The following is a 114231-nucleotide window of genomic DNA, read 5'->3' on the forward strand; positions in this document are numbered from 1 at the left end:
AAACACCTGCCACATGCCACGAAAGTGCAACATTAGAAACATAAAACACCACATGTCACTGAATTATATATATTTTTAAGGACTGTGGATCCAGTCCATCATCGGGGCGACGGACAGGCGCAGCGAGGCGGCGTAACGGGTAGTGGAAATGGGCGACAGGGGCATGGGCGGATACGCGATTTCGTGGCCCGCCGGTCGTGGAGGCGACCGGCAGCGAAGAACAAGGGGGAACAAAGAGTAAACGACACGCCTGAACCCCGTTGGCACAGGACGCGCCAGCGCCGCTTCGAACCGGTATCGCGCAATCGCAACAACGACAATCCACGACACGCCGCGGACCGCGATGGAAACGGCGAAAATCCGCGTGCATCGGGCCGATGGTGACAACACCGCCGCGCAGGTATCGTTGCGGTCCGGTCATTCCGTATTTCCCTCCCGCGCTGCGAGACTGCCCAGTCAACCTGCCCCACTTTTCCTATGAGTACACCCGTGGACATCGCCACTTCCGCGTCACCTCCCGACTTGGTGAGCGGTCTTTCCGAGGCGCAGCGCGATAGCGTTCTTTCACAGATGCGACGGGTGGAGCTGCACAAGGGCGAACACCTGGTGCGCCAGGGCGACAGCGCCGACCACGTCTATTACGTGCTGCGTGGGCGCTTCGAGGTCTTGCTCGATGGCCGGCATCTGGTGGCCGAGATCGGTGCCGGCGAGCCGGTCGGGGAGATCGCGTTCTTCGGCGGCCTGAGCCGCACTGCCGATGTGGTGGCCAGCCGTGATTCGGAAGTACTGGAACTGAGCCGCGAGAATTTTGACCGCCTGGCGGCGGCCCAACCGGACTTCATCCAGTCGATCCTGCGCACGCTGGGGCGACGGCTGGCAGCCACCACCGCCGCCGCATCGGCGCTGGCACCACGCATCGCCGATGCTGTCGGCCTGTGTGCGGCCGGCCAGTCGGCAGTACCCGAATCACTGGTGGCCGATCTGGTGCAGGCGCTGCGCGACAGCGGCAGCCGCGTCTGCGTGCTGCGCGCCCGTGACCTGCCTGGCGATGTGGCCGCGGACGATGAGCGCCTGATGTCGCAGTGGCTGGGGGGGCAGGAACAGCGCGGCAGCACACTGCTGCTGGTCAGTGGTGACGGCAACCCGGCATGGGATCGCGCCGCGCTGCGTCACTGCGACCACCTGCTGCTGTGTGGCCGGCTGGATGAAGCCAACGCCGGCCCGGTGGCGCTGGGCGAGCTGGAGCGTTACGCCGCCCCTCTGTTCCGCCCACGCCAGACCAGCCTGCTGTTGTGGCGGGAGCAGTCCGGCACGGCCATCGCCCATACCCGGCACTGGCTGCAGGGGCGTGCGCTGCACCTGCATCACCATGTCGCGTTGGACCGGCCAGGTGACTTCGGCCGTGTTGCCCGCCTGCTGACCGGACGGGCGCTGGGCGCCGTGCTCGGCGGCGGCGGCGCGCTGGGGGCCGGGCACATCGGTACCCTACGCGCCCTGGGCGAAGCCGGCGTTGAGCTGGACATCATCGGCGGCACCTCGATCGGCTCGGTGGTTGCCCACGCCTACGCGGCCGGCGACGACGCCCATGCGATGCTGGCCGACTACGAGCATTTCTTCATCAAGCGCAAGGCGCTGGGGCGCTTCACCCTGCCCTGGTACAGCCTGCTCGATCACCGCCATCTGGATGCCTGCATGCAGGACCAGCTGGGTGATTCACGCCTGGAAGACCTGCCACTGAACTTCTTCGCGGTCGGCGCCAACCTCTCCACCAACGAACTGGAGGTGGTGCGGCACGGGCTGTCCCGGCACGCGCTGCGCATTTCCACCGCGATCCCGGTGGCGTTGCCGCCATGGATCAACGCGCAGGGCCAGGTGCTGGTCGATGGCGGGGTCATGAACAACGTGCCGATCTCTGTGATGCGCGCGATCAAGAGCGGTCCGAACATGGTCTCGATGCTCTCTCCGGGCAACGAATGGCAGGTCAAGAGCGCCTATGAGCGCGTGCCCTCGCGGCTGGCGCTGGCCTGGCAGCTGCTGCGCGGGCAGCGCAGGGACGATGACTTCCCGCGTCTGGGCGAAGTGGCGGCACGTTCGATGCAGATCACCTCCGGGCGCATGCTGCGCGGCACAGGGCTGGGCAGCGATCTGCTGCTCAAACCGCCGGCCGTGCCGGGCATGGGCTTGCTGAACTTCAAACTCGGCCGCGCGCAGGAGCAGGCCGGTTACGAGTACACGCGCCGCTTCCTGGACAAGGCCGGTGGCCTGGAAGGCATCCAGGCCTGGCAGCGCGGTGAAGTCATGCCCGAATTCGAGGACTGACCACCCTCAGGGCAGCGGCCCGAACACCAGCAATCCGCCCAGCCACAACGCCTTGCACAGCACGTGCAGCAGCTGGTCCAGGTTGTAGCTGATACGGCGGCCACACTTGAGGTCGTCGATCAGCCAATGGCTGGCCGTCTCCAGCACGCCCAGCAGCAGACTGCCAGTGATCAGCGCGACCGCGCCGCCGTGGATCACCGCATGTGCGCCCAGCGCCTGGTACCACGGCACACCCTGCATCGGCGAAAAGCGGCTCTTGGCTCGGGCCAGGAATTCGCCCTGCAACGGGTAATCGGCCACCGCATGGCCGAGGATCAACAGCAGGAACGTCTGGAGGATGTCGTAGGGGGCCATCTGCGCACACGGCTCGGGCTAGGTCTGGAGTCTGGCACTACTTGGCGGTGGCAGTGAAGATGCCATCCCACTGCGCCGGCGGTTGAGCCCGCAACTGCTCGAGCCGGTCCGCATACCGGTCATGCAATGCAGCCAGCGAGGCGGCGACGGGGAATTCGCGCAGCACCTGCAACGCCATAGCGGCCGCATCGAACTCGGCCGCACGGTACCGCGCCAGCATGTGCGCATGCGCCTGCGCGTACTGCTGGAATGCCGGGTCGGCAACCAGGTCGGCATTTCCCAGCAGCGCATGCAACACCACCGGCTCACTGCGCCCCACCACCCGGACCCGGTCGACTTCGATGAAGGCCAGATCGGTGGCCTGCATTTTCACCGCCCCGGTGACCAGCACCGTGACGCCGTAGAACTTGGTCAACCCCTCCACGCGCGAGGCCAGATTGACTGTGTCGCCGATGGCCGAATAGGAAAAGCGTTGTTGCGAACCGAGATTGCCGACGCAGGCCTCGCCGGTATTCAGTCCGATCCCGATGCGGATCGCCACGCCACTTTCACGGTTGAGCGCATCCACCGCGGCCACCATGCCCAGTGCCGCCAGGCACGCCTTGCGCGGATGCGCGGCGATATCCACCGGTGCGTTCCAGAACGCCATGATCGCATCGCCGATGTACTTGTCGATGGTGGCCTCATGGGCCAGCAGCACATCGGTCATCGGCGTGAGATAGCGGTTGAGCAGCGAGGTGAGTGCGTCAGGCGACAGGTTTTCCGACAGCGCGGTGAAGCCACGGATATCGGAGAACAGCACGGTGATCGGGCGGCTCTCGCCACCAAGTTTCAACGCCTGGGCGTCGTGCGAGAGCCGCTCCACCAGCGCCGGCGACAGGTATCGCCCGAACGCCGAGCGCACGAAGCGCTTTTCCCGGTTGCCGATGAACAGCAACGTCGGCAGCAGGGTCAGGAACACCGCCAACAGACACAGCACGGCCGGCAGCGGATCCAGCAGCCAGGCGTGCCGGCGGTACGCCCACCATGCGCCGCCGAGCACCGCGACCAGCAATCCCAGCAACACCGCCGAAGACAGCAGCGGACGACTGCCGTTGAGTACCAGCAACAACAGCAGCGTGCCCAGCACCGCCACCAGCACCTCGGCACCGCGCGCCCAGTCCGGGCGCTGCAGGAACTGCTGGTTCAAGGCCTGGTCGATCAGCTCGGCATGCACGTTGACACCCGGCGCGGCCGACGCCAGAGGCGTGGCGACGATATCGCGCAGACCGATCGCCGAGGTCCCCACCAGCACGATGCGCCCCTCCACCTTGGCCGCCAACCTCGCCGCGTCGGACTGCAGCAGCTGCCATGCCGGAATCACGCTCATGTGCGGCATGCCCGAGTAATGCAGGCGCAGATGCCCATGCCCGGAGGCCGGCAACTCCAGCGCGCCCACCTTCACCGACATCAGCGCCAGCGGCCCGCCGCCGCGTTCGCCACTGGCATCGGTGGAGCGCAATACCAGGCCCGACGCACCCTGCGCCACGCGCAGCGCCTCCACACCGAGACCGGGATACAGCTGGCCCGCGGCCGCGGTCACCAGCGGCATCGAACGGATGATGTTGTCGTGGGCCGGCGGAAACGAAAAACTGCCAAGGCCGCTGGCGGCCGCGGTCAGCACCGGCAGATTGGACAGGCCGCCCCGGACGGCCGGCAGGTACTGGCGCGGATCGGTCCCGGCAAAGGACAGCCCGGCCAGCGGCGGTGGCAGCTCACGGCCGACTTCATCGGCCGGCGCCACCCCCATCACCACGGGGTGACGGACGATGGCCGCGGCGAACAGCGCATCGTTGTCCAGCGCCAGCTGCGGCGGCAGGCGGATATCCAGCCCCTGCGCGCGCAACCGCTGCAGCTGTGGCCCCAGCGAGGTGCGATCGGGTTCGGTGAACACCATGTCAAAAGCGATGGCGGCCGCGCCCAGCTGGCCGGCGGTGTCGACCAGCTGCCCGATCTGGTCGCGCGGCCACGGCCATTGGCCGACCCGCTGCAGCGAGGCCTCATCGATATCCACCACCACCACGCCCGGGTCGGCCGAAGCCGTGCGCGGCGCGCTGCGCTGGAAGGCATCGAACAGCAGGTCCGACAGTCGCGCCAGGCCATCGCGCAGCACCACGTCCGCCACCAGTGTCAGCAGCAGTACCAGCACACCGGCGAAGAACAGCCGGGCCTTGCCCGGGCGCAGTGGCCGCGCGTTTGCCGCTCTGATCATCGACCGCCGCTCACTTGGCAGCGCCGGCATCACGGGTACCGCCGAAAATACCGCTGGCCGACCATTCGCCCTCCTCGACCTGGAAGGTGCCGAACATCGCCGCAGCCTTGTCCTCGCCATCGCTGGCGAAACCGGCGCTGTAGCCGCCACTGAGCGAACTGTTCTGGTCGTCCATCAGGCTTCCCGCAAAGGCGCCATCGGGTGTGCCCGGCAATGCCATGGTGTTGATATCCAGATTGCGGTCGCCAAAGGTGCGTCCATCGAAGTTGCTGATCTGGAGGCTGCCGGTGCCGGTGGCGAAATCCACGGTCGCGCTGAAGTCGCCCCGGACGGTACGGGTATCGGAGACGCCATCGCTCACCGCTCCGAGCGCATGGCCGCTGTAGCTGGCGACGATATCGGTGGGCAGCTGCGCAGCGGGAGTGACGTTGCCCACGATCCAGTAGCCGTGCTCGGCGCTGTACTCGGTGCCGTTGGTGGGCACGAGCGCCTCCCAGTGGCCCCAGCTTAGGTAGTCGCAGTCACACAGCAACGCCGGTTCGACCGCCACCTGCAGGGTGCCGTAGCTGTTGCTGGCGCCGTACTCGGTGTTGGACACGTACTGGCCATCGACGACCTCGTAGGCCGCACCCTCCCACTGCATCGGTGCGATGCGCGCGGAGAACGTTCCGGCGGTCACATCGAAAACCAGCTGTGCGCTGCCGCCGAGGGCCGCACGGCCACCACTGAAGCTCGACGCGAAGCCACTGTACGTGCCTGTCAGCGTTTGCAACGGAGGCTCGGGCTCCGGCTCGGGCTCCGGCTCCGGCTCCGGCTCGGGCTCGGGCTCGGGCTCGGGCTCGGGCTCCGGCTCCGGCTCCGGCTCCGGCTCCGGCTCCGGCTCCGGCTCCGGCTCCGGCTCCGGCTCCGGCTCCGGCTCCGGCTCAGGCTCAGGCTCCGGCTCCGGCTCCGGCTCCGGCTCCGGCTCCGGCTCAGGCTCAGGCTCCGGCTCCGGCTCAGGCTCAGGCTCGGGCTCGGGCTCGGGCTCCGGCTCCGGCTCCGGCTCGGGCTCCGGCACGGGCTCCGGCACGGCTGCGATGTCGCCATAGGTGGCGGCCAACGTCAGCTCGTCGCTGTCCGGGGTGCTGCCGCCACCGACCTGCTCTGGCGTACGGCTGCGGTCGGCCGGATCCATCGCCATCGGCGCGCCGCTGAATCCGGCCAGGCCACTGGGATTGCCGTCCAGCCCTTCGGCATCGCCCATCGGCGGATTGGGCGAGTCGGGAACGGCTCCCGGCGACAGCGGGGGCAGATCACCCCGGTAAGTGGCCCGGCCATCCGTGCCGACCACCATCGACGTCCCGGCCTGGCTCAGATTGCCGGAGTACCCGTCATTGCCGGTCCAATCGATGCGATCCCCATAGACCAGATCGACGCGCAGCCGATCGCCGATGAGCATATCCACCACCGCCCCGCGGATGCCGGCCGTGCCCACCGGGGTGGTGATGGAGACACCGCCCTTGGCTTTGGAGGCCGCTCCTCCGACAAACCGCAGGATGCCGCGGCTGGCACTGGCCGCCAGTCGGGCGCTGCCCTTGGCCGGGTCGTAGACGAAGCGGTCGATGACCAGCGACGAGCGCGGGCCCACGGTGAAGCTGCTGCCATCGGCCAGCAGGATCTGCACCGCACCCTTGTCGTCGGTCTCGAAGCGCTGGTCGCGCAGCACGTGGTCGCCCAGCCGCACCTGGCGCATGGCGGCGGTTCCGCTCTGGCTGCGCGCCGCCGGCGACACCGCGGCGGTCACGCCGACCTGCGGCTGCTGGGCGAACGCCGGGGGCAACAGTACGGCCGCCTTGAGCAGGACGATCACCGGAAGATATTTGGCCGCCATGTCGTGTCCTCAGAAGCTCTGTGTCAGCGAAAACCCGACGAAGCGGTTGCTGTAATCGCGGATCTGGTAGTTCGAATGCACCGTGCGCCAGCCGGCGAAGAACTGCAGCTCGGAGCTGTCGCGTAGCGGAATGGTCTGCACCAGCTGCAGCATCAGTTCGTTGCCCTTCTGCACATGGCGCCGGTCCACCACCGGCATCGGCGCGTCATTGCGGCGGCGGCCCACCTGCCCCAGCAGCGCCAGCGTCCAGGACTGCTGGCCAGCAGCAGCTGGCGCGGCAAAACGGTGGCTCAGGCCGGCAGTGAGCCGCGGTTCCCAGTAGGCGTTGTAACCGGCGCGTGCCTCACGGCGCTCGACACCGGGGCCGATCACCCATTGCCAGTCGGCAGCGTGCTGGCGGGTGTAACTCACGCTGGCGCGATAGCGCTGGCCGGAGAACTCCGCCGCGCTGGCCTGGGCCGGTGGCGGGGTGTAGTGCTCATCGCGGTAGTCGAGGTTCACCGCCAGCGCCGCCTCGCGTCCAACCGGCTGCCGGTAGGCCAGCGCCAGTCCATCCGACTGCATGTAACGCGCGCCCTGCAGCCACATCTGTCCGGTGACCGCGCTTAGCGACAGGCGCGCATCGCGCAGTCCCAGCCGGCTGAGCGAGAAATCCGGCCCCACCCGCAGCTCCAGCACCTGGCTGTCGAGCCGGTCCAGTTCGCGATAGCGATTGCCCGAGCCGCCCAGCGACACATCCAGGCGGTCGCCGTGGCGCGACAGCAGATGCCGGTAGCGCAGATTCGCCCCCAGCTGGCCGCTCAGGTCGCTGGCCGCACGCGACTCGGGCGACAGCAGGAAATCCAGGCCGTTGAGGGAAATCGAGTTCACATCCGGCGCAGCGTTGGCATTGCTTTCCCAGCGGCTGCCGAGCATCACGCGCCCGGAGAACCCGCTGCGTTGCCGCTTGCCGGCATCGATCACCGCCAGATAGCCCTCGACCTTGATCCGCACCGGCTCGGGCGTATCGGTCCGCGCCAGCACCGCGTCAAACAGCGTGCGGGCCTGGGGATAGGCGCCCAGCCGGAAGTACAGCGCGGCCAGTTCCAGCTGCAGCCGCGGCGTGGCCGGATGCTGCACCAGCAGACGTTCATAGGTGCCGATGGCCGCTTCGTAGTCGCCCACGCGTGTGGACAGCACCGCGTAAGCAAAACCGGTATCGACATCGGCCGGGTTGGCGAGGATCTTCTGGAACAGCGCGCGACGCTGCTCCTCCAGCTGCGGCACCTCGGCGGCCGGCACCGAGGGCGGCAGGTTGTAGGAACGGTGCTGCGCCCAGCTGGTGCCGATTGAAACACAGCACAGCGCTGCCGCCAGCAACACCGTCCGCGCTCGCCCCCTGCGTGCTGCAGATACCGGTGCTGCCTGGCGGCGGCACTGTCCCCCCATGCGTGTCCTGCTCACATCCACCTCCCCACCGCGCGCTCCAACCACTGTCGGCCGACAGCGCAGGGCGCAGCGTGCGCGGAGTGTAGGGAACCGGCGTAAGAGCCCGGCCGACGCCCCGCTCATCCGGCCGCCTGATGGACGCCATGTAGGCCCGGCGGCGGGTCAGGACGCGACATCTTGCACGGCGCCCCCTCGGCCCGCGGCTGTCGGCAAACGGGCGGAGCCATGGGCAATTCATCGCGCGGTGCGTCGCAGATGATGGCCGACGTGCAGTGAAACGCAGCTGGCCGAAACGCGAAGTGCGGGCGGGTTACCCGGCCCGCTGTGCCGGGGCCCGGAAATCCGGCGGGTGATGCATCCACCGCGATGCACCCGGGTCGACCTGCCAATCCCGGGCGGGCGCCGCTCCAGCCTTTGCCGTGCAAATGCACGGGGCGGTGCCGCCGAGCCATCAATGCGCCGGCAAGGCCGTCCCCTGCAGGATTGCGGCAACGACGATGCCGGCAAGGCGGGCGGCAGTTTGATGCCGCCCGCGCTGGCGTCAGAACGCCTTCTCGAGGTTCATCGACACCCCATGGTCCTTGCCATCGCTGCCATACATCCCGCGGTACTCCAGGCGGGTGCTCCAGCCATCATCGGTGCGGAACACGCTCCCCAGGTTGATCACCAGGCGATTGCGGTCGAACCCGTTGAAATCCGCCTGGTAAACCGGTCCGAAGCCGTCTGCGTACTGCAGCAGGGCCAAGCTGTCGGCGCTGAAGTCGTGCTGATACTCCACCCGCAGCTGCGGCTGCAGCAGGCCCCACGTGGTCGGCCTGCGGAACTCCATCCTCAGGCCGAGCGTGCCGCTGTTGCTGTCGAAGTCCATGCGGTCGTAGCGCAGCGCGTAGACCGCATCGCCCTGCTCGGCATAGGCATCCAGTGCGGTACGCGCCAGGTCCAGTCGTCCATACGGGGAGAACAGCAGGGCATCGCCACCGAATTCGCCACTGAAGGTCAGCGACCCGAACCACTGGCTGCCATCGCGCTGGCCATGCAGGTTGGTACCGCTGACGGCTGCACGCGCCATCCGGTAGTCCAACTGCTGGAAGCCGACCATGCCATCCAGGTAGTACACCTGCCCCGGGTGGTAGCTGGCGTAAAGGAACGCCACCTTGGTCTTGGCATCCAGCCGCGCCCCGTCATTGCCGACGTCGGTACGGTCGCGGCCGTAGCCGGCGCCGGCACCCGCCGCGAGCGACGGCCAGAACCGGTAGTCCACGCCTGCGCTGAGGCCATCGGTTTCGAAATCCAACGCATCGCGTCCGGCACGCGCATCCACATTGCCCGAACGCACGCTGCCACCGACCCAGGTTCCCAGCGCCAGCCCACCCTTGCCTCCGCGTTCGCGGGCGTTCGCGGTTCCCTGCATCGTAGTACCCGATGGATCGTATGTGCCGGAAGGTCCGCCAACCGGCATCGCCGCACAGCTGCGCTCGTCCGGATTCTGCAGGTCGGGGACGCAGGCCCTGTTGAAGGACATGCTCAACTGGTTGGCAAAGCCACGCCCATCCGTTTGCCGGTGCAGGCTTTCCATGCGACGCAGGACGTTCATCGTCTGCGCCTCCGCGAACCGGCGGCTGGTGGCCTGCTGGGCTTCGATCAGTCCACGGACCTGGGGATCCTGGCTGGGATCGGGGCGCGCATTGATGTTGACCGTGTAGGCACGGGTACCACTGAAGCCCAGCGCGTCGGTCACCTGCACGGTGAACGCGTAGGCGCCGGCCACGTTCGGCGTGCCGCTGAGGACACCGTTGGCAGCCAGGCTCACGCCCGTGGGCAGCGCACCCGTGCCGATCGCATAGGTGTAGGGCGCGGTGCCGCCGGCACCGGCCATGGCCTGCTGGTACGGCACGAACAACAGGCCATTGGGCAGCGTCGCCGGATCGACGACGATCGTCGGTGCCGACAGCGCGAGCGTGTAGGCATGGGTGACGGTACCGGCGCTGCCGGTGGTGCTGTCGGTGGCGGTGATGCTGAAGCCGAAACTGCCGGCGACCGTCGGCGTACCGCTCAGCGTGCCGGTGCTGGCGTTGAGCGCCAGGCCCGCCGGCAACGCACCGGCGCTCACCGCATAGGTGTACGGGGCGATACCGTTGCTCGCGGCGAAGGTCTGGCTGTAGCCGCTGCCCGCGGTGCCACCCGGCAGTGCGCCGGCCGCCGGGGTCAGGGCCAGGTTGGGCGCGGCGACGGTCAACACATAGGCATTGCCGACCGTGGCCGCGGTGCCACCGGTGCTGTCGGTGACGGTCACGCCCAGGTTGAACGTACCCGCCTGTGTCGGCGTGCCGGCGAAGGTGCCGGTCGCGGCATTGAAGGTGATGCCGGCCGGCAGCGTGCCGGTCAACGTCGGGGTGTACGGCGCGATACCGCCGCTGATGGTCAACGCCTGCGAGTAGACCGTGCCAGCGACGGCGCCCGGCAGCGTCGCCGGGGTCAGGGTCAGGGTCGGCACCGCTACCACAACCGCGTACGCCTGGGAGCCACTCTGGCCGAACGCGTCGGTTGCGGTGACGGTGAAATTGAACGTACCCGCCACCGTGGGCGTGCCCGACAGTGCGCCGGCCGCGGACAGTGCCGTACCCGTGGGCAGGCTGCCGGCGGTGACGGTGAAGGCGTAGGGGGCGACACCACCGGTCGCGCTCAGCGCCTGGCTGTATGCCAGGCCGGCAGTGGTATCGGGCAGCGTCGCCGGGGCGAGCGTGACGGTCGGCGCCGACACATTGAAGATGTAGCTCTGCTGCACGGTGAACGGCGCACCGGTCCCCGTCGTGCCGGCATCGGTCGCGGTGATCTGCACGGTGTAACTACCCGGCTGCGCCGGCGTGCCCGACACCGTGCCGGCGTTGAGCGTCAGCCCCGGCGGCAGGGTGCCGGTCACCGTGTAGGTGTATGGACCGGCACCACCGCTTGCGCTGAAGGCCTGGCTGTAGGCGGTGCCGTAGGTCAGGTTGAAGGTGGTCGAGGCTGGTGCCAGCGCCAGGGTCGGTGCGGCGACCGCCAGCGTGAACGCCTGGCCCGCCGTGTTCGGACCGTTGCCGGTACTGCTGTCGGTGGCCAAGACATTCAGGTTGAAGCTGCCCACCTGGGTCGGCATGCCCGACACCGTCACCGTATTGGCGGTGGTACCGGTCACCGACAGGCCGGCTGGCAGGTTGCTGACCTGGAAGGCGGACCACGGCGGCGCACCGCCGCTGAAGGTGAAAGTCTGGGTGTACGACACACCCACCGTGGCAACAAAACCACCGCCCGGGGTGATCGTGATCACCGGATCCTGCACGGTCACGCTCACCGTGGCCTGTGCCGAGGTGCCGCCGCTGTTGGCCGCGGTGTAGGTGAAACTGTCGGGACCGGCGTAGCCGGCGGTTGGCTGGTAGGTGATCGTGGTACCGCTGACCAGTGCCGTGCCGTGGGCCGGCGGGGTCGCGATCGCGAGCGAGGTCGGCGCGCCGCCCGACAGGCTCAGCGGCACGCTGGTGGCCGCCGCGTCGTAGGCGACGGTCAGCGACACCGGGTTGGCGACCGGCGGGGCGTCGATCACGGTGAGCGCATACGCCTGCGTCGCCGTGTACGGGCCGGTGCCGGTGCTGCTGTCGGTGGCGGTGACGCTGATGTTGAACGTGCCATGCGCCGTCGGCGTGCCGGTGATGGCGCCGGTCGAGGCATTGAGCGTCAACCCGCCCGGCAGCGCGCCGGCGGTGACCGCGTAGCTGTAAGGCGCGGTGCCCCCCGAGGCGGCGGTGATGGTGGCCGAGTACGGCGTACCCAGCGTGCCGTCCGCCAGCGTGGTCGCCGGCAGCGAGATCGTCGGCGACGCGATGGTCACGGTGTAGGCCTGCGAGCCGGAGAACGGGCCCGGGAACGGGCTGCTGTCAGTCGCGGTGATGGTGGCATTGAACGTGCCACCGGCGGTCGGCGTGCCGCTGAGCACACCCGCCGGGGACAGGGTCAGGCCGGCCGGCAGCGCGCCGGCGGTGACGGCGTAGCTGTACGGCGCGGCGCCGCCGCTGGCGCCCAGCGCCTGGCTGTAGGCTGCCGCCACCGTGCCGTTGGGCACTGTCGCCGGACTCACCGTCACCGGCACTTCGTCGTTGCTGATGGTGCCGACGCCCTGGTTGCCGCTGATCGTCGCGTTGGTCGCGCCGCTCAGGTTGACGAAGAAGGTCTCGTTCGCCTCGGGCACGGTCTCACCGATCACCGGCACGGTGATGGTGCGGGTGGTCTGGCCCGGGGTGAAGGTCAGGCTACCGCTGGTGCTGGTGTAGTCGGCCGGCTGCGTGGCCGTGCCGTCTGCGGTGGCGTAATTGACGGTGACGGTCCGGCTGCTGGCGGCGCTGAGGGTCACGGTGAACACCGCGCTGGTCGTACCGCTGTTGCCCTCGGCGACGGTGACGTCATCGATCGACATGCTCGGCATCGGGTCGTCGTTCTGGATCGTGCCGACGCCCTGGCCATCGAACACAACCGCGTTGGTCACGCTGGTGATGTTGACGAAGAAGGTTTCGGTGTTTTCGTCCAGCAGGTCGCCGTTGACCAGCACGGTGAAGGTGTAGGTGCTGCTGCCGGCCGGGATGGTCTGGCCGGTGAGCGACTGGGCGATGTAGTCGGTACCCGCGGTGGCGCTGCCGTTGACGGTAGCGATGTTGAAGCTGACACCGCCCGGGCCGGCGGGCTGGTCCAGGCTGACCGTGAAGGTGAAGTTGGTGGTGCCGGCGTTGCCTTCGTTGAGCAGGATGTCGTTGATCGTCAGGGTCGGCAGATCGTCGTTGCGGATGGTGCCGGTGGCGCTGTTGGGCACGCCGACCGTGTAACCGGTGCCGGCGGCCAGGGTCAGGATGACGGTCTCGTCGGTCTCGATGGTCACGTCCGCGGTCGGGTTGACCGTGACCGTGCCGGTGGTGCTGCCCGCCGGGATGACCAGCGGCGAGGCGATGGTCGCGTAGTCGGTGCCGTTGGTGGCGGTGCCACCGACGGTGTAGTTGATCGACAGCGCCGAGAACGCCGCCTGGTCCAGGGTGAAGGTGTAGACCAGGTTGGGTGCGCCATCCTCGGCGACCGACGCAGGGGACACCGTGACGGTCACGCTCGGCACGTCGTCGTTGAGGAGGGTGCCAGTGGCGCTGGCCGGGACGCCGACGGTATAGCCGGCGCCTGCGGCAACGGTCAGGGTGACCGTTTCATCCGGTTCGACGGTGTCGTCGACGGTCGGGTCGATGGTGATGGTGGCGGTGGTCGCGCCGGCCGGGATGGTCACGGTGGCGACGCTGCCGGTGTAGTCGGTGCCTGCGGTGGCGGCACCGGTGGTGGTGATGTTGACCACCGTCGGCGAGGTCAGGTTGAGGCTGCGGGTAACCGTGTAGGTGAGGTTGGTCGCGCCATCCTCGCTGACCGACGCCGGCGATACAGCGATGCTCACGCTGGGCGACGGGCTGACAGTGAGGGTGTAGGTCTCAAGCTCGAAATAGCTGCCCGGGCCGGTGCTCGAATCGGTGACGCGGAGCGTGACCGGGTAGTTGCCGGGGGCCGCGGTGGCGGTGCCGCTGACCACGCCGGCGCTGGAAAGGGTGATGCCGGCCGGGAGACTGCCGGTTTCGAGCTGGTAGGTATAGGGGGCGACGCCACCATTGGTGGTCAGGGTCTGGGTGAACGCCACACCCTGGATGGCGGTGCCGCTGCCGGTGCCAAGGCTCAGGCTCGGATTCTGGACGGTGCCGGTGTAGCCCTTGTCGACGTACTGGGCGGTGGGCGTGGTCGAATCCGTCGAGCGCACGCTGAAACTGTAGGCGCCGCGCTGGGTCGGCATCCCGCTCAGGACACCGGCGCTGCTCAGGCTCACGCCAACCGGCAGGGTGCCGCTCTGCAGGCTGTAGGTGTAGGGTGCGAGACCGCCGGAGGAGGTCAGCGTCTGCGAGAACGGGGTGCCGGCGGTCACCGTCGGCAGCGCGCTGGGGGAGACGACGATCGACGAGGTGGCCGGGGTGATGGTGATGCTCACCTGGACGTCTCCGATACCATCGAGCGAGCCATCGGCGAACTCGAAAACATCGGTCGAACCGGCACCCGAGCCATTGTTGCTGTAGTCCAGGAACCACTGGCCACCGGTCTGCCGGAGCACAGCGGTGCCGTAGTCCTCGAAATCGGGGGTGCCGAAACTGCCGCCATCGATGGCGCCGATACCGCCGAAGCCGCTGGAGACTTCGCAGTCGGAAACGTTGATCGTGACCGATCCGCCGCTGACAACCGTCGCCGTCTGGGCCGGGCATTCACCGGAGGTGTGCTGGGCGCTGGCCAGCGCGGGCCACAGCAATGCCAGGCTGCACAACAGCAAGGGGAAGCCGAACGGGAACGGGCGATCGCCGCGGCGACGCATCAGAAGCTTCGAAAGCATGTGTATTTAAGTTTCCCCGGAAGTCCATTACCCAACGACGAACGGTCGTGCCGACCATTCGATGCGCACGTCGTGCTTTCCACCCGAACACGGCCCTGTCCCCGACCGCCCGGCTGGCCCGGCATGCAAGCCGGGTAGCCCAATATGAGAACAGCATCGCACAACCAGAGCAAGACCCCATGATAGTGGGCAGCCCATACGCCCCATCGGGACTTGTGGGGCGACCGGCGGCGCTTAAGAGTGCAGCGGCGCGGCACATGACGTGCGGCGCCCACCACCTGAGGGGAAGGATCACGATGAGCGAATTCTTCATCGGCGCCGGCGGCAACCAGCCGCATTCGAACATTCAGCCCTACACGACCATCAACTTCTGCATCGCGCTGAGCGGCATCTTCCCGTCTCGCGAATGACGTCGAGTTCCAAGGACAACGCAATCGCGTACCGTCTGGTCGCGCACACGTCCAACCCACTTCCGGAGCAAGACCCCAATGAGTACTCCGTACATCGGCGAGATCCGCATGCTCGGCTTCGGCACTCGCGCTGCCCCCAACAGCTGGCAGGCCTGCGACGGCAGCCTGCTGCCAATCTCCCTGTACGATGCGCTGTACACACTGATCGGCACCACCTAGGGCGGGTGACGGCCAGAGCACGTTTGCCGTTCCCGACATGCGCGGGCACAGGGGATGCGCCTGACCGCCAGGCCCGCAGCATCGCGGGCGACATTCTCGACACGTGGCAGTGGCGTGCCTAGGGCACCGCGCAGACGCAGCCAGCCACTGTGCGCGTGACGGTGCAGGTAGGGTTGTTCCAGCGGCTTGAGCAATGCCAGGATCGCCCACAGCAGCGCGGTCGCCAGCGTCGCGGCGACATACAGTCCGGCACCGGCGGCCAGGCCCACCGACGCCACCGCCCACAGACAGGCCGCCTTGGCCAGGCCGCGGATCACCTACTATCGCTGCAGGAACAGGATGGTGCCGGCACCGAGAAAGCCCACACCGCTGATCACCTGCGCGGCGATACGGGAGGGATCGAGCACCACATTCGGCCGCTCCAGCACATCGGCGAAACCGAAGGCCGACACGGTGATGGCCAGCGCCGAACCGACACAGACCAGCATGTGCGTGCGCAGCCCCGCCGCCCATTCCAGACGCCTGCGGTTGATGCCGATCAACCCGCCCAGCAGCGCCGCCAGCAACAGCCGCAGGCCGATTTCCCACCACTGGATCATGCTGCACTCCCGTTGTGGAGCGCGCGGCACAGCCGCCCGCTGGCCGGACCGGCAATGCGCACCACCGCTAGACTGTGCGCCAGCCCATATCAGGAAACAGTCGATGTACGCAAAAGACGTTGCGCTGCTGGTGGTGGATCTGCAGCCGGACTTCATGCCCGGTGGCGCGCTGCCCTGCCAGCAGGGCGATGCGATCGTCCCGGCGATCGCCCAGCTTCTGGCCTCGCGGTGCTATGCCACCGTCGTCGCCACCCAGGACTGGCATCCGGCCGATCACCTGTCCTTCGCCAGCCAGCACGGCGGACGCAAACCGTTCGAGCAGATCCTGCTGCATGGCCAGCCGCAGACGCTGTGGCCGGACCACTGCGTGCAAGGCTCCGCCGGCGCGGCGCTGGACGCGCGGGTGGACTGGCGTCATGCCGACCTGATCCTGCGCAAGGGCACGCAGCGCGAGGTGGATTCCTATAGCGCGTTCCGCGAGAACATCGGCCCGCACGGCGACCGGCCGGCGACCGGTCTGGCCGGCTGGTTGCACGAGCGCGGCATCGCCGAGGTGCATGTGTGCGGACTGGCCCGCGACTACTGCGTGCTGTGGAGCGCGCAGGACGCGGCGATCAGCGGCTTCCGTGTGCGCTTGCGATGGGAGTTGAGCCGGCCGGTGTCGAGCGAAAACGATGCCGCCACCCGTATCGCGCTGGAAGCGGCCGGGATCGACCTGCTCTGAAGCGGCGGCCGGCAGCGGTCCGCTCCGGCACCGCTCCCCCCCGATCACGACATCGGGCCGCACATCTCAGCGGAACACGACGGTGCGATGGCCGTTGAGCAGGATGCGGTGTTCGACATGGCGCCGCACCGCGCGGGCCAGCACCTGCGATTCGGTATCGCTGCCCAGCTGCACCAGATCGCGCGGCGTCATCGCATGATCCACCCGCGCCACGTCCTGCTCGATGATCGGACCTTCATCCAGATCGGAAGTCACATAGTGCGCGGTGGCACCGATGATCTTGACCCCGCGCGCATGCGCCTGGTGATACGGCTGCGCGCCCTTGAAGCTGGGCAGGAAGCTGTGGTGGATGTTGATCGCGCGCCCGGCCAGCGCCTGGCACAGCCGCGGTGACAGGATCTGCATGTAACGCGCCAGCACCACCAGGTCGATCCGCTCGCGTTCGACCAGGTCCAGCAACTGCTGCTCCTGCTCATCGCGGTTGTGCGCGTCCACCGGCAGATGATGGAATGGCACCCCGTAGGAACCGGACAACGCGGCAAAATCGGTGTGGTTGGAGGCCACCGCGGCGATGTCCACCTTCAGCTGGCGGCTGTGGGTACGGAACAGCAGATCGTTCAGGCAATGGCCCTGTTTGCTGACCAGCACCAGCAGGCGCGCCCGGCGGCGTGCATCGTGGAGCTCCCACTGCATTGCGAACTCTTCGCCCAGCGCCTGCAGACGCTCACGCACGGCCGGCGCATCCGCCACCGACCTCATGTCGAAATGCACGCGCAGGAAGAAGCGGCCGCTTTCCTCGTCACCGAATTGCTGGGCATCTAGGATGTTGCAGCCGGCCTCGAACAGCAGGCCGGAGACGCGGTAGACGATGCCGGTACGGTCCGGGCAGGACAGGGTGAGAATGTAATCGGGGCGCATAGCCGCTGGAGTCTAAGTCAGCGGCGTGCGGCCGCACGCAATGCTGACAACTGCAACCAAGCGCCCCCGCGCTCAGCCGGGACCGCGCACGCTCCAGCGCACCAGCCGGGCAACCAGCGGACGCACCAGTAGCACGCAGCCGAACGCCACCGGCATCGCCAGCGCGTAGGCGTGCAGGATGCGCGCCGGCAGCCCGCGATCCAGCCCGGTGTTGCTGGCGGTGATCACCGTGCACATCAGCAAGGCCATGATCGCGGCCATGTAGAAGGCGAACACCCAGGGCATCGCCCGTGGCGGCAGCCGCCAGTCACGCCGGGCCGGTGGCCTCACCCGAACACCCCGCGGGCACCGGCCGGCTCACAGCGCAGGTACTGTGGCGCCGGGACGACCTTGTCGCCCAGGGCGGCGGCGGCGTGCCACGGCCAACGCGGGTCGTAGAGGATGCCGCGGGCCAGTGCGATCGCGTCGGCCTGGCGGTCCTTGAGGATGGCCTCGGCCTGCTTTGGCTCGGTGATCAGCCCCACCGCGATCACCGGCATGGTCACCACGGCCTTGATCGCCGCGGCGAACGGCACCTGGTAGCCCGGGGCCACCGGAATCTGCTGCCGCCGGTCCAGACCGCCGCTGGAGACATGCAGGAACTGGCAGCCCCGGGCATCAAGCACCTGCGCCAATGCAATGCTCTGCGGCAGATCCCAGCCGCCGGCGACCCAGTCGGTGGCCGAGATCCGCACCCCCACACTGATCTTATCCGAGACCGCTTCACGCACCGCATCGAACACCCGCACCAGCAGGCGCAGGCGGTTCTCCAGCGAGCCGCCGTATTCGTCCTCGCGCTGGTTGCTCAGCGGCGACAGGAACTGGTGCAGCAGGTAGCCGTGCGCGGCGTGGATCTCGATCAGGTCCAGGCCGATCCGCTCGGCGCGGCGCGCCGCGGCGACAAACGCGGCGACCACCGCCTCGATGCCGGCCTCATCGAGCGCCTGCGGGAGCGGATCGCTGTCCAGATAGCCACAGGCCGACGGGGCCTGCGTCTGCCAGCCATGGGGATCGTCCGGCGACAGCGCCGCACCACCGTCCCACGGTCGCGCCGTGGAAGCCTTACGCCCGGCATGGGCCAGCTGTATCCCGATCGGCATCGGCGACCACTGCCGCACCGAGGCCAGCACTGCCGCCAGCGCCGCTTCGGTGGCGTCATCCCACAGGCCCAGGTCGGCCCAGCTGATGCGTCCTTCCGGCAGCACCGCGGTGGCTTCCAGGATCAGCAGGCCGGCGCCGGACTGCGCCAGCTGGCCCAGATGCATGCGGTGCCAGTCGTTGGCCAGCCCGTCGGTACTGGCGTACTGGCACATCGGGGCGATGACGATGCGGTTGGACAACGACAACGGGCCGAAGGTGATCGGCGAGAACAGCTGGCTCAAAACAGACTCACGGGCAGGAGAAAATGAGCGCTATTGCACTCCTGTGCGCGGCCGCGCACAACCACCGGGATGGATCACTGTTTCGCAAATTCCGTGTTCAGCCCGCTGGCGGGCGCCAGCCTCAGCGCCCGCCCGGCAACAGAAACGCCAGCGCCTGCGCGCAGGGCGCATGGATCTTGAGTTCGAGCAGGTCATCGGCACGGGTGCGCCCCAGGTTGATCGCGGCCACCGGCAGTCCGGCGCGGGCCGCGGCCTGCACGAAACGGAAGCCCGAATAGACCATCAGCGAGGACCCGACCACCAGCACCGCATCGGCCTGGCGCAGGTGCGCGTGCACCGCCTCCACCCGCGTGCGCGGCACGTTCTCGCCGAAGAACACCACATCCGGCTTGAGAATGCCGCCGCAGCGCTCGCAGGCCGGCACCTGGAAACCGGAGAAATCCGTGTCCAGATCGGCATCGCCATCCGGCGCGGTACCGGCCTGGCGCACCTCCCAGCCGGGATTGGCCTGGCGCAGGCGCTGCTGCAGGTGTTCGCGTGTGGAGCGCGCCTGGCAGCCCATGCAGCACACCGCGTCCAGGCGCCCGTGCAGATCGATCACCGTCCGGCTGCCGGCACGCTGGTGCAGGCCGTCCACATTCTGGGTCAGCAGCAGCTCGACCCGGCCCTCGGCCTCCAGCGCCGCCAGTGCGTGATGGGTGGCGTTGGGCCGGGCCAGACCGATACGCGGCCAGCCCAGCAGGCTGCGCGCCCAGTAGCGCTGGCGCGTGGCCGGCTCGGCCATGAACGCGCGGTAGTCCACCGGCGGCGTGCGCTTCCACTGCCCGTCGGCATCGCGGTAGTCCGGAATGCCCGAATCGGTGCTGCAACCGGCACCGGTCAGCACCAGCAGGCGCCGGTGCCGGGCGATGAACGCCGCCAGCCCGGGGGCCGGTGAGGTGGCCGGGATTCCGGCCGGAGCTGCCGATGCGCCGTCCACGTGTCCGGTCCGGTCAGCGCGGCAGCGCCGGCACCGCGGTCGGGTGGCCGTCATCGCCCAGCGCGATCATCACGAAGGTGCCCTTGGTGCACAGCTTGCGTTCGCCGCTGTGCAGGTCCTCGGTGACCAGCTCCACCTCCACGGTCATCGAGCTGCGCCCGACCCGCACCACCCGGCCGATGGTTTCCACCATCTGCCCGACCCGGATCGGCAGCTTGAAATCGACCTGGTCCGAACGCGCGGTCACCACCGTGTGGCGCGAATAGCGCGCGGCGGCCAGGAACGCGGCCTTGTCCATCCACGCCAGCGCCTGGCCACCGAACAGCGTGCCCATGTGGTTGGTGTGGTTGGGAAACACGATTTCCGCCATGCGGATCTCGGTGGGCGGGTTGGTGTCGGCAATCGGTGTCATGGCGATCCTGCAACGTACTGGCCCGCGGCGGCAGTGCCGCGGGCATCGGGGGAGAACCCGATTTTAAAACAGGCGATGTGACGGCTCAGAACGCCATGTCGAAGCTGACCTCGCCCTGCACCCCGACCTGGTAGGCCGAGGCGCGGCGCTCGAAGAAGTTGGTCAGCTCCTGCACGTCCTGCAGTTCCATGAACGGCAGCGGGTTGCGCACGTTGTACTTCTTCTCCATGCCCAGCTTGAGGAAGTGGTTGTCGGCGCAATGCTGCAGGTACTGGCGCATGTCACGGGTGGAGATGCCGGCCACACCGCCGGAGAGCACGTCTTCGGCGAACTGCACCTCGCACTCGATCGCCTCGGCCAGCATCGTGTAGACCTGCTGCTTCATTTCCTCGTCGAACAGGTCCGGCTCCTCCTCGCGCACGGTGCGCACGCATTCGAAGGCGAACTCCATGTGCGCGCTTTCATCGCGGAACACCCAGTTGGTGCCCGAGGCCAGCCCCGGCAGCAGCCCGCGCGAGCGGAAGTAGTACACGTAGGCGAACGCGGCAAAGAAGAACAGGCCTTCGATGCAGGCGGCAAAGCAGATCTGGTTGAGCAGGAACTGGCGACGCTGGGCGCGGGTTTCGATGCGCTTGAGATCCTGGATCGAGTCGATCCACTTGAAGCAGAAATCGGCCTTGGTCTTGATCGCCGGGATGTTCTCCACCGCCGCGAACGCCTTGGCGCGCTCGTCCGGATCGGGCAGGTAGTTGTCCAGCAGGGTCAGGTAGAACTGCACGTGCAGCGCCTCCTCGTACAGCTGGCGCGACAGGTACATGCGCGCCTCTGGCGCGTTGAGGTGCTGGTACAGGTTCAGCACCAGGTTGTTGGAGACGATCGAATCGCCGGTGGCGAAGAATGCGACCAGGCGGTGGATCAGGTGGCGGTCGGCCGGCGACATCTTGCCGTGCAGGTCGCTGATGTCGATCTGGAAGTTGATCTCCTCCACCGTCCACGAGTTCTTGATCGCGTTGCGGTACATCTCGTAGAAGTGCGGGTAGCGCATCGGGCGCAGGGTCAGCTCGAAACCGGGGTCTAGCAGCATCTGGCGGGTGGTGTCGGACATGGAAACCTTCTCTCTATTTTTTGCCGCTTTGCGGTGGAAGCAGGGGAAACGTGCACGCCGGCGCGGCCGTCAGCCGCGTGGCCGCCGCCCGGTCGCGGGCGGCGGTGCGAGCCGCCTTACTGGCAGGCCTCGCAGCTTTCCGGGTTCTCCAGCGAACAGGCCACCGCTTCGGCCGGCGCATAGCTGCTGACCGTGGTCTTGGCGATCCGGGTGGCCGGTCGCGAGCGCAGGTAGTAGGTGGTCTTGATGCCCTGCTTCCACGCGTACATGTACATGGACGACATCGCACCGATGTTCGGGCTTTCCATGAACAGGTTGAGCGAGGCGGACTGGTCGATGAAGGCGCCACGGTCGGCGGCCATGTCGATCAGCGCGCGCATCGGCAGTTCCCACGCGGTGCGGTACACCTGTCGCAGCGGCTCGGGGATCTGCGCCAGGTTCTGGATCGAGCCATCGGCCAGCTTGATCGCATCGCGCATTTCCGCCGTCCACAGGCCCAGCTGCTTGAGCTCGTCCACCAGATAGCGGTTGACCTGCAGGAAGTCGCCGGACAGCGTTTCGCGCTTGAACAGGTTGGACACCTGCGGCTCCACGCATTCGTAGCAGCCGGCGATCGAGGCGATGGTCGCGGTCGGGGCGATGGCGATCAGCAGCGAATTGCGCAGGCCGTGCTGCTGGATGCGCGCCCGCAATGCGTCCCAGCGCGCGACATCCACCGGGGCGATGTTCCAGGCGTCGAACTGCAGCGCGCCACTGGCCGCGCGGGTGTCGCTGAACGAGGGATGGCGGCCGCGCTCGATGGCCAGCTCGCAGGAGGTTTCCAGCGCGTGGAAGTAGATCGTCTCGGCGATCTGCCGGGACAGCGCCCGGGCCTGCTCCGAATCGAACGGCAGCCGCTTGCGGAAGAACACATCCTGCAGACCCATGCAGCCCAGGCCCACCGGGCGCCAGCGCAGGTTGCCGCGGCGGGCGGTTTCGATCGGATAGAAATTCAGGTCGATCACGCGGTCGAGCTGGCGCACGGCCAGGCGGACGGTTTCGGCCAGCTTTTCGAAATCGAAGTCACCGTGCGCGTCGAAGTGGTTGCCTAGGTTGATCGAACCCAGGTTGCACACCGCGGTCTCCTCGTCGGAGGTGATCTCCAGGATCTCGGTGCACAGGTTGGACAGGTGGATCACATTGCCCGGGCGCAGGGTCTGGTTGCTGGCCTTGTTGCACTTGTCCTTGAACGTCATCCAGCCGTTGCCGGTCTCGGCCAGGGTGCGCATCATCCGGCCGTACAGCTTGCGCGCGGAAATGCGCTTGGCCGCCTTGCCCTGCGTTTCGGCCTGCAGATAGGCGCGCTCGAACGCCTCGCCGTACAGGTCGGTCAGCTCCGGTACCACGCTCGGATCGAACAGCGACCATTCCTGGTCGGCTTCCACGCGGGCCATGAACAGGTCCGGCACCCAGTTGGCCAGGTTGAGGTTGTGGGTGCGGCGCGACTCGTCACCGGCGTTGTCGCGCAGCTCGAGGAAATCCTCGATGTCGGCGTGCCAGGTTTCCAGATAGACGCAGGCCGCGCCCTTGCGCTTGCCGCCCTGGTTGACCGCCGCCACAGAGGAATCGAGCGTCTTCAGCCACGGCACGATGCCGTTGGAATGGCCGTTGGTGGAGCGGATCAGCGAGCCGCGCGAGCGCACCCGCGAGTAGCTCACGCCGATGCCGCCACTGAACTTGGACAGCTGCGCGATATCGCCGTATCTGGCGTAGATCGACTCGAGCGAATCGCGCGGCGAATCCAGCAGGAAGCACGAGGACAGCTGCTCGTGCACGGTGCCGGAATTGAACAGGGTCGGGCTGGACGGCAGGTAATCCAGGCTGCCCATGCGCTGGTACAGCGCCAGCGCCTCGGGTACGTCTTCGCTCAACGCGCTGGCGATGCGCAGGAAGAACTGCTGCGGGGTCTCGATCACCTTGCGCGTGTGCGGATGGCGCAGCAGGTAGCGGTCATACAGCGTGCGCAGGCCGAAGTAGTCGAAGTTCAGGTCGTACTCGGGGTTGACCGCATCGTTGAGCTTGCGCGCGTTGATCTGCACGAAGCCCAGCAGCCGTTCGTTGATCAGGCCGACCTCGTGGCCGCGGGCGATGGACTGCGAGAACGCGTGGATCTCCTGCCCGGAGACTTCCTTGGCGATGAAGCTGGCCAGCAGGCGCGCGGCCAGGCGGCCGTACTCGGGCTCCTCGCCGATCAGCAGTGCGGCGGTGCGGATCGACAGCTCGTCCAGCTCCTGGGTGGTGGCGCCGTTGTACAGGCCGGAGATGGTGCGGGTGGCCACACGCATCGGATCGACCGCGTGCAGGCCCTCGCAGCAGCGCTGGATCGCGCGCACGATCTTGTTCAGGTCCACCGGCTCGACCACACCGTTGCGCTTGGTCACGCTCATCGCGGTGGCGGTCGGCGGCGGGGTCAGCAGGAATTCGTCCGCCGTGGCGGGGGCGACGGCGGCGGGCGTTTCGGAAATGGTCACGGCGTTTCTCCATGCGTGATGCACGCAGCTCCCGTCCCTCGACAGGTGCGGGGCCGGCGGTTCCAGAGCATGGGGACGCGGTGTCGCACGGACCGCGACGCGCGGACCGGCCAGGTCCACGTCACGGCTCGTGATGCACCGACCATCTCCCCCCGGAGATTCGCGCGGCCGGCACCGCGCGGTGTGCTTCGCGCGGCTGTCGGCAGGTCTTCGGACTCATGGGCGCGGAGGCGCAGGCCTCCTCCTTCTCCGCCGCTTCCCAAGGCCGGACGGCCTCAGTGCTGTGTGGCGGGGTCGTTCCCAATTACCGCTGCGGGGCAGTGCTGGAATGGCCCGGACAGGCGTCACCAGCTTCCCTCTTAGTCCACCGGGTTGCTGCCCGGCGGAACCGACGCGCACAAGATACTGGGCAAAAGTGACAGCCGCAACACTAGATATTGTGAACAACCCTGTGCACAACCCGGCCGCAAGCTTGTCCCGCCACGGTTGCGGGGCATCGCCGGACGGCAGCATATTTTTCTCAAAGCTGGTTCAATCCCCGGCCCTTCCTGCGGGCCGTGGCCTTGAAACAGACGTTCAGATGGATCGCTGTGGCGGTGCTGGTGTTGCTGCTGGGCGCCTCGTTCCACTACAGCGGCGGCTGGCTGCAGCTGTGCGCGGGGCTGGCACTGTTCCTGTTCGGCATGCAGTGTCTGGAACAGGGGCTCAAGGCGCTGGCCGGCGGCGGCATGGAGCGCCTGCTCGCGCGCAGCACCGCCACCCCGTTCAAGGGCCTGCTGTTCGGCGGCGGCGCCACCTTGCTGCTGCAATCGAGCACGCTGGTGTCGCTGCTGACCATCGCCTTCCTCGGCACCGGGCTGATCCAGCTCGGCGGCGCGATCGCGGTGCTGCTGGGCGCCAATCTCGGTGCCACCAGCGGCATCTGGCTGCTGGCGCTGGCCGGACAGAACCTGAGCCTGTCGCCGTTGGCACTGCCGCTGCTGGTGTTCGGCGTGCTGGCCCGCTACACCGGTCCGCGCGGCATGGCGGCCGGGCAGCTGCTGGTCGGCATCGCCTTCATCTTCCTGGCCATCGACCAGATCAAGAACGGTTTCTCGGCGATGACCACCATCGAGCTGGGCCGTTATGCCGCCGATGGCTGGGCCGGCACGTTGCTGTTCGTGGCGGTGGGACTGGGGCTGACGGTGATCGTGCAGTCCTCGCATGCCACGCTGATGCTGACCCTGGCGGCGCTGTCGCAAGGCCAGCTGGAACCGGCGCAGAGCCTGGCCATCGCCATCGGCTCCAATGTCGGCAGCAGTGTGTCCACCGCGGTGATGGGGTTCCTGGGCGGCAACCGCGCCGGGCAGCGGCTGGCGCTGGCGCATGTGCTGTTCAACGTCAGCACCGCGCTGGTGGCGCTGCTGGCCCTGCCGCTGCTGCAGTCGGCGGTGCTGTGGTTCACCGCCCGGGCCGGCATGGGCGACAACGCGCTGATCCAGCTGGCCCTGTTCCACACCCTGTTCAACGCGCTCGGCGTGGCCCTGTTCTGGCCATGGCAGGCGGGCTTTGCGCGGCTGCTGGAACGCTGGCTGCCCGACCGCCCGCAACCGGCCGGGCTGGTCGCGGAGATCGCACGGGGGCCGGCGGCCACGCGCCGCTCGCCGTACCTGAGCGACAGTGCGCTGCGCAGCGCCGACACCGCCACCCAGGCCTTCAGCCAGGAGCTGCGCCATCTGGGCCGGCTCAGCCTGGAGGTGATCGGCCAGGCCCTGTACTGCCCGCCGGACGAACTGGCGGCACCGCGCCACGACGACGTCGTGCTGCGCGGCCGCCTGCAGCAATCGACCCTGGACAGCGAGACGCTGTACCGCGAACACATCAAGCCGGTGTACGGCGAGCTGCTGCGTTTTGCCGGCCGGTTCGAACAGCCGCTGGACGAGGTCCGCCAGCAGTGGTGGCGTGACGGCCAGGAGGCCGCCTCGCAGCTGGTCAAGGCGGTCAAGGACGCCCACCAGCTGCAGGCCAATCTCAAGCGCTATGCCGGCGCCACGGTGCAGCCGGGGAGTACCGCCAGCGCGGCGGCCAGCGCCTATCTGGAGCTGCGCCGGCAGCTGATCGATGCGCTGGCGTGGCTGGGGCAATCGGCTTCAGTGCCGGCCACAGCCGGGCACTGGCAGGCCCAGCGGCAGACCTTGCAGGCGCATCTCACCGCGTTCAAGGACGACTTCACCGCGCGGCTGTTCCGGGAGGTGCGTGAGGGCCGGCTCGACGGCGCCCAGCTCGGCTCGCTGGTCAACGATCTGGGCTATGCCCAGCGCATCGTCGGCAACCTGCACCAGGTGCTGGAGCTGTGCGACGGCCAGCGCCAGGGGCTGGCCTGGCGCGGGCGGGAGGAGGACGCCGCGACAGCCCCGGCGCCCTGAGCGGACGGGCGGATCAGCGCGGGGCCGGCAGCTGCGCCAGTTCCTCGCGCACCAGCCGCACCACCAGCTGGTCCAGCGTGTCTACCGAATAGTTGGCCACCTCGTGCACGGTCTGGCTGCCCGGACCACTGCCCGGGTCGGCGGCGTCCTGGTAGGTGAGGAAGATGAAGCGGCCGCCGGTGTACTGGGCGATCTGCCGCTGCACGATCTCGCCGAGGGTGTCCTGGCCGGACGCGGCCACGCTCAACACCTTGATGCCCTTGCCCAGCGCAGCCAGCATGGTGGCGTCATAGCGGGGCGGCGGGTAGCCCATCTGCGGCGGCGCGTCGGCCAGCGCCACCAGCAGCCGGGTGGTGCCCGGGCCCCGCCAGCCCAGTGCCTGCACCGCATGGTCGAAGGCCTCGTTCATCGCCTCCGGGTAATCGCCGCCACCGTTGGCGCGCACGCCATCGAGCACCTGCTGGAACGCGGCGACATTGCCGGTCAGGTCCCAGCTGCGCACGAAATATTCATCGCCGCGATCGCGGTAGGTGACCAGCCCCAGGCAGATGTCCGGGCTGGACGGCAGCATGCCGATCTGGCGCACGATGCCCTGCAGCGAATCGCGCAGCTTGTCGATCTCATCGCCCATCGAACCGGTGGCATCGACCATGAACACCAGATCCAGCCGGGCCCGTGCCGGCGCCGGCGCCGGTGCAGCGGCCAGCACCAGCTCCAGCACCTGCTTCTGGCCACGCCGCAACGGCGCGGTGACCTGCTTGCCACCACGCCGCACCGTCACCGTGTACTGACTGGAGTCGCGGTCATCGAAGGCGTTGGGATGCAGCCAGACCTGGCCACCGGCATCGGTGCGCGCCCACATCCGCGCGCCACCGGCCGAGCTGACCGCCACTTCGGCATCAGGCACCGGCCGGCCCTGGCCATCGACCACGCGCAGACGCTGGCGCACGCGGATATCGCGGCCCAGCGGCGCGGCATGTTCATGGCGCTGCAGGAACTGCTGGAAGCTGCCGAAGTCGGCGTTGTCATCGACCACCCCGGCGGTGACCGGCATGGCCGGCTGCCGGCGTGGCGCGCGGACAGGCTGGGCGGCACTGCGGTACCGCTCCAGGGCCGGCTCCGCTGCCGCGCCCATCGCCATCACCGGCAAGGGTGCCGCTGGCGGCGCCGGTGGTGACGGTGGCGGCGCCATGACAGCCTCCATTGCCGCGCCGGCATCGGCATCGGCATCGGCATCGGCCACCGCGCGGGTGCGCCGGCTGCCCGTCATGGTCAACTGCGGCGGCCGCCGCGGGCCGGGATCGGCCACCTCGCGCAGCAGCGGCGTGTCGCTGCAGACCGTGGCCGCCGGAGCGCGAAAGTTCGGGCGCGTCTGCCGCTCACGTTTGGGCGCGGGCGCCTGCAGTGCGGTTTCCGCAGTTGCCGCCGGTTCCGGCCATACCGGCTCGCCGGCAGTGGCCGGCAGACCCGCCAGCAACGTCAACGCAAACGCCAGCGACTTCACCGGCAGCTGCCGTGCACTGCCTGTTGCCTGCTTCATGGGACCTCCGTACGCCTGTGGGCGGATTGGCCGCGCGGGGCGGCAGACGGAGACAGCAAACGCACGGGCAGGTGCAACGGGGTCAATCCCCGGACGCGCGGCCGCGCGTTCGGGGAGAGGAGTCAGTTGCGGTGTTCGGTGCCCAGGTACTCGGCGCTCTGCATTTCGATCAGACGGCTGGCGGTGCGCTCGAACGCCCCGGCCAGACGGGTGCCCGAATACAGCAGCGGCGGCGGGTCCTGCGCGGTGCAGACCAGGTTGACCTGGCGGTCGTACAGCTCGTCGACCAGGTTGACGAAGCGTCGCGCGGCATCCTCGTTCATGCGATCGAAGTGCGGAATGCCGCCCAGCAGCACGGTGTTGAACTCGCGCGCGATCTCGATGTAGTCCGAGGGCCCGCGCGGGCCCTCGCACAGCGCGGCGAAATCGAACCAGACGATGCTCTTGCCGCGACCACGCACCGGAATCTTGCGGCCTTCGATCTGGATGTTGCCGGCGCGTGCGTCCTCGGCACCGGACAGCTCCTTCCAGCGTCCGTCCAGCCACGCATCGCTGTCGGCCGCCAGCGGCGCGCGGTACACCGGCGAACGGGTCAGCGCGCGCATCCGGTAGTCCTCGGTCCCTTCGGCGTACAGCTCCACGCAGTGCTTTTCCAGCAGCGCGATGGCTGGCAGGAAGCTCTCGCGCTGCAGCCCGTTGAGGTACAGGTTGGCCACCGCCGTGTTGGAGGTGGTCACCAGCGTCACGCCCTCGGCGAACAGCCGCTCCAGCAGCCGCGCCAGCAGCATCGCATCGCCGATGTCGGTGACGAAGAACTCGTCCAGCACCAGCACACGCAGCTGGCTGCGCCACTGCTGGGCGATCCTGGCCAGCGGATCGCTCTGGCCCTGGTGCTCGCGCAGCTGCTCGTGGATGCCGCGCATGAAACGGTGGAAGTGGGTGCGGTACTTTTCCCGGATCGGCAGGCCGTCGTAGAACAGGTCCACCAGGAAGGTCTTGCCGCGGCCGACGCCGCCCCAGAAATACAGGCCCTTGACCGGCTCGGGCTTCTTCCAGAAGGCGGACAGGCGGTCCAGCCAGCCGTCCTGCGCCGAATCGACAATGGCCTCGTGGATGCGGTCCAGTTCGGCCAGGGCCGCATGCTGGGCCACGTCATCGCGCCAGTCGCTGCGGGCCACGCCGGCGGCGTAGCGCTGCGAGGGAGTCATGGCGTCCATGCTCAGTTGCTGTCGTCGGGCAGCCAGCGCCGCACTTCATGCTGGATCGCGCCGCGCAGATCGATCAGCTTGCGATGGAAAAAATGCGAGGTGTCGGGCATGCGCACCAGTTGTGGCGGGTTGTCCAGCGACTCCAGCCACTGGTAGACGGCCTGGGCGTCGACCACCTCGTCGGCATCACCCTGCACCACCAGCCACTGGGCCGGCGGCTGCACCTGGCTGAAATCCCAGGTGCGACGCCCGACCGGCGGGGCGATCGAGATCAGGGCCTGCGGCTGCAGCGCACCAGTGGCCAGCAGCGAGACATAGGCACCGAAGCTGAAACCGGCCAGCCACAAGGCACTGTCCGGACGCTGGTTGCGCACCCAGTGGGCGACTGCACGCAGATCATCGGTTTCGCCGACACCGTTGTCGTAGGTCCCGGCCGAGGCGCCGACGCTGCGGAAATTGAAGCGCACCGTGGTGATACCCAGCTCGCGCAACGCGCGCGCGGCCATGGTCACCACCTTGTTGTGCATGCTGCCGCCTTCGATGGACAGCGGGTGGCAGATGACGGCGATGACCGGACGCGGCGTGACGTCGCCATCGGGCAGGTCGACGGCGACTTCCAGCGGCCCGGCCGGGCCTTCCAGGGTCAACGTCGCCGATTCGTGGGGAAATGGGGGCGTTTGCATGCGTCCATAATACCGGCCCCGCCCGGCGGCTTCACCGCCACGCCCTTCACGGTCGCCCCGTCCGATGCTTTTCCTGATGTTGAGTGTGATCTGCAGCGTGCTGGTTTCGGTGGTACTGAAACTGGCGCCGCGCCGCGGCATCGATATCGCCCAGGCGGTGACCTGGAACTATCTGGCGGCCAGCGGGCTGTCGCTGCTGGTGCTGCAGCCCTCGCTGCAATCGCTGCACAGCGCGCACACACCGTGGCCGGCGCTGCTGGGGCTGGCGGTGGCGCTGCCGGCCATTTTCCTGGTGCTGGCACGGGCGGTGCGCGAGGCCGGTATCGTCCGCAGCGATGTCGCCCAGCGGCTGTCGCTGCTGCTCTCGCTGGGCGCGGCATTCGTGCTGTTCGGCGAGCAGGCCAACAGCTGGAAGCTGGCCGGGCTGGCGCTGGGTCTGCTGGCGATCATCGGGGTCAGCGCGCGCAATGGTGGGACAACCAGCGCCACGCCTGCCAGCTGGCGCTGGCTGCTGGCGGTATGGGCCGGTTTTGCGCTGATCGACATCCTGCTCAAGCAGGTGGCCGCGGCCGGCACGCCGTCCACCGCCGCGCTGCTGGTCAGCTTCGCCATCGCCTTCGTGCTGATGCTGGGCTGGCAACTGCACCGCCACCTCAGCAGCGCGGCGCCGCTCACCGCCCGCAACTTCGGCTATGGGCTGCTGCTGGGCCTGCTCAACTTCGGCAACATCCTGTTCTATGTGCGGGCGCACCAGGCGTTGCCGCACAGCCCGGCGACGATCTTCGCCGGCATGAACATCGGCGTGGTATGTCTGGGCACGCTGGTCGGTGTACTTGCCTTCGGTGAGCGCACCAGCGGCTGGAACCGCGCCGGTCTGGCGCTGGCGGTGGTGGCGATCGGGCTGATCGCCCGCGGCACGCTGCAATGAAAACAGGCAGGTGCGGCAACGGCCGCGACCTGCCTGCCCGGGTTGTCTGCCCCGTCCGGGCAGGCGTGCGATCAGCTGCTGCGACTTACGGCTCGAAGCCCAGCAGCAGCGGGTCGTGGTCGGAACTGCGCCATGGGCCGGGCACATTGCGCCCTTGGTAGCCGGCCTCATCGGCCTCGTCGGCATTGATGTGCCATTCGGCAGCGCCCTTCAACCGCGCCGCCATGCCCGGGCTGAGCAGCGCGTGGTCCAGCCGCCCGCTCAGGCCGTTGTAGACGTAGCTGTAGGGCCGCTCCACGCCAGCCAGCGTGAAAGCATCCTGCCAGCCATCGGCTTTCAACTGGCGGATCGGGTCTTCCATCGCATAGGCGTTGAAGTCGCCCAGCAGCACCGCGTCACGGCTGCCGCTGCGCGTCGGATCGCCCTGCAGCCACTGGTGCAGCAACTTGGCCGACGCCACCCGGGTGGCGTTCCAGCAGCCCTGGCCATCGTTCTGGTCGGCATCGGCACCGCTGGCGTTGGAGCAGCCCTTGGACTTGAAGTGGTTGGCCACGACCACGAACGGTTTGCCGCTGCGACCGACGCGGAAAGCCTGGGCCAGCGGCACCCGGCTGCGTTCGCCGAACGGCTCGCGCTCCAGCACCGCCGGTTTGCCGAGCGGGCGCACCTTCGTGCTGCGGTAGATGATGCCGACGCGGATCGGATTGTCGCCCGGGCCGCGCCCGGCATCGACAAACGTCCAGTCACCGTCCCGGCCCTGGCCCTGGTTGAGCGCACGCACCAGCTGGTCGATCGCCGAGCCCGGGCCGTAACCGTCATTTTCCAGCTCCATCAGCGCGGCGACGTCGGCACCCAGACCACGGATGGTGGCCACCAGCTTGGCCTGCTGCGCGGCCTGCTGTTCGGCGGTCTTGGCGCCGCGCAGGGTCGGATAGCCACCGCCCTTGCCGTCCCCGTTGAAATAGTTCTCCAGATTGAACGCGGCGATGCGCACACCGCCCGGCACGGTCGGTGCCTGGGGTGGACGCCGCACCTCATCTAGCGTCAGCGGTGCGGTCAGCTGCAGGCGGTAGTCGCCATCAAAGCGCTGGTCGACAATACCCTGCACTTCCCGCAGCTGCATACCGGTGCGCAGCAGCGGGGCCTGCGGCAGATAGGCCACCGTGCCCGGATCCCGCTGGCTGCTGGCATCGTCCAGCCGCAGCCGGCGGCGCGCGTTGTCGGCGATCACCACGGCCTGCTCCGGGCTGCCGGCGGCGGCCACTTCGCTGGGCTGCAACAGGCGGCCACCGAAGGCGGCGGTGAGTTCGCCGAAACGCTGCAGGCCGTCCTGCCCGGCCAGCGTCAACGGCGCGGTGATGCGGACCTGCATCCCCTCCAGCGCTTCCCAGCTGACCGGCGCATCGTCGATCAGGGTGACCGCCGGCGCCGCACGCGCGGCCAGCGCCACTACCGTGTCGGCCTGCAGGGTGGTCAGCGACGGGCCGTCCTTGCCGGCAGCCTGCTCCTGCACAGTGCCACGAAGGCGAAGCCACTGCCCGGCCTGGACCTGCTGGCCGTCCGGCAGGCGCACGAACAGCGCGTCGGAGGTCGCCGCATCGCCATCCCCGGCATCCTGCACAAACACTCCGCCCAGGCCGTCACGCATGTCGGCGGTAACCATCGCCTCGACCGTCACCGGCTTGCCTTCATAAGGGCTGCGCCCGCCGCTGCCCTGCACCGTACCGACAGGCAACACACTGGCCGGGGACGCAGCAAAAACCGGACCGGCACCTGCCGCAGCCAGGGCCAGGGCGAGTAGCGAAGGAAAACAGCGCATGGACGACTCCAAAGGAAAGCGCAACAGGGATACGGAAAACAGAAGCGCCGCCCTGGAAAGGCGGCGCTGGATATTCTGCAGCAATGCGGCCGGTTGCCCGCTGCCGAATATGGCGGCTTGCTACTTCAGGTTGGCGAGCATCCAGTCCACCGTCGCATGGATCTGCTCTTCGCTCAGGCCCGCATTGCCGCCCTTGGGCGGCATGATGCCGCCGTTCGGGCCGGTGTAGCCCTCGATGGCGTGCTTGTACAGCGTTTCCTTGCCCTGGGCGATACGCGCGTCCCAGTGCGCGTGGTCCAGCGTTGGCGCCATGCCCACGCCGTTGGTGTGGCAGGCGGTACACAGGTTGTCGTAGATGACCTTGCCATCCAGGGTACCGCCATATGCGCCACTGGCCATTGCCGCTGCTGTGGCCGCCGCCGCGGCGGCGGCCTGCGCCGCGGCGCCGGTGCTGCCGGCATACACCGCGCCGATCGGCGCGATGCGCTGTTCGGTGCGTTTGGTCGCCTGCGGGGAAACTTCACCGGGAATCGTGCGGTGCAGGAAAAAAGCGAAAACAATCAAACCGATCGTGACGATGGCCAGAAAACCGATCACGATGGAAAAGCGCTTCAGAAACTCTAGGTCGTAATTCCGCACGTCTCATCACCCCGGGCGAGTAGTCGGTGGACCAGCAGTTGCCGGGCGAGTATAGACCAGCGCCCGCTGCCGCCCGCAACGGGTGAACGTGCGTGCGGGCGTGTGGCGATGCAGCATCCGGCGCGCGTGGAATTACGCCTGCAGGCGGGCGCCGGCGGCACGCAGACACAGCGCGCTGATGGCCGTCACCAGATGTTCGCCATCGCGCAGGCCCTCGCGGCTGGGTGCGGTCGGCCCGACCAGCGCCTCGGTGAACGCCCCGACGATGCAAGCCGCGCTCACATCCAGATCCTGCGCAGGCAGCTCGCCGCTACGCACGCCGTCTTCCAGGATGCGCTTGAATACATCGCCGAACAGCCGCCGGCAGCGGATACGCTCGGCTTCCACCTCCGGGTCCACCGGCTCGGCAATGAAGGCATAGGCCAGCCCGGGACCGGCCATGGCGCGGCGCACGAACGAGGCCACCGCCCGTTGCAGCAGCTGCGCTGCCGGCAGGGGCTCATCAGCAATGGCCTCGAGGATCTCCAACTCGTGCTCCACGGCCGCGGTCAGCACCTCGACGAACAGTTCGGCCTTGGACGGAAAGTGGCGGTAGATCAGGCCGGTGGATACGCCGGCCTCGGCCGCCACGGCGGTGATCGGCGCGTTGCGGTAGCCGCCGGCCGCGACCAGTCGCCGGGCGGCCGCCAGGATCGCCTCGCGGTTGCCGGCGAGGCGCTTTTCCATCCGTTCCGAGCGTTTGTAGGCCATGGAATGATTCTATGTTCAATTTTTGAATTTGTATTCACTTCTTTGCACGGACCCGTTAGGCTGCGCGCAAACGCCCGTGCTGACGGCCTCTCCCGTCATCCCCACCCCGGAGCGCCCCTCGCCAAGCAGTTCTGGAGCCGCCCCCATGCATATCCCCTCCCTGTCCTTCGATCTCGGCGAAGAGATCGACATGCTGCGCGAAAGCGTGGCGCAGTTTGCCGCGGCACATATCGCGCCGCTGGCCGCCGACGCCGACGCGACCAACCATTTTCCCAACCAGCTCTGGCGCCAGCTCGGCGAGCAGGGCCTGCTGGGCATGACCGTGGAAGAGCAGTACGGCGGCAGCGGCATGGGCTATCTGGCGCACGTGGTGGCGATGGAAGAAATCTCACGCGCTTCGGGTGGCGTCGGCCTGTCCTACGGCGCGCATTCCAACCTGTGCCTCAACCAGCTGCGCAAGAACGCCAGCGAGGCGCAGAAGCACAGGTACCTGCCCAAGCTGTGCAGCGGCGAACACGTCGGCGCCTTGGCGATGAGCGAACCGGGCGCCGGCTCGGACGTGGTGTCGATGAAGCTGCGCGCCGAGCTGCGCGGCGACCACTACGTGCTCAACGGCAACAAGATGTGGATCACCAACGGCCCCGATGCCGATGTACTGGTGGTCTATGCCAAGACCGACCCGGACGCCGGTTCGCGCGGCATCACCGCCTTCATCATCGAGAAGGGCATGAAGGGCTTCTCCACCGCGCAGAAGCTGGACAAGCTCGGCATGCGTTCGTCCAACACCTGCGAACTGGTATTCCAGGATTGCGAAGTGCCGGTCGAGAACGTGCTCGGCGAGGTCGGCGGCGGCGTGAAAGTGCTGATGTCCGGACTGGACTACGAACGCGTGGTGCTCTCCGGAGGCCCGCTGGGCCTGATGGCCGCGGCACTGGATGTGGTGCTGCCGTACGTGCACGAGCGCAAGCAGTTCGGCGAGGCGATCGGCACGTTCCAGCTGATCCAGGCCAAGCTGGCCGACATGTACGTCGGCTTCAACGCCTGCCGCGCCTATGTGTACGCGGTGGCCAAGGCCTGCGACCAGGGCAGGACCACACGCCAGGACGCGGCCGGCGCGATCCTGTATTCGGCCGAGAAGGCCACCTGGGCCGCGGGTGAGGCGATCCAGATCCTCGGCGGCAACGGCTACATCAACGAGTACTCGGCCGGACGTTTGTGGCGCGACGCCAAACTGTACGAGATCGGCGCCGGCACTTCGGAGATCCGCCGCATGCTGATCGGCCGCGAACTGTTCCAGCGCACGGCGTGATGGCGCTTGATCGCCTTCCCCGGAAACCGGTGAAGCGATTCGAACACCATACCCTCGCGCCCATGCGGCAACCGACATGCTCCATGCACCCTCAGGATTCCGGCCATGACCGTACTCACCTCCCAGCTGCAACCCGGCAGTGACAGCTTCGAAGCCAATCGCGCCGCGATGCAGGCCCAGGTCGATGATCTGCGCGCCACCCTGACGGCCACCGCCCGCGGCGGCAGCGATGCGGCGCGGGCCAAACACACCGCGCGCGGCAAGCTGCTGGTGCGTGAGCGGATCGATGCCCTGCTCGATCCCGGCAGCGCGTTTCTCGAGATCGCGCCGCTGGCCGCCCATGGCATGTACGACGATCCGGTGCCCGGCGCCGGCATGGTCGCCGGCATCGGCCGCGTCTCCGGCGTGGAATGCCTGATCGTGGCCAACGACGCCACGGTCAAGGGCGGCACCTACTACCCGGTGACGGTGAAGAAGCATCTGCGCGCGCAGGAAATCGCCCAGCAGAACCGCCTGCCCTGCATCTACCTGGTCGACTCCGGCGGCGCCTTCCTGCCGCTGCAGGATGAGGTGTTCCCGGATCGCGATCACTTCGGCCGCATCTTCTACAACCAGGCCAATCTGTCGGCGCAGGGCATCCCGCAGATCGCCTGCGTGATGGGCAGCTGCACCGCCGGCGGCGCGTATGTACCGGCGATGAGCGATGAGACCGTCATCGTCAAGGAACAGGGCACCATCTTCCTCGGTGGCCCACCGCTGGTGAAGGCGGCCACCGGCGAAGTGGTCAGCGCCGAAGAACTGGGGGGCGCCGACGTGCACACCCGCATTTCCGGCGTGGCCGACCACATGGCCGACAACGACCTGCAGGCGCTGGCGCGGGTGCGGGCGATCATCGCCAACCTCAACTGGCGCAATCCCGAACCGGGCGTCGCGCTGCAGCCCAGCGAAGAGCCACTGTTCGATGCGCACGAGCTGTACGGTGTGATTCCCGCCGACACCCGCAAGCCTTATGACGTGCGCGAGGTGATCGCACGCATCGTCGACGGCTCGCGCCTGGACGAGTTCAAGCCGCGCTACGGCAACACCCTGGTCACCGGTTTTGCCCATGTGCATGGCCATCCGGTTGGCATCATCGCCAACAACGGCATCCTGTTCTCGGAGTCGGCGCTGAAGGGGGCGCACTTCATCGAGCTGTGCTGCCAGCGCAACATTCCGCTGCTGTTCCTGCAGAACATCACCGGCTTCATGGTCGGCCGCAAATACGAGCACGGCGGCATCGCCAAGGACGGGGCCAAGCTGGTGATGGCGGTGGCCAACGCACGCGTGCCCAAGTACACGGTGGTGATCGGCGGCTCGTTCGGTGCCGGCAACTACGGCATGTGCGGCCGCGCCTATTCCCCCCACTTCCTGTGGATGTGGCCGAACGCGCGCATCGGCGTGATGGGCGGCGAACAGGCGGCCAGCGTGCTGGCCACGGTCAAGCGCGACGGCATCGAGGCCAAGGGCGGTGCGTGGTCGGCCGAAGAAGAAGACACGTTCAAGCAGCCGATCCGCGACCAGTTCGAGCAGCAGGGCCATCCGTATTACGCCAGTGCGCGGTTGTGGGACGACGGGGTGATCGATCCGGCGGATACGCGGCGGGTGCTTGGGTTGGCTTTGGCTGCCAGTCTCAATGCGCCCGTGCAGGACACGCGGTTTGGCGTGTTCCGGATGTGATTGGCATGATTGCCGCTCTGACAGCAACAGCAAGGGCTTTCACTCCCCTCCGGGGAGCGAGTTACTTTTCTTTGCTTGTGCAAAGAAAAGATATCCAAAAGAAGCGCCTGTTCAACAGCCGAATGGCTGGTCAAGCACACCCTGCCTTCGCGCCCACACCGCTGCGCGGCGCGGGTCCACTCCGCCGGCAGGATTTTTCGACGAGACGTCCCTGTCTCGTCGAAAAACGACGCACTTCCTTGTGCGCCGCCCCTTCTGGGTCTTGTCTGCCGGCTCCGTCGCTACGTAAGGGGCCCCTAAGATCAAAGTCAAAGGCCAGAGCAAAGCTCGGCCTCGCAACTTCCGCTCTTCGCAGCAATTCCATCGCCTCGGCACTCAACGGATAAAGTCATGTTCAACAAGATCCTGATCGCCAATCGCGGTGAAATCGCCTGCCGCGTCATCGCTACCTGCCGGCGTCTTGGCATCGCTACCGTCGCGGTGTATTCGGATGCCGATCGCAATGCGCGGCACGTGCGGCTGGCTGACGAGGCTATCCATATTGGTGCCGCGCCGGCTGCCGAGAGCTATCTGCGCGCCGAGGTCATTCTCGAAGCAGCGCGTCGTAGTGGTGCGCAAGCTATCCACCCTGGTTATGGCTTCCTGTCCGAGAATGCTGGCTTCGCGCGTGCCTGTGATGCTGCTGGCATCGTGTTCATTGGACCGCCGGCCAGCGCCATCGATGCGATGGGCGACAAGAGTTCGGCCAAGGCCTTGATGCAAACTGCCAACGTGCCACTGACGCCGGGCTATCACGGTGAGCGGCAGGAACCGGAGTTCCTGCGCGCGCAGGCCGATGCGATTGGTTATCCGGTGCTGATCAAGGCCAGCGCTGGCGGTGGCGGCAAGGGCATGCGCAAGGTTGAGGCCAGTGCCGACTTCGAAGCGGCGCTGGCCAGCTGCCAGCGCGAGGCACAGGCGGCGTTCGGCAATGCCCACGTGCTGGTGGAGAAGTACGTCGAGCGGCCGCGCCATATCGAGATCCAGGTGTTTGGCGACAGCCACGGTAACGTGGTCTATCTGTTCGAGCGCGACTGCTCGGTGCAGCGCCGTCACCAGAAGGTGCTGGAAGAAGCGCCCGCGCCCGGCATGACGCCCGAACGTCGCGCCGCCATGGGCAAGGCCGCCACTGATGCCACACGTGCGGTGGGCTATGTCGGTGCTGGCACGGTGGAATTCATTGCCGGCCCGGATGGCGATTTCTATTTCATGGAAATGAACACCCGCCTGCAGGTCGAGCATCCGGTCACCGAGCTGATCACCGGCACCGATCTGGTTGAATGGCAGCTGCGCGTAGCCGCAGGCCAACCGCTGCCGAAGACCCAGCAACAGCTGCAGATCTGCGGTCACGCGATCGAGGCGCGCCTGTACGCCGAGGATGCCGACCGCGGCTTCCTGCCCTCCACCGGCACCTTGCGTCATCTGCGCCTGCCACAGCCCAGCGCCAATGTCCGCATTGATGCCGGTGTGGAACAAGGTGATGCCATCACCCCGTACTACGATCCGATGATCGCCAAGCTGATCGTCTGGGATGCGGACCGCGACCGCGCGCTGCAGCGCATGCAGCATGCACTGGCGCAATGCCAGGTGGTGGGCGTCACCACCAATGCGGCCTTCCTGCGCCGGCTGGTGATTACCGGTTCGTTCCAGCACGCCAACCTGGATACCGCACTGATAGAACGCGAGCACGCTGCGCTGGATATCCAGCACAGCGCTGCAACCGTGGCAGATTGGGCGCTGGCGGCGGTACTGGCTTGCAACGACGCGGCCGCTGCGACGAACGACACCTCCCCGTGGGCCATCAACGATGGCTGGCGCATCACCGGTGCAGCCGCGCGTTCGCTCCTCGTGGAACATCTGCAGCAGCAACAGACGCTGCAGGTGCGCAGGCAGCCCGATGGCTGGCAGGTACAGGTCGGCGACGCGCTGGTTCACGTCATCGGCAGGGCGCACGGCAACGGTTACGCCCTGCAGGTCGGCGACCGCCTCTATCGCGGGAACGTGCTACGTGATGGCAATGTGCTGCACGTATTGGGCGAGGAACGGCAACAGCGCTTCATCGTGCACGATCCGGTCACCGAGGCCGACAGTGCCGGCGACCCGGGTGGCAGCCTGCTCGCGCCGATGCCCGGGCGCGTGGTGACACTGCTGGTCGAGCCCGGCAGCACCGTCAGCCGTGGCACGCCGCTGCTGGTGATGGAGGCCATGAAGATGGAGCACACCCTGCAGGCGCCGTCCAACGGCACCGTGCATGGCTTCCGCGCCAAGGCAGGGGATCAGGTTGGAGATGGCACGGTGCTGGTGGATTTCGAAGCCGGGTGAGCGCCGCGCAACCGCCGCCTCATGCGGTGGTCGCGGGCCACACCGCGTTGCCCGGATCAAATTCGGTAATGCGCAATGCCGGTCTGCGCCGACCGAAGCCGCAGACCGCGATCACACCGGAGGTGAGGGCATCCAGGCCGAACATCTGTTCAATCTGGTGTTCGTTGACCGCTGCCGTGACGAAGGCCCCCAGGTCCATTTCCGTCGCCGACAGATACAAGGTCTGCGACAGATGCCCCGCGTCCAGCACCAGTGCCCTGTAAGCCTTGGTGTGATTGCGGTACTTCCAGAAACTGCGGCGATAGGTGGCGACCAGCGCAACCATCACCGGCGCATTGGAAAACCAATACTGGCCGGCCACCATCGCTGTCGCCAGCTGATCCAGTGGCAGCTCGGGCGACGGGAGGCGCGAAAGCGAATGGCTGTCGGCCAGGTAGCGGTACAGGCCCGGCGGCACGCCTTCGACCTGCTGCACCAGCAGATAGGCATCAGTGGCATGCAGACCACCACCGGACGGGCTGCTGCGCTTCAGGAAGCGCAATCCCGGCGCAGGTTCCACGACATGCGTCGCGGCGAAGACGCGCTCCATCAGGGTCTGGAACGCCGACAAGGGCAGCGGCTCGTCGGAGAAGTTCCGACAGGTCACCCGGCGACGCAGTACGGCATCGAATTCCGTAGCCACGCCAGGACCGAGCCGAAGATCAATTGGCGGCTGCGGTTCGGGGCGCGGCGTGCCGAAATGGCCGACCAGGCCGGCGATGGTATTGGTCCCGTTGCGCTCCATGTCAGCTGCGCTGTCGATCTGCGACCAGCGACCACGCGCAACATACGCTGCTGCCAATGGCCACCAGTTCGCCTCACGCAACCGCTCGTCCGCTTCGCGGTGCTGCCGCCAGGCTGGCTCTGCGGCATCGCTCACCAGCAACCCGGTATCCAGCAGCGCCTGGAGCTGCTCCGGTGCAAGGCCCAACGTGTCTGCCCGACTCCATCGACTGGGGCTGCACTGGCCCAGTGTCTGCACCATCCAGTCCGCAACGTCCACCGCGCCTTCGCTCAAGTGCGGGGCCAGCGCACGCCATGAACGACGGCGTTCCAACCCGTCGCCGCCACCGAGAAGTACCGCCAGACTGAAGCTGGCGCTTTCCAGCGGCTCGAAGAACAGAACGCTACAACGCCTTACTTCCATAACGCCCCACTTGATGCCTTACGATTCATGCCGCTACTCACTTCGACCTGCAACACCCACCTCACTGGAAGACTCCATGACCAACGCTGATCACGCCCCCCTTCCCCATGACGTCGCCGACCAGTTGCTGCAGCAGCTTTCCACCAACGATGCCTTCCGCGAGGCATTCGCCAACGATGCCCGGGCGGCGCTGACGTCGCTCGGCTATACCCCTCCTGCCGGCGCCACGCCCTACTGCCTGACCGTGGAGAAACTCGCCAGCAAGGAGGAATTCGCACAGGCACGGGGACAGCTGATGGAACACCTGACCTCGGCGGTGGGCCTGACGGTGATCTTCTGCTACGAGGCTGGCCGGATCAACGAAGCGGTCGGCAGCTGAGGCGCTGGAGCCTGGGCGCGGGGGAGCGATGCAGACTCCCCCCGCAACTTCTCGGCAGCCTCCAGAACGTCGCTGACGTTCAGCGGCTGCAGTAGCTGGCTTCCATTGAACTCCACGTAGGCCCGGCCCAGGTTCTCCGACAGCCACGCACGGTGGATGCGTGCCGACCGGGCATCCCCCATCGCGTCGAACGCAGCGGCCAGCTCCACCCGGACCTGCACCGCCTCGGTGCCATCCAGTAGCGGAGCAAGCAGTCTCACGGATTCCTCCGGACGCCCCTCCAGCCGTGCCTGTGTGGCATTTACCAGCCGCCGCATCCACGCCAGGTTGAACGGCCCATCCAGCTCGGACAGGCGTGGCAACGCATCCAACCCGCGGCGACTGGATGCGGTAAAGCCCGAGCGTTGTGCCAGATGGATAGCGACAAGTGCCCGGAACAGTGCGTTCTGCCGTCCTCTGACATTGCCCGTTCCCCGCGCATAGTTCACCGATTCATCTCGCAGCGACGCCAGGGTTGCCGCCGAGCTGCCGGCATCGCTGGCCAGCATTCTCGTCATCTGTTCCAGCAACTTGAACTGGACCACGTGGTCGGGTCCGTACTGCGTGGATAGCTGTGACGCCTGCTCGGCTTCGGCCACGGCCTGTGCCCGCTGCGAGCGGCTCAAGGCCACACTGATCCGGTCCATGGAGGCATAGAGGCTGGAGGGATTGCCCGGCGCCGGCCTGATCTGCTCGAGCAGCTTCTGCGCTTCATCCAGCCGCCCCAGGACCGCAAGTGCGTTGCCGCTGTAGCGCAACGGCTTGCCGCCGCCTTCGCTTTCGGCCTCACGGAACGTCTGCAGCGCCTGTTCGGCCTTGCCCAGCGCCAGCTGGATGCGGCCGACATGATCCAGCGGCACCGCACGCATCGGGTCCTGCGGGACCGCCGCCGCCTGCGCGAAGGGCAACGCCTCTTCGAACCGGTTCTCCACGATCAGGTACCAGGACGTATTGGACGGACCTGCGAAGTAGTCCGGATACATCGTCGCCAGCAGCTTCCACTGTGGCAAGGGCGATGCTGCCGAGCGCAATTCGTGCTGCCAGGCCTCCAGATACATCTGATCGCGCGGCGGCAGCCGGTCACGATGGGACAGCGCGGCATCAAGTTGAGCCAAAGCAGGTGCTTCATCCAATCCGGACCAGTAGATGCGCGCCAGACCCATGTTCGCCAGCGCGAAATCGGGATCGATTTCCAGAGCCTTCTTGTACAGATTCTCGGCCAGCACGTAGTCGCGTACGGCCATCGCCTTCAGGGCCAGCGCATAGGCGCGCAAGGCTTCCAGGTTGGAAGTGGTCACTTCCGGGAGCGGCTCGGAGTCACGCGCCAGCGCCAGGCTGGGCTCACCCAGGCGGGTACGCAGGCGCCCGCTCACGGTGTCCACCGAGGCCAACAATGAATTCACGCCACGGCCTTCGGCGTACAGCGAATCCAGTGTGCGGCCATCTGCGGGATTGATGATCTCTACCGTGAAGCGGAACCGGTTGCCGATTTCATCCACCCGGGCCATGAGCACCGCCCGTGCACCATCGCGGATGGCCACTTCCGAGGCGACCCGCGCGGTCATCGCCTGGTCCGCATCCAGCTGCATCAACCCCAGCGTTTTTTGTACCTGCAGCTCGCTCAGCACGTTGACGAAACGGGACTGTTCCAGACTGATGCGGAACGCCTGCTCGATCGAGTCATCCAGCAGGGATTCCCCGGTCAGATTGCGTACCCCCCCTACAAGCACCCAGTTGCGCTCGGCGAAGGCAATGGCAGGTTCCGGCCGCACAATTACCCACGCAGCAATCAGCAGTCCCAACAGCAGTACCGCTTCCGTCACCAGCGCCAGCGGACGGCGCCAGAGGGGCAACTCCCGCCACGCCTTTTCCGAACCCGGCGGCATGCGCAACGGCGCGCGGCCCTCCCTGCCGACCTCGAATACCTCCTGGGCGCTTGGCATCCCCTTGAAATGCCAATGTCCGTGCGACTTCCACTTCAGCCTGGCACCCCGGTCATCCAGTTCGCGCTGGGCACTGCGCATCATCGATTCGGCTGCCGCCGACAGCAGGATCTGTCCCGGCCGCGCCAAAGCCATCAGCCTTGCCGCCATCGGTTTGGCCAGCCCCTCCACTTCCAGTGATTTGGCACCGGCGGCCACAGCCTCCTCGCTGTTGTGCCAGGACAGCACATAGCCCACGTGCATACCCAGCCGAGCGCGCAGCGGCAACTTCTTTTCCTTGCCAAGACGATCCAGGACGTCCAGGTAATCCAGGGCGAACCCCAGGCCGTCCACCGGTGCATTGAACAGCAGGAACATGCCATCGGAGCGGTCAATCAAACGGCCGTTCCAGCGCCGCAGCAACTGCATGACCTGGGCATCGAGCGTGCGGAACAGATCGGCGGCGGCGTTGTCGCCGATCCGCTCGACCAGCGCCACCGAGTCGCACAGGTCGGTCAGGACCAGCGTCTTGAACTGGCGGCTGGACTGCAGGCTTTCAGGAACCTCTTCCACGTCACCGCTCCACGTGACCGGTCAGCGCAGTGTCCACTGGGCACGCCCCCCACCGAGGCGCTTGGCCTCATAAAGGGCGTCATCGGCGCGCGAATAGGCATCGTTCCAATGCTGGTGCGTTTCCATCGGCACGATGCCGATGCTCACCGAGCAGATACCCGGCATCGCCCCGGGGAACGCCTCCAGCCCGCGCACGGCTTCAAGAATGAAAGCCGCTACACGCGTCAACCGCTCCATGTCCGCGTGCTTCAACAGAACGCAGAATTCGTCGCCGCCAAGGCGGCAGGCGATATCGTCTTTCCCCGCCACCGAACTGAGCACCCGGCCCAGGCGCTTCAGCACATGGTCGCCGGCGAGGTGGCCGTGGGAGTCATTGAGCGCCTTGAAGTCATCGCAATCGATCAGCAACAGGCCCTGCGGACGCTGCCCGGAACGGTGCGCCTCCTGCAGATAGACCGTGAGCGCGCGCCTGTTGCCCATCCCCGTCAGGTCGTCGGTATAGACCAGCTCGCGGGTACGGTGCAGCTCGTCGTTGGCGCTGTACAGATTGCTCAACGTCTCTTCCAGCTCCTGATTGCGGCGGCTCAGCTGGTCGATCAGGCGCTGCTCACTGGAGACCACCCGCCACAACGTGCGCCGCAGGAAGAACACCACCGTTGCCGGGTCCTGATCGATCAGCCGATGGAAATTGGCACAGGTGACTTCCAGCAGGACGGTATCGCCACAGGCGCGCGCGGCGGAAGAACGCGGATGGCGGTCGACCAGCAATCCGAGTTCGCCGAAAAAATCATTCGGTCCCAGCTGCTTGGGCGGCAAGCCCGGGCCGAAGTCCAGGCAGATGGCCCCACTGACGATGATGAACATCGAGGTGCCGATATCACCGCGCTGGAACAGCACCTCGCCGTCAGCCAGCATGCGGCGGTCACCGAACGGTGCGAACAGGGCGAACTCCACCGCAGAAACCTGCGCGCGCAGCGCAGCATCCCCAGCATCGGCGACGCTGGCGGGAAGATGTTCCTGCACTACCGGTCCCCCTGACCCCATGCCGCTCATCCGTTGCCTCATGGATTCCCGCCATTTGCCGGCGAGTAATGCGCAAGAGCCTATCATCAAAATAAGGTGATGTGGATCCCAACTCCGGGAATACAGCTTCGCTTTGACCTCCAAAAGAAGGGGCCCGTAAGAGCCCCTTCCCGTCGTCACCTAAGCCGTACTCACGCGGCCTTTTCCGTCTGGAACTGCTCCTCTTCGGTGGACCCGGTCAGCGCGGTCACGCTCGACGCGCCGCCCTGGATCACCGTGGTCACATCGTCGAAGTAGCCGGCGCCCACTTCCTGCTGATGCGAGACGAAAGTGTAGCCCTGCTCGCGGGCAGCGAACTCCGGTTCCTGCACCTGCTCCACGTAGTGGCGCATGCCCTCGCCACGGGCATAGTCGTGGGCGAACTTGAAGGTGTTGAACCAGTTGATGTGGATGCCGGCCAGGGTGATGAACTGGTACTTGTAGCCCAGCGCGGCCAGCTCGTCCTGGAACCTGGCAATGGTCTTGTCGTCCAGGTTCTTCTTCCAGTTGAACGAGGGCGAGCAGTTGTAGGACAGCAGCTTGCCGGGGCTGGCGGCATGCACGGCCTGGGCGAACTCGCGGGCAAAGCCCAGGTCCGGGGTGCCGGTTTCGCACCACACCAGGTCGGCGTGCGGGGCATAGGCCACGCCGCGGCTGATCGCCTGCTCCAGGCCGTTCTTGACGCGGTAGAAGCCCTCGGCGGTGCGCTGGCCGGTGACGAACGGGGCGTCGTTGGGGTCGAGGTCGCTGGTCAGCAGGTTGGCGGCTTCGGCATCGGTACGCGCCAGCACGATGGTCGGCACGCCCAGCACGTCGGCGGCCAGGCGCGCGGCGGACAGCTTCTGGATCGCCTCCTGGGTCGGCACCAGCACCTTGCCGCCCATGTGGCCGCACTTCTTCACCGCCGCCAGCTGGTCCTCGAAGTGCACCGCGGCGGCGCCGGCAACGATCATGTTCTTCATCAGCTCATAGGCGTTGAGCACGCCGCCGAAGCCGGCCTCGCCATCGGCGACGATCGGCAGGAAGAAGTCGATCGCGTCCTCGGCCTTGATCTTGCCGTCGATGATGTTCTTCCACTGGATCTCGTCGGCGCGCTGGAAGGTGTTGTTGATGCGGCGGACCATGGTCGGCACCGAGTCGTAGGCGTACAGCGACTGGTCCGGGTACATGGTTTCGGAGGTGTTGCCGTCGGCGGCCACCTGCCAGCCGGACAGGTACACCGCTTCCAGCCCGGCCTTGGCCTGCTGCATCGCCTGGCCGGCGCTGATCGCACCGAAGGCGTTGACGTAGCCCTTCTTCGAAGCGCCATTGACCAGTTCCCACAGGCGCTCGGCGCCGCGCTTGGCCAGGGTGTATTCCGGCTGCACGCTGCCACGCAGGCGCACCACGTCGGCGGCGCTATAGGTGCGCTTCAGCCCCTTCCAACGCGGGTTGGTATCCCAGTCCTGCTGCAGGGCGGCGATCTGTTGCTGGTAGCTGCTCATCGTGCTGTCCTCGAAAAGTCGTGCTTGCGTAAGGGGAGGGGTCAATCGATCTGCCGGTAGGCCGGCAGGGTCAGGAAGTCGGCCAGCTCGTCGGCGCGGCTGAGCTGGTCGAGCAGGCCGATGGCCTGGGTGATGCGGCCGCCGCCGGGCAGCGCGGAGGTGTCGCCAAGGCGCGCCGGCAAAGCGCGCAGGGTGCTGGTCAGCAGCGCGAAATCGATCGCCGTGCCGTCGTCCAGATGCTGGTTGCCGGCATGCAGCCACTGCCAGATCTGGCTGCGGCTGATCTCGGCGGTGGCGGCGTCTTCCATCAGGTTGTGGATGGGCACGCAGCCATTGCCATCCAGCCAGGCGGCCAGGTAGCGCACGCACACCTCGACGTTGTTCTCGAAGCCGGCACGGGTGATGGTGCCGCTGCACGGTGCGATCAGATCATCGCGGCTGACCTGCACGTCACGACGCAGCACGTGATGCTGGTTGGGACCGGGCATATGCTCGTCGAAGATCGCGCGCGCCACCGGGATCAGCGCCGGGTGCGCCACCCAGGTGCCGTCATGGCCGGCGGTGACCTCGCGCAGCTTGTCCGCACGCACGCGCGCCATCGCCTGCTCGTTGGCGGCAGCATCGTGGTTGATCGGAATCTGCGCGGCCATGCCGCCCATCGCATGCGCGCCACGGCGGTGGCAGGTCTTGATCAGCAGTTCCGAGTAGGCCTTCAGGAACGGCTGGGGCATCGTCACCTGGCCGCGCTCGGGCAACACCTTGTCGGCGTGGCGGCGGAAGGTCTTCAGGTAGGAAAAGATGTAGTCCCAGCGGCCGCAGTTCAGCCCGACGATGCGCTCGCGCAGCGCATGCAGGATCTCGTCCATCTCGAACACCGCCGGCAGCGTCTCGATCAGCACCGTGACTTTGATCTGCCCCTGCGGCAGGCCGAGCATGCCTTCGATGTGCGACAGCGCGGTCTCCCACAGCGCCGCCTCTTCCATCGACTGCAGCTTGGGCAGGTAGAAGTAGGGGCCGCGGTCCTTGTCCATCAGCGTCTGCGCGTTGTGGAAGGCGAACAGCGCCGCGTCGAACAGGCCGCCGGCAATCGGCTGGCCGTCAACCAGCACGTGCTTCTCGTCCAGATGCCAGCCGCGCGGGCGCACGATCAGCACCGCCTGCTCGTCGAACGGGCGCAGCGTGTAGTGCTTGCCGGGGCCCTTGGCGGTGGCCGGCGCGGTGAAATCCAGATCACCGCGCACCGCCGCCTTCATCGTCTGCTGGCCGGCCAGCACGTTGCGCCAGGTCGGCGAGGTGGAGTCCTCGAAGTCGGCCATGAACACCTTGGCACCGGAGTTCAGCGCGTTGATGACCATCTTCGGGTCGGTCGGGCCGGTGATCTCGACGCGGCGATCCATCAGCGCGGCCGGGATCGGCGCCACCGTCCAGTCGCCCTCGCGGATGGCACGGGTGTCGGCACGGAAATCCGGCAGACCGCCCTGGTCGAAGAAAGCCTGGCGCTCGCGGCGGGCCGCCAACCGCGCCTGCCGCCCCGGCTCGACCGCACGGTGCAGCGATACGAGCAGGCCCAGCACGCCGGCCGGCAGCAGCGCGGACTGGCCGGCCAGCTGGGTGGTCAGGGTGATGCCCGGGGTCGGGCGGGGGGCGGACTGCGGCGTGGCGACAGCGTGGGCGACGGCGGACATTGGAAGTTCCTGCGGGTGTCGGGAGCTCCAACGTGCCGCTGCGTGGAGGTATTTAACAAAACAGTTTTTGCAATGCTTTTTATAAGTTGTGCTAATACTGGCTTTGCCATGCCAACCAAACCGCCCGCAACCCCTCGTTTTTCCTACAAGTCTGATCGGCTCAAGCCGCTGCGGGCGTTCCTGCAGACGGTGCGTCTGGGCTCGGTTTCGCGGGCGTCGGAAGCGCTTTTTGTCAGCCAGCCGGCGGTGAGCCTGCAGCTGCAGGCGCTGGAACGGGAGTTGGGAGTAGTGCTTTTCGAGCGCAGCGGGCGCCGCCTGGTGCCCACCCGCGAGGGTCAGCTGCTGTACGACATGGCGCAGCCGTTGGTGGAAAGCCTGGACGGGCTGCTGCCGCGGTTCCGCGAAAAGGTCAGCGGACTGGACGCGGGCGAGCTGAACATCGCCGCAAATTCGTCGACCATCCTGTATCTGCTGCCAAAGATCGTCGAAAACTTCCGCAGGCTACACCCGGATGTGCGCCTGACCCTGCACAACGCGATCAGCGCCGACGGCACCGATCTGCTGCGCAGTGACGCCGCCGATCTGGCCATCGGCTCCATGCTGGATGTACCGGCCGACCTCAGCTACGCCCCGGTCTACCGCTTCGACCAGGTGCTGATCACCCCGCCCGACCACCCGCTGGCAAAGAAAAAGAACCTGACGCTGGAAGACCTCTCCCCGTGGCCGCTGATCCTGCCGCCGCGCCGGCAGATCACCTGGCGGCTGGTCGACCTGGTGTTCCAGCAGCACCGCGTGCCCTACACGGTGGCGCTGGAAGTGGGCGGCTGGGAGGTGATCAAGCAGTACGTGGCGATGGGTATGGGCATCAGCATCGTCACCGCGCTGTGCCTGAACGAGGCCGACCGCGACAAGCTGGTCACGCGCGCGATGGGGGAATTCTTCCCTTCCCGCAGCTACGGCGTGGTGGTGCGCCGGGGCAAGGTGTTGTCGCCACAGGCGCGCGCCTTCGTCGAGTTGATCCAGCCGGATCTGTTCGCGCCACGGCAGTACGACGATACCGGGCACTCCGAGCGCTAGGCGGCAGGCGCTGCCCAGAAGGCGGTATCAGGCCTCCTGTCGGACAAACCCAGAACGGGCCACGGGCCGCGCCGCAGGAAGCGGCTCAGACGGTTTGGCGGGGATCAAAGCCGCTGCCACTCCAGACCTTCACCGCGGCGCCAGTACACCGCCAGCGCCTTGCCGTAGACCTTGTCGGCATCGACCAGACCGAAGAAACGGCCATCGAAACTGTTGCCGCGATGATCGCCCATCACCAGCAGTTTGCCGGCGGGGAGGGTGAAGCCCGGGATATCCGGACCTCCGCCTGCATCCAGATCCAGCTGCACCGGCTTGCCGTCGAAAAGCTCGCGGGCGACACCCTGCTGCAGACGCCGTCCATTGATGCTCAGGTATCCCCCACGCAGCGCCACACGATCCCCACCCACCGCCACCACCCGCTTGATCAGGCGGGTGCCATCGGCCGGTGAATCGAACACCGCCACATCTCCGCGCTGCGGCGTGCCGGTGGCCAGCAGCTGCATCTGCGTGAACGGCAGCCGCACACCATAGGCGCGCATATCCACCGCCACCCGGTCGCCGGGCTGCAGCGTGGGCTGCATGGAACCACTGGGCACCTGGTAATGGTTGGCCAAGGTGTCGCGGGCCACGCCGAGCAACAGCAGCATCACCGCCAGCGGCAGCGCTTCACGCCGCAACCAGGCGATGGCTGGATGGCGCGGGGGAACAGACGACGTGTCGTTCATGGCACTTGCCCTGCACGGAGAGGAGAGCCTGTTGACCTGCCAGCCAACGGGGGAGTTCCCGTGCGACGCACGCCCGCCAGGTACACGGCACCCAGCCGCCGCCCGCCAGCGCCGCACAGCAGAACGGCAGGGTTTCCCCTGCCGTCCGTCGCTACCGGTTTACCGCACCAGCGCTTACTTCAAACCACGGTTTTTCAGCAGCGGTTCCACACTCGGATCCTTGCCACGGAAGTCGCGGTAGGCGGTGGCCAGATCGCGGGTGTTGCCGATGGACAGGATCTTGTCGCGGAACACCTGGCCGTTCTCACGGGTCAGGCCACCGTTCTCCTTGAACCATTCAAAGGCGTCGTGGTCGATCATCTCCGCCCAGAAGTAGGCGTAGTAACCGGCCGAATAGCCACCGCCCCAGATGTGGTCGAAGTAGCTGCTGCGGTAGCGCGGCGGCACCTGCGCCAGGTCCACCTTGTAGCGTTTGAGCGCAGCGGCCTCGAACGTGTCCACATCCTGCAGCGGCGCATCCGCGCCCTGCGTGTGCCACGCCATGTCCAACAGTGCCGCCGACAGGTACTCGGTGGTGGCATAGCCCTGGTTGAAGGTCTTGGCCTTGGCGATCTTCTCCACCAGCTCCTGCGGCATCGCCGCCTTGGTCTGGTAGTGCCTGGCGTAGTTGGCGAACACCTTCGGGTCCGAGGCCCAGTGCTCGTTGAACTGCGACGGGAACTCGACGAAGTCGCGCGGCACACCGGTGCCGGCCACGCTCGGATAGGTGGTCTTGGAGAACATGCCGTGCAGCGCATGACCGAACTCGTGGAACATCGTGGTCACGTCATCCCAGCTCAGCAGCGCCGGCTGGCCGGCGGCAGGCTTGGTGAAGTTGCTGACGTTGTAGACCACCGGCTTGGTGCCGGTCAGGCCGTCCTGTTCGACGAACACGTCCATCCAGGCGCCCCCGGACTTGCTGTCGCGCTTGAAGAAATCGGCGTAGAACAGCGCCAGCGGCTGACCGTCGGCATCGGTCACCTCGAACACACGCACGTCCGGGTGGTAGACCGGCAGGTCGGTGCGCTCCTTGAAGGTCACCCCGTACAGCTGGGTGGCGGCGAAGAACACGCCGTTCTGCAGTACGTTGTCCAGCTCGAAGTAGGGCTTGATCTGCGCCTCGTCAAGGTCGTACTTGGCCTTGCGCACCTGCTCGGCGTAGAAGTCCCAATCCGAGGCGGCGGCCTTGAAGCCGCCCTTCTGCGCGTCGATCACCTTCTGGATCTCGGCCAGCTCGCCACGGGCCTTGGCGGTGGCCGCCGGCACGGTGTCGGTCAGCAGCTTGAGCGCGTTGGCCGGGGTCTGCGCCATCTGGTCGGTCAGGTTGTAGGCGGCGTAGTTCGGGAAGCCAAGCAGCTTGGCCTTGGCCGCGCGCAGCTGGGCCAGGCGCTGGATGATCGCGCGGGTGTCGTTGGCATCGCCGTGCTCGGTGCGGGTTTCCGAGGCTTCCAGCACCTTGGCGCGCACCGCACGGTCCTGCAGCGAGGCCAGCACCGGCTGCTGGGTGGTGTTCTGCAGGCCCAGCACCCACTTGCCTTCCAGCTTGCGGCCCTTGGCGGCATCGGCAGCGGCAGCGATGTCGGCCTCGGACAGGCCGGCCAGCTGCGCCTTGTCCTCGAGGGTGACCGCACCGGCGGCGGTGGCCGCGACCAGCTTGTTGTGGAAATCGTTGGAAAGGGTGGCCTCTTCGGCGTTGTACTGCTTCAGCGTTTCCTTGTCGGGATCGCTGAGCTGGGCGCCGGCTTTGACGAAGCCCTTGTAGGTTTCCTCGACCACGCGCAGCTGCTCCGGCTCCAGCCCGGCACCCTGGCGCGTGTCATAGACCGCCTTCACCCGCTCGAACAGCTTGGCATCCAGATAGATCGCATCGCTGTGCGCAGCCAGCTGCGGCACCACCTCTTCCTGGATCTTCTGCCGCTCGGGATTGGTATCGGCCTGCACCACGCTGAAGAACACACGGCTGACGCGGTCCAGCATCGCACCGGATTTTTCCATCGGCAGCAGGGTGTTGTCGAAGGTGGCCGGCTGCGGGTTGTCGGTGATCTGCTTGATCTCGGCCAGGTGCTGGCGCATGCCTTCGGCGAAGGCCGGCAGGTAGTCGCTGTCCTTGATCTTGTCGAAGGCCGGCGCCTGGAACGGCAGCGGACTGACGGCCATGAACGGGTTGGTCGAGGCGTCGGCGGGCTGGCCGGCCTGGGGGGGCGTGTTGGTGGTCACGGGGGCAGTGGACTCCTTGCCGGAACAGGCGGCCAGCGCAAGGCTGATGGCGGTGGCCAGGACAACGGTACGCGACATGAAACGGCTCCTTGGGAACGGGCTTCGATCAGCCCCCAACCCTACTCCGTTGCCGCGGCGGCAACATGTGCCGATGGTGGCGGCCGCCGCCTGCACACCGGCCGCGCGGACTCAGCCGGTACCGCGGTTCTTGCCCATCCACTGCCGGTACCACTGGCGGATGGCGAGCATGTCGGCCGCATCATCGCCACTGGTGAAAAACGGCTCGCCGAAGCCGATGGTCTTGTCCGGGTAATGGAAATAGGCAGGAATCACCGGCACCTCGGCCATCCGTGCGATCTTGAGGAACCCCCCCTTCCACTCCTTGACCGGCTTGCGCGTGCCCTCCGGGGCCAACGCAAACCAGACCCGGTCACTGCGCTGGATCATCGCCACCACCTGTCCCACCGTGCCCTGCGGCGAACTGCGATCCACCGGCATCACTCCGAGCCCGCGCAGGATCACACTCAGCGGCCACCAGAACAGCTTGTCCTTGCCGAGGATGCGCGCGTCCACGCCCAGCGCCATCTTGGCCGCCAGCCCCCACAGACCGTCCCAGTTGGACGAATGCGGCGCGGCGATCACCACCGCCTTGGCCAGGTCCGGAATCGGCCCGCGGATATGCCACCCGCCCAGACGCAGCACGCTGCGCCCCAGCCAGCGGCTGAGTGCGCGGCCCTTGAGTTGTGGCATGTTCGGCGGCAGGACCGGCACGGTCGGTAAGCGGTTGCTCAAGCACTACTCCCAATTGCGTTGCGAACGGCCGCGCTTGACCTGCGCACGGCCTTTTTTCTCATCCAGGCGGCGCAGCTTGGAGCCGTAGGTCGGTTTGGTCGCCACCCGCGCCTTGGGCACGCTCAGGCCGGCCTGGATGAAGCTGACCAGGCGTTCACGCGCGTCCTGGCGGTTGCGGTCCTGGGTGCGGAAGCGCTGCGCGTCGATCACCAGCACGCCTTCGCCGGTCATACGCCGGTCGCGCCGGGCCAGCAGAAGCGCGCGCAACGGCTCGGGCAGCGACGGCGAGGCGGCGATATCAAAGCGCAGTTCCACGGCGGTGGAGACCTTGTTGACGTTCTGGCCGCCGGCGCCGGACGCGCGCACGAAACGCTCGACGATCTCCGTTTCCGGTATCGCCAGCTGCTCCGAGATTTCAATCCGGTCCCTCGCCATCGGCGCATTGTAAGGGGCAACCGCCCCCGCGCCGCCGTCGCAACGCGGCGCACTTCCTGCGGCGCGTTGCGACGATATCTGGGACCCTATTCCCAGTACTGCCCGGCCCAGCGGCGCCATGCGCGGTAGTGGTGGATCGCGAAGCCGGCAAAGGACGGCTCGTTGCGCAGCGCGCGTTCGACCTTGCGCACCTCCTGCTCGAACACCTTCGGGCCTTCCTCATGGAAGGTGACCTTGTTGATGTCGTTGGAAGAAACCTCCAGCCCGATCACCACCTTCTTGCCGACTTCATTGGCGTAGGCGATCTCGCTGGCCGCATGCGACAGGATGCTGTCGCGGCCCTCGGCCTTGTCGCGGTAGTCCATCAAGGCGACGTAGTCGTAGATGTTGATGGTGTGCTCGCTCACCGGACGATGACGGCCATTCCACTCCACCTCGATGCCGTCCAGCCAGAACGGAATCGCCGGGCCAACCGTCAAGGTCGCGCCGCTCTCCTGCTTGATGCGCATCACCGCTGCGCTCATGTCCAGGAAGCCCACCAGCAGATCCGCGCGGGTGTCGTCATTCCATTCGTCGAGGATGTGCGGCTCGATGTCCAGGTTGGCGCCATCAAAACGTGCGGCTTCGGGTACCGATGCGTTGTACTCCACCACGCGGCGGAACATCGCTTCGGCTTCTTTGCGGTAGGCCGGCAACACGTAGTTCTGGGTGCTCAGATACCAGGAGCCCAGCAAGGCATATACCTTCATCTTCTTGCCATGCATGCGCTCGATGAAAGCGCGATACAGTTGCGGCTGATCGACGATCAGGTTGCGGCCCTTGTAGGCATCGGCATACAGGTAGATGGTGTCGATCTGCTGCGATTTCAGATAGGCGGCGGCCTCCTCGGCGACGGCCGGGTCCTCGACCATCGCATAGGACTCCGCTTCCCAGGTCCACATCGCGCGGCTGGCCGCCATGGAAGGTGCGCTCGACAGCAGACACAGCAGTGCCAGCATGCCGATGGCAAGACGATTGTTCATTACTGCTTCTCCACGGTGCTGCCGGTATCCACCAGCAAGTGATAACGGCCCTGCCCGATGGCCTTGCCGCTATCGGGGTCGGACGGGAATACCGATACGTAGCACCGGCCTTTGCAATCTTCGGGCTGCGGCAGGGGCAACTGCAGCTGGACCTGATGACTGCCGCCAGGCGGCAACTGCAGGGCCTGGCCGTAGACCTCCTGCAGTTCGCGGCCGTTCTCGCTGGACATGACCGCCAGCGGCACGAACACACGGCTGGGCTTGGAATCCCCGCTGGCAAATACCGCCGACAAGCGCACGCCGGTCGCCGTCGCCGTGGCCTCGGCCGAAGTGATGGACACGCCGGGCACCGCCGGTGCAGCAGACAGTTGCGTGGCCTCGGGAACGGCCGCATAGGCGACCAGTGGCGGCGTAGCGCCGTCCGGAAGCAGCGCGCCGCGCTTGAGGAAGATCGCATTGGCCTGCGTATAGCGTTGCAGGCGCTGCGCCACCCACTCGCGCACGCTGGCGTCATCGGCCCTGGCCAGATGCATGCCGTCCTGCAGTTCATACAACTCGCCGTCGCGCAGCCACCAGCGGTCGGCCAGATACTCCGGCGCACTGGTCTTGGTCTGCTTCAACGGCAGCTGATGCAGGTTTCGGAAATTCTCGGACATGTCCAGGCCGGTACCCAGCCACGCGGTCCGCGCCGGACGCTGCAGGCCGTAGGTGTTGGACAGCAGGGCCATCAGCGAGGGCGTCACATCCAGCTGCGAGGACACCGCACGCACCCGCTTGGGCTGCTTGAGCAGGGGCGAGAACACGATCAGGGGCACGTGGTAACGATCGACGTGTTCACCCATCGGGATCTCCGGCAGCCGGTGATCGCCAGTCACCACGAAAATGGTGTCGTCATACCAGGGCGCCTTCTGCACCGACTCGAAATAGCGCCGCAACTGGTCATCGGTATACAGGATCGTGCTGTAGATCGCGGCGTTGGCGCGGTAGCCGGCCAGGCGCGACTCCGGCACCCGCAGCTGCTGCAGCTGCTGCTCGAATCGGGCACGGTAGGCCTCCTGCCCGGGGAACTCGTAGCTGGTGTGCATCGAGATGGTCTGCATCGCCAGCACGAACGGCGATGGCAGGCGGTCACTGTCGGCCAGCACGCGCGACACCAGCTCCTTGTCCGGGTAGCCCCAGGCGCTGAACGGATTGCGCTGGTAGCCGGGACCGAAGTTGTTCATGTCCACCAGCGTCTGCACCTGCTGCAGCCGCATGTAGCCCCGTTCGTCATCAAAGGCGGTATCGGTGCCGTTGTAGAACGCGGTGTGATAACCCTGCTGGCGCAACACGCTGAAAAGGCCTGGATGCGCAGGCATGCGTTCGCCCAGCGCGGTGAAGCCCTGGTCGGCAAAGGGTGCCGAGCCGAGCAGGGTCGGCAGCACGCCGAACGTGCGGCCCTGGTTGGCGATGAAATTGTCGAAATAGAGGCTGCGCGCAGCCAGGGTGTCGAGGAACGGGGTGAAACTGCCCAGCGCCGCCTGCGGACCGGAGAACGAACGCCCCAACCCCTCCACGATAATCAGCACCACATTCGGCGGGCGCCCGTCGCGGGTCGGCGCGAAGTACGCGCCCAGGGTATCCGGCGTCTGCTCCTGGCGCAGGAACGGATAGTCCGGGTCCAGCGCCGGCTCTGGAGCCGCATGCGCCGATGCGGTCGCCACCATGGCAGCCCCGGACTCGGCGTTGGACCAGCGCCACACATCGGCACTGAACCAGGCCAGCTTGTTGCAGGCCACTGCGCGCGCAGCCTCGTCGGTCAGCAGGCTGGCCCCGGTTGGCATCGGCAGCAGCCAGGCCAGCGCGGCGCCGGCCAGCAGCCCGCCGCTCCAGCGCGCAGAACCGGGGGCATTACGCCGTGCCTGCCACAGCAGCCCCGTCCACAGCACCAGCAATGGTAGGCCGATCGCCAGGACACCGCGCAATGTCATCGGCGCCCCGTCAGACAGCGTCGTGCGGATCTCGGCGATGCTGTAACCGAACAGATCCGCGCCCAACGGCACCTGCGCCACCTGGAAATACTGGTCCAGCACCACCTGCACGACCAGGAACACTGACCACAGCAGGGCCAGGGTGACAGCACGCGGCACCGCCCGTTTCAGTGCCAGCAGCGGCAACGACAGCAACAGCAGCAGCGGCACCGCACGCAGCAGCACGAGCAGCGACTGTGCCGTGGCCACACCGGCCACCGCCCAGCGCTGCGACGCAGTGTCGCCGGCACCGGCCACCGCATTGGCCACGGTTACCGCCACCAGCACCAGCTGGGCCAGCAGCAGAACAGGAAAAACCGAGGAAAAGCGCGCCCACGCGCTACCGTTGTGCGGTGTTGTCATCGTCGCCTGCCCCCTTACCAGCGCGTATAGATCGACGCCGATACCCGCTGCTCGTCGAAACCGCCGTCATCGTCGGCATAACCGGCACCGAGCTTGAAGCCCCAGTTCGGGGCGAACTGGTGCCGCCAGGCGACCCCAAGGCTCGCGTTGTTGTCGCGCACCAGGCTGCCGAAGCGGTCCACGTCGGTACTGCGACCGCTGCTGACGCTCACTTCCAGGTAGTTGTCCGCGTCACCGCGATAGTAGTTGCGCAGCAGTACGCGATGACTCCAGCTGCCCGAGCCGACGCCCGGCACGTGCTGCAGTTTGTAGCGCCCGTACCAGTTGCCGCTGTAGCGGCCCACGCCAACTCCGTAGAACTCGGTGTCTCCGGAAAAACGCAGGTGATCGACACTGGCTGACAGTTCCCAGCCACTGCCCACACCCTGGAACACTTCCACGCGCCAGGACTGCCGGGGCAACACGCCGCTGGACGGGCCATGCTGGTAACGCAGATTGGCGTAGGCCCGCGACCACAGCGGGGTGTAGCCATCCAGCGCCCAGGCGATATCGCTGGTGTTGAAATGGTCCGCACGCAGCATTTCCAGCCCCAGCGAGCCGCGCTTGAAGTACCGGCGTAACGACAGGTCGGCATCATTCCAGCTCTGCCGGTTACCACTGAAACGGGTATGGCTCCAACCCGCGCTGGCACTCCAGCGATAGCCGTCGGCGGCAGCGACATCGGGATTGGCCATGCGTGGCAACAGGCTGTCACGCAGGCTGAGGATTTCCGCCGGATCCGCCCCCAGCGCCTCGGCCGCGTCGAAATCGGCGCGGGCGGCGGCGATCTGGCCCTGGTCACGCAGGGCCCGGCCGCGGGCGATATGCGCCGCGGCGCTGTCCGGCGCCAGCGCCACCCACTGCGCATACGCAGCGGCCGCCTGCTGCGGGCGATCGCTCCAGCGATACAGATCGCCCAGGGCCGACCAGGCATCGGCGTAGGTCGGGCTCTTCTGCACCACCTGCTGCAGATCCGCCTCGGCGGCGGCGTATTGACCATCCCAGGCGTAGGTGCGGCCACGTGCCAGCAGCAGGTCGCTGTTGCCCGGGTGCTCCGCCAGCAGCGCGGTGTACTGCGTGATCGCCTCACTGCGCTGGCCATCGGTGGCCAGTGTGCGGACCTGCTGCATCCGTGCCTCAAGCGAGTCGGCCGGCGCCTCGGCCGGTGACTGGGCCAGCAGCGCACCGGGAGTGGACAGCGCCAGCAACAGCAGCGGACGGGCACATCGACGGGTAGACGCGGTAGAAAGCAAAAAACACCTCATGGAGAAAATCCTGCGGTTCATTTCGGAGTACTGCCATAACTTGCCGGCGGCATTTCGGCGGCCTCTTTGTCCGGCGCATCCTCGAGGGTGTGCTGCCACGACCCGTCACGGCTGATCCGGCCCCAGTTGCGCACCTTGCCGCGGCTCAACAGCCAGCGCAGGGTGCCGACAAAACGCCACCACGAGTTGATCTGGCGATAACCGAAGTTCTCCAGTACCGCCAGCAGAAACAGCTTCAGCTGCTGCGTCGGACGCTGGTAGAGACGGAACGAAAGCTCCTCCAGCACCATCGCATTGACCGACAGCAAAATTCCCATGCCGATGGCCGCAGCCAGGAACACCAGGAAGGTCTCCAGCGGGACCAGCCCCAACAGCGCCAGCACGATCATCGTCACGTAGCCGACCACTTCGATCAACGGCCCCAGGAATTCGAAGATCACCATGAACGGGAACGCGATCCAACCGACCGCGCCGCCGCGGCGGTTGAACATCAGGGCCATGTTCGACCACAGGCTCTCGGCCAGCCCCTGCTGCCAACGCACCCGCTGGCTCTTCAGCGACCGCAGATCGGTCGGAGCCTCGGTCCAGCACACCGGGTCAGGCACGAACACGATGCGGTAGTCCCGCTTCTCCTCGCGCAGATTGCGGTGCAGGCGGACCACCAGATCCATGTCCTCGCCGACCGTATTCAACCGGTAGCCGCCAATGGCGATCACGCGCTCCTTGTAGAACACGCCGAATGCGCCGGAGATGATCAACAGCGCGTTGGCCGGCGACCAGCCCATACGTCCGAACAGGAACGCGCGCAGGTATTCCACCAGCTGGAAACCGGGCAGCATCCGGCTTGGCAGGCCGACCTTGGACAGCATGCCGTCCTTGACCGTGCAGCCATTGAGCACCCGCACCACGCCGCCGCTGGCCACCACGCGGCCATCCTCCAGGAACGGGCGCACCACCCGCGACAGGCTTTCCGGCTGCAGGATGCTGTCGGCATCGATCACGCAGAACAGTGGGTAGCGCACGCAGTTCAAGCCGGCGTTGATCGCATCGGCCTTGCCGCCGTTGGCCTTGTCCACCAGGCGCACGTTGGGAAAACGCGCCGAGGCATAGACCGCGTGCACGGGCTCGGTCTTGAGCCGGCACCGGTAGGCTTCAGGCACCTTCACCAGCCCGAACGCGTCGATCAACGCCTGCCGGGTGGCGTCCGTGGAGCCGTCGTTGACCACCACCACTTCGTATTCCGGATAGACGGTCTTCAGCAGTGAGCGCACCGAGGAGACCACCGACTTCTCCTCGTTGTGCGCTGGCAGGATGATGCTCACCGGCGGCTGGTATTCGCGCAGCCCCTTGGGCAGGTAGTTGGCGCGGTACTCGCGCATGTAGCGCACGATCTGGAATGCAGAAACGTAGTTCAGCACCAGATAGGCGATATTGATCGCGGCGAAGTAGGCGATGAACACCCACTGCAGCGAGACCATCAAGCGTATCCACGGGACCTGCTGCAGATAGCTCACGATCAGATGCCAGTATTCGTTCATACCCCTGCCCTCATGCTCTGCTCGGACAGCACGTGGTCGATAATGTCGCGACCATACGGATCGTTCACCCGCTCCCGCACCGCACGCATTTTGTGCTCATCCATCCCCGGCAACATCAACAGCGCCTGCGCGGCGCGATAACGCACCCACCACACACTGTCCGACAGCAGCGGCTCCAGCCGGACGTGATCGCTGGCATCGCCGATGCGCGCCAGCGCCGACGCCGCATGCATGCGGATGTGCCAGCGGGCAACCTGCAGGAATCCGCGCACCTGCTCGATATCCTGGCGATCGTTGACCAGCTGCAGACACACCGAGATGACCCGGTCATCCACATCGCTCTGCATCAGCTCACGGATCACGGCCGCTGCGCGCTCCGGATCAATGTCGGACAGAAAGCGCACCAGCTTCAGCGCGGTGTCGGAATTGGCCCGCAGCAGCGCGTTTGAAAGCTCCCGCACCGCACTGCCGTCCTGGTTTTCGGCCAGAATCCGGGCGACGCTGCCCTGCACCCAGTCGTCGCGTTCGAGAATCAGCGGCACGAACATGGCCATGGCCCGCGCAGGATCGATCTGCGACAGTGCCCGCGCCGCGCACAGCGAGACGATCGGACTGTGATCGGTGAGATGTTTGGCAATGGTGTCGAACATGCCGCCATCGCGCAGATGGCCCAGCGCGATGATCGCCATGGCACGGTCGTGATAGCTGCCGCGCAGCAGGCGCGGGGCGGTCTCAGCCAGCCCGACCCGCTGTCCCAACGGCACCAGCCGACGTGACGCGGCATCATCCAGCGGCTCATGGATCGCGTTCCAGGCTTCGATAAAGCCAGGTGCCTCGCGCCGCTCGAGCTTGCGGGTCGGCACTCCCGGTGTCTCCAGTTCCTGGCGCAATACCTGCGACCAGTACTGCATCGACTGCGCATCGCGCCGCTCACGCCACTGCGTGCGCACGCGCATCAGCAAGATGGTGGTCAGCAGCACCACCGTCAGCAGCAGCGTGGAAACCGCCACCCAGTACGCCACAACGACGACCAGTGGCCCAGTGAACAGACCTTCCATCCCCTTCCCCTACTTCCCTGCAAAAGTACCCAATTGTCATCCGACTGCCGCAAAGCCGTGTTACGACGACATGCGGCAAAAAGTGTGATCCAAGTCACCTTACCCGTCAATTTCTGCGGAAATATCGTCCAGATCCGCCCGACGGCATCCTGGGCCGCGGCACATGTCGATGAAAAATAACGACTTGCACTCTTACGCTGTGCGCCGCGCCAACACCGCAGAAATGGCAAGGCCAGCGATTGCGCAGAAATCGCCCATCTGGACGGCCGGGAGGGAGCGTCGGGTAAGCTCTGCGCTCCACCCAGAGCAGAGGACGATCCATGCGCGGCCATCGCCCGTTACGCTACCTGCGCTTCCGCCTGTTGTTGGCCAGCGGCCTGGTGTTGGCCGGCCTCGTACCGGCACTGGCCACTCCCGCCAGTGATGGCGACATCAACCGTCTGCTTGCCGCCTCGCGGGCGCAGACCATGCTCGATGCGATGCTGCCGCAGATGGAAGCCATGCAGTCCCAGCAGTTCGCACAGCTGACCGCCGGGCAGGCGCTGACCCCCGAGCAGAAGGCGCGCGTGCAACGCATCCAGCAGCGCACCTCGCAGACCCTGCGCGAGGCGCTGTCGTGGTCGCAGATGCGCCCGATGTATGTGGATCTCTACAAGAAGTCGTTCTCGAAAGAGGACGTGCTGGCGATGGCCGAGTTCTACGAGAGCCCGGCCGGGCAGAGCCTGCTCGACAAGACCCCGCAGCTGATGCAGAACCTGATGCTGGCCATGCAGCGGAAGATGACGCCACTGCTGGCGGATCTGGAGCAGGATCTGGATGCGATCATCCAGGAATCCGAAGCTGCCCGGTAGTTCTCGCGCGGTGTTCGCTGGCGGGTGCGTCGGGTCAAAGGCCCGCTGTCCCGCCCGGCACAGGACACGGCCCGAGCAACGCCTTTGAGCCAGGGTCGACAGCCGCCCGCAGCGGCGTTGCCGGATGGATCGGACACCGCCGCGTGCCTTCGGCACTGCGATTCGCTGCAGATCCCAGGCTACGGCCTGCTTCCTGTTTTGAGCGCGCCGCGCGCCTGTGCGGTGCAACATCGCAGGCACGGGCGTCGGCGATACGCCGCTGCCCCCCCCCACCGGGCATGACGCGCCGCAAGCCGGGACGTCCCGCCGGCAGGCCGCGAAACTGGCCACGATGACGGTCCGTTGGAAAAATGTCGGAATTTCGTGACAATCGTCACAACAAGCACTGACATCCAGTCAGTGCAGTCCCGGGGAGAGGGAATGAAAAAGTCCACAAGGAACAAATGGCTGGCTGCGCTCGCTGTTGTGGGCCTGCTCGGTTTTGGTGCGGGCGTCTGGGTTCTGTTGAATCCGGCCAGCTTCGTGGTGCAGCCCTGGCGCGCACAACAGTCGGTGACGTCGGCACGCTTCGTGTTCGGCCCGTATCCGGTGCAAGCCGACATGGATCGCCTGAAGGACGAAGGCGTGACCACCATCATCAGCCTGCTCAACCCCAAGGTTCCCTACGAGGCGGTGCTGCTGGAGGAGGAAAAGAAGCGCGCGGCGGAGCTGGGCATCGAAGTGCACAACTTCCCGATGGGCAGCATCCTCGGCCAGCGCTTCGGTGAGGATTACGAGCGCAACTCGCGCGCCGCCGCCGAGACCGCGATCAACACCCCCGGCACCGTGTACATCCACTGCTACCTGGGCCTGCACCGCGCCGCCAACGTGCGCGACTATCTGGAAAAGCACGGCACGGTCGATACCCGCCAGTTCGATGGCTCGGTCAAACATGACCGGACGCCGCGCCAGCTGGCCAACGAGCGCGCCCGCCGCCTGTTCCGCCAGCAGGAATATGCCGCCGCCCTGCGCGAACTGCACAGCGTGCAGCCGCTGGACTATTCGGCGCATGTGGCCGAAGGCTGGGTGCATCTGCGGCAGGCGAACAACGAGCTGGCCCGCAACAGCTTCCGCGCCGCCAGCCAGATGCCCGGGGCCCGTTCCGATGCCTCCAGCGGGCTGGGCTTTGCGCTGTTGCGGCTGGACGATACCGACGGTGCCCATGCCGCCTTCAGCCAGGCGCTGGAGCTCTCGCCTGACGACCATGACGCGATGCAGGGCATGGCCCAGGTGTTCTACCGGCAGGACAAACCGGAACAGGCACGGGTCCTGCTCGAGCGCCTGCATGCCGCCGCGCCCGACAACGCCGAAGTGGCCGAACTGCTGGAACGCGTCAGGGCCGAGAAACAGGCCGCGGCAGGCGCCGCGCTGTAACGCGACGCGGCCCCGGTGCGGCGCCGCTGCCGATGCCGACGGCCGAACGATGACTCCGGCCGGTCGGCAAGGCCGCCAGAGCGGCGGCTGGCCTTTCGGCTGTCATGCCAGCGCCCGAAGCGTGCCGCCCTGGCCGGCCAGGCAGCTCAAAGCAGCGGAGAGATACGGGCTACACCGGCCGCCCCCGCGTAGCGCCGGGGGCGCGTCAGGCCTGGCCGAGCTGCCAGCCGAACAGGTCCAGCGCCTTCTGGAACTCACGATCCAGCGGGGCGTGTACTTCGATGCGGCGCCCGTCCTGCGGGTGCGGGAAGGCCAGGCGCTCGGCGTGCAGCAGCATGCGGTGCACGCCCTGCATACGGAAGCTGCGGTTGTGCCGGCCGTCACCATGGCTGGTGTCGCCGATCATGTGGTGGAACATGTGCTTGAGGTGCCGGCGGATCTGGCGGAACCGCCCGGTCTGCGGCTGGCAGCGCAGCAGCGCATAGCGCGAGGTCGGAAAGCCCGCCGACGGAATCGGCAGTTCCCCTTCCAGCAGTTTCTGGAAATGGGTGATGGCCGGCTTCTTGACCGGCTTGCCGGGGCCGCCATCCAGATCGTGATCGACGGTAAAAGCCGCTTCGGCCGGCCAGCCGCGGCATACGGCCAGATAATCCTTCTCCACCTCGCCCCCCATCAGCGCCTTGCCCAGCACGCTGGCGCTGTCGCGGTCGAAGGCCAGCAGCAGGCAGCCGCTGGTGGCGCGATCCAGCCGGTGCACCAGGAAGATCGGCTTGCCCAGCTGCTCGCGCAGCCGGTCGGCCAGGAAGTCATCCTCGCCACGCGCGAACTTGCTGCCGTGGACCATCAGCCCGGCCGGCTTGTTGACCACCGCCAGCCACGGGTCTTCGTACAGCAGCGGCAAGGGCTCGAAAACCACCGGTTCCACCGCCTGCTCCAGCGCCTCGCTCATCGACGCAGCCACGCCGACGCCAATGCCAACACGCCAACACCCCCGGTGATCCACGACCACACCGGGATGGACGCCAGCTGCGGGCCACCGGCCTGCAAGCCGTACAGCAGCGCCGACACCACCACCAGCCCGACTCCGGTCACAGCGGTAATCACGCGCCGCTGCATGCGCTTGAGCGTGTCATTGAGCGTGACGATGTCCTGCGAGCGCATCGCCAGCTCATGCTTGCCTTCCACCTGCTGGCGCAGCCAGCTGTGCAGCAGCGCCGGCATGTCCGGGGCCTGGGTCATGATTTCCGGCAGACGCTTGCGCAGCTCCTTCAACGCGCGGCGCGGGCTGTAGCGCTCGCGCAGGATGCGTTCGAGCACCGGCTTGGCCACTTCCCAGATGTCCAGGTTGGGGTCGAGCTGTCGGCCCACGCCCTCGATGTTGAGCAAGGTCTTCTGCAGCAGGATCAGCTGCGGCTGCAGGGTCAGCTGGTAACGCTGGGCGGTGCGGAACAGCTTCATCAGCACTTCGGCCAGCGAGATCTGCGACAGCGGGCGGGTGAAGTAGGGCTCGCAGACCGCGCGCACGGCGGCCTCCAGCTCATCGATACGCACCGTGGCCGGCATCCACTGCGCCTGCAGATGCAGCTCGGCGATGCGGCGGTAATCGCGGTTGAAGATGGCCATGAAGTTCTCGGCCAGGTAGAACTGGTCCTCTTCCGAGAGCTGGCCCATGATGCCGAAGTCCAGCGCGATGAAGCGCGGGTTGTCGCGGCGCGCCGGATCGATGTCGACCCAGATGTTGCCGGCGTGCGCATCGGCGTGGAAGAAGTTGTCGCGGAACACCTGCGTGTAGAACACGCGCACGCCCTTGGCCGCCAGCGCTTTGCGGTCGATGCCGGCCTTGTCCAGCGCCACGATGTCATCGGAGGGAATGCCCCAGACGCGCTCCAGGGTGAGCGCGCGTTCGGCGGTGTGGCTCCAGATCACCTCCGGCACGTACAGGTCGTCGGAGTTTTCCCAGAAGCGGCGCAGCACGCTGGCGTTGGCGCCCTCGCGCTGCAGGTCCAACTCGGCAGCCAGCGTGGTTTCGATCTCGGCCACCACTTCGCGCGGACGGATCTTGTCGGCGCGCGGATGGGTACGCTCGACCAGCGCGGCCAGCGACTTGAGCAGGGCGATGTCACCGGCGATCTGCTTTTCGATATCCGGGCGCAGCACCTTGACCACCACCTGGCGGCCGTCGTCGAGGGTTGCGGCATGCACCTGCGCGATCGAGGCCGAGGCCAGCGGCGTGGTGTCGAAGCTGGCGAAGGCCTCGGTGATCGGCAGACCCAGCGCCTGCTCGACGATCCGCAGCGCCTGCTCGCCGTCGAACGGCTTGACCCGGTCCTGCAGCAGGGTCAGCTCGACGGCGACATCCGGCGGGACGAGATCGCGTCGGGTGGACAGGATCTGCCCGAACTTGACGAAGATCGGTCCCAGCTCCTGCAGCGCCAGACGCAGCCGGGCACCGCGCGACTGTGAGGCGATATCGGCACTGGCGCGCGGCACGAACGGCTTGGCCACGCGCAGCCAGCGCTCGACCGGAGTGCCATCCAGCAAGTCATCCAGACGGTAGCGCAGGATCACCCGGCCGATGCGGCTGGCGCGGAACATGGCGCGGGTCGCTTTCATGCGGCACCTCCCGGATGCTGGCGCAGGCGCGCGATGCGCGCGGCCATGCGCTCGACGTCGTCACGGATCACGTCCACATCGTCATGGAAGGCCTCCAGTTCGGCGCGGGCCACCACATCACGCGATTCCTCGGTGACGTACTCGGCGGCGGTCTCGGCCAGATCCCTGGCACTGCGGCGGGCCTGTGCAAGCGCCGCGCGCAGGGCCTGCGCGATCTGCACCCCCAGCACCTCACCGAACGCCTTGACGAACGGCTGCTGCCAATCCGGATCGAAGCGCATGGCCAGCTGCTGCAGGCGACGGGCGAGCTCGGCGTCACCGGAGACTTTCACCCGGCCGGCCGGCGCGCTGTTGCCGCGCCGCGCGTTGGCCAGGAATGGCAGCTGCGCCAGAACCCCTCCCAGGGTGCTGCGCACGGCCAGGTCCGGCTCCAGCGACGGGTCCACCGGGCCGACGGTCAGGCGCTGGCCGCTGACACCGATCTGCATCGCCAGCGACGGCGATTCCAGGGTCAGGGCGATGCGCTGGCCATCGAGCGGGGCCAATGCGGTGCGGGTATCCGGGTCCAGCGCGAGTGCACGGTTGAGCGCCACTTCCAGCGCACGGCCGGCCAGCGGCTTGATCACATTGAAGGGGGATGCAGGCATGGCGGGCATTCTACCTGCCCGCGCAAGCGCATCGCCGCACGTGGATTAATCGACAGATAACCGCCACGCGCCCACGCAGGCGGACGCCGGAAGGTTCATGCTATGCATATTCCCTTCAACACACGCGGCAGGAGCACACAGGCAATGGGCAAGACCCGGGTTGGCATCATCTTCGGCGGTCGTTCGGCCGAGCACGAGGTCTCGCTGCAATCGGCGAAAAACATCTTCGATGCGCTGGACAAGGACCGGTTCGACGTCAGCCTGATCGGCATCGACAAGCAGGGCCTGTGGCACCTGTGCGATGCGGCCAATTTCCTGCACAACGCCGAGGACCCCAAGCGCATCGCGCTGGATACCTCCGGCCCGGTACTGTCGGTGCTGCCGGGCGCCGAACGCGGCCAGCTGCTGGCCGCCGATGGCCGCGAGGTGCCGCAGCTGGATGTGGTGTTCCCGATCGTGCACGGCACCTTGGGCGAGGACGGCACCCTGCAGGGCCTGCTGCGTACGCTGAACCTGCCGTTTGCCGGCCCCGGCGTGCTCGGTTCGGCCGCGGCGATGGACAAGGATGTGGCCAAGCGCCTGTTGCGCGATGCCGGACTGGCGGTGGCGCCGTTTGCCTGTTTCAATCGGGTCAGCGCCGCGCAGGCCAGTTACGAGACGCTGGTCGCCCAGCTGGGCTCGCCGCTGTTCGTCAAACCGGCTAACCAGGGCTCCTCGGTGGGCGTGAGCAAGGTGCGCAATGCCGCCGAGTTCGCCACCGCGCTGGCACTGGCGCTATCGTTCGACCACAAGGTGCTGGTGGAATCGGCCATTGCTGGGCGCGAGATCGAATGTGCGGTGCTCGGCAACGAGGTCCCCGAGGCCAGCGTCTGCGGCGAAGTGGTGGTGCATGACGATTTCTACGCCTATGACACCAAGTACATCAGCGCCAGCGGCGCGGAGACAGTGATCCCGGCCGATATCAGCGCCGATGCGCAGGAGCGTATCCGCCAGATCGCCGTGCGCGCCTACCAGGCGCTGGACTGCATCGGCATGGCGCGGGTGGACGTGTTCTTCACCGCGAGCGGTGAGGTGGTCATCAACGAGCTGAACACCCTGCCCGGCTTCACCAAGATCAGCATGTATCCCAAGCTGTGGGGGGCCAGCGGGCTGGGCTACACCGCGCTGATCACCCGGCTGATCGAACTGGCGCTGGAACGCCACGCCGCGGACAAGGCCTTGAGCAGCTCGATCAACGCCTTGGCCTGACCGCAGGCGACCAGGCCGGTGATGCGCCGCGCGCCATCACCGCCTGGTCGCTATCGCCCGCATCGTGACCGCACAGGCCGTACGGTGCCGAGGGCAAGAGCGTGATCTGCCGCGAACGACCGCGGCCCGCCGGATAAAGGAAAAGAAACGGCCCGCACCGGTCACCCGGGCGGGCCGTCGTCGTGCAGGGCGATCGTGCGATCAGACTTTCTTGCGGAACAGCGAGATCACCGCAAGGATCAGGAACACCACGAACAGGATCCACGCGATATTGCTGGCAGCGCCGGCGATACCGCTGAAGCCCAGTACCGCGGCGATGATGGCGATCACAAAGAAGACGACGGCGTAATGGAGCATGGGAAAGTTCCGCTGTTTGGACACGCGGTGCATCTTCCATGTCCGGCGGTCGCGACACGGTGATCGCGACGTGATAGCGGCATGACGACGCAGCTCAACCGGCAGTGGTCGCCGCTGCCAAGCGACGCAACCCCTCTTCAATCGACACCTTCGGCACGTAGCCGAAATCGCGGCGCGCCGGCTCCATCGAATACCAGTGCGGCGTGCACAGCTGCTCGGCCAGAAAACGCGTCATCGGCGGCTCGCCACGCAGCCGCAGCAGCGGCCACAGCTTTTCGCAGACCGCGCCAATGCGGTAGGCGGCCTTGAACGAGATCGTCTTGTCCACCGCCGGCGCGCCCACCGCAGCCAGCAGCCGGTTGAGCAGTTCGCGCATCGGCAGCGGCTCGCCATTGGAGATGAAGTAGGCCTTGCCGGCACAGGCCGCACCGACCACCAGATGGTCGAACGCATCAAAGTGCGCCTGCGCGGCATTGTCGATGAACGTGGTATCGACCTTGTTGCTGCCGTCGCCGACAAAACGCAGGCGCCCGGCCCTGGCCCGCTGTGCCAGACGCGGCACCAGCTGGTTGTCGCCCGGCCCCCAGATCAACCGCGGCCGCAGCGCGACGGTGGCCAGCTCGGCGCCGTTGGCGGCCAGCACTTCCTGCTCGGCGAGGGTCTTGGTGGCCGCGTACGGCGCCTGGAAATCCTCGCCATAGGGCACCTCGTCCGCGCCTAGCCCCTCCACCGGATGGGTGGCGCGATGGGTCACGCTCGGCGTGGAGGTATAGACCAGACGCCCGATGCCATGCGCACGACAGGCGGCCAGCACGTTGCGGGTGCCAACCACATTGGCCTGGAAGTAGCTGTCATAGCTGCCCCAGGCGCCGGCCTTGGCGGCGTTGTGGAAGATCGCATCGACGCCGGCGGCGGCGTGGTGCACCGCATTGGCATCGGCCAGATCGCCGCGGATCTGGCCCACGCCCAGCGCCTGCAGCTGCGGGTAATGGCCGCGGTTGAAGCTGAGCACCTCGTGGCCGCGCGCGACCAGGCCCCGGCACAGCGCCTGACCGAGAAATCCACCGCCGCCGGTGACCAGAATCTTCATGCGCGCTCCTTCAATCGGGTTGCCGCCCAGACCGCGAGCTTTTCGCGGCCGATCTTGGCGTTGTGGCGGATGTCCACCGGAAACGCCGGATGCTGCAGGAACCGGCCAATCCCGGCCAGCCTGGGCTGCGTTGCCGCCAGTGCGCGCAGCGCCTGCTCGATGGCGGCGGCCTCGCTGCCGGGCAGCCGTTCGTAGCACAGCACCGGCACCTGCCGGCCCAGCGGCCCCACGCCGACCAGCGCGGTGCGACGCACGCCGGGCACGGTGTTGAACACCGGCTCGACCTGCTCGGTGTACAGCGGCCCGGTGGCGGTTTCCACGCGCTGGGTCTTGCGCCCGCAGAACCACAGCCGCCCCTGCGCATCGAACCAGCCCACATCGCCCATGCGGTGCACGATGCGCTCGCTGCCGTCGGCCAGCACCTCGCGGATCTTGGCCGCGGCGGTGGCCTGCGGCCGGTTGAAATAGCTGTCGGTGGTGGTGGGCCCGGTCACGGTGATCTCGCCGACCTCGCCCACGGGCAGTTCGCGCACACCGCTCCAGTTGGCGATGGGTTCATCGGTGATGGCGATGATGCGCACCTGGTTGGGCGCCACCACCGCGCCGACACAGGTGCCGGCACCACTTTCGGTCGCCGCGCCGGTCGCCTCCAGCTCACGGCCTTCGATCACCGCCACCGGCAGGCATTCGGTGGCGCCATAGGGCGTCCAGAACTGGCCGTCGGCCGGCATCAGCGCGCGGATCTTGGACACGGTCTGCGGCGGCACCGGCGCCCCGGCCGAGGTCGCGCGGGTCACCGTCGGCAGCGGCTGGCCGTACTCGGCCAGCACCCGCATCAGCGCCGGCGAGCCGAACAGCTGGGTCACGCCGAAACGGGCGATGGCGTCATGCAGCTTGCGTGGATCGGCACTGCCGGGCCGGGTCGGGTCCATGTCCGGGATCACCGAGGTCAGGCCCAGCGCCGGATCAAACAGCGCGAACGGCGGGAAGGTCGGCAGATCGACGCCGCCGGGCTGCATGCCGAAGGCGTTGCGCAGCAGCTCGATCTGGCCGAGGAAATGGCGGTGGCGGTAGACCACGCCCTTGGGCACGCCGGTCGAGCCGCTGGTGAACAGGATCGCCGCGGTGTCCTCCGGCGCGGTGGCCACCAGCTGGCTGCCGGCGCCGGTCCCGGCCGCTTCGAGCCGGGCCAGGGTGGTGCCGCCCCAGCCCCAGCGCGTGCCGACCGTGACCAGCCGCGTGGCCGACTTCGACCAGCCCAGCAGCAGCCGCGCCAGATGCGCCAGCGGGATACCGATGAAGGCCTGCGGCTGCGCCTCGTCCAGGCATTGCTTGAGCGCGCGCCTGTCGATGCCCGGATCCACCAGCACCGGCACCGCACCGATCTTGAACAGCGCGAACATCAGCAGGAAGAACTCCGGCCCCGGCCGCACCATCACCACCGCGCGTACACCGCGGCCGATGCCATAGGCCGCCAGCCCGGCGCCGATGGCATCGCTGCGCGCATCGAGCGTGCGGTAATCCAAGGTGACGTCGTAGCGGGCCATGCCGTCGGGGCCCGGCCGGCCCGGGCAACGGATGGCGATCTGGTCGGGCCGTTCACGCGCCAGTTCGGGCAGGCGCGCGGCGATATTGCAGGAATCGTTCATCGGCATATTGTCACCGCTGCAGAAATTTCTTGCGCGCGGAACGGCGGCATGGAAAATCCTCCAGCTTCCCCACCCGCATCGCCGCCCCAAGGCCGGCTCCCATGCCCCATCCCTGCCTCAGCTGCGGCGCCTGCTGCGCCCAGTACCGCGTCGCCTTCCACTGGATGGAATCGGACGAAGCCAGCGAAGGCGGCGTGCCACACGCGCTGACCCAGCGCCTGGACCCGCACCGGCTGTGCATGCAGGGCACCTATTCGGACCCGATCCGCTGCGTGGCGCTGGATGCGCGCATTGGCGAGTATTCGCGCTGCACCATTCACCCCAGCCGTCCCAGCGTCTGTCGCGAAGTCGATGCGTCGTGGGAATACGGCCAGGTCAGCGCGCAGTGTGATCGCGCGCGCGCCGCCCATGGGCTGGCCCCGTTGACCCTGGCCGACTGGCGCTGGCGCGATGCGGCCGACAATGACGGTCCACAGCCGGACGACAACGGCAACACGCCATCCTCACCGCCACAGCCGCCGATCGCCGCCTGAGCGCTGCCGGGCCCAACCGCCGCAGCGCAAAGTCCGGCGGGGTTGTCATCGGGCAGTCAGCGCAGGGGGTTGCGCTCCAGGAACGCACGCACCGCCGGCACGATGGCCTCGTGCTTGTCTTCCAGCACGTAGTGGTTGGCATCCTCGAACGCGGTCACTTCGGCCTGCGGCAAGGCCTTGCGGAAGCCGGCCAGGAAGTGGTGGTCGAAGCAGAAATCACGCAGGCCCCAGGCGATATACACCGGGCGGTCGGCGAAAGACGGCAGCGCCGCAGCGGCACGCTCCAGCAGCGACCACGCCTTGTCGGCCGGTGACAGCGGGATGTCCTGCATGAAGCGGATGGTGGCGATGCGGTTGGCCCAGCTGTCGTACGGGGCGACATAGGCACGGCGCACTTCGGCAGGCATCCTGCGGCTCACGCCCAGCCACGAGGCGCCGGCGGAGAACGCGTTGAAGGTACGGATGAACCACTCGCCCGGCTTCCAGTGCCGGCCCATGGCGATCTGCCACGGCATCGGCTTTTCGGCCGGCAGCGGGAACGCGGCGGTATTGGTGATCACCAGCCGCTTGACCTGCGCGTGGTGCGACAGCGCCCAGCCGAAACCGATCATGCCGCCCCAGTCGTGCACCGCCAGCGTCACCGGACCGGTGATGCCCAGGTGCGTGAGCAGCGCGTCCAGATCATCCACGCGCGACTGCAGCGTGTACTCGTACCGGCTGTCATCGGGCTTGTCGGACAGGCCCATGCCGATGTGATCCGGCACGATGCAGCGGTATTTGTCGCTCAGGCCGTTGACCAGATGGCGCCACAGATAGCTCCACGACGGGTTGCCGTGCAGCATCACCACCACCTCGCCATCGCGCGGGCCTTCGTCGATGTAGTTCATCGACAGCCCGGGACGGACCTCGAAGCGGTGGGTGTGGCTCGGATAGCCGGGGAACTTGTTCATCACATCGCACCTGGAAAAAGGGCCGGCAGAACCGGCCCTGTGTTTCGTCTGCGCCGTGCCGGCTTACCAGACGACTTCGGCCATCGTGCAGTTCAGGCCCGAGCCGATACCCATCAGCGCCACGCGGTCGCCTTTCTTGAGCTTGCCCAGCTGACGCAGCTTGCTCAGCACGATCGGCACCGAGGCCGGACCGATGTTGCCGTGCTCGCCGAAGATGGTCATCACCTTCTTCGGGTCGATGCCGAAGGCCTTGATGAAGGCGTTGGTGTGCGGCTGGCTGACCTGGTGGATCACGAACTGGTCGATCTCCTCCACCGCCCAGCCCAGCGCCTCGCGCGTGGCCTCGAAGGTCTTGGTGGCCAGCTTGATGCCTTCGATCAGCAGCAGGCGGGTGTCGGTGACCATGCGGTCCAGGTTGCCCACGCACAGCTTGTTCCACTCGTTGGCCGCACGGGTCACGCCGCCCTTGTAGCGCGGCGCATCGGGCACCAGCTCCGAGCGTGCCAGCACCATGGCCGCGGCACCGGAACCGGTGGTCAGCGCGGCGACTTCGTCGCGCAGCTGCTGGGCGGTGATGTCCGGGGACATCATGCGCTCCAGGGTCTTTTCATAGACCAGGTTCGAGGTTTCGCCGTCGACGATCAGTGCGTAATCGATATCACCGCGCTCGAGCATGCGCGCGGCCACGTCCATGCCGTTGATGAAGGCCAGGCAGGCGTTGGCGATGTCGAAGGTGACACAGTCTTCGCCGATGCCCAGGTTGCCGGACACGATCGACGCGGTCGACGGCTCCAGGTAGTCACGGCTGACGGAGGTGTTGAGCAGCAGGCCGATCTTGTCGGCGGTGATGCCGGCATCATCCAGCGCCTTCTGACCGGCGAGGGTGGCCACATCAGAGGCTTGCGTACCCTGGTCCCAAAGCCGGCGCGCGTGGATGCCGGCGATATCGCCCAGCACATCGGCACGGATCCCCAGGCGTTCCAGCGTGGGCTGGAGCCGCTCGTTGATTTCCTTGGAGGTCAGCGTATGCGGCGCATCAATATGCGCCAGTCCCGCGATCGAGACATTCTGGAAAGGCATCGGAAAGCGCCAAGACTCAGGCGAAGGGGGCGCTATTCTAGCCTCTGCGCCTTTTTACCGCATCTTTACAAATAAACGGCCCGCCGTATGGAGCCCTCCGGCGCGCTGGCAGGCACCGGGACCACGTGCCTGCGCGCCGCGGAGCCGGGAAATCACCGGCTCACGGACAGTTGCCGCACTCAGCGCGGCGGGCACTGGTAGGCGGCAAAGCGCTGGCTGCCATCGGCCGGCAGCCCTGTCGCCTGCACCGCATTGGCACCGGCACTGGGCGCTTCGTTGCGGGCCAGGGTTTCCAGCTCTTCCTGCACACGCAGCGGGTTGCGGTTGTAGAAACCGACCTTGTTCTTCACCGACACCACGATCTCGCCCTTGGTCACGCACCCCGGCGCGACCGGACCGGCCGGCAGCACGCGCACCGCCTTGCCTGAAGATTCAATCGGCACCCAGGTGCAGGCAGCGGTGCTGGCGATCAGGACAGACAGAAACACGATACGCATGGACAGTTCCTTGTAGATAACGGAACGGATTGTGCCGTGAATGAATGAACCCGTCATGATCCATGGCCCGCTCCACTGCGGAGCGGGCCATGGCGTGGGCTGCGTGGAACTTACCTGGCCGTGGCGGCCACCGGCTTGCCTTCGGTATCGATCACGGTGACTTCGCCCAGGTTCAGGGCACGCACCGGGGCTTCGGTCTGCTTCAGGTCCCCCACCACCACCCAGGTCAGCGCGGCCGGATCCAGCGTGCCGGCGGCCTGCGCCACCTGCGCCGGGGTCATCGCCTCGATCTCGGCCTTGCGCTTGAACACGTAATCATCCGGGCGCTGGTAACGGACGATGCCACCGATGGTGCTCATCACCGCCGCGCCGGTCTCATAGGCGCCGGGCAGGCTCAGCGTCTGGATGTTGCGGATGCGGGTGACCTCCCCGGCCGTGGGCGGGCGCTGGCCGCCGGCGAACTGCGCGATCTCGGCGTGCATCTCCTTCATCGCCTCGGCGGTCTTGTCGATCTGCACCGGCGCCACCGCCATCCACGGCCGCTGGCCCAGGGCGGGGCTGGCCATGCTGCGCGCACCGTAGGACCAGTGCTTGTCCTCCCGCAGATTCATGTTCAGACGCGAGGTGAAATCACCACCGAGCACGCCATTGGCCATATCGAAGCGGGTGGCTCCCGTATCCATGGTGGAAGGCACGACCTGGCCGGCGAACAGATTGGCCTGCACCGCGCCGGGCTGGTCGATCAGGTACACGCGCGCGCCCTGCGGACGGGCCACCGGGGCCGGTGCCGCCACGCTGGCCGCGGCGCCTTCGCCCTTCCAGTCACCGAACTGGCGCTCCAGCAACGGCACGATCTCCTGCAGCGTGGTGTCGCCGACCACGATCAGCGTGGCCGCTTCCGGACGCACCCAGGCCTTGTGGAAACCGACCAGGTCCTCGCGGCCGAGCGCGGCGATCGCCGCCTCGTCGCCACTGCCGGTGAACGGAATCGCATACGGGTGACCGGCGCCGTACAGCAGCGGCGGCAGCACGCGCATGGCCACCGCGTTGGGTTGCGCCTTCTCCTGCTGGATGCCGGCGATCCAGGTCGCCTTGATGCGGTCGATCTCGTTCTGGTCGAAGCGCGGCGCGCGCAGCGCGTCGGCATACAGCGCCAGCGACGGGGCCAGGTTCTCCTTCAGCGCCGACAGGAACACGCTGGCGCCATCCAACGATGCGCCGGCGCCGATGCGCGCGCCCAGCGCCTCGGCGGCGTCGGCGAATGCCAGCGCGCCGCGCGAACCGGCGCCCTCATCGAGCATGCCCATGGTGAAGTTGGCGGTGCCCGGCTTGCGTCCCTGATCGGCGGTGAAGCCCCCCGGGAACTCATAGCTAAACTGCACCACCGGGATGTCATGGCGCTCGGCCAGCACCACCCGGGTGCCGTTCTTCAGCGTGGCGCGCTGCAACTGCGGGAACTTCAGCTCGGGGAAGCTCGTGGTCTGCGGCACGCCGGCGCTGCGGTCCACCTGGCTGGGCAGTGCCGTGTACTTCGGGTCCACCGCCGGCACGTTGAACGGCGCCGGCTTGCCCGAGGGCAGTTCCTCCAGCGCCACCCGCGCGCCCGGCGTGACCACCAGGGTGTGGTCGCCCACGCCCAGCCACTTCGCGCCAACCGCCTTCAGGTCTCCGGCAGTGGCCTTGTCGATGTTGGCCAGCGAGGTGCGGAAGCAGCCCGGATCGCCTTCGTACACGGTGCATTCGGCCAGCGCGTCGGCCTTGCCGCCGAAACCGCCGATCCGCTCGATCCCGCGCACGAAACCCGAACGCGACTGCACCTTGGCGCGCTCCAGTTCATCGGCGCTCGGGCCTTCGGCGATCAGGCGCTTGAGTTCCTCATCGATGGCCGCCTCCACCCTGGCCGGGTCCACGCCCTGCTTGACGGTGGCCATGATCAGGAAGTTGGAGCCCAGCTGCGAGGCGTCGGCCATCGCGGTGATGTTGTCCACCAGCTTGTCGTTGTGCAGCAGGCGCTGGTCCAGCCGCGAGGACTTGGCCCCGCCCAGCACATAGGCCAGCAGCCCGAGCTGGTCGATATCGGCCGTGCCCAGCTGCGCCACATTCCAGGCGCGGTAGATGCGTGCCTGCGGCACCTTGTCGGTCATCACCTCGCGGGTGCTGGCCGGACGCTGCGCCACATCCACCTTCGGCTGGGCCATGCTCGGACCGGCCGGGATATCGCCGAAATAGCGGGCGACTTTCTCTTTGGCGGTGGCCACATCGATATCGCCGGCCAGCACCAGCACCGCGTTGTTCGGGCCGTACCAGGTGCGGAACCAGGTCTTCACGTCATCGAGCGAGGCGGCATTGAGATCGTTCATCGAACCGATCACGCCGTGGTGGTACGGATGCCCGGCCGGATAAAGCGCGCGGGTCAGCTTGTCCCACACCTGGCCATAGGGCTGGTTCTCGCCCTGGCGCTTCTCGTTCTGCACCACGCCGCGCTGTTCATCGAGCGCGGCCTGGTCGATCGCACCGAGCAGGTGGCCCATGCGGTCGGACTCCATCCACAGCGCCATGTCCAGCGCGGTGGTCGGCACGTTCTGGAAATAGTTGGTGCGGTCGGTATTGGTGGTGCCGTTCTGGTCGGTGGCGCCGACCTGCTTGAACGGTTCGAAAAACTCGCCGCTGTGGTTCTCGCTGCCCTGGAACATCAGGTGCTCGAACAGATGTGCAAAACCGGTGCGGCCGGACGGCTCGTCCTTGGCACCGACGTGGTACCAGATGTTCACCGCCACGATCGGCGCCTTGCGATCGGTGTGCACCACCACACGCAGGCCGTTGGGCAGGGTGAACTGTTCGTACGGGATATCCACCGCCGGGGCCGCGACCGGCGCGGACTTGGCTTCGGCGACCAGAGGCGCGCCGACGAATCCTCCGAGGGCGGCGCTCAACGCCAGGGTGAGCAGGGCGGTGCGGGGAACAGCTGCGTTCATTCCTCTTTCCTTGGGCATGAATGTGAGTGCTGATGCTAACCGGGCCCCGCCGTCGCCACACCGCCCATCCGTCATAGCGGCGTTTCCCGGCTACCGCGTCCGCGGTGGACACCCCCGGCACGGCCAGTGTCCGGACAACGGACACCGTGCACCCACAAGAAACCAAGCCATATCAATGAGATGCAGTTGGCATGCAGCCTGCTCTGTTCTCACTGCAGCGCAGCCACCCCGAAGCAAACCTGAGCAAACGCTGAACCAGGCGTCGGAAAGCAAGAAATTTCTTGCAGCACGAGGAATGGTGTACTACATTACTACCACACCGCTGTTCACACACACCAAATAGGTCCTGCCATGAACACCAAGTCCATCGCCATTGCCATCGCCCTTGCCGCCGGCACCGCGTTTGCCGCTTCGGTCCAGGCTTCCGACATCCCCACCCTGGAAACCGTGCAGGTGCGCCCCAGCGCCGACCAGCTGGACCAGGCCGAACACGAGCGCACCAGCGCCATCCCCACCCTGAGCGCGGTGCAGGTCCGCCCGACCGCCGGCCAGATCGTCGAACGCAATGCCGAACTGGCCGCCGCCCAGCCGATGGTGACGCTGGCCGCCATCCAGGTGCGCCCGACCCGCGAACAGCGCGACGCGCTGGCCGCCGAGACCGCACACGACAACCGCGTCCACGCCACCACCATGGCGATGGCCACCGCGCTGGGTCACTGGGTGGTCGCCGTGCCGGCCCTGCACATCCGCCCGGGTTCGCTGAGCCTGCAGTCGCTGGCCATCAACGTCGCCGCCGATCTGCTGGGCCGCTGAGCCGGCCACACGCCAGGCCCTGCCTGCGGCGGCGTAAACTGCGCCGATGACTTCCGCACCCGTTTTCGATGTTCTGCTCTACCAGCCCGAGATCCCGCCGAACACCGGCAATGTGATCCGGCTTTGCGCCAACACCGGCGCGCGCCTGCACCTGATCGAGCCGCTGGGCTTCGACCTAAGCGACAGGCAGCTCAAGCGCGCCGGCCTGGACTATCACGAATACGCGCAGCTGCAGGTCCACCCAGACCTGGACACCGCGCTGGCGCGCATCGCGCCCACGCGCCTGTTCGCGATGAGCACCCGTGGCAGCGTGCGCTATGACAGCGTGGCCTTCGCCGATGGCGATGCGTTCCTGTTCGGCCCGGAAACCCGCGGCCTGCCGCAGGACCTGCTCGACGCGCTGCCTGACGGCCGCCGCCTGCGCCTGCCGATGCAGCCCAACAACCGCAGCCTGAACCTGTCCAACTCGGTGGCGGTGGTGGTGTTCGAGGCCTGGCGCCAGCACGGTTTTCCCGGCGGCCAGTAGTCCGCGCGACCAGCCGATGCATTCTGGGCCATCCGCGGCCGGATGAAGCCGAGCGGCTTCACTCCCCGCCGCCGAGCACCCCGCTCGCCTGCAACTGCCGCAGCTGCCCGGCATCCAGTGACAGCACGTCCTCCAGCACCTGCGCGGTGTGCTGGCCCAGCACCGGCGCGGCGCAGGTGTACTGCAATGGCGTGGCCGAGAACTTCAGCGGATTGCGCACCATCGCCACCTCGGCGCCACTGGCATGCGGCAGTTCGATCTTCAGCCCGCGTGCACGCACCTGCACATCGGCAAACACCTGGTCGATGCGGTTGACCGGGTTGGCCGGCACCCCGGCTTTTTCCAGCAGCGCCAGCCAGTGCGCGGCCGGGCGCGTGCGCAAGCACTCCTGCAGGTATGGCACCAGTTCGGCGCGATGGGCGATGCGGGCGGCGTTGCTCGCATAGCGTGGATCGCCCGCCAGCTGCGGCTGGCCGATCACCTCGCACAAGCGCGCGAACTGGCCATCGTTGCCCACGGCCAGCATGAAATAGCCATCGGCCGCCGGCATCACCTGGTAGGGCACGATGTTCGGGTGCGCGCTGCCCTGCCGGATCGGCACCATCCCGCCGACCAGGTAGTTGGAAGCCTGGTTGGCCAACCACGCCACCTGCGTGTCCAGCAGCGCCAGATCGATCTGCTGGCCGATGCCGGTACGCTCGGCATGGCGCAGCGCCGCCAGGATCGCGGTGGCCGCGTACATGCCGGTCATCAGATCGGTCGCAGCCACGCCCACCTTCTGCGGGCCGGCGCCGGGCGCGCCATCGGGCTCGCCGGTCACGCTCATCAGCCCGCCGATGGCCTGGATCGCCGCGTCATAGCCGGCGCGCTGCGCGTACGGGCCATCCTGGCCATAACCGGTGATCGAGCAGTACACCAGCTTCGGGTTCAGCGCCTGCAAGCGGGGGAAATCCAGCCCGTACCTGGCCAGCCCGCCGACCTTGTAGTTCTCCACCAGCACATCGCAGCGGGTAACAAGTTCGCGGATCAGCGCCTGCCCGTCGGGCGTGGTGAAGTCGATCGCCACCGATCGCTTGCCGCGGTTGGCGCACAGGTAATAAGCCGACTCGCCGGTGTCGTTGCCATCGGCATCTTTCAGGTACGGCGGCCCCCAGCTGCGGGTGTCATCACCCCCCCCGGGGCGCTCGACCTTGATCACATCGGCACCGAAATCGGCCAGCACCTGCGTGGCCCACGGCCCGGCCAGGATGCGGGACAGGTCCAGCACGCGCACACCCTCAAGCAAGTTCACTGCAGCCCCCAACCCCGGATAGCGGAACGCGCAGGGTGCCACGGCGCGCCGCCCGCCGGCCAACGCGGCACCGCCGCACACACGATCGGCCGGGTTCCACAACCCGGCCGACGGTATTTGCAGCATTCCCACGTCGCGATTTTGACGGCCGGCCAGCGGCTCAGTCGTCGTCCTGCTCGGCCGCTTCACGGCCCTGCTGGCGGATCAGCGCTTCCTCGCGGGCGTCGTTGATGGCGTGACGCACGCTGTCCAGATCGATGCTGCTCATGTCCGGGGTGTACTCGCCGGTCAGCACGGTATCGGTCTGCAGCTCACCGGCCTGGAACAGCTCCCACATCTCCTCGCCGTACCAGGTGTCCAGCAGTTCCGGCGCGCTGCGCCCGAGGAACGCGGTGAGGTTGTTGACGTCGCGCAGCAACATGGTGCGCGCGGCATTGTTGCCGGCGGCGCTGACCACCTGCGGGAAATCGATGACGATCGGGCCGTCCGGGCCGACCAGCACGTTGTACGGCGACAGGTCGCCGTGGATCAGCCCGCAGCACAGCATCAGCTTGACCTGATGCACCAGCACCGCGTGGAACTGGCGCGCCTCCTCGGCCTCCAGCTCCACCTCGCCCAGGCGCGCGGCGCTGAAGCCTTCGGCATCGGTGACCAGCTCCATCACCAGCACGCCGTGGAAATAGCCGAACGGCTCGGGTACCCGCACCCCGGCTTCTCGCAGCTGGTAGAGCGCGTCGACCTCGGTGTTCTTCCACGCCGTTTCCTGCTGCTTGCGGCCGTACTTGCTGGCCTTGCCGATGGCCCGGGCCTCGCGCGAACCGCGGACCTTGCGGCCCTCCTGGTACTGCACACGCTGCTGGAAGCTGCGCTGGGCCATGTCCTTGTAGACCTTGGCGCAGCGCACTTCACCGCCGCTGCGGACCACGTAAACGGCCGCTTCCTTGCCGCTCTTGAGCGGGCGCAGCACTTCTTCGATGACACCGTCGTCGATCAGTGCCTGCAATTGTTGGGGTGTCTTCACGGTCTCTCGGTAGGTACTGGCCGACAGGGCGGCACGGCAGGGCGGCGGATCGAACGGCGTCGAACGTGGCCCGATAGGACGGGATCAAGGGGGCATATTGTTGCCGATGGCGCCCACCGGCAACAGGCCGGCGGCATCTGCCGGGGTGGGGCGGCGTTCACGTTACCGCCGGAACCTGCCCCGGCGGCAACGCGGTTGCCAGCCGCGTCCGCGCGGCCCTTCGCCCGCGATCAGAACGCGTTGATGCCGGTCAGCTCGCGGCCGATCACCAGCTGGTGCACGGTCTCGGTGCCTTCATAGGTGATCACCGACTCCAGGTTCAGCGCATGGCGGATCGCACCGTGCTCGGTGGTGATGCCGGCGCCGCCGAGCAGGTCACGGCATTCGCGGGCGATGTCGATGGCCAGGCGGCAGTTGTTCCACTTGGCCAGGCTGACCTGCTGCGGCTGCATCTGCCCGGCGTCCTTCAGGCGGCCCAGCTGCAGCACCAGCAGCTGGCCGGCGGTGATGCGGCGGGCCATGTCGGCCATCTTGATCTGCGCGCTCTGGGTGGCGGCGACCGGGCGGCCGAACAGGATGCGCTCCTTGGTGTAGGCCAGCGCTTCGTCCAGACAGGCGATGGCCGCACCGATCGGGCCCCAGGTGATGCCGTAGCGGGCCTGGGTCAGGCAGCCCAGCGGGCCCTTCAGGCCCTTCACGTTGGGCAGGCGGTTGGCATCGGGCACGCGCACGTTGTCGAAGAACAGCGCGCCGGTCACCGAGGCGCGCAGGCTCATCTTGTGCTTGATCTCCTGGGCGGTGAAACCCGGGGTGCCCTTCTCGATGACGAAGCCCTGCACGCCCTCGTCGGTGTTGGCCCAGACGATGGCGATATCGGCCACCGGGCCGTTGGTGATCCACATCTTGGAGCCGTTGATGACCCAGTCGCCGCCGTCCTTCACCGCCCGGGTCTTCATGCTGGCCGGGTCCGAACCGCCATGCGCCTCGGTCAGGCCGAAGCAGCCGATCACCTTGCCGCGCGCCATGTCCGGCAACCAGCGCAGGCGCTGTTCTTCCGAGCCGTAGGCGTAGATCGGGTACATGCACAGCGAGCTCTGCACCGAGACGAAACTGCGGATGCCCGAATCGCCGCGCTCCAGTTCCTGGCAGATCAGGCCATAGCTGACACCGTTGAGCCCACCGCCCCCGTACTGCTCCGGCAGCGAACTGCCGAGCAGGCCCATGTCGGCGATCTCGCCGATCAGCTCGCTCGGGAAGCGGCCCTGGTCGAAACAGTCGCCGATGATCGGAATGACCCGCTCGTCGGTGAAACGGGCAACGGAATCCTGCACCGCGCGCTCTTCCTCGCTCAGCAGCGAACGCACATCGAACAGGTCGTAGGGGTTCAGTGTCTTCAGGCTCATTACTGTCTCTGGGAAGGCGCCTCGGCGCCCGGGAAGGTAGGGCATAAGGTAGTGCAAACCGGCCGAAAGAATTGCTGCGCCCGCACGTCCGCCGCCGCCACGCGGGGCGGTTGCCGCCGGCCCACCCCCCAACCTTCGGGACAGACACGGCAACGGGTGGACGCGGTATGGTGTCGCCCTCCTCAGCCGTGAACCGCACCGATGCCCGCCACTCCTCCGGCCCCGGCCACCGCGCCGTCGCAGTCCCTGGAACGCGCGCTCAAGCCGCGCCAGCTGATCATGATGGGGCTGGGCAGCGCGATCGGCGCCGGCCTGTTCCTCGGCTCGGGCGTCGGCATCCAGGCCGCCGGTCCGGCGGTGCTGATCTCCTATCTGGTGGCCGGCACGCTGGTCATCATCATGATGCACGCCATGGGCGAGATGGCCGCCGCGCGCCCGACCAGCGGTGCGTTCTCGGTCTATGCCGCCGATGCACTGGGCGCCACCGCCGGGGCCACCGTGGGCTGGCTGTGGTGGGCGCAGCTGGTGGTGGTGATCGCGGCCGAATCGGTGGGCGCGGCCGGCCTGCTGGCCACGGTCTGGCCACAGCTGTCGGTGCCACTGACCTCGCTGGCGTTCATGCTGGTGTTCACCGCGATCAACCTGCTGGGAGTGCGGAACTACGGCGAGTTCGAGTTCTGGTTCGCGATCCTCAAGGTCGGCGCGATCATCGCCTTCATCCTGGTCGGCATCGCGCTGCTGCTGGGTCTGCTGCCGGGCGTGACCTCGCCGGGGCTGGCCAACTTCACCGCCCATGAGGGGTTCATGCCCAAGGGCCTGGCCGGTATCGGTGCGGCGCTGCTGGTGGTGATCTTCGCCTTCGGCGGCACCGAGATCGTGGCCGTGGCCGCGGCCGAAACCCAGGACCCCGAGCGCAGCCTGGCGCGCGCCATCCGCACCGTGGCCTGGCGCATCCTGGTGTTCTACATCGGTTCGATCGGCGTGATCATCGCCGTGGTGCCGTGGAACAGCGCCTCGCTGAAGTCACCGTTCGCCGCCGTGCTGCAGGTGGCCAATATTCCCGGCGCCGCCACCGCCATCACCCTGATCGCGGTGATCGCCCTGCTGTCGGCACTCAACGCCAACCTCTACGGCGCTTCGCGGATGATCTACTCGCTGGCCGAGCGCGGCGAAGCCCCGCGCTGGCTGGCGCGCACCAACGCCCGCCAGGTGCCGGTGATCGCGGTGCTGGCCAGTGTGCTGTTCGGCTTCGCCGCCACCGTGCTGGAACTGCTGTTCCCCGACCAGGTGCTGCCGGTGCTGCTCAACGTGGTCGGTTCCACCTGCCTGCTGGTATGGACCATCACCCTGGTCTCGCAGCTGATCCTGCGCCGCCGCGCCGAGCGGCGGGGCACGCCGCTGCCGTTCCGGATGGCCGGTTTCCCGTATCTGACGGTGCTGGCGCTGGCGATCCTGGCGCTGATCTTCGCCCTGCTGATGGTCTCGCCGCAGACCCGCATGCAGTTCCTGTCGATGGCCGCGCTGACCGCCGTCATCGCCCTGTGCAGCGCGCTGGCGCGGCGTGCCCGCGGCGGCTGAACATGCCGGATCGGGCTGTTCACCGGCCCGCCGCGACGGCGGGCTTGTTTTAACGCGAAACTAACGGCAGGCTGCGCCCATTCGAGGCCAGCCATGCCGATTGAAGACCCAAGCGTCGACCCCCACATCGCCCCCAACGCCACCTTCGCGCAGCCGTTGTGCGGGAAGTCGGCCGGCGGCTGGCTGGCGTCCGGGCGCGGCAAAAATCACCTCCGATGCACCCGATCCGGGCTATCAACGCGGGTATCGCAATGCACAGGTTGGGCCCGACGTGACCGTACCCGCTCGCAACTCATCGCCCTGGCCCTCGCCGGGCGGGCCGATGGCCAGCGCCGCCACTGTCCACACGGACCGCATTGACCTGGCCTCCCCGCTCCACAACGTCCCTTTCCCCCTCCCCTGCCGCCTTATCGCAACGCCATGATCGACCTAGACGACCTTATCGAGCGCGCCATCGACCCTTCCGCCGTGAAGCTGGAAGGCACCCTGACCAATCCGCCCTCCTTCGGCGTGTATGCCATCACGAACGACGAGGACGGCAGCACCCATTACCGCTTCGGCAATCACCCGGTGCGTCTGCACGAGCTGGAAGACAAGTTCGGCGCGGCCGAGCTGGAATACCTGTTCCTCAACCGCGAGGACGCCGCGGCGATGACCGCCGCGCTCAACCGCGCCGACTCCTGAGCCGCGCCTCGCGGCTCACTTCAGCCCCAGCCGCTTGGCCAGCCGGTTCAAGTTGGCGCGGTCCAGTCCCAGCGTGCGGGCGGCCTCGGTCCAGCTGCCGGCGTGCCGCTCCAGACTGGCGGCGATCTGCCGCCGCTGGAAATCCTCCACCGCCTTGCGCAGATCACCGGCCACCGGTGTGCGGGTCGTCGCCGGCCCGGAAGGGGCCTCCGGACTTGCGGCCAAGGGCAACTCCAGCGCCGGCGGGCCCACGGTGAGGATGCGCGGCCGGGCCTCGCCACTGGCGGCCAGCGCGCGCAGCACCGCACGGCCGACCAGGTGTTCCAGTTCGCGCACATTGCCCGGCCAGTCGTAGCCCAGCAGCGCCGCCTGTGCCTCGGCCGACAGCCGCAGGCTGCGCAGGCCCATGCGCGTGCGCGCCTCCTCCAGGAAATAGCCGGCCAGCAGCAGCACGTCGCGCTCGCGCTCGCGCAGCGGCGGCACCCGCAGCGGATAGGCGCCGAGCCGGTGGTACAGGTCGGCGCGGAAACGCCCTTCGCGCACCGCAGCGGCCAGATCCAGATTGGTCGCGGCGATCACCCGCACATCCACCTGGTGTTCGCGGTCCGAGCCCACCCGCTGCAGCTGCCCGCTCTGCAGCACGCGCAGCAGTTTGGCCTGGCTGGCCAGCGGCAGTTCGCCGACCTCGTCCAGGAACAGGGTGCCGCCATCGGCCAGTTCGAATTTGCCGCGGCGCTCGCCGACGGCGCCGGTGAAGGCGCCGCGCACATGCCCGAACAGCTCGCTTTCCACCAGCGCATCGGGCAGCGCGGCGCAGTTGATCACCACCATCGGCTTGTCCGCGCGCGTCGAGCGGCGGTGGATGCCGCGCGCTACCAGTTCCTTGCCGACCCCGGTCTCGCCGCTGATCAGCACGCCCAGATCGGTCGGCGCGACCAGCTCCATCTCCTTGCGCAAGGCCTTGTAGGCGCTGCTCTGCCCCACCACCTCCGGCGGCGGACGCTGGCCGGCGGCCTGCCGCCAGGTCTCGGCCAACCGCTGCTCCTCGCCCAGCTGCGCCGACAGCGCGCCGATCCGCTCCACCGCCTTGACCGTGGCCGCGGCCAGGCTGACGAACGCCTCCAGCCGGCCGCATTCGGTCGGCCCGAACTGCCCTGGGCGCAGCGCATCCATCGTCAGCACGCCCCACGGCCGGTCGTCGATGTACAGCGTGCAGCCCATGCAGTCGTGCACCTCGAGGTGGCCGTGGACCGAGTCCACCAGCCCGTCGTAGGGATCGGGCAGGCCGCAGTCGGCGGCAAAGCGCACCGTGCCGGCGCCCTGCAGGATCGCCGCCAGCCGCGGGTGCTGGTCCAGCCGGAAGCGCCGCCCCAGCGTGTCCGCGCTCAGGCCTTCCACCGCCAGCGGCACCAGCTGCTCGCCGTCCAGCCGCAGCAGCGCCACCGCGTCGGCCGGCAGCAGCTGCCGCAGCACCTGCAGCAGGCGCCGGTAGCGCTCGGCCTCGGGCAGATCGCGCGACAGGTCATCGACCAGCGGAATGATCGCGGCCATGAACGGACTGCGGGTCATTTCGACACCGGCGAGTCCGATTGACTCGGAGAACTGCGGGTCATTTCAACTCGCCGAAATCGCAACCCGTTGATTTTCATGGCTTCAAAAGCTGGCACGGAACGTGGAATACACAGGGTACTCCTGAAGCAACCCGAGAAACACGCAATGCTGAGCCCCACCCAACGCGACCTGATCAAAGCCACCATCCCGCTGCTGGAAACCGGCGGTGAAGCCCTGACCACCCATTTCTACGGGCTGATGCTGACCGAGAACGAGCAGGTGCAGCCGTTGTTCAACCAGGCCCACCAGGCCAGCGGCAACCAGGCCCGGGCCTTGGCCAACGCGGTGCTGATGTACGCCAAGCACATCGACCGGCTCGAGGCGCTGGGCCCGCTGGTCGGCCAGATCGTGCACAAGCACGTCGCCCTGCAGGTGTTGCCCGAGCACTACCCGATCGTCGGCCATTACCTGCTGCGCGCGATCCGCGAGGTGCTGGGGCCGGAGGTGGCCACCGACGAGATCCTTGAAGCCTGGGGCGCGGCCTACCAGATGCTGGCCGACATCCTGATCGGTGCCGAGGAATCGGTGTATGCGGCCAATGAAAGCGCGCCCGGCGGCTGGCGTGGCGCCCGCACCTTCCGCGTCGCCGAGAAGGTGCGCGAGAGCGCGGAGATCGTCTCCTTCCATCTGGTGCCGGCAGACGGCGGCGCGGTGGTGGACTTCCAGCCGGGCCAGTACATCGGCATGACGCTGGTGCTGGACGGCAAGGAGGTGCGCCGCAACTATTCGCTCTCGCGCGCGGCCGATGGCGTGGGCTACCGCATCAGCGTCAAGCAGCAGCACCAGGGGCTGGTCTCCAACCACCTGCACAACCATGTGCACGTCGGCGACACCCTGGAGCTGTTCGCCCCGGCCGGCGATTTCACCCTGCAGGTCAGCGACAAGCCGCTGGCGCTGATCAGCGCCGGCGTCGGCATCACCCCGACCCTGCCGATGCTGGAACAGGCGCTGGCCAGCGGCCGCGAGGTGCATTTCATCCATTGCGCGCGCAACGGCCAGGTGCATGCGTTCCGCGAGCTGATCGCCGAAAAGCAGCAGCAGCATCCGCAGCTGCGCAGCTACACCTGCTACAGCGAAGCGCTGCCGGGCGACCAGGCCGACGCTGAAGGTTTCCTCTCGCGCGAACTGCTGGAGCAGTGGCTGCCGGCCGAGCGCGACCTGGATGCCTACTTCCTCGGCCCCAAGCCGTTCATGGCGCAGGTCAAGCAACTGCTGCGCGCTGCCGGCGTGCCCGAAGCCCAGAGCCACTACGAGTTCTTCGGCCCGGCCGCGGCGCTGGACGCCTGAGCCGCGCAGGCACACCGTGTTGAGGGGGGGCAGGCCGGCGGGGCAATCCGCCGGCCTGCTTGTTTGCCCCTGCCGCAAGCCCCCACGGCAGGGCCAGGCGGCGGCAGCGCGCATTGCCGGGAAGATCGGCATGAACATCTGTGCCGTGAAGCGGACGGCGGTGCCGTGCTTTCGGCCCGGCGGGCGGGGACATCGGCCGGTCCTGTCCGGCCACGCTGGAACCGCAGGAGCGGCGGCCAGGCCCCCGATCACCGCAGATGCGGGATCAGCGCAGGTGGGCCTGCAACCAGCGCTCGACGATGACAAGCGTTCCCAGCTTGGCCGGAACCGCCAGCGACATCGCCCGCGCCAAGGCATCCGCCTGTCGAATGAAGGCCTGTCGGGCCACCCGCTGCGCCTGCTGCACGGCCGACTGCTGCCGGCGCAGCTGCACGATCTGCAGCGACGGCCGGCCCGGCGGGGCGAACTTCTGGTAGCGGCGCAGCTCATCGGCCACCAGCGCGACATCGGCCTCGCGCTGCGCCAGCGCCTGCCCGGCCAGCAGCAGCTGCGCCAGCGCCTGCCCGCGCGCGTTCAAGGCACCGTCCGCATCGAACAGCGCCAGCGGCGCCAGCGCCGGATCGCGCTGCTGCAGACGCTGCAACGGCAGCGTCCAGGGAAAGGTGGCGATGAAATCGGACATGCGGGCGACAGGCAAGGAAGGGCGAGGCACTGTACGGACTGGCGCCGGCCGGCACCAGTCACACCGGCCGCACGCTCAGCCGATCACCCGCTTGAATGGCGGCAGCGCATCGATGATGCGTTTGCCGTAACGGCGGGTCAGCAGCCGCGAATCGAGGATGATCACCCGGCCCGTGTCGGTGGAGGTGCGGATCAGGCGCCCGGCGAACTGGGTCAGCGTGCGCAGCGCATGCGGGATCGCGATCAGGTTGAACGAGTTCAGCCCGCGGCTTTCGAACCACTCGCTCAGGGTCGAGGTCTGCGGATCGGTCGGCACCGCGAACGGCACCTGGGTGATGACCACCGTGGTGCAGGCCTCGCCCGGCAGGTCCAGGCCCTCGCCAAACGAGTTCAGGCCGAACAGCACCGAACCCTCGCCCGCCGCGGTGCGCCTGAGGTGCTCGTCGATCATCTTCTGCTTGGCGCCGTCACCCTGCACCAGCACCTTCTTGCGCAGCGTCGCCGGCATCAGCTCGGCCACTTTTTCCATCTTCCAGCGCGAGGTGAACAGCACCATGCTGCCCTTGTCCCAGTCCAGTTCGCTGGCCAGGTACTTGGCCACTTCCTTGGGATGGCGCTCGCGGTCGTCGGGTGTCACCGGGAACGGCGGCACGATCAGCTCGGCCTGGTTGGGCAGGTCGAACGGCGAGGCCAGCGACACCATCTCCGCGTCTGCGGGAATGCCGTTGTCGATGGCCAGCGACTGGAAATCGCCGCCGCCGGTCAGCGTGGCCGAGGTCATCACCACCGAGTCCACTTCGTCCCACAGCAGCTTGCGTAGCACCATCGCCGCCGATACCGGCGAGCAGTGCAGGATGGTGTCGCCATCGCGCGACAGGGTGATCCAGCGCGCGATCGGCGGCTGGCCCTCCTTGTCCTCGCGGCGCCAGCCGGCCCACAGGTTGTACTGCTGCTCGACCATTTCCTGGGCCATGCCCAGATTGCGCTGCAGGCGCTCGACCGCCGGATCATCCTGCTTGCCCTTGGCCACCGCCGAAGCCGCCGCCGTGGTCCAGTTGAGCAGGGTGCGGGTTTCATCGGCCAGCACTTCGATCGGCTGGCGCCAGGAGTCAGGCAAGCGGCCATTGGCGGCGCGCCACATCGGTTCGCGCTCGTCGGGCTGCGGAATCCATACCTGGGCGATCTCGTCGCGGAAGGCCTTCAGCAGCTTGCTCACCCGCGCCGCCACCTCGATGGCCTCGTTCGGCAGCAGGTTGCCGAGCTTGTCCTTGTCCACCGCGCGGTAGGCGCCGGCGATCAGGATCTGCAGGCGGCCGGTGCGCTTGGCCATGTCATCCAGCGGCAGGGTGGCCGCGCCCTGGTCGATGGCGACATTGCCGATGTGGTGGCCTTCGTCCAGTACCAGCAGCATCTCGCCGGGCGGGGCGATCAACGGCTGGCCGCTGTCGCTGTCGCCCAGTGACAGTGCCGACAGCAGCAGCGCGTGGTTGGTGACCACGATCTGCGCATCGCGCACATCAGTACGCGCGCGCAGCACCGGGCATTGCGCCGAATACGCGCAACGGCGCCCGGCACAGGCCGAAGCCGGCGTGGTGATGCGCATGCGCAAGGTGGGGGTGACCGCCTCCGGTGCGTTGTCCAGATCGCCATTCCACTTGCCCTCGATGAAGGCCTTGGTCAGCTTCTCGGCCACATCCATTTCGATCGGTGCCAGCGGCCGGTCGTAGAGCGGGGCCTCGTCGCCGAACATGCCTTCCTGGCTGCCCTCGCCCTGCGCTTCGGCGGCATTGCGCGTGCACAGGTAACGGGTGCGCCCCTTGGCCAGCGCCACGGTGGCCTGCAGCCCGGTGTTCTTCAGGAAATTGGGGATGTCGCGCTCGACCAGCTGCGACTGCAGCGCCACGGTGCCGGTGCTGATCACCAGCTTCTTCTTGCTGGCCAGCGCGATCGGCACGCCGGCGGTCAGATAGCCCAGACTCTTGCCCACGCCGGTCGGCGCTTCCACCACACCCACGCCGCCGGTGCCCAGCGCACGCGACACCACGCCGATCATCTGGCTCTGCGAACGGCGCGTGCTGAACCCGGGCGTGTTGGCCTGCAGCTTGGCGTAGGCGTCGCGGATGCCGGCCTTCAATTCCTCGGTCAAGGTCCGCGGTGCTTCCACTTTTTCGGTCACGCCACTGTGCTGCCTGCTGCGATCAAGGCCGGCATTTTCCCACACCGGCCCGCATTCACCGAATGCCCGTGCAGATCACACCGTGCCGCGCGCCGCTTGTCGACGCAGCGCCTGTACCAGCGCCCACGCCAGCAGGATGAAACCGGTGGCCTCCAGCAGCGACAGCGCGAAATGGGCCACGCCCAGCACCGTGTTCAGACCACTGAGCCCGGCGAAGTTGCCGCCGGCGATCAGCAGCAGCGGCAGGACGCTCAACACGCCGCCGACAAGGGTCGCCGCCAGCAGCAGCACCAGCGCCGACAGCGCCACCGTGCGCACCCGCCCGCGCGGGGTATCCAGCAGCATCACCAGGGCCACCCCCAGCGCGATCAGGATCGGCAGGCGGTAGCCGATGGAGACCAGCAGGGTGGTCAACAGCTGCGTGCTTTCCATGGCACGCTCAGTCGGCGGTGACCAGGAACGCATCGCGGCTGCGCAGCTGCGCGTACACCGCATCGGTTTCCGGACGCATGCCATGCCATTGCTGGAAGCTTTCGGCGGCCTGTTCGACCAGCATGCCCAGCCCGTCGAAACTGTTGCGGCAGCCCGAGGCGCGGGCCCAGGCCAGGAATGGAATGGCCGCCTCGCCGTAGTTCAGATCCACCGCCGTGGTCATGCTGTTGACCAGCGACAGCGGCAGGTTGAAGCCCTCACCGCCACCGCGCGCGGCCGAGGTGGCGTTGATGATCAGTTCGAAATCGCCCTGTTCGCGCAGCGCTTCCCAGTAGGCGGAAATCGCGCGGCCCGGCTCGCTCATCGCATCGACCAGCGCATCGGCACGCTCGGGCGAGCGGTTGACCACGATCAGTTCGAGGATGCCGGCATCCAGCAGCGCCGGCGCCACGCCGCGTGCGGCGCCGCCGGCGCCGAGCAGCAGCACGCGGCGGCCGCGCAGGTCCAGCCCATGCCGCCCGGTCAGGTCGCGCACCAGACCGATGCCGTCGGTGTTGTCCCCGTGCCAGCGGTCACCCTTGCGCAGCAGCGTGTTGACCGCGCCGGCACGCTGCGCACGCGAGGTGGTGGTGGTGCACAGCGCGAACGCCGCTTCCTTGAGCGGCAGGGTCACATTGGCCCCGACGCCGCCCTCGGCGGCAAAGGCTTCCAGTGCAGCGGCGAACGCGTCCGGCGAAGCCTCGATCGCACGGTAGTCCACGGCGATACCGTGCGCCTTGCCGAAGGCCGACTGGATGAAGGGCGATTGCGAGTGTGCGATGGGCTGGCCAAATACGGCGTAGCGGGGTGCGCTCATGGTGATCCTCTGCATGACCTAGACTGGACGCGATTCTCGCCTGCGGAACCTTCATGCGGACCCGACCACTGCTGCTCGCGCTGACTGCGAGTCTACTCTGTACCCCGGTGGCCTCGGCGCTTTCCGAGTTCGGCATCGAAGGCATGGCGTGGTCTCCACCCGCGCCGATGAGCTGCGTGCCAGCCTGTCGGCCGACGGCCAGCGCATCGTCTGGGCCAGCAACCGCGACGGCGGTGCCGGCGGCTGGGATCTGTGGCAGGCAAGCCTGCAGGGCACGCGCTGGATGGAGGCACAGCCGCTGGCGCTCAACAGCGAGGCCGACGAGGTCGATCCGTTCCTGAGCGCCGACGGCCGCTGGCTGTACTTCACCTCCAACCGCACCGGCGGCCGCGGCGGATTCGACCTGTACCGGGCCGCGGTCCGGCCTGACGGCAGCTTCGGTGCCCCGCAGCCGCTGGGCAAAACACTCAACAGCCGCCACGACGAGCGCTCGCCGGCGCTGGCCGACGATGGCCGCCTGCTGTTCACCAGCAACCGCCCCGGCGCAGCCGGCGGCTGGGACCTGTGGCAGGCGGACAGCGCGGGCGCGGGTTTCAGCGCGCCGACGCCCCTGGCCGGCATCAACAGTGCGGCGGATGAAATCGATGGCAGCTGGCTCAGTGGCGGCCGCGCGGTGCTGTTTGCCCGCACCGCGGCCGAAGGCGGCACCCGGGTCTGGCTGGCGCAATGCCGACAGGGCCGCTGGGCGCCACCCGCGGCGCTGGCGCTGTCGTTCAACACACCCGGGGGCACCACCCGCGGCGCGCTGGTCGATGCCAGCAAACCGGCCGAGCTGGTGCTCAGCGGCAGCGCACGGGCGCCGCGGGCCGGCGGCCTGGACCTGTACCGGATGAAGGCCCCGGCGGTGGACGGCAGCGACGACTGCCACTGAGCCCATGCCGGTGGCGGCAGCTCAGCGGCGGGCGAGGATCTCGGCGCGACGCTTCTCGTACTCTTCCTCGCTGATCTGGCCCTTCTGCTTCTGCAGGCTCAGCGCGCGCAGCCCGGCATCCACCTCCGGCGGCGGCGGGGCTTCGCGCTGCAGCCGTTCGGCCGCCGAATGCAGTTCGGCCGGACGCCGGCGCGCACGCACGATCGCCGCGATCACCAGCCCGATCACCGCCGCGAATACCGACACGCCGATCACCCATACCACCCACTGGTAGGCCTGTACCGCCGGAGCATCCATCTCAAGCCTCCTTCAGCCAGCGCGCGATCTGCGGCGCGTAGTAGGTCAGCACGCCGTCGGCGCCGGCGCGTTTGAAGCCGATCATCGTCTCCAGCACGCACTTGCGCTCGTCCAGCCAGCCATTGGCCGCGGCCGCCTTGAGCATCGCGTACTCGCCACTGACGTGGTAGGCGAAGGTCGGCACGCCGAATTCGGTCTTCACCCGGCGCACGATGTCCAGGTACGGCATGCCCGGCTTGACCATCACCATGTCCGCGCCTTCCTCCAGGTCCAGCGCGATCTCGCGCATGGCCTCGTCGCTGTTGGCCGGGTCCATCTGGTAGGTCTTCTTGTCGGCCTTGCCGAGGTTGCCGGAGCTGCCCACCGCATCGCGGAACGGACCGTAGAAGGCCGAGGCGTACTTGGCCGAATAGGCCATGATGCGCGCGTTGATATGACCGGCGGCGTCCAGCGCGGTACGGATCGCACCAATGCGGCCGTCCATCATGTCCGAGGGCGAGATGATGTCCACACCGGCTTCAGCGTGCGACAGCGACTGCTTGACCAGCGCCTGGACGGTGATGTCGTTGAGCACGTAGCCGCGCTCGTCGATGATGCCGTCCTGGCCGTGCGTGGTGTACGGATCCAGCGCCACGTCGGTCATCACCCCCAGCTCGGGGAAACGCGACTTCAGTGCACGCACCGCGCGCTGTGCCAGACCCTCCGGATGCCAGGCTTCGGCCGCATCCAGCGTCTTGCGCGAGGCGTCGATCACCGGGAACAGGTCGATCACCGGTACACCCAGTTCCAGCACCTGCTCGGCCTCGCGCAGCAGCTCGTCGATGGACATGCGGTCCACGCCCGGCATCGAGCCGACCGGCGCGCGACCGTCCAGCTCATGCACGAACACCGGCCAGATCAGGTCGTCGGTGGTCAGCGTGTGCTCGCGCATCAGCCGGCGCGAGAACTCGTCATGGCGCATGCGGCGCGGGCGGTAATGGGGATGGCCCATGGAACTACTCCTTGATTCAAAAACGGTGATCAGCGCAGGACATAGCCCTGCGGCTGCAATGGTTCAGGCAATGGCTGCCGGCCCAGCGCGTCCAGCACATCGATCTCGATGGTACGCACCATCGCATCGAGCGGCAGGTCATTGGGCTCCAGCCCGAACGGCTCCTCCAGCTCCTCGCCGAGCTGGTCCAGGCCGAAGAAGGCATAGGCCAGCAGCATCGACACCAGCGGCGTGGCCCAGCCCAGCGCGCCGGCCAGGCCGAACGGCAGCAGCACGCAGAACAGCCACGCGCAGCGGTGCAGCAGCAAGGTGTAGGCAAACGGCAAGGGCGTGCCGGCGATGCGCTCGCATCCGGCCTGTACCGAGGACATGGCCTGCAGGCGCGCTTCGAACTGGCCGTACAGGTAAGGGTCGAGCCGACCTGCGTGCAGCGGTACCGCCAGCTCGCCGGCCAACTGCGCGAGCACCGCGTCGGGGATGTTGCGTCGCTGCAGCACCACCCTCTGATCGTCGGCCAGCCACGGCGCCGCCGCGGCCGCCTGATCGGCAGCGCGCAGGCGCGCGGCCAGTGCGTGGGCGAAAGCGATCAGCAGATGGGACGCACGCGTGCGCAGCGCCGGCTCACCGGGCAGCAGCGCCGCAGCCGCGCGGGCAACACTGCGTGCCTCGATCAGCAGCTGGCCCCACAGCTTGCGCCCTTCCCACCATCGGTCATGGCAGGCGCTGTTGCGAAAGCTCAGAAAGATCGACAGCACCAGACCCAGCAGGGTGAAGGGCACCACCGTGACCCCGTCGCGACCAAACGGGTGCCAGTAGCGCTCGAACGCCGCCACGGCCACCGCCAGCACACCGATCGCCAGCACCTTGGGCGCGATGGCCGGCACGATGGAACCGCGCAGGATGTACAGCAGCTGCCAGCCAGTGGGACGGGGGCGGATGATCATCGGAAAGCAATCACGCCGGGCAAAGGCCCGGTCAACGCGGGCATTTTACGCCCGCTGCCCGCCCCCGACCGGGCCACCCTCTTCCCGGTTCAGATGAACCCACCGCCGATGCTCAGGCGGATCACCCCGACCACGATCACGATGCCATTGAGCAGCAGGCCGGTCTTGGCCCGGCCCCGCTTGCTGGCATGGGTGAACAGCAGCCCGATCGCGGCGATGACCGCGCCCACCGCAGCGAACGGAATCAGAAACCAGTTGCCCCACCCCAGCAGCGGGATGAACGCCAGCACCATCCACAGCAATGCCACAATGCCCCAGACCAGGCTGATCAGCCCCATGTTGTTTCCTCCGCTTGTTGCAGCCTGCACCATAGCCGGTAAACCGGCTCGAAAACGCCCCTGTGCGGAAAGTCGCCGGTCCTGTGGAATTCGCGGCTGATTCAGCAACTGGCGGGGATCATCCGCAAACAACGATCATCGGGGAGTGAAACCATGAAATTCCCGCTTGTCATCGCTTTGGGCCTGGTCTTGGCCACCGGCGGTTGCGCCAGCACCTCCAAGGTCATGCTCGGCCAGGCACGCGCCCCGGTGGACCCGGCCAGCGTGCAGATCTATTCCACGCCGCCGCCGGGCTCGGTGGAAATCGCCCAGCTGGAAGCCTCCAGCGCGGTCGGCTTCGGCACCCAAGGCCAGACCGATGCCGCCGTCGCCCGGCTCAAGCGCGAAGCGGCCGCGCTGGGCGCCAACGGGGTGATCCTGATGGGCGTGGGCGGCGGACGTTCGCCGGTCGGCATGTCGGTCGGGGCCGGCAGCTTTGGCCGGCACAGCGGCGGGGGCCTGAGCGTGGGTATTCCGACCGAGCAGAAACGCGCGGCCGGGGTGGCGATCTGGGTACCGCCGGGCGCGGGCAAGTAACGGCTGCGGCAGGACAGCGAAGGGCGCCATGCGGCGCCCTGCATTTTTACCGCTTGCGCTGCGCCGGAATGAACACCTCGTTGACCGCCGCGGCCAGCTGGTCCGGCGGCAACAGGCCCTGGTCGAGCAGGAAATTGTTGAATGCCAGGCGGTCGAACCTGTCGCCCAGGGCCAGCTCGGTCTGCATGCGCAGTTCCATGATCCGGGTGTAGCCATAGAAATAGCTGCAGGCCTGGCCCGGCGCACGCACGGTGTAGCGGTCCAGCTCCTGGGTGGCCATCGCCTCGGACAGCCCAACGCCTTCCACCAGCAGCTTGCGCGCCCGCTCGCGGTCGGTCTGGCCCAGATTGAGTGCGGGATCGAGCATCGCCCGGGCCGCACGCAGCAGGCGGAACTGCAACGCGATCATCTGCCCTTCCAGCGGCTCGAACGGCACCATCTCCGCCTCGGCATACAGCGCCCAGCCCTCAACGTTGACCGAATTGAAGGCGAACATCGTGCGCGCCAGCGAGATGCCGCGCTCGACCATGGCCGCGAACTGCAGGTCGTGGCCGGGGCGGCCTTCGTGCGCGCTCAGCGTCCACGCCGCCGCGCCGAAGTTGAAGTCGTCGTACCGGGCCTTGTCACCCGAGGCGGGGTTGCCCAGCGGCAGCACGAACGTGCCCTGCTGGCCGGTGTTGCCCACCAGCGGCGGCGGCAGGTAGTGCGGGGCAGGCGAGGCGGCGCTTTCGGCGGCGCTGCCCAGGCGCATCTGCAGCGGACGCTGCGGCACATCGACGATGCCCTGCTTGTGGATGATCGGATCGATCGCATCGATCACGCCGCGGTAGTGCGACTCGAGCTGGTCGTTGCCGATGGTGTCCTGCTTCAGCGCGCGGATCACCGCCACGTAGTCGGTGTTGTCGGCAACCTTCAAACCCTTGGCCTGCACCACCAGCGGTGCCAGCTGGCGCATCATCGCGCGGGTTTCCATGTACTCGAGCTGGGCACGCTGCATCAGCAGCGCCGGGTCGATATCCACCCCCACCCGCTTGAGCTGGAACGCGTACAGCTCGGCCGGCAGACGGGTATCGGTGCGGGCCTGGGGCAGCACGTCCTGCTGCGTCCAGGCGATGTAGTCCTTCATCTGCGTGGCCAGCTCGGCCAGCGAGGCATCGGCGCCGTCGATCTTGTACTTGGCAAACAGCTGGCCGATGCCGGCGATGTAGGTGTCGACATTGGCCAGCGCCTGCTCGACTTCGATCCGGGTCGGCTGCAGCAGGTTGGGCGTGCCGCTCTTTTCGGCGTAGCGCTGGCGCGCCAGGGTGGCCAGCGGCTGCGTGCCCGGGGCCCTGCCGAGGTAGGCGTTGAGCCGGTCCAGTGCCTTGGCCCGGCGCGCTTCGGGCACCTGGTCGGAGAGCAGGTTGTTGAGGCCGCCGAACACGGTCTGCGGCACATCCACCCACGGCATCAGATGCTGCTCGTCGAGCGCGCTGCCTTCGATGTTGCGTCCGGCCGCGTCGATCATGATCTGCAGGTCCTGGCGCAGATTGGGATCGCGCTCGACCTGCAGCTTCTCGCGCAGCTGGTCGCGCGCCTGGTTCATGGCGGCGCGGTAGCGCGCGGCGTTGTCCGGCCCCAGATCGACCACCTTGTCGTCATAACCGGGCACGCCGAAGAAGCTGGTCATCTCCGGCTGGAACGGCGCCTGCGCGGCAAGCAGGATCTGCGCCAGCTCGTTGCTGCGCGCAACCCAGGCCGGGACGGCGGGCGTGGTCGTGGTCGTGGTCGTTGCGGGTGCGGCGGCGCTTGCGGTGAGCGGCAGCGGGGCGGCAAGGGCGAGCGCGACGGCGAGGACGAGAGGCTTCATGGACAGCTCCGTGAGGAATGGGCTGACCGTACGCAGTCGCTACCGGGGCGGCAAGGGTAGGAAGTGGGGGCTGTTCGCGGGAGTGGCAGCAACGGGGGCAACGCTCATCCCTTCCTGGACCTCCCCTGGCCTGCGGCCAACGGGCGAGACCCGCGGCTGCGCGGCGGTCCGACAAACCGCCGCAAACAGCTCCCTCCCCTTGCCGGGGACAAGGGAAGGGGGCATTCCGCTTTGGCTTGCAGCCCCTTCCCCACAAACCACTCCAGCAACGCCGCTCAGGGCTTCAGGCAGCGCCCAAGGAAGTTTTCGGCGACGCGGTAGCGGTGCAGTGCATCCATGCCCGACAGGCCGTGCTTGGCACCCGGATAGGTCATCAGCTCGAACGGCTGGCCACGTTTCTGCAATGCGCTCATCAGGCTGGTGGAATTGGAGAACAGCACGTTGTCATCGGCCATGCCGTGGATCAGCAGCAGCGGCGAGGTCAGTCCGTCGATATGGGTGAGCACGCGCGCCTCGCGGTAGCCATCGACATTGGCCGCCGGCAGGTTCATGTAGCGCTCGGTGTAGTGGGTGTCGTACAGGCCCCAGTCGGTGACCGGTGCACCGGCCACGCCGCAGGCGTACTGGTCCGAGGCCTTGGCAAGCAGCATCAAGGTCATGTAGCCGCCGTTGGACCAGCCCTGCACGCCGATGCGCGCACCGTCCACCCACGGCTGCGCCTTCAGCCACTGCACGCCCTTGAGCTGGTCGGCCACTTCCACCGTGCCCTGCACGCCGTACAGCGCACCGCCGAAGTCACGGCCGCGGCGCGGCGTGCCGCGGTTGTCCAGCGAGAACACCACATAGCCGCGCTGGGCCAGGTACTGGTTGAACAGGTGGTCGCCACGGCCCGGCCAGCTGTCGGTCACCGTCTGCGAGGCCGGGCCGCCGTAGACATACACGGCCACCGGGTACTTCTTCGCCGGGTCGAAGCCCTCGGGCTTGATCAGGCTGTAATGCAGCACGGTCTTGCCGTCGGCGGCCGTCAGCGTGCCGTACTCGACCGGGCGCTGCGCGTCGCGGTACTTCGCGTACGGGTGCTTCGGGTCCGCCAGGTTGTTGTCCAGCAGCGTGGCGATCTTCTCGCCATTGGCGCGGAACAGCTCGATCTGCGGCGGCGTGGTGTGGTTGGACCAGCTGTCCACATAGACGCTGGCGTTGTGGGCGAACGCGGCGCTGTGCATGCCGGGGCTGCGCGAGAGCTTCTTCGGGCTGCCGCCGGCCAGCGGCACGGCGTAGATCTCGCTGCGCAGCGGCGATTCCACACCGGCGCGGAAATACACGGTGCCGGCGTCCTCGTCCACGGCCAGCAGCTCGTCGACCGGCCAGTTGCCCGAGGTCAGCGCGGCCATCTGCTTGCCATCGGCGCTGGCCAGGTACAGGTGCTGGAAGCCGCTGCGCTCGGAGGACCACACAAAGCGGCCGTCCTTGAGGAAGCGCAGGCTGTTGTGCAGCGGCACCCAGGTGGTGCCGGTCTCGGTGGCCAGCGTGCGCTGCCGGCCATCGGCCAGGTTGGCCTCGATCAGCTCCAGCGTCTTCTGGTCACGGCTCTGGCGCTGGAAGGTGAGGTGCTGCGGATCGCGCCAGTTCACGCGGGTCAGGTAGATATCGGTCTGCTTGCCCAGGTCCACCCAGTTGACCGCCGCATCGGCGCGCGGCGCGATCACGCCCAGCGCGACCCGCACGTTCGGATCGCCGGCGGCCGGATAGCGCTGCTCGATCATCTCCACGCGGTCGGCATACATCTCATAGCGCTTCTGCACCGGCACCGGCGATTCGTCGATGCGGGCGAAGGCGATGGCCGAGTCATCCGGCGCCCACCAGTAACCGGTGTGGCGGTCCATTTCCTCGTCGGCGACGAACTCGGCCACGCCGTTGCCGATGGTGGCGCTGCCGTCGCGGGTCAGCTGCAGCTGCCTGCCGCTGGCCAGATCGATCACCCACAGGTTGCGCTCGCGCACGAAGCTGACAAAGCCGCCCTTGGGCGAGAGCTTGGCGTCGGTGCTGAAGCCTTCGCCGTGGGTGAGCTGGCGCACCGCCTCGCGGCCCTGCTTGCCCAGGTCGTACAGGTAGAGCTCGCCGCCGAGCGGGAACAGCAACGTCCTGGCATCGGGCGACCACTGGTAATCGACGATGCCGGTCAGCGCGGCGATGCGCTGGCGTTCGCGGCGCGCCTTCTCCGCGTCGCTCAGGGTCTCGGTGCCGGGCAGCACCACCTTGGAGTCCACCAGCAGCCGGGTCTGGCCGCTGGCGATGTCGTATTCCCACAGGTCCAGCTGGTTGCGGTCGCTGTCCTTGCCGCGCAGGAAGGTCACCCGCGAGCCATCCGGCGCCACCTTGGGCTTCATCAGCGTCGGACCGGACAGCGGCGCGTTGCCGGTGATGGCTTCGAGGGTCAGCTTTTCGGCGTGGACGGCGGGAGTGGCGAAAATCATGGCAAGGGCAAGAAACAAGGGACGCATGGAATTCCTGTCGGCGACAGCACGGATCGGGCCATCCTAGCCGAGCCCCTGCGTCCTTGCCCCTGCCGTGAGTCAGTCGCGCCGGCCGAACAGCTGCTGGCGTTCTTCCTCGCTCAGCGGCTGCCCGGCCTGCGGGTTGACCGTCGGCCCAAGCGCATACGCCCGCTGCGTGGCCGGCCGGGCGGCAATGGCCTGGTGCCAGCGCTGCAGATAGGGAAAGGCGTCAAAATCCACCGGCAGCTTGTCGTAGGCGCCGATCCACGGGTAGCAGGCCATGTCGGCGATGCCGTACTCCTCACCGGCTAGGTAGGCCGACTGTGCCAGGCGCTTGTCCATCACCCGGTGCAGGCGCCGCACCTCGCTGTCGTAGCGCTCGATCGCATAGGGAATGCGCTCGGCGGCATACACGTTGAAATGGCCCATCTGCCCGCTCATCGGCCCCAGCCCGCCCATCTGCCAGAACAGCCACTCCAGGGTGGCGGCGCGCCCGCGCAGGTCGGTCGGCAGGAAACGGCCGGTCTTCTCGGCCAGGTACAGCAGGATCGCGCCGGATTCGAACACGCTCACCGGCGCGCCGCCATCGGCCGGGGCGTGGTCGACGATGGCCGGCATCTTGTTGTTCGGCGAAATGGCAAGGAATTCCGGCAAAAACTGGTCGCCCTTGCCGATATTGACCGGGACGATGCGGTACTCCAGCCCGGTCTCCTCCAGCAGCAGGGTGATCTTGTGGCCATTGGGGGTGGGCCAGTAATAGAGGTCGATCATGCGTACGGCTCCAGGAAAGGCAGCCCCCAGTGTAGGCAACGGCGTGCTTGGCAGCGTTACGGCCGTGCCGTTAATCTGCCTGCTTTCCGCAACGCAGCATTCCCTGACCGATGTCCGAATTCAAGCCGCTGAGCCCGCTTCCCTCCCTGATCTTCGCCTCGCGCTGGCTGCAGCTGCCGCTGTACCTGGGGCTGATCCTGGCCCAGGGCGTCTACGTGTTCCTGTTCGGCAAGGAGCTGTGGCACCTGATCCACTCGGCCACGGAAATGAGCGAGCAGCTGATCATGCTGGCGGTGCTGGGCCTGATCGATGTGGTGATGATCTCCAACCTGCTGGTGATGGTGATCGTCGGCGGCTATGAGACCTTCGTCTCGCGCCTGCGCCTGCAGGGCCATCCGGACCAGCCCGAGTGGCTGAGCCACGTCAACGCCTCGGTGCTGAAGGTCAAACTGGCGCTGTCGATCATCGGCATCTCCTCGATCCACCTGCTCAAGACCTTCATCGAGATTGGCAACCTGGGCGCCGAAGGCAGCAAGTACACCGAAGCCGGGGTGCTGTGGCAGACCATCATCCACTGCGTGTTCATCCTCTCGGCCATCGGCATCGCCTGGACCGACAAGCTGATGCACAACGGCTCGTCGAAAAGCGCCAGCCACTGAACTACACTCCCGACGCCCGTCACATTGTGACGGGCGTCTCTCTTTCACACCATCAGCATCCCCGCCTCGTGCAGGCAGGGGTGGCAATGCTAGATTCGCCCTTTGCTCCAGATCGCCGGCGTCGGGAAACGCCGTGCAGTCACCCGGTCCGGGCAATCACTTTCGCGTTCGTCGATTCAAGGGGAAGTCTGATGTCGTACGTCACGATCCATGGCAAAGCGCGCCTGCTCGCGCCCAGCTTGCTGGTGGCCGCTCTGGTGGCCTGCTCGGGCAAGGAAGAAACCACGCCTGCACCGGTCACACCGGCAGCGGCGCCCGCCGCTGCACCGGCACCGGCCGTCTCGGCCAAGGTGCAATCAATGGATACCGAGCAGCTGCGCGATTCGGCCAGTGCCGCCTTGCGCGAGAACCGCATGTACGCCCCGGCCGGCGACAACGCGATGGAGTACTACCTGGCCCTGCGCGACAAGCTGCCCGACGATGCCGCGGTCAAGAGCGCGTTGACCGATCTGCAGCCCTACACCCTGATCGCCGCCGAGCAGAGCCTGGCCCGCGAGGACTTCGCCGAAGCGCAGCGGCTGGTGGCCCTGATCGAGAAGGTCGACGCCGGCGCCCCGGCGCTGCCGCGCCTGAAGCAGGGCATCACCTCCGGCATGCAGGTGGCGGTCAAACGCACCCAGGAGGAGACCGACAAGGTCAAGCGTGAAGCCGAAACCCGCGCCAAGCAGCTGGTCGAACAGCAGCGCCTGGCCCAGCAGCAGGCCGCCGAGGCCAGCGCGGCCCAGCAGCTGGCGGCCAGACAGGAGGCCGCGCGGCAGGAAGCGGCGCGTGCCGAAAGTGCGCGCCAGGAAGCCGAGCGCCAGGCTGCGGCCCGCCGTGAGGCCGAACAGCGCACCGCCACGCCCGCTCCGACGGCGCCCAAACCCGCTGCGGCGGCATTGCGCGCGGTCAGCACGCCGGCACCCCGCTATCCGGCCGACGCGCTGCGCTCGGGTACCTCTGGCGAAGTGCTGGTGGAAATCTCCGTCGGCACCGACGGCTCGGTCACCGACGCCCGCGTGCTGCGTTCCAACCCGCCGCGCGTGTTCGACCGCGAAGCCCTCAACGCGGTGCGCCGCTGGAAGTTCGAGCCGATCGCCAGCCCGACCACCACCCGCCGCACGCTGGCCTTCACACCGAACCAGTAAGTCCGCCGTCATGGCAACAAAAAGGCCCGGATCGCTCCGGGCCTTTTTGTCTGCCGTGCTCCCGGCTTAGCCGGAAATCGCCAGCCGCTCCTGCCGGTAGCGCCATACCGCCACCGCCCACAGCAGCACCGCCAGCAGCACCGAGGCCGCCAGATACACGCCCCACTGCGCTGCGGTCGGCATCTCGCCACGCGTCACCTTCACCAGCATCTGGTTCTGCGACAGGAATGGCACCGCGTACTGCCACAGCTGGGTGTCCTTGAGCGGATAGGCCATCAGCGCGTAACCGGGCAGCATCGGCAGCAGCATCAGCCACACCATGTGGCTCTGTGCCTCTTTCATGCTCTTGGCGCTGGCGGCCAGGCAGGTCAGCAGCGCGGTGCCGATCAGCACCAGCGGCAGCAGGATCACCAGCAGCTTGCCCATCGCCGCGAAGCTCACGTCCAGCGAGCGCGCGATCCCGGTGCCAAGGCTCGCACTGAGCTTGAAGGACAGCAGGATCAGCAGCATCGAGGCCAGCCCGATCACCACCGCGGCCAGCATCTTGCCGCTGACCAGCGCCCCGCGCGCGACCGGGGTGGCCAGCAACGGCTCCAGCGACTGCCGCTCGCGTTCACCGGCGGTGGTGTCCATCGCCAGATGCGAGCCACCGACGAAGGCGGTCAGCATCAGCATCAACGGCAGGATGAAGGACAGGAAGATGCCGCGCTTGGCTTCGGCCGTGGCGAGGTCGCGGGTGCCGACATTCACCGGCGCGGCGACCATCGGGCTGATCCCGCGCGCCAGCAGCCGCAGCGAGGCCACCGATTGGCCGTATTCGCCCAGCGTGGCGCGCACCCGTGCCACCTGCACCTCGCTGGTGCGGCGGGTGGTATCGGCCACGATCTCGACCTTGGCCGGTTTGCCGGCCTGCCAATCGGCGGCGAAGTCCGGATCGATCACCAGCGCCAGATCCTCGCGCTGGGAACGGATGCGCTGCTCGATGTCCTCCGGTGCCTCGGTGGCAGTGATGCCGCGGCTGGCCAGGAACGCCACCAGGTTCGGTGCCCGCGCGATGCCCACCACCGGCACGGTCATGTCTTTCTCCAGCTGCGTCTCGGCACGCAGGCTGGCCAGTTTGCCCATGCCCAGGAACAGCAGCGGATAGAGCAGCGGGGCGGTCAGCAGGGTCAGCAGGAAGGTGCGGCGGTCGCGGGCGAAGTCGCGCAGCTCCTTGCGCATCACCGCGAACATGCTGCGGAAATATCCAGTCCGGTTCATGCGTGCAGACCCTCCTCGCTGCCGATCAGTTTGACGAACGCATCTTCCAGATTGGCCTCGCCGGCCTGCGCGCGCAGTTCCTCCGGCGTGCCCTGCGCCACCACCCGGCCCTGCGCCACGATCACGATGCGGTCACACAACGCGGCCACCTCCTGCATGATGTGGCTGGAAAAGATCACGCAGCGGCCTTCGGCGCGCAGCTCCTTGAGGAAGCCGCGCAGCCCGCGGGTGGTCATCACGTCCAGGCCGTTGGTCGGCTCGTCGAGGATGACGTTGCGCGGATCATGGATCAGCGCGCGGGCGATCGCGGTCTTGGTGCGCTGGCCCTGGCTGAAGCCTTCGGTGGCGCGATCCAGGAAATCCTCCATCTGCAACGCCTGGGCCAGGCGCTCGGTGCGTGCGGCGATGGCCGCCGGGCTCATGCCGTGCAGCTGACCGAAGTAGTCGATGTTCTCGCGCGCGGTCAGCCGCTTGTAGACGCCGCGCGCATCGGGCAACACGCCCAGGCTGCGGCGTACCGCGTTGGGGTCGACAGCGGCATCGATGCCATCGACCAGCACGCGGCCGGTCTCCGGCGTCATCAGCGTGTAGAGCATACGCAGCGTGGTGGTCTTGCCGGCGCCATTGGGGCCGAGCAGGCCGGTGATCTGGCCGTCATGGGCGGTGAAGCCCACTTCGTCCACGGCGATCACCGGGGCTTTGTCCTTGCCCTTGCCGGGGAAGGTCTTGCGAAGTCGTTCTGCAACGATCATGGAAGCGGATTCCTCAGGAATGCGGTGAGGTCACGGTTCCCAGCCATTGAAGCTGGTGAACGGCGGCACGTAGTCGAGTTTCTCCAGGCAGGCGCCATCGAGCGTCTTGGCATCGGCCTTTTCAACGAACTGGGCGAACAGCTTGGGCATGCAGCCGGCACCGATGACGTTGTGGCCTTGCCCGCGCAGCACGAAAAGACGGCCGTTGGGCAGGGTCTTGACCACCTCCTCGCCATAGCGCGGCGGCGTGACCGGATCGAACTCGCCTTCCAGCACCAGCGCCGGCACGTTGCCGGCCAGGGGCTGGTGGAAGTCCGCCGGCGCGGCGCCCTTGGGCCAGGCCGCGCACATCGCCGCCATGGCCTGCGGCATCTGGTTGCCCAGCACGGTGCCTTCATCGGCCTGGTTGGCGACCATGCTCTCGCCGTCCTCGCTGCACACCACCGACAGCTGCATGCCCATGGCCATGCTGTCCTTCATGTCGCCCTGCATCATCTGCGCCAGCGCCATCAGGTTTTCATAGCGGCCGGCGCCGGCTTCGTGGATCAGCTTGGGCAGCAGCGCTGCGGCCGCCGGCATGTAGGCATACATGCGCACCAGACCGGCCACGGTCTCGGCGCGCAGCACGTCCTCGCGCTCCTCGCCACTGCTCGCGTCGCGGTAGCGTACCGTCACCGGCTGCGCGCGCAGCCGGGCCAGCAGCGCATCCAGTTCCGCACGCGGGTCACCGAGCTTGTCTTTGCACGAGGGTGTCTGCGTGCACTGGGCGAACTGCAGCGCCAGCGCATCATCCAGGTTGCGCGCGAAGATGTTGCCCAGCTGCTGGGTATTGGGCACCACCGAATCGAGCACGATGCTGCGGGTGGCCTGCGGATGGCGCATGGCGTACTGCTGGGCCACGCGGGTGCCGTAGCTGACGCCGACCAGGTTGATCTTCTCCGCGCCAATGGCCGCGCGCACCGCGTCCAGATCCGCCACCGCATCGGTGGTGGTGTAGAAGCGCAGATCGGCTTTCCCCGCCAGTTTGGCCGCACATTTTCCCGCCTCGGCCTGCATGGCCGCAGGCGAGATGTCCTCGCTTTCCGGCGTATCACAGGCCAGCAGGTTGGATTTTCCGGTGCCGCGCTGGTCCACCAGAATCACGTTACGGTGCTTGCGCACCTCGGCAAACGCCGTATCCACCTGCGGGTAGGTGGCCACCGCCGCCTGGCCCGGACCGCCGGCCAGGAAGAACACCGGATCCGGCTGCAGGTCGGTCTGCTTCTCCGGTGCCAGCCAGGCGATGTTCAGGGCGATCTTGCGCCCCTGCGGATTGGCCCGGTCCTCGGGGACCTGGAAGGTGGTGCAATGCGCTTCCAGGCTGTTGCGGCTGAGCGGCGAGCTCAAGCTGCAGGGAGTGAATTCCAGGCTGCCCAGGGTCAGCGGCTTGGCCGGCGTGGCTGGCGTTGCCACGGCCGGCTCGCCGGTGGCCGGCGCTTGCGACTCCGCCGCCGGCCGCGTGATGCGGTAACCGACAAGGCCGGCGACGACGGCCAAGGCGAGGATGGTTTGGGTCTTGCGGGACATCATCGGAACAGCCCCTCACGGTTGAAGGAAACAAACGGATCTGCCTGCATCCAGACGCGGTCGCGGCAGCTATGTGACGTCGGGAAAGAAGATTTCCTCGATCCTGCGATCGAACAGTCGTGCGATGCGGAAGGCCAGCGGCAGGCTGGGATCGTACTTGCCGGTCTCCAGCGCATTGACCGTCTGCCGGGAAACGGCCAGCCGTTCGGCCAGTTCGCCTTGCGACCAGCCGCAGGCATCACGCAGTTCGCGCAGGCGGTTGTCCATACCGGTGCTTCAGCGGTAGCGTCGGGCGACCACGGCCTTGACCAGGCCATAGCCCAGGCACAGCAGCGGGAACACCCAGATCATCGCCGCACCGGCCGGCACATCCACCACCCGCGCCACCTGCAGCAGGCCGCCGCCCAGATACAGCAACGAGACCAGCGCGGTGGCGAAACTGACCGCCTGCAGTTCGATACGCTGCTGCAGCTCGTCGGCATCGCGGATGTAGCGGATCATCGCACGCAGCATCAGTGCGATCGGCGGCACCGGCAACAGGGCGACCAGCGCCCGCAGGCCAGTGCTGTCCACGTGTTTGAGCAGCCAGATCGAGCTGAACAACAGCACCACGTAGCCGCCCAGGGCGACCATCATTTCGCGGGTATAGCGCTTGCGCAGCACCGGCGGTGCGGTATCGCAGGCATCGGGAAGCAGCCGGCGCAGCACCACGGCAAACAGCAGGCCGATGGCCAGGCCGGCGAAAATGCCAGCGAGCATCGGACCGGGAGCGTGCGGCATGCCCTTGAGGAGCGCGCCACTGGCGAGCGCGGCCATGACCGCGGCAAGCAGCCAGCGCGTGGCGGTCAGGGCCATCAGCGCAGCGTCCGGCAGCGCGGGCGGAAAATCGACACAGCGGTCGCGCTCCCGCCAAGGCCCGGCGAGGGGACGCGCGCGGCCAAGGCGCGGGCGGTGTTCACAACAGCGGTGCGGGAATGCCTAGGGGACTGCATATCAACCACCCTGTAAAGGACGCTTGACAGACGATAGGGGCGGCACCGCCCCGCTGTCAAGGAGTCTTTACAGGTGGAACCGTGCCGGCGCGATTCCGCGTGGCGCCGCTGCCCGCAGCCGGGCCGGCTTACTTGCTGCTGACGTACTTCTCGCGGCGGATCTGCGGATTGCCCAGACCGGCGGCCTTCAACGCCTCGGCGCAGGCATCGACCATGTCCGGGTTGCCGCACAGGTAGGCGATATCACGCGCCGGATCCGGCGCGACTTCCGCCAGTTGCTGCTGCACATAACCGCGGCGCACGTCCGCATGCGGATCAGCCGGCAGCACGCGCGACAGGCACGGCATATAGCGGAAACCCGGCGTGGCTTCGGCGAAGGCGCTGAAATCCTCGCTGTACAGCAGCTCGGCCGGGGTGCGGGCGCCTTGCAGCAGCACCACTTCCACCCCGCGTTCGACGATGGCCTGGCGCAGCTGCGGCAGCATCGAGCGGTAGGGCGTGACGCCGGTGCCGGTGGCAATCAGCACATAGCGGGCATTGTGGTCGCCCGGCTGCAGGCAGAAGCGCCCGAACGGACCGCTGGCACTGAGATGCCCGCCGATCTCCAGCCCTTCGAACAGCGCGGTGGCCGCGCCGCCGGGCACGAAGCTGACTGCGATCTCCACCGCCTCGCCCGGGCCCATCGCATGGTCATGGATGGTCGCCAGCGAATAGCTGCGCTTGGTGGCGGTGCCGTCGGCATAGGCGAAGTGGATCTGGATGAACTGGCCGGGCGAGAAATCCAGCGGCTGACCGTCATCGCGGACGAACTGGTAATGACCGACCGTCGGCGCGAGCATGCGCCGGCCGACCAGCTTGAGGGGGAATTGGACAGGCACGGGGAGGGAACAGTGTGTAGCCGGGCTGACGCCGCAGGGGCTTCTATAATACCGGCTTGCTCTTATCCGGCGCCTTTACCCGGGCGCAAAGGCCGAAGCTTGGACCCCCGAACCTCCCCCGTCGCGCCCGCGTTGCGCGTGACCGACCTCCGCAAGACCTACGACAACGGCGTGCAGGCGCTCAAGGGCGTGTCGCTGGAAGTGGCGCCCGGTGATTTCTTCGCCCTGCTCGGCCCCAACGGCGCCGGCAAGTCGACCCTGATCGGCATCGTCTCCTCGCTGGTGAACCTCAGCGAAGGCCAGGTCGAAGTGTTCGGCACCGATCTGGTCAGCAATCGCAGCGCGACGATGCGCCTGCTCGGGCTGGTGCCGCAGGAAATCAACTTCAACCTGTTCGAGAAGCCCTTCGACATCCTGGTCAACTACGCCGGCTTCTACGGCATTCCACGTGCCGAAGCGGAGGTGCGCGCCGAAGAGGAGCTCAGGCGCGCCCACCTGTGGAACAAGGCGCAGATGATGAGCCGCACGCTGTCCGGCGGCATGAAACGGCGGCTGATGATCGCCCGCGCGATGATGACCCGCCCGCGCCTGCTGATCCTGGACGAACCCACCGCCGGGGTGGATATCGAGATCCGCCGCGACATGTGGAAGACGCTGCAGGAGATCAATGCCGCCGGCACCACCATCATCCTGACCACCCATTACCTGGAAGAAGCCGAGCAGCTGTGCCGCAACCTGGCCATCATCAACCACGGCCGGATCGTCGAGCAGGGGCCGATGCGCGACCTGCTGGCCAAACTCGACGTGGAAGGCTTCATCTTCGACATCGACGGTGAGCTGCCCGCGCAGCTGCCGCAGATCGAAGGCGCCACGCTGGTCGCCACCGATGCACACACCCTGGACATGGACATGCCGCGCGCGATGGACCTCAACCGCGTGTTCGCCGCGCTCAACAGCGCCGGCATCCGCGTGCGCTCGATGCGCACCAAGAGCAACCGCCTGGAAGAGCTGTTCGTGCGCCTGACCGGCAACCTGGAGACCTCCGCATGAGCACCGCCGTCAACGACACCGCCACCACCGGCGCGCGCAACTGGGTGGCACTGGGCACCATCGTGCGCCGCGAGATCAACCGCATCCTGCGCATCTGGGGCCAGACCCTGGTGCCGCCGGCGATCACCATGACCCTGTACTTCCTGATCTTCGGCGGCCTGATCGGCTCGAAGATCGGCGACATGGGCGGCTACAGCTACATGCAGTTCATCGTGCCGGGGCTGGTGATGATGAGCGTGATCCAGAACAGCTACGGCAACATCTCCTCCTCGTTCTTCGGCGCCAAGTTCGGCCGCCATATCGAGGAGCTGCTGGTCAGCCCGATGCCGAACTGGGTGATCCTCGGCGGCTATGTGGCCGGCGCGGTGCTGCGCGGGCTGATGGTCGGCGTGATCGTGCTGCTGATCGCGATGTTCTTCACCCCGGTGCGCATCCCGCATCCGCTGGTGACGCTGAGCACGGTGCTGCTGGGCGCGACGATCTTCTCGCTGGCCGGCTTCATCAACGCGGTCTATGCCAAGAAGTTCGACGACGTGGCGATCGTGCCGACCTTCATCCTGACCCCGCTGACCTACCTGGGCGGCGTGTTCTATTCGATCACCCTGCTGCCGGGCTGGGCGCAGACGCTGACCCATGCCAACCCGATCTTCTACATGGTCAACGCCTTCCGCTACGGCCTGCTGGGCAGCAGCGACGTGCCGCTGTGGGTGTCGTACGCGCTGATGCTCGGCTTCGTCGCCGCGCTCGGCGCGCTGGCGCTGTGGCTGCTCAAGCGCGGCGTCGGCCTGCGCAGTTGAACCCGGGGGCGCCGCAAGGCGCCTTCTTTTTACCTGCGGCCGCCGCGCACACTCCTATGATGGCCGCCTCCCCTTGCTGATGGACTTACGATCTGATGCGCATCCTGATTCTCGGCGCCGGTGGTACCGGCGGCTACTTTGGCGGACGTCTGGCCCAGGCCGGTCTTGATGTCACCTTCCTGGTACGGGCGGGCCGCGCCGCGCAACTGGAGCGCGATGGCCTGGTGATCCGCAGCCCGCTGGGCGATGCCATTTTCCCGGTCGCCCACGTCACCGCCGATGCGCTGCTGCACGGCGTGCAGGAACGCCCGTTCGATCTGGTGATCCTCAGCTGCAAGGCCTACGACTTGGACAGCGCGATCGAGGCCATCGCGCCGGCGGTCAGTGCACACACCAGCGTGCTGCCGATCCTCAACGGCCTGCACCACTACGCCGCGCTGGATGCACGTTTCGGACGCGAGCGGGTGCTGGGCGGACTGTGCTTCATCAGCGTGACCAAGGCCGCCGACGGCGCGGTGCTGCATCTGGACACGCCGGCCAAGCTGACCTTCGGCGAGCGTGATGGCGGCGCTGGCAGCGCGCGCGTGGCCGCCCTGGTCACGGCCTGTGAGCAGGCCGGTATCGACCATGTCGCCTCGGCCGATATCGCCCGGGAGCAGTGGATCAAGTACACCTTCCTGACCGCGCTGGCCGCCGGTACCTGCCTGATGCGTGCCGATGTCGGCAGCATCGTCGCCAGTGACCATGGCACCGCGTTCATGCAGGCGCTGTATGGCGAATGCCTGGCAGTGGCCGCCGCCACCGGCCAGGCGATCCCGCAGAAAGCGCAGGACATCGCCCTGTCCGCCCTGACCAGGGCAGGTTCGCCGATCAAAGCCTCGATGCTGCGTGATCTGGAAGCCGGGCAACGCGTGGAAGCGGCGCATATCGTCGGCGACATGCTGGGCCGCGCGCTTGCGCAGGAACAGTCGGCGCCCCTGCTGCAGGCCGCCTACTGCCACCTGCAGGCCTACGAAGCACACCGCGGCGCATGACCGCCGCCGGAATGCTGCCACGGCGGGTGCTGATCCTGGGACTGGGCTTCGCCGGCCGCGCAGTGGCGCTGCATCTGCGCTCGCTGGGCGTGGCAGTGGCGGGCAGCGTGCGCGATCCGGCAGCCGCGCCCGGCGACGGCCTCGTGCGCCATCGCCTGCATCCGGACCACGCCCCCGACATGGCGCTGCTGGACAACATCGCCCGGGCCGACGCGGTGCTGTGCAGCGTGCCGCCCGATGCCGACGGCGACCCCGCGCTGCGCCTGCTCGCTCCCGCCCTGCAGGCCAGCCCGGCGCTGCGCTGGGTCGGCTACCTGTCCTCGACCGGCGTATATGGCGATCGCGGCGGCGGCTGGGTCGACGAACACGCCGAGGCCGATGCCGGTGATGCCGTCGCACTGCGCCGGCTTCTGGCCGAAGCGCAGTGGCGCACGCTGGCCGCCGAACGCGGCATCGCCTCGGCCACGTTCCGCCTGCCGGGCCTGTACGGCCGCGGCCGCAACGCGCTGGTACGGCTGGCGCAGGGCCGCGCGCGCCACATCGTGCGGCCCGGGCTGGTGTTCAACCGGCTGCACGTCGAGGACCTGGCCGAGGCCGTGGCCGCGGCGATGTGCCGGCCGGTCCGCGACGCGCTGTACCTGCCGGCCGACGACGAACCGGCACCACCGCAGGACGTGCTGGCGTATGCCGCGCGGCTCGGCGGCTTCGCGATGCCGCCGGCGCTGGCCTGGGACGATGCCGCGCTCGAGCCGATGCTGCGCCGCTTCCATGCCAGCAACAAACGCATCGACAGCCGCGGTACGCGCCGGGCGCTGCAGTGGCAGCCGCGCTTCCGCAGCTACCGTGAAGGCTTGAGGGACGCCTGGGAAGCGGGCGATGGCCGCAGCGGTCCGGCCGGTGAGGCGCCCTAGCCGGCGTCCGGCAGGCCGAAGAACGCGCGGGTGGCCGCGGTAGCGTTGGCGGCGGTCCGCGCGACGTCCTCGCCGCGATCACGCGCCAGCTCCTCCACGATATGCGACAGGAACATCGGCTCGTTGCGCCGGTCCTTGGGCATCGGCTTGAGGGTGCGCGGCAGCAGGTACGGCGCATCGGTTTCGATCATCAACCGCTGCGCCGGAATATGTTTGACCAGCTCGCGCAGATGCGCGCCACGGCGTTCGTCGCACAGCCAGCCGGTGATGCCAATGTACCAGTCCTGGTCCAGATAGTCGAACAGCTCCTGGCGCTCGCCGGTAAAGCAGTGCACCACGGCCGGGCCAAGCCGGCCGTCGAAGTTCTTCATCATCGCCATGAAATCGGCATGCGCATCGCGCTGGTGCAGGAACAGCGGTTTGTGATTCTCGCTGGCCAGCTGCAGCTGACGTTCGAAGGCGTTGCGCTGCGCCGGGCGCGGCGAGAAATCGCGGTTGTAATCCAGTCCACACTCGCCCACCGCCACCACTTCCGGATGGGCATGCAGCGCGCGCATCTCGGCATCGCACTCGTCGGTGTATTCCAGCGCGTGGTGCGGATGCACACCGGCGGTGGCGAATAGGATCCCGGGATGCTGCTGCGCCAGTTCCAGCGCCATCGGCGAATGCTCGCGGCTGGCGCCGGTGATCACCATCTGCACCACACCGGCCTCGCGCGCCCGCGCCAGCACCGCATCGCGGTCGCGATCGAAGGAGTCGTGGGTGAGATTGGCGCCGATATCGATCAGTTGCATGGTGCGTTGAACATCCAGGGGGCGGCCATTCTACCGCCCCGGCCGCCCCCCGCCGGGGCGGGCCTCCGGGCCATGCTAGATTCACCCGCACGGTCCCCGGAGGTCGTCGATGCGAAGCGCTGCCCTAGTGTTGTTGGCGTTGTTGCTTGCTGCACCCGTGGCCTCCGCCGACGAGGTGGTCGCCTACCGCGGTGAAACGCCGATCCTGCGCTCGCAGCTCGCCGGCGACACGCCGGCGGTCGACCGCTTGTTCGAGCTGACAGTCGTACCGGCATTGAAGGACTACCTGGCTGCGCACCGCGCGGACTGGGAGCCGGACGAAGCCACCCAGCAGCGCGCCGAGGCTGCGCTGCGGCGCTCCCTGGCCTGCCTGCCCTACGCCACCCCGGAGTACGACCTGCCAGGCGTCGCACGCTTTTCCGCCAATGCGTTGATCAGCGGCGTGCAGATGCAGCGCTTCATCCACCGCCGTTTCGGCGGGGGCCGCCTGCTCACGGCGAACCGGGGGGTGCCGCTGGTCGGGGCGCTGGCCTTCGACGCCAACAACCGCCTGGTCCGCCAGCTGGAACAGGACGGCGCGTTCCGCATTCTCGATCCCACCCTCCACGCGCAGGTGTTTGCCACCCTGGGCGATGCCGAGCAGGGCACACTGGTACCGGAAGGCGAGGCCGCGGCCCTGCTCGATCCGGACAAGGTATTCACCACCTGCCCACCGGCAAGCCCCACCCCGACCAGCTGAGCAGCGGCAACGCGGCGCACCAGCGCGTATTCTTGCGCGCCTATGAGCACCACAGATTTTCCGATTTCCCCGCTGCTGCCGCAGATCCGCGCGCAGCTCACCGCGCATGCGCGACTGGTGCTTGAAGCCCCGCCCGGCGCCGGCAAGACCACCCAGGTGCCACTGGCACTACGGGATGCGCCGTGGCTGGAAGGGCGCAGGATCATCATGCTCGAACCGCGCCGCGTGGCCGCCCGCAGCGCCGCCACCTTCATGGCCCGCCAGCTCGGTGAGCCGGTCGGCGACACCGTCGGCTATCGCATCCGCTTCGAGAACAAGATTTCCGCGCGCACGCGGATCGAGGTTGTCACCGAAGGCATCCTGACCCGGATGCTGCAGGACGACCCGCTGCTGGAAGGCGTCGGCGCCCTGCTGTTCGATGAATTCCACGAGCGCCACCTGGCGGCCGATCTGGGCCTGGCGCTGGCGCTGGACGTGCAATCGCAGCTGCGCGAGGACCTGCGCATCGTGGTGATGTCGGCCACGCTCGACGGTGAACGGCTGGCCGGTTTTCTGGAGGCGCCGCGCCTGTCCAGCGAGGGCCGCAGTTTCCCGGTGGTGGTGAGCCATTTTCCGGCCCGCCGCGACGAGGCGCTGGAAGCGCAGACCCGCCGCGCGGTGGAACAGGCACTGAGGCAGCACCCCGGCGACGTGCTGGTGTTCCTGCCCGGCCAGCGCGAGATCGGCAAGGTGCAGGCCGCCCTGGCTGGCACGCTGGATGCCACGGTTGCCGTGCTGCCGCTGCATGGCGAGCTGCCGGTGGAGCACCAGACGCGCGTGCTGCAACCGGACCCGGACGGCCAGCGGCGGGTGGTGCTGGCCACCAACGTCGCCGAATCCTCGGTCACCCTGCCCGGCGTGCGGGTGGTAATCGATGCCGGACTGGCCCGCGAGCCGAGCTACGACCCCAACAGCGGCTTCTCGCGACTGGATATCGTGGCCATCTCGCAGGCCTCGGCCGACCAGCGCGCCGGACGTGCCGGGCGCGTGGCCGAGGGCTGGGCCTACCGGCTGTGGCCGCAATCGCAACGGCTGGAGGCGCAACGCCGGCCGGAAATCGCGCAGGTGGAACTGGCCGCGCTGGCGCTGGAACTGGCGGCCTGGGGCAGCGACGCGCTGCGCTTCGTCGACACCCCGCCGGCCGGCGCAATGGCCGCCGCGCGCGAGTTGCTGCAACGGCTGGGCGCACTCGGCGACAGCGGCTCGATCACCGTCAGCGGCCGCCGCATGCTGGCGCTGGGTACCCACCCGCGGCTGGCGGCGATGTTACTGGCCGCCCGGGGCGACCGCGAACAGGCGCTGGCCGCAGACCTGGCTGCGCTGATCGAAGCGCGTGACCCGCTGCGCCAGGGCGGCGATGCGCTGGCCGCACGTTGGCGCGCCCTGGCCGCGCTGCGCGGCGGACGGATGCCGGCCGATGCCAACCGTGGCGCGCTGACCGCGATCGACGCCGCCGCCAGGCAGTGGCGCCGCCGCCTGCGCTGCGACGCCGCCCCGCCTGCCAGCGTCGAAGCCCATGAACTGGGTGGTCTGCTCGCCCACGCCTTTCCCGATCGCATCGCCGTACAGCACCCGAATGATCCGCAGCGCTACCTGTTGGCCAACGGCCGCAGCGCGCGCCTGTTCGATACCAGCGACCTGCGCGGCGAGCCGTGGCTGGTCGCCAGCGAGCTGCGCCATGAAGCCAAGGATGCCTTGCTGCTGCGCGCCGCGCCGGTGGATGAGGCGCGCCTGCGCGCCGATTTCCCCGACCGCTTCGTACAGCAGGAGGTGGTGCGCTGGGACGCCGACAAACGCGCCCTGAGCGCGCGCCGCGAATCGCGCTTTGACCGGATCGTGCTCGACAGCCGCGCGGCCGGCCGTGTCGATCCGGCCCACGCCGCGCAGGCGCTGACCGATGCGGTGC

At 67.6% G+C, this 114231-nt stretch carries 91 protein-coding genes, 4 pseudogenes and 1 riboswitch (1 of these 96 only partly in view); of the genes and pseudogenes, 30 read left to right on the forward strand and 65 right to left on the reverse strand.

The features are described from left to right. Positions 1 to 477: 477 nt before the first annotated feature. Positions 478 to 2319 carry a patatin-like phospholipase family protein gene (locus ACVOMH_RS09825; protein ID WP_481551837.1) on the forward strand — a complete coding sequence of 614 codons (1842 nt, stop codon included), beginning with the start codon at positions 478 to 480 and terminating at the stop codon, positions 2317 to 2319. Positions 2320 to 2325: 6 nt separating this feature from the next. Here ACVOMH_RS09825 and ACVOMH_RS09830 read toward each other — a convergent pair whose 3' ends face one another. From ACVOMH_RS09830 to ACVOMH_RS09850, 5 genes are all read right to left on the reverse strand, one after another. Continuing rightward, positions 2326 to 2673, reverse strand: a complete 348-nt coding sequence (locus ACVOMH_RS09830) for a DUF3307 domain-containing protein (protein ID WP_481522577.1) — start codon at positions 2671 to 2673, stop codon at positions 2326 to 2328. Positions 2674 to 2710: 37 nt separating this feature from the next. Continuing rightward, the gene (locus ACVOMH_RS09835) at positions 2711 to 4924 is read right to left on the reverse strand and encodes a CHASE2 domain-containing protein (protein WP_481551838.1); all 2214 of its coding nucleotides are present in this window, start codon (positions 4922 to 4924) and stop codon (positions 2711 to 2713) included. 10 nt (positions 4925 to 4934) lie between these two features. Continuing rightward, the gene (locus ACVOMH_RS09840; RefSeq protein WP_481551839.1) at positions 4935 to 6794 is read right to left on the reverse strand and encodes a FecR family protein; all 1860 of its coding nucleotides are present in this window, start codon (positions 6792 to 6794) and stop codon (positions 4935 to 4937) included. A 9-nt stretch (positions 6795 to 6803) separates the two neighbouring features. Beyond that, entirely contained in the window at positions 6804 to 8156 is a 1353-nt protein-coding gene (locus ACVOMH_RS09845; protein ID WP_481551840.1) for a surface lipoprotein assembly modifier, read from the reverse strand. A 607-nt stretch (positions 8157 to 8763) separates the two neighbouring features. Beyond that, positions 8764 to 14649, reverse strand: coding sequence for a putative Ig domain-containing protein (locus ACVOMH_RS09850; RefSeq protein WP_481551841.1), 5886 nt, complete (start codon positions 14647 to 14649; stop codon positions 8764 to 8766). Positions 14650 to 14966: 317 nt separating this feature from the next. On the opposite strand from ACVOMH_RS09850, the pseudogene ACVOMH_RS09855 reads away from it, so the two are divergent. Next, positions 14967 to 15059: pseudogene (locus ACVOMH_RS09855) on the forward strand (microcystin-dependent protein); the annotation flags it as partial. A 78-nt stretch (positions 15060 to 15137) separates the two neighbouring features. After that, a pseudogene (locus tag ACVOMH_RS09860) lies at positions 15138 to 15324 on the forward strand (phage tail protein); the annotation flags it as partial. A gap of 139 nt (positions 15325 to 15463) precedes the next feature. Here ACVOMH_RS09860 and ACVOMH_RS09865 read toward each other — a convergent pair. Further along, a pseudogene (locus tag ACVOMH_RS09865) lies at positions 15464 to 16033 on the reverse strand (MgtC/SapB family protein); the annotation flags it as partial. Between ACVOMH_RS09865 and ACVOMH_RS09870 the strand changes: the two are divergent. Further along, the gene (locus tag ACVOMH_RS09870; protein ID WP_481551842.1) at positions 15981 to 16601 is read left to right on the forward strand and encodes a nicotinamidase; all 621 of its coding nucleotides are present in this window, start codon (positions 15981 to 15983) and stop codon (positions 16599 to 16601) included. The pseudogene ACVOMH_RS09865 and the gene ACVOMH_RS09870 overlap by 53 nt on opposite strands. Before the next feature lie 66 nt (positions 16602 to 16667). On the opposite strand, the gene purU is transcribed toward ACVOMH_RS09870, so the two are convergent. The 7 genes from purU to ACVOMH_RS09905 all read right to left on the reverse strand — a co-directional run bounded on the left by purU (position 16668) and on the right by ACVOMH_RS09905 (position 23862). After that, on the reverse strand, positions 16668 to 17519 hold the full coding sequence (gene purU, locus ACVOMH_RS09875) for a formyltetrahydrofolate deformylase (RefSeq protein ID WP_481551843.1): 852 nt from the start codon (positions 17517 to 17519) through the stop codon (positions 16668 to 16670). Positions 17520 to 17591: 72 nt separating this feature from the next. Next, a complete protein-coding gene (locus ACVOMH_RS09880) occupies positions 17592 to 17849 on the reverse strand; it encodes a DUF2798 domain-containing protein (RefSeq protein ID WP_481551844.1) in 258 nt (85 codons plus the stop codon). Then, positions 17846 to 18940: an NADH:flavin oxidoreductase/NADH oxidase gene (locus ACVOMH_RS09885; protein WP_481551845.1), complete on the reverse strand. Its 1095-nt coding sequence runs from the start codon at positions 18938 to 18940 to the stop codon at positions 17846 to 17848. The genes ACVOMH_RS09880 and ACVOMH_RS09885 overlap by 4 nt, the downstream gene beginning before the upstream one ends. Positions 18941 to 19061: 121 nt before the next feature. Next, on the reverse strand, positions 19062 to 19919 hold the full coding sequence (locus tag ACVOMH_RS09890) for an NAD-dependent protein deacetylase (RefSeq protein WP_481551846.1): 858 nt from the start codon (positions 19917 to 19919) through the stop codon (positions 19062 to 19064). A gap of 13 nt (positions 19920 to 19932) precedes the next feature. Continuing rightward, positions 19933 to 20331, reverse strand: coding sequence for an acyl-CoA thioesterase (locus ACVOMH_RS09895; protein WP_481522564.1), 399 nt, complete (start codon positions 20329 to 20331; stop codon positions 19933 to 19935). An 85-nt stretch (positions 20332 to 20416) separates the two neighbouring features. Then, on the reverse strand, positions 20417 to 21436 hold the full coding sequence (locus tag ACVOMH_RS09900; RefSeq protein ID WP_054660712.1) for a ribonucleotide-diphosphate reductase subunit beta: 1020 nt from the start codon (positions 21434 to 21436) through the stop codon (positions 20417 to 20419). 116 nt (positions 21437 to 21552) lie between these two features. Continuing rightward, positions 21553 to 23862, reverse strand: a complete 2310-nt coding sequence (locus tag ACVOMH_RS09905) for a ribonucleoside-diphosphate reductase subunit alpha (protein WP_481552027.1) — start codon at positions 23860 to 23862, stop codon at positions 21553 to 21555. Between the two features lie 268 nt (positions 23863 to 24130). Then, a riboswitch (cobalamin riboswitch) is annotated at positions 24131 to 24354 on the reverse strand. Positions 24355 to 24503: 149 nt separating this feature from the next. Between ACVOMH_RS09905 and ACVOMH_RS09910 the strand changes: the two genes are divergently transcribed. Continuing rightward, positions 24504 to 26351: a Na/Pi cotransporter family protein gene (locus tag ACVOMH_RS09910; protein WP_481551847.1), complete on the forward strand. Its 1848-nt coding sequence runs from the start codon at positions 24504 to 24506 to the stop codon at positions 26349 to 26351. 13 nt (positions 26352 to 26364) lie between these two features. On the opposite strand, the gene ACVOMH_RS09915 is transcribed toward ACVOMH_RS09910, so the two are convergent. From ACVOMH_RS09915 to ACVOMH_RS09925, 3 genes are all read right to left on the reverse strand, one after another. Then, positions 26365 to 27891, reverse strand: a complete 1527-nt coding sequence (locus ACVOMH_RS09915; protein ID WP_481551848.1) for a VWA domain-containing protein — start codon at positions 27889 to 27891, stop codon at positions 26365 to 26367. Between the two features lie 122 nt (positions 27892 to 28013). Continuing rightward, complete coding sequence (gene zapE, locus ACVOMH_RS09920; RefSeq protein ID WP_481551849.1) at positions 28014 to 29108, reverse strand: cell division protein ZapE; 1095 nt, start codon at positions 29106 to 29108, stop codon at positions 28014 to 28016. A gap of 2 nt (positions 29109 to 29110) precedes the next feature. Next, positions 29111 to 29782 (reverse strand): alpha/beta hydrolase, encoded by a 672-nt coding sequence (locus tag ACVOMH_RS09925; protein WP_481551850.1) that lies wholly within the window; start codon positions 29780 to 29782, stop codon positions 29111 to 29113. A 64-nt stretch (positions 29783 to 29846) separates the two neighbouring features. On the opposite strand from ACVOMH_RS09925, the gene ACVOMH_RS09930 reads away from it, so the two are divergent. Next, positions 29847 to 30710 (forward strand): EamA family transporter, encoded by an 864-nt coding sequence (locus ACVOMH_RS09930; RefSeq protein WP_481551851.1) that lies wholly within the window; start codon positions 29847 to 29849, stop codon positions 30708 to 30710. Between the two features lie 85 nt (positions 30711 to 30795). Here ACVOMH_RS09930 and ACVOMH_RS09935 read toward each other — a convergent pair whose 3' ends face one another. The 3 genes from ACVOMH_RS09935 to ACVOMH_RS09945 form a co-directional block, all read right to left on the reverse strand. Then, positions 30796 to 32529: an ExeM/NucH family extracellular endonuclease gene (locus tag ACVOMH_RS09935; RefSeq protein ID WP_481551852.1), complete on the reverse strand. Its 1734-nt coding sequence runs from the start codon at positions 32527 to 32529 to the stop codon at positions 30796 to 30798. Positions 32530 to 32649: 120 nt separating this feature from the next. Beyond that, positions 32650 to 33168, reverse strand: a complete 519-nt coding sequence (locus ACVOMH_RS09940) for a c-type cytochrome (RefSeq protein WP_057505510.1) — start codon at positions 33166 to 33168, stop codon at positions 32650 to 32652. 132 nt (positions 33169 to 33300) lie between these two features. After that, the gene (locus ACVOMH_RS09945; protein ID WP_481551853.1) at positions 33301 to 33918 is read right to left on the reverse strand and encodes a TetR/AcrR family transcriptional regulator; all 618 of its coding nucleotides are present in this window, start codon (positions 33916 to 33918) and stop codon (positions 33301 to 33303) included. A gap of 145 nt (positions 33919 to 34063) precedes the next feature. On the opposite strand from ACVOMH_RS09945, the gene ACVOMH_RS09950 reads away from it, so the two are divergent. The 3 genes from ACVOMH_RS09950 to ACVOMH_RS09960 all read left to right on the forward strand — a co-directional run bounded on the left by ACVOMH_RS09950 (position 34064) and on the right by ACVOMH_RS09960 (position 39304). Then, positions 34064 to 35227, forward strand: a complete 1164-nt coding sequence (locus tag ACVOMH_RS09950) for an isovaleryl-CoA dehydrogenase (protein ID WP_481551854.1) — start codon at positions 34064 to 34066, stop codon at positions 35225 to 35227. A gap of 105 nt (positions 35228 to 35332) precedes the next feature. Further along, the gene (locus tag ACVOMH_RS09955) at positions 35333 to 36943 is read left to right on the forward strand and encodes a carboxyl transferase domain-containing protein (RefSeq protein ID WP_481551855.1); all 1611 of its coding nucleotides are present in this window, start codon (positions 35333 to 35335) and stop codon (positions 36941 to 36943) included. Between the two features lie 390 nt (positions 36944 to 37333). Beyond that, positions 37334 to 39304, forward strand: coding sequence for an acetyl/propionyl/methylcrotonyl-CoA carboxylase subunit alpha (locus tag ACVOMH_RS09960; protein WP_481551856.1), 1971 nt, complete (start codon positions 37334 to 37336; stop codon positions 39302 to 39304). A gap of 19 nt (positions 39305 to 39323) precedes the next feature. On the opposite strand, the gene ACVOMH_RS09965 is transcribed toward ACVOMH_RS09960, so the two are convergent. Continuing rightward, positions 39324 to 40490, reverse strand: a complete 1167-nt coding sequence (locus ACVOMH_RS09965) for a putative peptide maturation dehydrogenase (RefSeq protein WP_481551857.1) — start codon at positions 40488 to 40490, stop codon at positions 39324 to 39326. Between the two features lie 76 nt (positions 40491 to 40566). Between ACVOMH_RS09965 and ACVOMH_RS09970 the strand changes: the two genes are divergently transcribed. Beyond that, positions 40567 to 40869, forward strand: a complete 303-nt coding sequence (locus tag ACVOMH_RS09970; protein WP_054658123.1) for an NHLP-related RiPP peptide — start codon at positions 40567 to 40569, stop codon at positions 40867 to 40869. On the opposite strand, the gene ACVOMH_RS09975 is transcribed toward ACVOMH_RS09970, so the two are convergent. From ACVOMH_RS09975 to aceB, 4 genes are all read right to left on the reverse strand, one after another. Further along, positions 40830 to 43403: a putative peptide modification system cyclase gene (locus ACVOMH_RS09975; RefSeq protein WP_481551858.1), complete on the reverse strand. Its 2574-nt coding sequence runs from the start codon at positions 43401 to 43403 to the stop codon at positions 40830 to 40832. The two genes, ACVOMH_RS09970 and ACVOMH_RS09975, sit on opposite strands and share 40 nt — an antisense overlap. Before the next feature lie 21 nt (positions 43404 to 43424). Next, a complete protein-coding gene (locus tag ACVOMH_RS09980; RefSeq protein WP_481522552.1) occupies positions 43425 to 44447 on the reverse strand; it encodes a GGDEF domain-containing protein in 1023 nt (340 codons plus the stop codon). Positions 44448 to 44617: 170 nt separating this feature from the next. Next, positions 44618 to 45949, reverse strand: a complete 1332-nt coding sequence (aceA, locus tag ACVOMH_RS09985) for an isocitrate lyase (RefSeq protein ID WP_481551859.1) — start codon at positions 45947 to 45949, stop codon at positions 44618 to 44620. 41 nt (positions 45950 to 45990) lie between these two features. Beyond that, positions 45991 to 47634, reverse strand: coding sequence for a malate synthase A (aceB, locus tag ACVOMH_RS09990; protein WP_481522550.1), 1644 nt, complete (start codon positions 47632 to 47634; stop codon positions 45991 to 45993). Between the two features lie 108 nt (positions 47635 to 47742). Between aceB and ACVOMH_RS09995 the strand changes: the two genes are divergently transcribed. Further along, entirely contained in the window at positions 47743 to 48711 is a 969-nt protein-coding gene (locus ACVOMH_RS09995) for a LysR family transcriptional regulator (RefSeq protein ID WP_481522549.1), read from the forward strand. A gap of 104 nt (positions 48712 to 48815) precedes the next feature. Here ACVOMH_RS09995 and lepB read toward each other — a convergent pair whose 3' ends face one another. The 9 genes from lepB to ACVOMH_RS10040 all read right to left on the reverse strand — a co-directional run bounded on the left by lepB (position 48816) and on the right by ACVOMH_RS10040 (position 60213). Next, complete coding sequence (gene lepB / locus ACVOMH_RS10000) at positions 48816 to 49436, reverse strand: signal peptidase I (RefSeq protein ID WP_481522548.1); 621 nt, start codon at positions 49434 to 49436, stop codon at positions 48816 to 48818. 174 nt (positions 49437 to 49610) lie between these two features. Then, positions 49611 to 51770 carry a peptidyl-dipeptidase Dcp gene (gene dcp, locus ACVOMH_RS10005; RefSeq protein WP_481551860.1) on the reverse strand — a complete coding sequence of 720 codons (2160 nt, stop codon included), beginning with the start codon at positions 51768 to 51770 and terminating at the stop codon, positions 49611 to 49613. Positions 51771 to 51881: 111 nt separating this feature from the next. Next, positions 51882 to 52484, reverse strand: coding sequence for a lysophospholipid acyltransferase family protein (locus ACVOMH_RS10010; protein WP_481522546.1), 603 nt, complete (start codon positions 52482 to 52484; stop codon positions 51882 to 51884). 3 nt (positions 52485 to 52487) lie between these two features. After that, positions 52488 to 52919, reverse strand: coding sequence for an alternative ribosome rescue aminoacyl-tRNA hydrolase ArfB (arfB, locus tag ACVOMH_RS10015; protein ID WP_481522545.1), 432 nt, complete (start codon positions 52917 to 52919; stop codon positions 52488 to 52490). Between the two features lie 86 nt (positions 52920 to 53005). Next, on the reverse strand, positions 53006 to 53941 hold the full coding sequence (locus tag ACVOMH_RS10020; RefSeq protein ID WP_481551861.1) for a hypothetical protein: 936 nt from the start codon (positions 53939 to 53941) through the stop codon (positions 53006 to 53008). Then, complete coding sequence (locus ACVOMH_RS10025) at positions 53941 to 56313, reverse strand: LTA synthase family protein (protein WP_481551862.1); 2373 nt, start codon at positions 56311 to 56313, stop codon at positions 53941 to 53943. The genes ACVOMH_RS10020 and ACVOMH_RS10025 overlap by 1 nt, the downstream gene beginning before the upstream one ends. A gap of 14 nt (positions 56314 to 56327) precedes the next feature. Beyond that, positions 56328 to 57617, reverse strand: coding sequence for a YaiO family outer membrane beta-barrel protein (locus tag ACVOMH_RS10030; protein ID WP_481551863.1), 1290 nt, complete (start codon positions 57615 to 57617; stop codon positions 56328 to 56330). Between the two features lie 17 nt (positions 57618 to 57634). Further along, positions 57635 to 59155 carry a glycosyltransferase family 2 protein gene (locus tag ACVOMH_RS10035; RefSeq protein WP_481522541.1) on the reverse strand — a complete coding sequence of 507 codons (1521 nt, stop codon included), beginning with the start codon at positions 59153 to 59155 and terminating at the stop codon, positions 57635 to 57637. Beyond that, complete coding sequence (locus ACVOMH_RS10040; RefSeq protein WP_481551864.1) at positions 59152 to 60213, reverse strand: HEAT repeat domain-containing protein; 1062 nt, start codon at positions 60211 to 60213, stop codon at positions 59152 to 59154. The genes ACVOMH_RS10035 and ACVOMH_RS10040 overlap by 4 nt, the downstream gene beginning before the upstream one ends. 320 nt (positions 60214 to 60533) lie before the next feature. On the opposite strand from ACVOMH_RS10040, the gene ACVOMH_RS10045 reads away from it, so the two are divergent. Together ACVOMH_RS10045 and ACVOMH_RS10050 are read left to right on the forward strand one after the other, a co-directional pair. Continuing rightward, positions 60534 to 61064 (forward strand): DUF2059 domain-containing protein, encoded by a 531-nt coding sequence (locus ACVOMH_RS10045; RefSeq protein WP_481551865.1) that lies wholly within the window; start codon positions 60534 to 60536, stop codon positions 61062 to 61064. A 420-nt stretch (positions 61065 to 61484) separates the two neighbouring features. Further along, complete coding sequence (locus ACVOMH_RS10050; RefSeq protein WP_481522540.1) at positions 61485 to 62477, forward strand: tetratricopeptide repeat protein; 993 nt, start codon at positions 61485 to 61487, stop codon at positions 62475 to 62477. Between the two features lie 205 nt (positions 62478 to 62682). Here ACVOMH_RS10050 and ACVOMH_RS10055 read toward each other — a convergent pair whose 3' ends face one another. The 3 genes from ACVOMH_RS10055 to ACVOMH_RS10065 are packed head-to-tail and all read right to left on the reverse strand — an operon-like array spanning position 62683 to position 65737. Next, complete coding sequence (locus tag ACVOMH_RS10055; protein WP_481551866.1) at positions 62683 to 63426, reverse strand: pseudouridine synthase; 744 nt, start codon at positions 63424 to 63426, stop codon at positions 62683 to 62685. Next, positions 63423 to 65090 carry a ubiquinone biosynthesis regulatory protein kinase UbiB gene (gene ubiB, locus ACVOMH_RS10060; RefSeq protein ID WP_481522538.1) on the reverse strand — a complete coding sequence of 556 codons (1668 nt, stop codon included), beginning with the start codon at positions 65088 to 65090 and terminating at the stop codon, positions 63423 to 63425. Before ubiB ends, ACVOMH_RS10055 begins: the two co-directional genes overlap by 4 nt. Next, on the reverse strand, positions 65087 to 65737 hold the full coding sequence (locus tag ACVOMH_RS10065; protein WP_481551867.1) for a ubiquinone biosynthesis accessory factor UbiJ: 651 nt from the start codon (positions 65735 to 65737) through the stop codon (positions 65087 to 65089). The genes ubiB and ACVOMH_RS10065 overlap by 4 nt, the downstream gene beginning before the upstream one ends. Positions 65738 to 65881: 144 nt before the next feature. On the opposite strand from ACVOMH_RS10065, the gene ddlA reads away from it, so the two are divergent. Continuing rightward, positions 65882 to 66985: a D-alanine--D-alanine ligase gene (gene ddlA, locus ACVOMH_RS10070; protein WP_481551868.1), complete on the forward strand. Its 1104-nt coding sequence runs from the start codon at positions 65882 to 65884 to the stop codon at positions 66983 to 66985. 201 nt (positions 66986 to 67186) lie between these two features. Here ddlA and ACVOMH_RS10075 read toward each other — a convergent pair whose 3' ends face one another. The 3 genes from ACVOMH_RS10075 to oleC all read right to left on the reverse strand — a co-directional run bounded on the left by ACVOMH_RS10075 (position 67187) and on the right by oleC (position 70081). Continuing rightward, on the reverse strand, positions 67187 to 67342 hold the full coding sequence (locus ACVOMH_RS10075; protein ID WP_083468499.1) for a DUF1328 domain-containing protein: 156 nt from the start codon (positions 67340 to 67342) through the stop codon (positions 67187 to 67189). A gap of 94 nt (positions 67343 to 67436) precedes the next feature. Continuing rightward, on the reverse strand, positions 67437 to 68432 hold the full coding sequence (oleD, locus tag ACVOMH_RS10080; protein ID WP_481522535.1) for a 2-alkyl-3-oxoalkanoate reductase: 996 nt from the start codon (positions 68430 to 68432) through the stop codon (positions 67437 to 67439). Then, positions 68429 to 70081: an olefin beta-lactone synthetase gene (gene oleC, locus ACVOMH_RS10085; protein ID WP_481551869.1), complete on the reverse strand. Its 1653-nt coding sequence runs from the start codon at positions 70079 to 70081 to the stop codon at positions 68429 to 68431. The genes oleD and oleC overlap by 4 nt, the downstream gene beginning before the upstream one ends. 101 nt (positions 70082 to 70182) lie before the next feature. Between oleC and ACVOMH_RS10090 the strand changes: the two genes are divergently transcribed. After that, a complete protein-coding gene (locus ACVOMH_RS10090; protein WP_481522533.1) occupies positions 70183 to 70614 on the forward strand; it encodes a YkgJ family cysteine cluster protein in 432 nt (143 codons plus the stop codon). Positions 70615 to 70670: 56 nt separating this feature from the next. On the opposite strand, the gene ACVOMH_RS10095 is transcribed toward ACVOMH_RS10090, so the two are convergent. The 4 genes from ACVOMH_RS10095 to ACVOMH_RS10110 form a co-directional block, all read right to left on the reverse strand. Further along, a complete protein-coding gene (locus ACVOMH_RS10095; RefSeq protein ID WP_481522532.1) occupies positions 70671 to 71564 on the reverse strand; it encodes an alpha/beta fold hydrolase in 894 nt (297 codons plus the stop codon). 63 nt (positions 71565 to 71627) lie between these two features. Continuing rightward, positions 71628 to 72644 (reverse strand): 3-oxoacyl-ACP synthase III, encoded by a 1017-nt coding sequence (locus tag ACVOMH_RS10100; RefSeq protein WP_054659904.1) that lies wholly within the window; start codon positions 72642 to 72644, stop codon positions 71628 to 71630. A 179-nt stretch (positions 72645 to 72823) separates the two neighbouring features. After that, on the reverse strand, positions 72824 to 73141 hold the full coding sequence (locus ACVOMH_RS10105) for a DUF4156 domain-containing protein (protein ID WP_054659906.1): 318 nt from the start codon (positions 73139 to 73141) through the stop codon (positions 72824 to 72826). Between the two features lie 110 nt (positions 73142 to 73251). Then, positions 73252 to 76116 carry a M16 family metallopeptidase gene (locus tag ACVOMH_RS10110; RefSeq protein ID WP_481551870.1) on the reverse strand — a complete coding sequence of 955 codons (2865 nt, stop codon included), beginning with the start codon at positions 76114 to 76116 and terminating at the stop codon, positions 73252 to 73254. 351 nt (positions 76117 to 76467) lie between these two features. On the opposite strand from ACVOMH_RS10110, the gene ACVOMH_RS10115 reads away from it, so the two are divergent. Both ACVOMH_RS10115 and trmL read left to right on the forward strand, forming a co-directional pair. Beyond that, the gene (locus tag ACVOMH_RS10115) at positions 76468 to 76929 is read left to right on the forward strand and encodes an XAC0231 family protein (protein ID WP_481551871.1); all 462 of its coding nucleotides are present in this window, start codon (positions 76468 to 76470) and stop codon (positions 76927 to 76929) included. 46 nt (positions 76930 to 76975) lie between these two features. Further along, positions 76976 to 77455 carry a tRNA (uridine(34)/cytosine(34)/5-carboxymethylaminomethyluridine(34)-2'-O)-methyltransferase TrmL gene (gene trmL, locus ACVOMH_RS10120; RefSeq protein WP_481551872.1) on the forward strand — a complete coding sequence of 160 codons (480 nt, stop codon included), beginning with the start codon at positions 76976 to 76978 and terminating at the stop codon, positions 77453 to 77455. Positions 77456 to 77513: 58 nt separating this feature from the next. Here the strand turns inward: trmL and ACVOMH_RS10125 are convergent, their stop codons facing one another. From ACVOMH_RS10125 to ACVOMH_RS10135, 3 genes are all read right to left on the reverse strand, one after another. Further along, positions 77514 to 78746, reverse strand: a complete 1233-nt coding sequence (locus tag ACVOMH_RS10125) for a CaiB/BaiF CoA transferase family protein (protein ID WP_481551873.1) — start codon at positions 78744 to 78746, stop codon at positions 77514 to 77516. A 160-nt stretch (positions 78747 to 78906) separates the two neighbouring features. Next, positions 78907 to 79767 carry a PA4780 family RIO1-like protein kinase gene (locus tag ACVOMH_RS10130; protein WP_481551874.1) on the reverse strand — a complete coding sequence of 287 codons (861 nt, stop codon included), beginning with the start codon at positions 79765 to 79767 and terminating at the stop codon, positions 78907 to 78909. Positions 79768 to 79997: 230 nt separating this feature from the next. Then, on the reverse strand, positions 79998 to 81170 hold the full coding sequence (locus ACVOMH_RS10135) for an acyl-CoA dehydrogenase family protein (protein ID WP_481551875.1): 1173 nt from the start codon (positions 81168 to 81170) through the stop codon (positions 79998 to 80000). Positions 81171 to 81371: 201 nt separating this feature from the next. Here ACVOMH_RS10135 and ACVOMH_RS10140 point away from each other — a divergent pair, with 201 nt between their 5' ends. Both ACVOMH_RS10140 and ACVOMH_RS10145 read left to right on the forward strand, forming a co-directional pair. Further along, positions 81372 to 82748: an amino acid permease gene (locus tag ACVOMH_RS10140; RefSeq protein ID WP_481522526.1), complete on the forward strand. Its 1377-nt coding sequence runs from the start codon at positions 81372 to 81374 to the stop codon at positions 82746 to 82748. A 420-nt stretch (positions 82749 to 83168) separates the two neighbouring features. Continuing rightward, a complete protein-coding gene (locus ACVOMH_RS10145; RefSeq protein WP_481522525.1) occupies positions 83169 to 83432 on the forward strand; it encodes a hypothetical protein in 264 nt (87 codons plus the stop codon). 15 nt (positions 83433 to 83447) lie between these two features. Here ACVOMH_RS10145 and norR read toward each other — a convergent pair whose 3' ends face one another. Beyond that, positions 83448 to 85001 (reverse strand): nitric oxide reductase transcriptional regulator NorR, encoded by a 1554-nt coding sequence (gene norR, locus ACVOMH_RS10150; protein WP_481551876.1) that lies wholly within the window; start codon positions 84999 to 85001, stop codon positions 83448 to 83450. A gap of 147 nt (positions 85002 to 85148) precedes the next feature. On the opposite strand from norR, the gene hmpA reads away from it, so the two are divergent. Then, positions 85149 to 86330 (forward strand): NO-inducible flavohemoprotein, encoded by a 1182-nt coding sequence (gene hmpA, locus ACVOMH_RS10155; protein ID WP_481551877.1) that lies wholly within the window; start codon positions 85149 to 85151, stop codon positions 86328 to 86330. Between the two features lie 265 nt (positions 86331 to 86595). Here the strand turns inward: hmpA and ACVOMH_RS10160 are convergent, their stop codons facing one another. From ACVOMH_RS10160 to aroE, 4 genes are all read right to left on the reverse strand, one after another. After that, positions 86596 to 87012 carry a hypothetical protein gene (locus ACVOMH_RS10160; protein ID WP_481551878.1) on the reverse strand — a complete coding sequence of 139 codons (417 nt, stop codon included), beginning with the start codon at positions 87010 to 87012 and terminating at the stop codon, positions 86596 to 86598. A gap of 75 nt (positions 87013 to 87087) precedes the next feature. Then, positions 87088 to 89187 (reverse strand): ATP-dependent DNA helicase DinG, encoded by a 2100-nt coding sequence (dinG, locus tag ACVOMH_RS10165; protein WP_481551879.1) that lies wholly within the window; start codon positions 89185 to 89187, stop codon positions 87088 to 87090. Positions 89188 to 89262: 75 nt separating this feature from the next. Further along, complete coding sequence (locus tag ACVOMH_RS10170) at positions 89263 to 89619, reverse strand: hypothetical protein (protein WP_481551880.1); 357 nt, start codon at positions 89617 to 89619, stop codon at positions 89263 to 89265. A 7-nt stretch (positions 89620 to 89626) separates the two neighbouring features. After that, positions 89627 to 90475, reverse strand: a complete 849-nt coding sequence (aroE, locus tag ACVOMH_RS10175) for a shikimate dehydrogenase (RefSeq protein ID WP_481522519.1) — start codon at positions 90473 to 90475, stop codon at positions 89627 to 89629. Between the two features lie 53 nt (positions 90476 to 90528). On the opposite strand from aroE, the pseudogene ACVOMH_RS10180 reads away from it, so the two are divergent. Further along, positions 90529 to 91406 (forward strand): annotated as a pseudogene (locus tag ACVOMH_RS10180) (TolB family protein). A 21-nt stretch (positions 91407 to 91427) separates the two neighbouring features. On the opposite strand, the gene ACVOMH_RS10185 reads toward ACVOMH_RS10180, so the two are convergent. The 4 genes from ACVOMH_RS10185 to ACVOMH_RS10200 form a co-directional block, all read right to left on the reverse strand. Continuing rightward, on the reverse strand, positions 91428 to 91703 hold the full coding sequence (locus ACVOMH_RS10185; RefSeq protein WP_481522517.1) for an SHOCT domain-containing protein: 276 nt from the start codon (positions 91701 to 91703) through the stop codon (positions 91428 to 91430). Between the two features lies 1 nt (position 91704). Beyond that, entirely contained in the window at positions 91705 to 92694 is a 990-nt protein-coding gene (gene hemB / locus ACVOMH_RS10190; RefSeq protein ID WP_481551881.1) for a porphobilinogen synthase, read from the reverse strand. 29 nt (positions 92695 to 92723) lie between these two features. Further along, on the reverse strand, positions 92724 to 93638 hold the full coding sequence (locus ACVOMH_RS10195) for a bestrophin family protein (protein WP_481522516.1): 915 nt from the start codon (positions 93636 to 93638) through the stop codon (positions 92724 to 92726). An 89-nt stretch (positions 93639 to 93727) separates the two neighbouring features. Further along, positions 93728 to 93976 (reverse strand): hypothetical protein, encoded by a 249-nt coding sequence (locus tag ACVOMH_RS10200; protein WP_057505534.1) that lies wholly within the window; start codon positions 93974 to 93976, stop codon positions 93728 to 93730. A 153-nt stretch (positions 93977 to 94129) separates the two neighbouring features. Here ACVOMH_RS10200 and ACVOMH_RS10205 point away from each other — a divergent pair, with 153 nt between their 5' ends. Then, positions 94130 to 94552, forward strand: coding sequence for a hypothetical protein (locus ACVOMH_RS10205; RefSeq protein WP_481522515.1), 423 nt, complete (start codon positions 94130 to 94132; stop codon positions 94550 to 94552). 46 nt (positions 94553 to 94598) lie between these two features. Here ACVOMH_RS10205 and ACVOMH_RS10210 read toward each other — a convergent pair whose 3' ends face one another. The 3 genes from ACVOMH_RS10210 to ACVOMH_RS10220 all read right to left on the reverse strand — a co-directional run bounded on the left by ACVOMH_RS10210 (position 94599) and on the right by ACVOMH_RS10220 (position 99667). Further along, positions 94599 to 96401: a DUF885 domain-containing protein gene (locus ACVOMH_RS10210; protein WP_481551882.1), complete on the reverse strand. Its 1803-nt coding sequence runs from the start codon at positions 96399 to 96401 to the stop codon at positions 94599 to 94601. 275 nt (positions 96402 to 96676) lie between these two features. After that, positions 96677 to 98902, reverse strand: coding sequence for a S9 family peptidase (locus ACVOMH_RS10215; RefSeq protein WP_481551883.1), 2226 nt, complete (start codon positions 98900 to 98902; stop codon positions 96677 to 96679). A gap of 72 nt (positions 98903 to 98974) precedes the next feature. Continuing rightward, positions 98975 to 99667, reverse strand: coding sequence for a glutathione binding-like protein (locus ACVOMH_RS10220; RefSeq protein WP_481551884.1), 693 nt, complete (start codon positions 99665 to 99667; stop codon positions 98975 to 98977). Between the two features lie 110 nt (positions 99668 to 99777). Between ACVOMH_RS10220 and ACVOMH_RS10225 the strand changes: the two genes are divergently transcribed. Together ACVOMH_RS10225 and ACVOMH_RS10230 are read left to right on the forward strand one after the other, a co-directional pair. Next, the gene (locus ACVOMH_RS10225; protein ID WP_054659647.1) at positions 99778 to 100326 is read left to right on the forward strand and encodes a TIGR00645 family protein; all 549 of its coding nucleotides are present in this window, start codon (positions 99778 to 99780) and stop codon (positions 100324 to 100326) included. Between the two features lie 191 nt (positions 100327 to 100517). Further along, positions 100518 to 101513 carry an energy transducer TonB gene (locus ACVOMH_RS10230; RefSeq protein WP_057505538.1) on the forward strand — a complete coding sequence of 332 codons (996 nt, stop codon included), beginning with the start codon at positions 100518 to 100520 and terminating at the stop codon, positions 101511 to 101513. Positions 101514 to 101579: 66 nt separating this feature from the next. On the opposite strand, the gene ACVOMH_RS10235 is transcribed toward ACVOMH_RS10230, so the two are convergent. The 6 genes from ACVOMH_RS10235 to ACVOMH_RS10260 all read right to left on the reverse strand — a co-directional run bounded on the left by ACVOMH_RS10235 (position 101580) and on the right by ACVOMH_RS10260 (position 106922). Then, a complete protein-coding gene (locus ACVOMH_RS10235; protein WP_481551885.1) occupies positions 101580 to 102773 on the reverse strand; it encodes an ABC transporter permease in 1194 nt (397 codons plus the stop codon). Next, positions 102770 to 103525, reverse strand: a complete 756-nt coding sequence (locus ACVOMH_RS10240; RefSeq protein WP_481551886.1) for an ABC transporter ATP-binding protein — start codon at positions 103523 to 103525, stop codon at positions 102770 to 102772. The genes ACVOMH_RS10235 and ACVOMH_RS10240 overlap by 4 nt, the downstream gene beginning before the upstream one ends. Before the next feature lie 30 nt (positions 103526 to 103555). Next, entirely contained in the window at positions 103556 to 105091 is a 1536-nt protein-coding gene (locus ACVOMH_RS10245) for an alpha/beta hydrolase (RefSeq protein ID WP_481551887.1), read from the reverse strand. A gap of 69 nt (positions 105092 to 105160) precedes the next feature. Further along, the gene (locus tag ACVOMH_RS10250) at positions 105161 to 105358 is read right to left on the reverse strand and encodes a helix-turn-helix transcriptional regulator (RefSeq protein WP_054660986.1); all 198 of its coding nucleotides are present in this window, start codon (positions 105356 to 105358) and stop codon (positions 105161 to 105163) included. Positions 105359 to 105367: 9 nt separating this feature from the next. Continuing rightward, the gene (locus ACVOMH_RS10255) at positions 105368 to 105946 is read right to left on the reverse strand and encodes a hypothetical protein (protein ID WP_481551888.1); all 579 of its coding nucleotides are present in this window, start codon (positions 105944 to 105946) and stop codon (positions 105368 to 105370) included. Positions 105947 to 106211: 265 nt separating this feature from the next. Continuing rightward, complete coding sequence (locus tag ACVOMH_RS10260; protein WP_481552028.1) at positions 106212 to 106922, reverse strand: FAD-binding oxidoreductase; 711 nt, start codon at positions 106920 to 106922, stop codon at positions 106212 to 106214. Between the two features lie 138 nt (positions 106923 to 107060). On the opposite strand from ACVOMH_RS10260, the gene ACVOMH_RS10265 reads away from it, so the two are divergent. The 4 genes from ACVOMH_RS10265 (at position 107061) to ACVOMH_RS10280 (ending at position 110753) form a co-directional block, all read left to right on the forward strand. Then, on the forward strand, positions 107061 to 108011 hold the full coding sequence (locus ACVOMH_RS10265; protein WP_481551889.1) for an ABC transporter ATP-binding protein: 951 nt from the start codon (positions 107061 to 107063) through the stop codon (positions 108009 to 108011). Next, a complete protein-coding gene (locus ACVOMH_RS10270) occupies positions 108008 to 108808 on the forward strand; it encodes an ABC transporter permease (RefSeq protein WP_481551890.1) in 801 nt (266 codons plus the stop codon). Before ACVOMH_RS10265 ends, ACVOMH_RS10270 begins: the two co-directional genes overlap by 4 nt. A gap of 95 nt (positions 108809 to 108903) precedes the next feature. Then, positions 108904 to 109842, forward strand: coding sequence for a 2-dehydropantoate 2-reductase (gene panE, locus ACVOMH_RS10275; protein ID WP_481551891.1), 939 nt, complete (start codon positions 108904 to 108906; stop codon positions 109840 to 109842). Further along, entirely contained in the window at positions 109839 to 110753 is a 915-nt protein-coding gene (locus tag ACVOMH_RS10280) for a Rossmann-fold NAD(P)-binding domain-containing protein (protein ID WP_481551892.1), read from the forward strand. Before panE ends, ACVOMH_RS10280 begins: the two co-directional genes overlap by 4 nt. Here the strand turns inward: ACVOMH_RS10280 and ACVOMH_RS10285 are convergent. Further along, positions 110750 to 111547 (reverse strand): TatD family hydrolase, encoded by a 798-nt coding sequence (locus ACVOMH_RS10285; protein ID WP_481551893.1) that lies wholly within the window; start codon positions 111545 to 111547, stop codon positions 110750 to 110752. The genes ACVOMH_RS10280 and ACVOMH_RS10285 overlap by 4 nt on opposite strands. 109 nt (positions 111548 to 111656) lie before the next feature. Here ACVOMH_RS10285 and ACVOMH_RS10290 point away from each other — a divergent pair, with 109 nt between their 5' ends. Beyond that, entirely contained in the window at positions 111657 to 112286 is a 630-nt protein-coding gene (locus tag ACVOMH_RS10290; RefSeq protein ID WP_481551894.1) for a hypothetical protein, read from the forward strand. Positions 112287 to 112328: 42 nt separating this feature from the next. Then, positions 112329 to 114231, forward strand: partial view of an ATP-dependent helicase HrpB gene (gene hrpB, locus ACVOMH_RS10295; protein ID WP_481551895.1) — the 5' portion only. 602 nt of this gene lie beyond the right edge of the window; 1903 of the gene's 2505 nt are visible here — the first part of the coding sequence; the start codon lies at positions 112329 to 112331; the stop codon falls past the right edge of the window.

It is taken from the genome of Stenotrophomonas sp. STEN013, assembly GCF_056760355.1.

What these genes read in the sequence shown, in the direction of transcription:
- norR (WP_481551876.1), bottom strand. Translation starts at nt 85,001, where the DNA reads ATGACCCGCAGTCCGTTCATGGCCGCGATCATTCCGCTGGTCGATGAC.
- ACVOMH_RS10230 (WP_057505538.1), top strand. Translation starts at nt 100,518, where the DNA reads ATGTCGTACGTCACGATCCATGGCAAAGCGCGCCTGCTCGCGCCCAGC.
- ACVOMH_RS09870 (WP_481551842.1), top strand. Translation starts at nt 15,981, where the DNA reads ATGTACGCAAAAGACGTTGCGCTGCTGGTGGTGGATCTGCAGCCGGAC.
- ACVOMH_RS10200 (WP_057505534.1), bottom strand. Translation starts at nt 93,976, where the DNA reads ATGGGGCTGATCAGCCTGGTCTGGGGCATTGTGGCATTGCTGTGGATG.
- ACVOMH_RS10210 (WP_481551882.1), bottom strand. Translation starts at nt 96,401, where the DNA reads ATGAAGCCTCTCGTCCTCGCCGTCGCGCTCGCCCTTGCCGCCCCGCTG.
- lepB (WP_481522548.1), bottom strand. Translation starts at nt 49,436, where the DNA reads ATGAACGACACGTCGTCTGTTCCCCCGCGCCATCCAGCCATCGCCTGG.
- ACVOMH_RS10195 (WP_481522516.1), bottom strand. Translation starts at nt 93,638, where the DNA reads ATGATCATCCGCCCCCGTCCCACTGGCTGGCAGCTGCTGTACATCCTG.
- ACVOMH_RS09925 (WP_481551850.1), bottom strand. Translation starts at nt 29,782, where the DNA reads ATGCAAACGCCCCCATTTCCCCACGAATCGGCGACGTTGACCCTGGAA.
- hmpA (WP_481551877.1), top strand. Translation starts at nt 85,149, where the DNA reads ATGCTGAGCCCCACCCAACGCGACCTGATCAAAGCCACCATCCCGCTG.
- ACVOMH_RS09835 (WP_481551838.1), bottom strand. Translation starts at nt 4,924, where the DNA reads ATGATCAGAGCGGCAAACGCGCGGCCACTGCGCCCGGGCAAGGCCCGG.
- ACVOMH_RS09980 (WP_481522552.1), bottom strand. Translation starts at nt 44,447, where the DNA reads ATGGGGTCAGGGGGACCGGTAGTGCAGGAACATCTTCCCGCCAGCGTC.
- hemB (WP_481551881.1), bottom strand. Translation starts at nt 92,694, where the DNA reads ATGGGCCATCCCCATTACCGCCCGCGCCGCATGCGCCATGACGAGTTC.
- ACVOMH_RS09995 (WP_481522549.1), top strand. Translation starts at nt 47,743, where the DNA reads ATGCCAACCAAACCGCCCGCAACCCCTCGTTTTTCCTACAAGTCTGAT.
- ACVOMH_RS10025 (WP_481551862.1), bottom strand. Translation starts at nt 56,313, where the DNA reads ATGACAACACCGCACAACGGTAGCGCGTGGGCGCGCTTTTCCTCGGTT.
- panE (WP_481551891.1), top strand. Translation starts at nt 108,904, where the DNA reads ATGCGCATCCTGATTCTCGGCGCCGGTGGTACCGGCGGCTACTTTGGC.
- ACVOMH_RS10040 (WP_481551864.1), bottom strand. Translation starts at nt 60,213, where the DNA reads ATGGAAGGTCTGTTCACTGGGCCACTGGTCGTCGTTGTGGCGTACTGG.
- ACVOMH_RS10220 (WP_481551884.1), bottom strand. Translation starts at nt 99,667, where the DNA reads ATGATCGACCTCTATTACTGGCCCACCCCCAATGGCCACAAGATCACC.
- ACVOMH_RS10285 (WP_481551893.1), bottom strand. Translation starts at nt 111,547, where the DNA reads ATGCAACTGATCGATATCGGCGCCAATCTCACCCACGACTCCTTCGAT.
- ACVOMH_RS10145 (WP_481522525.1), top strand. Translation starts at nt 83,169, where the DNA reads ATGATCGACCTAGACGACCTTATCGAGCGCGCCATCGACCCTTCCGCC.
- dcp (WP_481551860.1), bottom strand. Translation starts at nt 51,770, where the DNA reads ATGTCGCGTACCGTTGTCCTGGCCACCGCCATCAGCCTTGCGCTGGCC.
- ACVOMH_RS09915 (WP_481551848.1), bottom strand. Translation starts at nt 27,891, where the DNA reads ATGAAGCAGGCAACAGGCAGTGCACGGCAGCTGCCGGTGAAGTCGCTG.
- zapE (WP_481551849.1), bottom strand. Translation starts at nt 29,108, where the DNA reads ATGGACGCCATGACTCCCTCGCAGCGCTACGCCGCCGGCGTGGCCCGC.
- ACVOMH_RS10115 (WP_481551871.1), top strand. Translation starts at nt 76,468, where the DNA reads ATGAACACCAAGTCCATCGCCATTGCCATCGCCCTTGCCGCCGGCACC.
- ACVOMH_RS10095 (WP_481522532.1), bottom strand. Translation starts at nt 71,564, where the DNA reads ATGAACAAGTTCCCCGGCTATCCGAGCCACACCCACCGCTTCGAGGTC.
- ACVOMH_RS10245 (WP_481551887.1), bottom strand. Translation starts at nt 105,091, where the DNA reads ATGTCCCGCAAGACCCAAACCATCCTCGCCTTGGCCGTCGTCGCCGGC.
- ACVOMH_RS10100 (WP_054659904.1), bottom strand. Translation starts at nt 72,644, where the DNA reads ATGCCTTTCCAGAATGTCTCGATCGCGGGACTGGCGCATATTGATGCG.
- ACVOMH_RS10055 (WP_481551866.1), bottom strand. Translation starts at nt 63,426, where the DNA reads ATGAGCGAGGCGCTGGAGCAGGCGGTGGAACCGGTGGTTTTCGAGCCC.
- ACVOMH_RS09965 (WP_481551857.1), bottom strand. Translation starts at nt 40,490, where the DNA reads ATGGAAGTAAGGCGTTGTAGCGTTCTGTTCTTCGAGCCGCTGGAAAGC.
- ACVOMH_RS10140 (WP_481522526.1), top strand. Translation starts at nt 81,372, where the DNA reads ATGCCCGCCACTCCTCCGGCCCCGGCCACCGCGCCGTCGCAGTCCCTG.
- ACVOMH_RS09905 (WP_481552027.1), bottom strand. Translation starts at nt 23,862, where the DNA reads ATGAGCGTGACCAAGCGCAACGGTGTGGTCGAGCCGGTGGACCTGAAC.
- ACVOMH_RS10270 (WP_481551890.1), top strand. Translation starts at nt 108,008, where the DNA reads ATGAGCACCGCCGTCAACGACACCGCCACCACCGGCGCGCGCAACTGG.
- ACVOMH_RS10255 (WP_481551888.1), bottom strand. Translation starts at nt 105,946, where the DNA reads ATGGCCCTGACCGCCACGCGCTGGCTGCTTGCCGCGGTCATGGCCGCG.
- ACVOMH_RS10170 (WP_481551880.1), bottom strand. Translation starts at nt 89,619, where the DNA reads ATGGAAAGCACGCAGCTGTTGACCACCCTGCTGGTCTCCATCGGCTAC.
- ACVOMH_RS09840 (WP_481551839.1), bottom strand. Translation starts at nt 6,794, where the DNA reads ATGGCGGCCAAATATCTTCCGGTGATCGTCCTGCTCAAGGCGGCCGTA.
- oleC (WP_481551869.1), bottom strand. Translation starts at nt 70,081, where the DNA reads ATGAACGATTCCTGCAATATCGCCGCGCGCCTGCCCGAACTGGCGCGT.
- ACVOMH_RS09935 (WP_481551852.1), bottom strand. Translation starts at nt 32,529, where the DNA reads ATGCGCTGTTTTCCTTCGCTACTCGCCCTGGCCCTGGCTGCGGCAGGT.
- ACVOMH_RS10205 (WP_481522515.1), top strand. Translation starts at nt 94,130, where the DNA reads ATGAAATTCCCGCTTGTCATCGCTTTGGGCCTGGTCTTGGCCACCGGC.
- ACVOMH_RS09930 (WP_481551851.1), top strand. Translation starts at nt 29,847, where the DNA reads ATGCTTTTCCTGATGTTGAGTGTGATCTGCAGCGTGCTGGTTTCGGTG.
- ACVOMH_RS10105 (WP_054659906.1), bottom strand. Translation starts at nt 73,141, where the DNA reads ATGCGTATCGTGTTTCTGTCTGTCCTGATCGCCAGCACCGCTGCCTGC.
- ACVOMH_RS10240 (WP_481551886.1), bottom strand. Translation starts at nt 103,525, where the DNA reads ATGATCGTTGCAGAACGACTTCGCAAGACCTTCCCCGGCAAGGGCAAG.
- ACVOMH_RS10135 (WP_481551875.1), bottom strand. Translation starts at nt 81,170, where the DNA reads ATGAGCCTGAAGACACTGAACCCCTACGACCTGTTCGATGTGCGTTCG.
- ubiB (WP_481522538.1), bottom strand. Translation starts at nt 65,090, where the DNA reads ATGAAAGCGACCCGCGCCATGTTCCGCGCCAGCCGCATCGGCCGGGTG.
- aroE (WP_481522519.1), bottom strand. Translation starts at nt 90,475, where the DNA reads ATGAGCGCACCCCGCTACGCCGTATTTGGCCAGCCCATCGCACACTCG.
- ACVOMH_RS10110 (WP_481551870.1), bottom strand. Translation starts at nt 76,116, where the DNA reads ATGAACGCAGCTGTTCCCCGCACCGCCCTGCTCACCCTGGCGTTGAGC.
- ACVOMH_RS10065 (WP_481551867.1), bottom strand. Translation starts at nt 65,737, where the DNA reads ATGCCTGCATCCCCCTTCAATGTGATCAAGCCGCTGGCCGGCCGTGCG.
- aceA (WP_481551859.1), bottom strand. Translation starts at nt 45,949, where the DNA reads ATGAGCAGCTACCAGCAACAGATCGCCGCCCTGCAGCAGGACTGGGAT.
- ACVOMH_RS10045 (WP_481551865.1), top strand. Translation starts at nt 60,534, where the DNA reads ATGCGCGGCCATCGCCCGTTACGCTACCTGCGCTTCCGCCTGTTGTTG.
- purU (WP_481551843.1), bottom strand. Translation starts at nt 17,519, where the DNA reads ATGCGCCCCGATTACATTCTCACCCTGTCCTGCCCGGACCGTACCGGC.
- arfB (WP_481522545.1), bottom strand. Translation starts at nt 52,919, where the DNA reads ATGGCGAGGGACCGGATTGAAATCTCGGAGCAGCTGGCGATACCGGAA.
- trmL (WP_481551872.1), top strand. Translation starts at nt 76,976, where the DNA reads ATGACTTCCGCACCCGTTTTCGATGTTCTGCTCTACCAGCCCGAGATC.
- ACVOMH_RS10215 (WP_481551883.1), bottom strand. Translation starts at nt 98,902, where the DNA reads ATGCGTCCCTTGTTTCTTGCCCTTGCCATGATTTTCGCCACTCCCGCC.
- ACVOMH_RS09830 (WP_481522577.1), bottom strand. Translation starts at nt 2,673, where the DNA reads ATGGCCCCCTACGACATCCTCCAGACGTTCCTGCTGTTGATCCTCGGC.
- oleD (WP_481522535.1), bottom strand. Translation starts at nt 68,432, where the DNA reads ATGAAGATTCTGGTCACCGGCGGCGGTGGATTTCTCGGTCAGGCGCTG.
- ACVOMH_RS10290 (WP_481551894.1), top strand. Translation starts at nt 111,657, where the DNA reads ATGCGAAGCGCTGCCCTAGTGTTGTTGGCGTTGTTGCTTGCTGCACCC.
- ACVOMH_RS09960 (WP_481551856.1), top strand. Translation starts at nt 37,334, where the DNA reads ATGTTCAACAAGATCCTGATCGCCAATCGCGGTGAAATCGCCTGCCGC.
- ACVOMH_RS10250 (WP_054660986.1), bottom strand. Translation starts at nt 105,358, where the DNA reads ATGGACAACCGCCTGCGCGAACTGCGTGATGCCTGCGGCTGGTCGCAA.
- ACVOMH_RS10075 (WP_083468499.1), bottom strand. Translation starts at nt 67,342, where the DNA reads ATGCTCCATTACGCCGTCGTCTTCTTTGTGATCGCCATCATCGCCGCG.
- ACVOMH_RS10225 (WP_054659647.1), top strand. Translation starts at nt 99,778, where the DNA reads ATGTCCGAATTCAAGCCGCTGAGCCCGCTTCCCTCCCTGATCTTCGCC.
- ACVOMH_RS09895 (WP_481522564.1), bottom strand. Translation starts at nt 20,331, where the DNA reads ATGACACCGATTGCCGACACCAACCCGCCCACCGAGATCCGCATGGCG.
- ACVOMH_RS10260 (WP_481552028.1), bottom strand. Translation starts at nt 106,922, where the DNA reads ATGCTCGCGCCGACGGTCGGTCATTACCAGTTCGTCCGCGATGACGGT.
- ACVOMH_RS10280 (WP_481551892.1), top strand. Translation starts at nt 109,839, where the DNA reads ATGACCGCCGCCGGAATGCTGCCACGGCGGGTGCTGATCCTGGGACTG.
- ACVOMH_RS10035 (WP_481522541.1), bottom strand. Translation starts at nt 59,155, where the DNA reads ATGAACGAATACTGGCATCTGATCGTGAGCTATCTGCAGCAGGTCCCG.
- ACVOMH_RS09945 (WP_481551853.1), bottom strand. Translation starts at nt 33,918, where the DNA reads ATGGCCTACAAACGCTCGGAACGGATGGAAAAGCGCCTCGCCGGCAAC.
- ACVOMH_RS10235 (WP_481551885.1), bottom strand. Translation starts at nt 102,773, where the DNA reads ATGAACCGGACTGGATATTTCCGCAGCATGTTCGCGGTGATGCGCAAG.
- ACVOMH_RS09850 (WP_481551841.1), bottom strand. Translation starts at nt 14,649, where the DNA reads ATGCTTTCGAAGCTTCTGATGCGTCGCCGCGGCGATCGCCCGTTCCCG.
- ACVOMH_RS10030 (WP_481551863.1), bottom strand. Translation starts at nt 57,617, where the DNA reads ATGAGGTGTTTTTTGCTTTCTACCGCGTCTACCCGTCGATGTGCCCGT.
- ACVOMH_RS10020 (WP_481551861.1), bottom strand. Translation starts at nt 53,941, where the DNA reads ATGAACAATCGTCTTGCCATCGGCATGCTGGCACTGCTGTGTCTGCTG.
- ACVOMH_RS09955 (WP_481551855.1), top strand. Translation starts at nt 35,333, where the DNA reads ATGACCGTACTCACCTCCCAGCTGCAACCCGGCAGTGACAGCTTCGAA.
- ACVOMH_RS09900 (WP_054660712.1), bottom strand. Translation starts at nt 21,436, where the DNA reads ATGTCCGACACCACCCGCCAGATGCTGCTAGACCCCGGTTTCGAGCTG.
- ACVOMH_RS10160 (WP_481551878.1), bottom strand. Translation starts at nt 87,012, where the DNA reads ATGTCCGATTTCATCGCCACCTTTCCCTGGACGCTGCCGTTGCAGCGT.
- ACVOMH_RS09970 (WP_054658123.1), top strand. Translation starts at nt 40,567, where the DNA reads ATGACCAACGCTGATCACGCCCCCCTTCCCCATGACGTCGCCGACCAG.
- ACVOMH_RS09950 (WP_481551854.1), top strand. Translation starts at nt 34,064, where the DNA reads ATGCATATCCCCTCCCTGTCCTTCGATCTCGGCGAAGAGATCGACATG.
- ACVOMH_RS09825 (WP_481551837.1), top strand. Translation starts at nt 478, where the DNA reads ATGAGTACACCCGTGGACATCGCCACTTCCGCGTCACCTCCCGACTTG.
- aceB (WP_481522550.1), bottom strand. Translation starts at nt 47,634, where the DNA reads ATGTCCGCCGTCGCCCACGCTGTCGCCACGCCGCAGTCCGCCCCCCGC.
- ACVOMH_RS10185 (WP_481522517.1), bottom strand. Translation starts at nt 91,703, where the DNA reads ATGGATGCTCCGGCGGTACAGGCCTACCAGTGGGTGGTATGGGTGATC.
- ACVOMH_RS10090 (WP_481522533.1), top strand. Translation starts at nt 70,183, where the DNA reads ATGCCCCATCCCTGCCTCAGCTGCGGCGCCTGCTGCGCCCAGTACCGC.
- ACVOMH_RS10050 (WP_481522540.1), top strand. Translation starts at nt 61,485, where the DNA reads ATGAAAAAGTCCACAAGGAACAAATGGCTGGCTGCGCTCGCTGTTGTG.
- ddlA (WP_481551868.1), top strand. Translation starts at nt 65,882, where the DNA reads ATGGGCAAGACCCGGGTTGGCATCATCTTCGGCGGTCGTTCGGCCGAG.